At 54.1% G+C, this 115,343-nt stretch carries 97 protein-coding genes, 1 tRNA gene and 1 pseudogene (2 of these 99 cut by a window edge); 68 read left to right on the forward strand and 31 right to left on the reverse strand.

The genetic code is table 11. The features are described from left to right. The 20 genes from BHW66_RS07500 to BHW66_RS07595 form a co-directional block, all read left to right on the forward strand. Nucleotides 1–1,261, forward strand: partial view of a penicillin-binding protein 2 gene (locus BHW66_RS07500; protein ID WP_046437712.1) — the 3' portion only. 839 nt of this gene lie to the left of the window's left edge; the window shows 1,261 of its 2,100 coding nt (coding positions 840–2,100); its start codon lies beyond the left edge, outside the window; the stop codon is at nt 1,259–1,261. 7 nt (nt 1,262–1,268) lie between these two features. Beyond that, nucleotides 1,269–2,774, forward strand: coding sequence for a UDP-N-acetylmuramoyl-L-alanyl-D-glutamate--2,6-diaminopimelate ligase (locus tag BHW66_RS07505; RefSeq protein WP_046437714.1), 1,506 nt, complete (start codon nt 1,269–1,271; stop codon nt 2,772–2,774). A gap of 22 nt (nt 2,775–2,796) precedes the next feature. Then, nucleotides 2,797–4,170 (forward strand): UDP-N-acetylmuramoyl-tripeptide--D-alanyl-D-alanine ligase, encoded by a 1,374-nt coding sequence (gene murF, locus BHW66_RS07510; protein ID WP_022197581.1) that lies wholly within the window; start codon nt 2,797–2,799, stop codon nt 4,168–4,170. Nucleotides 4,171–4,175: 5 nt separating this feature from the next. Continuing rightward, nucleotides 4,176–5,279, forward strand: a complete 1,104-nt coding sequence (mraY, locus tag BHW66_RS07515; RefSeq protein ID WP_046437716.1) for a phospho-N-acetylmuramoyl-pentapeptide-transferase — start codon at nt 4,176–4,178, stop codon at nt 5,277–5,279. A 12-nt stretch (nt 5,280–5,291) separates the two neighbouring features. Then, entirely contained in the window at nt 5,292–6,602 is a 1,311-nt protein-coding gene (gene murD / locus BHW66_RS07520) for a UDP-N-acetylmuramoyl-L-alanine--D-glutamate ligase (RefSeq protein WP_046437717.1), read from the forward strand. Between the two features lie 23 nt (nt 6,603–6,625). Further along, on the forward strand, nt 6,626–7,426 hold the full coding sequence (locus BHW66_RS07525; protein WP_046437719.1) for a LysM peptidoglycan-binding domain-containing protein: 801 nt from the start codon (nt 6,626–6,628) through the stop codon (nt 7,424–7,426). Nucleotides 7,427–7,450: 24 nt separating this feature from the next. Continuing rightward, on the forward strand, nt 7,451–8,593 hold the full coding sequence (locus BHW66_RS07530; RefSeq protein ID WP_012419710.1) for a putative peptidoglycan glycosyltransferase FtsW: 1,143 nt from the start codon (nt 7,451–7,453) through the stop codon (nt 8,591–8,593). Then, a complete protein-coding gene (gene murG, locus BHW66_RS07535) occupies nt 8,590–9,714 on the forward strand; it encodes an undecaprenyldiphospho-muramoylpentapeptide beta-N-acetylglucosaminyltransferase (RefSeq protein ID WP_046437720.1) in 1,125 nt (374 codons plus the stop codon). The genes BHW66_RS07530 and murG overlap by 4 nt, the downstream gene beginning before the upstream one ends. After that, nucleotides 9,707–12,004, forward strand: a complete 2,298-nt coding sequence (murC, locus tag BHW66_RS07540; protein ID WP_046437806.1) for a UDP-N-acetylmuramate--L-alanine ligase — start codon at nt 9,707–9,709, stop codon at nt 12,002–12,004. Before murG ends, murC begins: the two co-directional genes overlap by 8 nt. Before the next feature lie 22 nt (nt 12,005–12,026). Further along, entirely contained in the window at nt 12,027–12,962 is a 936-nt protein-coding gene (locus BHW66_RS07545) for a D-alanine--D-alanine ligase (RefSeq protein WP_046437722.1), read from the forward strand. Nucleotides 12,963–13,009: 47 nt separating this feature from the next. After that, nucleotides 13,010–13,960 carry an FtsQ-type POTRA domain-containing protein gene (locus BHW66_RS07550; RefSeq protein WP_046437724.1) on the forward strand — a complete coding sequence of 317 codons (951 nt, stop codon included), beginning with the start codon at nt 13,010–13,012 and terminating at the stop codon, nt 13,958–13,960. Between the two features lie 225 nt (nt 13,961–14,185). After that, a complete protein-coding gene (gene recA / locus BHW66_RS07555; protein ID WP_012419715.1) occupies nt 14,186–15,226 on the forward strand; it encodes a recombinase RecA in 1,041 nt (346 codons plus the stop codon). Nucleotides 15,227–15,385: 159 nt separating this feature from the next. Next, the gene (locus tag BHW66_RS07560; RefSeq protein ID WP_046437726.1) at nt 15,386–16,405 is read left to right on the forward strand and encodes an N-acetylmuramoyl-L-alanine amidase; all 1,020 of its coding nucleotides are present in this window, start codon (nt 15,386–15,388) and stop codon (nt 16,403–16,405) included. 35 nt (nt 16,406–16,440) lie between these two features. Beyond that, a complete protein-coding gene (lipB, locus tag BHW66_RS07565) occupies nt 16,441–17,079 on the forward strand; it encodes a lipoyl(octanoyl) transferase LipB (protein ID WP_286688989.1) in 639 nt (212 codons plus the stop codon). A 202-nt stretch (nt 17,080–17,281) separates the two neighbouring features. Further along, a complete protein-coding gene (gene leuC / locus BHW66_RS07570) occupies nt 17,282–18,694 on the forward strand; it encodes a 3-isopropylmalate dehydratase large subunit (protein ID WP_046437729.1) in 1,413 nt (470 codons plus the stop codon). A gap of 19 nt (nt 18,695–18,713) precedes the next feature. Then, nucleotides 18,714–19,322 carry a 3-isopropylmalate dehydratase small subunit gene (gene leuD, locus BHW66_RS07575; protein ID WP_046437731.1) on the forward strand — a complete coding sequence of 203 codons (609 nt, stop codon included), beginning with the start codon at nt 18,714–18,716 and terminating at the stop codon, nt 19,320–19,322. Between the two features lie 43 nt (nt 19,323–19,365). Continuing rightward, nucleotides 19,366–20,487, forward strand: a complete 1,122-nt coding sequence (locus BHW66_RS07580; protein ID WP_046437733.1) for a hypothetical protein — start codon at nt 19,366–19,368, stop codon at nt 20,485–20,487. Between the two features lie 41 nt (nt 20,488–20,528). Further along, a complete protein-coding gene (locus BHW66_RS07585) occupies nt 20,529–22,103 on the forward strand; it encodes a trypsin-like peptidase domain-containing protein (RefSeq protein WP_046437735.1) in 1,575 nt (524 codons plus the stop codon). A 5-nt stretch (nt 22,104–22,108) separates the two neighbouring features. Then, complete coding sequence (locus BHW66_RS07590) at nt 22,109–23,689, forward strand: trypsin-like peptidase domain-containing protein (protein ID WP_046437737.1); 1,581 nt, start codon at nt 22,109–22,111, stop codon at nt 23,687–23,689. A gap of 37 nt (nt 23,690–23,726) precedes the next feature. Then, the gene (locus tag BHW66_RS07595; protein ID WP_022197144.1) at nt 23,727–24,890 is read left to right on the forward strand and encodes a 3-dehydroquinate synthase; all 1,164 of its coding nucleotides are present in this window, start codon (nt 23,727–23,729) and stop codon (nt 24,888–24,890) included. Nucleotides 24,891–25,419: 529 nt separating this feature from the next. Here the strand turns inward: BHW66_RS07595 and BHW66_RS07600 are convergent. The 5 genes from BHW66_RS07600 to BHW66_RS07620 all read right to left on the reverse strand — a co-directional run bounded on the left by BHW66_RS07600 (nt 25,420) and on the right by BHW66_RS07620 (nt 29,299). Further along, nucleotides 25,420–26,205 carry an ATP-binding cassette domain-containing protein gene (locus BHW66_RS07600; RefSeq protein ID WP_012419724.1) on the reverse strand — a complete coding sequence of 262 codons (786 nt, stop codon included), beginning with the start codon at nt 26,203–26,205 and terminating at the stop codon, nt 25,420–25,422. A gap of 63 nt (nt 26,206–26,268) precedes the next feature. After that, nucleotides 26,269–26,451, reverse strand: coding sequence for a hypothetical protein (locus BHW66_RS07605; RefSeq protein WP_046437741.1), 183 nt, complete (start codon nt 26,449–26,451; stop codon nt 26,269–26,271). Between the two features lie 286 nt (nt 26,452–26,737). Beyond that, entirely contained in the window at nt 26,738–27,616 is an 879-nt protein-coding gene (tsf, locus tag BHW66_RS07610; RefSeq protein ID WP_031930425.1) for a translation elongation factor Ts, read from the reverse strand. Between the two features lie 29 nt (nt 27,617–27,645). After that, nucleotides 27,646–28,341, reverse strand: a complete 696-nt coding sequence (gene rpsB, locus BHW66_RS07615; RefSeq protein ID WP_012419726.1) for a 30S ribosomal protein S2 — start codon at nt 28,339–28,341, stop codon at nt 27,646–27,648. Between the two features lie 238 nt (nt 28,342–28,579). Next, nucleotides 28,580–29,299, reverse strand: coding sequence for a hypothetical protein (locus BHW66_RS07620; protein ID WP_022197140.1), 720 nt, complete (start codon nt 29,297–29,299; stop codon nt 28,580–28,582). Between the two features lie 323 nt (nt 29,300–29,622). Here BHW66_RS07620 and kdsA point away from each other — a divergent pair, with 323 nt between their 5' ends. The 18 genes from kdsA (at nt 29,623) to BHW66_RS07710 (ending at nt 54,543) form a co-directional block, all read left to right on the forward strand. Next, on the forward strand, nt 29,623–30,438 hold the full coding sequence (gene kdsA / locus BHW66_RS07625) for a 3-deoxy-8-phosphooctulonate synthase (protein WP_046437746.1): 816 nt from the start codon (nt 29,623–29,625) through the stop codon (nt 30,436–30,438). Further along, nucleotides 30,435–30,914 (forward strand): hypothetical protein, encoded by a 480-nt coding sequence (locus BHW66_RS07630; RefSeq protein WP_046437748.1) that lies wholly within the window; start codon nt 30,435–30,437, stop codon nt 30,912–30,914. The genes kdsA and BHW66_RS07630 overlap by 4 nt, the downstream gene beginning before the upstream one ends. A 12-nt stretch (nt 30,915–30,926) precedes the next feature. Further along, nucleotides 30,927–31,886, forward strand: coding sequence for an LptA/OstA family protein (locus tag BHW66_RS07635; protein ID WP_046437750.1), 960 nt, complete (start codon nt 30,927–30,929; stop codon nt 31,884–31,886). Beyond that, on the forward strand, nt 31,883–32,629 hold the full coding sequence (gene lptB, locus BHW66_RS07640; RefSeq protein WP_012419731.1) for an LPS export ABC transporter ATP-binding protein: 747 nt from the start codon (nt 31,883–31,885) through the stop codon (nt 32,627–32,629). Before BHW66_RS07635 ends, lptB begins: the two co-directional genes overlap by 4 nt. A 20-nt stretch (nt 32,630–32,649) precedes the next feature. Continuing rightward, on the forward strand, nt 32,650–33,534 hold the full coding sequence (locus BHW66_RS07645) for a haloacid dehalogenase-like hydrolase (RefSeq protein ID WP_012419732.1): 885 nt from the start codon (nt 32,650–32,652) through the stop codon (nt 33,532–33,534). A 25-nt stretch (nt 33,535–33,559) separates the two neighbouring features. Next, nucleotides 33,560–34,942 carry a UDP-N-acetylmuramate:L-alanyl-gamma-D-glutamyl-meso-diaminopimelate ligase gene (mpl, locus tag BHW66_RS07650; RefSeq protein ID WP_012419733.1) on the forward strand — a complete coding sequence of 461 codons (1,383 nt, stop codon included), beginning with the start codon at nt 33,560–33,562 and terminating at the stop codon, nt 34,940–34,942. A gap of 24 nt (nt 34,943–34,966) precedes the next feature. Beyond that, entirely contained in the window at nt 34,967–36,286 is a 1,320-nt protein-coding gene (locus BHW66_RS07655; RefSeq protein ID WP_012419734.1) for an OmpA family protein, read from the forward strand. 82 nt (nt 36,287–36,368) lie between these two features. Then, complete coding sequence (locus BHW66_RS07660; RefSeq protein WP_022197133.1) at nt 36,369–38,378, forward strand: ATP-dependent helicase; 2,010 nt, start codon at nt 36,369–36,371, stop codon at nt 38,376–38,378. Nucleotides 38,379–39,361: 983 nt separating this feature from the next. Further along, a complete protein-coding gene (locus BHW66_RS07665) occupies nt 39,362–42,517 on the forward strand; it encodes an autotransporter outer membrane beta-barrel domain-containing protein (protein ID WP_102733755.1) in 3,156 nt (1,051 codons plus the stop codon). 234 nt (nt 42,518–42,751) lie between these two features. Then, nucleotides 42,752–43,060: a TRL-like family protein gene (locus BHW66_RS07670; protein WP_022197627.1), complete on the forward strand. Its 309-nt coding sequence runs from the start codon at nt 42,752–42,754 to the stop codon at nt 43,058–43,060. Between the two features lie 372 nt (nt 43,061–43,432). Beyond that, entirely contained in the window at nt 43,433–47,752 is a 4,320-nt protein-coding gene (locus BHW66_RS07675) for an autotransporter outer membrane beta-barrel domain-containing protein (RefSeq protein ID WP_046436622.1), read from the forward strand. Nucleotides 47,753–48,011: 259 nt separating this feature from the next. Further along, nucleotides 48,012–49,091, forward strand: a complete 1,080-nt coding sequence (locus BHW66_RS07680; protein WP_102758725.1) for an SPFH domain-containing protein — start codon at nt 48,012–48,014, stop codon at nt 49,089–49,091. An 11-nt stretch (nt 49,092–49,102) separates the two neighbouring features. Next, nucleotides 49,103–49,792: a hypothetical protein gene (locus BHW66_RS07685; protein WP_146023941.1), complete on the forward strand. Its 690-nt coding sequence runs from the start codon at nt 49,103–49,105 to the stop codon at nt 49,790–49,792. Between the two features lie 14 nt (nt 49,793–49,806). Then, a complete protein-coding gene (locus tag BHW66_RS07690; protein ID WP_146023940.1) occupies nt 49,807–50,892 on the forward strand; it encodes a hypothetical protein in 1,086 nt (361 codons plus the stop codon). 321 nt (nt 50,893–51,213) lie between these two features. Further along, on the forward strand, nt 51,214–51,651 hold the full coding sequence (locus tag BHW66_RS07695) for a lysozyme inhibitor LprI family protein (protein ID WP_102758724.1): 438 nt from the start codon (nt 51,214–51,216) through the stop codon (nt 51,649–51,651). A 70-nt stretch (nt 51,652–51,721) separates the two neighbouring features. Next, nucleotides 51,722–52,399 carry a hypothetical protein gene (locus BHW66_RS07700; protein ID WP_102758723.1) on the forward strand — a complete coding sequence of 226 codons (678 nt, stop codon included), beginning with the start codon at nt 51,722–51,724 and terminating at the stop codon, nt 52,397–52,399. Between the two features lie 43 nt (nt 52,400–52,442). Beyond that, nucleotides 52,443–52,967: a hypothetical protein gene (locus tag BHW66_RS07705; RefSeq protein ID WP_046436612.1), complete on the forward strand. Its 525-nt coding sequence runs from the start codon at nt 52,443–52,445 to the stop codon at nt 52,965–52,967. 205 nt (nt 52,968–53,172) lie between these two features. Next, nucleotides 53,173–54,543, forward strand: a complete 1,371-nt coding sequence (locus BHW66_RS07710) for an ankyrin repeat domain-containing protein (protein ID WP_046436610.1) — start codon at nt 53,173–53,175, stop codon at nt 54,541–54,543. A gap of 72 nt (nt 54,544–54,615) precedes the next feature. Here BHW66_RS07710 and BHW66_RS07715 read toward each other — a convergent pair whose 3' ends face one another. Next, nucleotides 54,616–54,867: a hypothetical protein gene (locus BHW66_RS07715; protein WP_046436683.1), complete on the reverse strand. Its 252-nt coding sequence runs from the start codon at nt 54,865–54,867 to the stop codon at nt 54,616–54,618. A gap of 406 nt (nt 54,868–55,273) precedes the next feature. Between BHW66_RS07715 and BHW66_RS07720 the strand changes: the two genes are divergently transcribed. Then, nucleotides 55,274–55,942, forward strand: coding sequence for an endonuclease/exonuclease/phosphatase family protein (locus tag BHW66_RS07720; protein ID WP_233465537.1), 669 nt, complete (start codon nt 55,274–55,276; stop codon nt 55,940–55,942). Between the two features lie 18 nt (nt 55,943–55,960). Here the strand turns inward: BHW66_RS07720 and rsmI are convergent, their stop codons facing one another. From rsmI to hisI, 4 genes are all read right to left on the reverse strand, one after another. After that, entirely contained in the window at nt 55,961–56,662 is a 702-nt protein-coding gene (gene rsmI / locus BHW66_RS07725) for a 16S rRNA (cytidine(1402)-2'-O)-methyltransferase (protein WP_022197616.1), read from the reverse strand. Between the two features lie 29 nt (nt 56,663–56,691). Beyond that, on the reverse strand, nt 56,692–57,207 hold the full coding sequence (lptE, locus tag BHW66_RS07730) for an LPS assembly lipoprotein LptE (RefSeq protein ID WP_012419661.1): 516 nt from the start codon (nt 57,205–57,207) through the stop codon (nt 56,692–56,694). Between the two features lie 18 nt (nt 57,208–57,225). Further along, nucleotides 57,226–58,170, reverse strand: coding sequence for a tetratricopeptide repeat protein (locus BHW66_RS07735; RefSeq protein WP_164907673.1), 945 nt, complete (start codon nt 58,168–58,170; stop codon nt 57,226–57,228). 69 nt (nt 58,171–58,239) lie between these two features. Next, nucleotides 58,240–58,731 carry a phosphoribosyl-AMP cyclohydrolase gene (gene hisI / locus BHW66_RS07740; protein WP_046436606.1) on the reverse strand — a complete coding sequence of 164 codons (492 nt, stop codon included), beginning with the start codon at nt 58,729–58,731 and terminating at the stop codon, nt 58,240–58,242. Between the two features lie 86 nt (nt 58,732–58,817). Between hisI and BHW66_RS07745 the strand changes: the two genes are divergently transcribed. Next, nucleotides 58,818–59,786 (forward strand): DNA polymerase III subunit delta', encoded by a 969-nt coding sequence (locus BHW66_RS07745; protein ID WP_102733735.1) that lies wholly within the window; start codon nt 58,818–58,820, stop codon nt 59,784–59,786. Nucleotides 59,787–59,845: 59 nt separating this feature from the next. Here the strand turns inward: BHW66_RS07745 and BHW66_RS07750 are convergent, their stop codons facing one another. Beyond that, nucleotides 59,846–60,364 (reverse strand): DNA-deoxyinosine glycosylase, encoded by a 519-nt coding sequence (locus BHW66_RS07750; RefSeq protein ID WP_253822232.1) that lies wholly within the window; start codon nt 60,362–60,364, stop codon nt 59,846–59,848. Between the two features lie 12 nt (nt 60,365–60,376). Beyond that, entirely contained in the window at nt 60,377–61,183 is an 807-nt protein-coding gene (locus BHW66_RS07755; protein WP_182916477.1) for a hypothetical protein, read from the reverse strand. Nucleotides 61,184–61,437: 254 nt separating this feature from the next. On the opposite strand from BHW66_RS07755, the gene carB reads away from it, so the two are divergent. Continuing rightward, nucleotides 61,438–64,632: a carbamoyl-phosphate synthase large subunit gene (gene carB, locus BHW66_RS07760; RefSeq protein ID WP_182916478.1), complete on the forward strand. Its 3,195-nt coding sequence runs from the start codon at nt 61,438–61,440 to the stop codon at nt 64,630–64,632. Nucleotides 64,633–64,773: 141 nt separating this feature from the next. Here carB and BHW66_RS07765 read toward each other — a convergent pair whose 3' ends face one another. After that, nucleotides 64,774–65,574, reverse strand: coding sequence for a protein phosphatase 2C domain-containing protein (locus BHW66_RS07765; RefSeq protein ID WP_286688990.1), 801 nt, complete (start codon nt 65,572–65,574; stop codon nt 64,774–64,776). Nucleotides 65,575–66,103: 529 nt separating this feature from the next. Between BHW66_RS07765 and BHW66_RS07770 the strand changes: the two genes are divergently transcribed. After that, nucleotides 66,104–66,289: a hypothetical protein gene (locus BHW66_RS07770; RefSeq protein WP_146018529.1), complete on the forward strand. Its 186-nt coding sequence runs from the start codon at nt 66,104–66,106 to the stop codon at nt 66,287–66,289. 50 nt (nt 66,290–66,339) lie between these two features. Here the strand turns inward: BHW66_RS07770 and BHW66_RS07775 are convergent, their stop codons facing one another. Beyond that, nucleotides 66,340–67,089, reverse strand: a complete 750-nt coding sequence (locus BHW66_RS07775; RefSeq protein WP_215439520.1) for a class I SAM-dependent methyltransferase — start codon at nt 67,087–67,089, stop codon at nt 66,340–66,342. 318 nt (nt 67,090–67,407) lie between these two features. Here BHW66_RS07775 and BHW66_RS07780 point away from each other — a divergent pair, with 318 nt between their 5' ends. Beyond that, nucleotides 67,408–69,342: an NAD(+) synthase gene (locus BHW66_RS07780; RefSeq protein WP_286688991.1), complete on the forward strand. Its 1,935-nt coding sequence runs from the start codon at nt 67,408–67,410 to the stop codon at nt 69,340–69,342. Nucleotides 69,343–69,409: 67 nt separating this feature from the next. Here the strand turns inward: BHW66_RS07780 and BHW66_RS07785 are convergent, their stop codons facing one another. Next, a complete protein-coding gene (locus BHW66_RS07785) occupies nt 69,410–69,745 on the reverse strand; it encodes a multidrug efflux SMR transporter (RefSeq protein ID WP_012419673.1) in 336 nt (111 codons plus the stop codon). Nucleotides 69,746–70,058: 313 nt separating this feature from the next. Here BHW66_RS07785 and BHW66_RS07790 point away from each other — a divergent pair, with 313 nt between their 5' ends. After that, nucleotides 70,059–70,772, forward strand: a complete 714-nt coding sequence (locus BHW66_RS07790) for a PEP-CTERM sorting domain-containing protein (RefSeq protein ID WP_215833637.1) — start codon at nt 70,059–70,061, stop codon at nt 70,770–70,772. An 18-nt stretch (nt 70,773–70,790) separates the two neighbouring features. Next, entirely contained in the window at nt 70,791–72,107 is a 1,317-nt protein-coding gene (locus tag BHW66_RS07795; protein WP_046436590.1) for a sialidase family protein, read from the forward strand. Nucleotides 72,108–72,307: 200 nt separating this feature from the next. Here the strand turns inward: BHW66_RS07795 and BHW66_RS07800 are convergent, their stop codons facing one another. Next, a complete protein-coding gene (locus BHW66_RS07800; protein WP_237970154.1) occupies nt 72,308–72,571 on the reverse strand; it encodes a hypothetical protein in 264 nt (87 codons plus the stop codon). A 14-nt stretch (nt 72,572–72,585) separates the two neighbouring features. Between BHW66_RS07800 and BHW66_RS07805 the strand changes: the two genes are divergently transcribed. Then, nucleotides 72,586–73,281 (forward strand): substrate-binding domain-containing protein, encoded by a 696-nt coding sequence (locus tag BHW66_RS07805; protein WP_046436586.1) that lies wholly within the window; start codon nt 72,586–72,588, stop codon nt 73,279–73,281. Nucleotides 73,282–73,400: 119 nt separating this feature from the next. On the opposite strand, the gene BHW66_RS07810 is transcribed toward BHW66_RS07805, so the two are convergent. Beyond that, nucleotides 73,401–74,612, reverse strand: coding sequence for a sialidase family protein (locus tag BHW66_RS07810; protein WP_046436584.1), 1,212 nt, complete (start codon nt 74,610–74,612; stop codon nt 73,401–73,403). A 409-nt stretch (nt 74,613–75,021) separates the two neighbouring features. On the opposite strand from BHW66_RS07810, the gene BHW66_RS07815 reads away from it, so the two are divergent. Next, complete coding sequence (locus BHW66_RS07815) at nt 75,022–76,542, forward strand: M60 family metallopeptidase (protein WP_253822230.1); 1,521 nt, start codon at nt 75,022–75,024, stop codon at nt 76,540–76,542. 651 nt (nt 76,543–77,193) lie between these two features. Here BHW66_RS07815 and BHW66_RS07820 read toward each other — a convergent pair. Both BHW66_RS07820 and BHW66_RS07825 read right to left on the reverse strand, forming a co-directional pair. Beyond that, complete coding sequence (locus tag BHW66_RS07820; protein ID WP_046436578.1) at nt 77,194–77,622, reverse strand: hypothetical protein; 429 nt, start codon at nt 77,620–77,622, stop codon at nt 77,194–77,196. A gap of 72 nt (nt 77,623–77,694) precedes the next feature. Next, on the reverse strand, nt 77,695–77,862 hold the full coding sequence (locus BHW66_RS07825) for a hypothetical protein (RefSeq protein WP_164917391.1): 168 nt from the start codon (nt 77,860–77,862) through the stop codon (nt 77,695–77,697). Nucleotides 77,863–78,302: 440 nt separating this feature from the next. Between BHW66_RS07825 and BHW66_RS07830 the strand changes: the two genes are divergently transcribed. From BHW66_RS07830 to BHW66_RS07845, 4 genes are all read left to right on the forward strand, one after another. Further along, nucleotides 78,303–78,926 carry a hypothetical protein gene (locus BHW66_RS07830; protein WP_217730200.1) on the forward strand — a complete coding sequence of 208 codons (624 nt, stop codon included), beginning with the start codon at nt 78,303–78,305 and terminating at the stop codon, nt 78,924–78,926. A gap of 92 nt (nt 78,927–79,018) precedes the next feature. Further along, nucleotides 79,019–80,263: a hypothetical protein gene (locus BHW66_RS07835; protein WP_217730201.1), complete on the forward strand. Its 1,245-nt coding sequence runs from the start codon at nt 79,019–79,021 to the stop codon at nt 80,261–80,263. Between the two features lie 27 nt (nt 80,264–80,290). Beyond that, the gene (locus BHW66_RS07840; RefSeq protein WP_217730203.1) at nt 80,291–81,376 is read left to right on the forward strand and encodes a hypothetical protein; all 1,086 of its coding nucleotides are present in this window, start codon (nt 80,291–80,293) and stop codon (nt 81,374–81,376) included. A gap of 5 nt (nt 81,377–81,381) precedes the next feature. After that, entirely contained in the window at nt 81,382–82,614 is a 1,233-nt protein-coding gene (locus tag BHW66_RS07845; RefSeq protein WP_217730205.1) for a hypothetical protein, read from the forward strand. 217 nt (nt 82,615–82,831) lie between these two features. Here the strand turns inward: BHW66_RS07845 and BHW66_RS07850 are convergent, their stop codons facing one another. The 6 genes from BHW66_RS07850 to BHW66_RS07870 form a co-directional block, all read right to left on the reverse strand. Further along, entirely contained in the window at nt 82,832–83,239 is a 408-nt protein-coding gene (locus BHW66_RS07850; RefSeq protein ID WP_217730206.1) for a hypothetical protein, read from the reverse strand. 1,551 nt (nt 83,240–84,790) lie between these two features. After that, nucleotides 84,791–85,828 carry a hypothetical protein gene (locus BHW66_RS07855; protein ID WP_046436570.1) on the reverse strand — a complete coding sequence of 346 codons (1,038 nt, stop codon included), beginning with the start codon at nt 85,826–85,828 and terminating at the stop codon, nt 84,791–84,793. Continuing rightward, the gene (locus tag BHW66_RS12815; RefSeq protein ID WP_180975535.1) at nt 85,828–86,037 is read right to left on the reverse strand and encodes a KTSC domain-containing protein; all 210 of its coding nucleotides are present in this window, start codon (nt 86,035–86,037) and stop codon (nt 85,828–85,830) included. The genes BHW66_RS07855 and BHW66_RS12815 overlap by 1 nt, the downstream gene beginning before the upstream one ends. After that, nucleotides 86,030–87,916 (reverse strand): ATP-binding protein, encoded by a 1,887-nt coding sequence (locus BHW66_RS07860; RefSeq protein ID WP_180975534.1) that lies wholly within the window; start codon nt 87,914–87,916, stop codon nt 86,030–86,032. Before BHW66_RS07860 ends, BHW66_RS12815 begins: the two co-directional genes overlap by 8 nt. 1 nt (nt 87,917) lies before the next feature. After that, entirely contained in the window at nt 87,918–89,120 is a 1,203-nt protein-coding gene (locus BHW66_RS07865; RefSeq protein ID WP_046436568.1) for an SIR2 family protein, read from the reverse strand. 409 nt (nt 89,121–89,529) lie between these two features. Further along, nucleotides 89,530–89,620, reverse strand: a tRNA-Ser gene (locus BHW66_RS07870). A gap of 696 nt (nt 89,621–90,316) precedes the next feature. On the opposite strand from BHW66_RS07870, the gene ruvB reads away from it, so the two are divergent. From ruvB to BHW66_RS07885, 3 genes are all read left to right on the forward strand, one after another. Continuing rightward, nucleotides 90,317–91,336, forward strand: coding sequence for a Holliday junction branch migration DNA helicase RuvB (gene ruvB, locus BHW66_RS07875; protein ID WP_012419681.1), 1,020 nt, complete (start codon nt 90,317–90,319; stop codon nt 91,334–91,336). A 121-nt stretch (nt 91,337–91,457) separates the two neighbouring features. Then, nucleotides 91,458–92,477 (forward strand): beta-ketoacyl-ACP synthase III, encoded by a 1,020-nt coding sequence (locus BHW66_RS07880; RefSeq protein WP_022197601.1) that lies wholly within the window; start codon nt 91,458–91,460, stop codon nt 92,475–92,477. Nucleotides 92,478–92,506: 29 nt separating this feature from the next. Continuing rightward, nucleotides 92,507–93,637 carry a sulfite reductase subunit alpha gene (locus BHW66_RS07885; protein ID WP_102739195.1) on the forward strand — a complete coding sequence of 377 codons (1,131 nt, stop codon included), beginning with the start codon at nt 92,507–92,509 and terminating at the stop codon, nt 93,635–93,637. Between the two features lie 215 nt (nt 93,638–93,852). Here BHW66_RS07885 and BHW66_RS07890 read toward each other — a convergent pair whose 3' ends face one another. Next, nucleotides 93,853–94,917: a glycosyltransferase gene (locus tag BHW66_RS07890; protein ID WP_102747348.1), complete on the reverse strand. Its 1,065-nt coding sequence runs from the start codon at nt 94,915–94,917 to the stop codon at nt 93,853–93,855. Nucleotides 94,918–95,201: 284 nt separating this feature from the next. Here BHW66_RS07890 and BHW66_RS07895 point away from each other — a divergent pair, with 284 nt between their 5' ends. Continuing rightward, nucleotides 95,202–95,945: a PEP-CTERM sorting domain-containing protein gene (locus BHW66_RS07895; protein WP_046436562.1), complete on the forward strand. Its 744-nt coding sequence runs from the start codon at nt 95,202–95,204 to the stop codon at nt 95,943–95,945. A gap of 167 nt (nt 95,946–96,112) precedes the next feature. On the opposite strand, the gene asnS is transcribed toward BHW66_RS07895, so the two are convergent. From asnS to BHW66_RS07915, 4 genes are all read right to left on the reverse strand, one after another. Next, complete coding sequence (gene asnS, locus BHW66_RS07900; RefSeq protein ID WP_046436674.1) at nt 96,113–97,480, reverse strand: asparagine--tRNA ligase; 1,368 nt, start codon at nt 97,478–97,480, stop codon at nt 96,113–96,115. Nucleotides 97,481–97,588: 108 nt separating this feature from the next. After that, nucleotides 97,589–98,869 (reverse strand): C39 family peptidase, encoded by a 1,281-nt coding sequence (locus BHW66_RS07905; RefSeq protein WP_046436560.1) that lies wholly within the window; start codon nt 98,867–98,869, stop codon nt 97,589–97,591. Between the two features lie 224 nt (nt 98,870–99,093). Then, a complete protein-coding gene (gene trxA / locus BHW66_RS07910) occupies nt 99,094–99,411 on the reverse strand; it encodes a thioredoxin (RefSeq protein WP_012419743.1) in 318 nt (105 codons plus the stop codon). Nucleotides 99,412–99,449: 38 nt separating this feature from the next. Next, nucleotides 99,450–100,139 carry a hypothetical protein gene (locus BHW66_RS07915; RefSeq protein ID WP_046436558.1) on the reverse strand — a complete coding sequence of 230 codons (690 nt, stop codon included), beginning with the start codon at nt 100,137–100,139 and terminating at the stop codon, nt 99,450–99,452. 188 nt (nt 100,140–100,327) lie between these two features. On the opposite strand from BHW66_RS07915, the gene BHW66_RS07920 reads away from it, so the two are divergent. From BHW66_RS07920 to BHW66_RS07950, 6 genes and pseudogenes are all read left to right on the forward strand, one after another. After that, nucleotides 100,328–101,008 (forward strand): hypothetical protein, encoded by a 681-nt coding sequence (locus BHW66_RS07920; protein WP_102738361.1) that lies wholly within the window; start codon nt 100,328–100,330, stop codon nt 101,006–101,008. A 15-nt stretch (nt 101,009–101,023) separates the two neighbouring features. Beyond that, nucleotides 101,024–102,208 carry a hypothetical protein gene (locus tag BHW66_RS07925; protein ID WP_128252196.1) on the forward strand — a complete coding sequence of 395 codons (1,185 nt, stop codon included), beginning with the start codon at nt 101,024–101,026 and terminating at the stop codon, nt 102,206–102,208. Nucleotides 102,209–102,227: 19 nt separating this feature from the next. Further along, the gene (locus tag BHW66_RS07930; protein ID WP_046436553.1) at nt 102,228–103,454 is read left to right on the forward strand and encodes a prenyltransferase/squalene oxidase repeat-containing protein; all 1,227 of its coding nucleotides are present in this window, start codon (nt 102,228–102,230) and stop codon (nt 103,452–103,454) included. Nucleotides 103,455–103,457: 3 nt separating this feature from the next. Beyond that, on the forward strand, nt 103,458–104,711 hold the full coding sequence (locus tag BHW66_RS07935) for a prenyltransferase/squalene oxidase repeat-containing protein (protein WP_046436552.1): 1,254 nt from the start codon (nt 103,458–103,460) through the stop codon (nt 104,709–104,711). After that, nucleotides 104,708–105,820, forward strand: a pseudogene (locus tag BHW66_RS07945) (glycoside hydrolase family 43 protein). Before BHW66_RS07935 ends, BHW66_RS07945 begins: the two are co-directional and overlap by 4 nt. Next, the gene (locus BHW66_RS07950; protein WP_046436550.1) at nt 105,810–106,313 is read left to right on the forward strand and encodes a hypothetical protein; all 504 of its coding nucleotides are present in this window, start codon (nt 105,810–105,812) and stop codon (nt 106,311–106,313) included. Before BHW66_RS07945 ends, BHW66_RS07950 begins: the two are co-directional and overlap by 11 nt. On the opposite strand, the gene BHW66_RS07955 is transcribed toward BHW66_RS07950, so the two are convergent. After that, the gene (locus tag BHW66_RS07955) at nt 106,310–106,729 is read right to left on the reverse strand and encodes a hypothetical protein (protein ID WP_022197120.1); all 420 of its coding nucleotides are present in this window, start codon (nt 106,727–106,729) and stop codon (nt 106,310–106,312) included. The two genes, BHW66_RS07950 and BHW66_RS07955, sit on opposite strands and share 4 nt — an antisense overlap. A gap of 150 nt (nt 106,730–106,879) precedes the next feature. On the opposite strand from BHW66_RS07955, the gene BHW66_RS07960 reads away from it, so the two are divergent. The 7 genes from BHW66_RS07960 to BHW66_RS07990 all read left to right on the forward strand — a co-directional run. Continuing rightward, on the forward strand, nt 106,880–107,803 hold the full coding sequence (locus tag BHW66_RS07960) for a LysR substrate-binding domain-containing protein (protein WP_197736724.1): 924 nt from the start codon (nt 106,880–106,882) through the stop codon (nt 107,801–107,803). Between the two features lie 118 nt (nt 107,804–107,921). Then, a complete protein-coding gene (locus BHW66_RS07965; RefSeq protein WP_012419754.1) occupies nt 107,922–108,944 on the forward strand; it encodes a YeiH family protein in 1,023 nt (340 codons plus the stop codon). 381 nt (nt 108,945–109,325) lie between these two features. Beyond that, nucleotides 109,326–110,399, forward strand: coding sequence for an alanine--glyoxylate aminotransferase family protein (locus BHW66_RS07970; protein ID WP_046436546.1), 1,074 nt, complete (start codon nt 109,326–109,328; stop codon nt 110,397–110,399). 329 nt (nt 110,400–110,728) lie between these two features. Beyond that, nucleotides 110,729–111,982 (forward strand): DUF1015 family protein, encoded by a 1,254-nt coding sequence (locus BHW66_RS07975; RefSeq protein ID WP_102735631.1) that lies wholly within the window; start codon nt 110,729–110,731, stop codon nt 111,980–111,982. Nucleotides 111,983–112,001: 19 nt separating this feature from the next. Next, nucleotides 112,002–113,573, forward strand: a complete 1,572-nt coding sequence (locus BHW66_RS07980; protein ID WP_012419757.1) for a 3-phosphoglycerate dehydrogenase family protein — start codon at nt 112,002–112,004, stop codon at nt 113,571–113,573. A gap of 144 nt (nt 113,574–113,717) precedes the next feature. Then, a complete protein-coding gene (locus BHW66_RS07985) occupies nt 113,718–114,767 on the forward strand; it encodes a hypothetical protein (protein WP_046436540.1) in 1,050 nt (349 codons plus the stop codon). A 106-nt stretch (nt 114,768–114,873) separates the two neighbouring features. Beyond that, on the forward strand, nt 114,874–115,343 hold the 5' portion of the coding sequence (locus BHW66_RS07990; RefSeq protein ID WP_094140676.1) for a 7-carboxy-7-deazaguanine synthase QueE. Its footprint extends 214 nt past the window's final position; the window shows 470 of its 684 coding nt (coding positions 1–470); it begins with the start codon at nt 114,874–114,876; the stop codon falls past the right edge of the window.

Below are 115,343 nucleotides of genomic sequence, written 5' to 3' on the forward strand. Positions count from 1 at the left end.
CGGCCTGGAAAAGCAGCTTGACGACCAGCTGCTGGGCCACAACGGCATCAGGGAGTACCGGAAAGACAGCCGCGGACGCATCATTCCCTCCGCGGATTCCCGCTTCAAGGATGCCGTGGACGGGCTGAACGTGCGCCTGACGGTAAACATGGAGTACCAGACGATCGTGGAGGAGGAGCTGGACGCAGCCATCTCCCTTTACACGGATCAGACTCACAAACCCCGCGGCTGCATTATTGTGGTGGAACCCAAGACCGGCAGCATTCTGGCGATGGCCAGCCGGCCCCACTATAATTTAAATACGCGCGAGGGCCTTCAGGAAGGCGCTTACCATTTCGCCGTTCAGTCCCTGTACGAACCCGGCTCCACCTTTAAAATAGTTTCCGTCACATCCGCCGTGGACAGCGGAAAGGCCACGTTCGACACCATGATTAACTGCACCCCCTATCCGGTGCCCGGTTCCCGCCCCGTCACGGACGCCCCCCGTTCCTATGGAGGTCTGACCGTAGCGGGCGTGTTGAAAAAATCCAGCAATCCGGGCGCCTTCCGCATTGCGCTGAAATCGGGCTGGCCCACGTATAAAAAATACTTTGATCTGTACGGGTTTTCCTCCAAAACGGGCATCGACCTGCCGGGGGAAACCAACAGCCAGTGCCAGGACGGCAGCAATTTTGTCAACTTTTCCCGCATCAGCTTCGGCTACTCCCTGATGGTGTCCCCCCTGCAGGTCGCCATGGCTTATGCCGCCATAGCCAATGACGGCGTGCGCATGCGCCCCCGGCTGGTTGACGGCATTTATGTGGATGACAAGAACTTCCAGCCTTCCCCCCCCGTGGAGGTATGCCGGGTCATGAGCGTCAAGACGGCCCGGGACCTTCGGAACGCCCTGTTCCACGTTACGGATCTGGACGGAACCGCCAAAAGAGCGCGGATTGAAGGCTACAACGTGGGAGGCAAAACCGGAACCGCCCACAAGGTGAAGCCTACAGGCGGCTATTTTGAAAACCGCTACACCGTCTCCTTCGTAGGAATGCTCCCGGTGGAGGACCCGGCCTTCGTCTGCCTCGTCGTCATTGACGATCCCACTTCCAAGCACTGCCATCCCGGAGGCGGAACCGTATGCGCCCCGGTCTTCCAGAAACTGGCCACCCGCCTGGCGGCCGCCATGAACATTCCCAAAAATTCCCCTTCCGCAGAGGCAAATAAAAAAGCCTCCCGTGCCCAGGCCTCTTCCACCCCATCCAAACCGCCGCGCAGATAATCCCGTCATGAAGCTACTTACCTTACTCAAAGACCTTCCCTCCCATACGCTCACCGGCTCCCCCCAGGTGAAAATCTCACATCTGGAATGCGACAGCCGGCGCATTCTGCCCGGTTCCTGCTACATTGCCCTGAAAGGAACCCGGGCGGACGGTCATGAATTCATCCCGGAGGCCATTCGCCGCGGAGCCTGCGCCGTCGTCGCGGAAATGCCCTGCACGCAGGAAGCCAGGGAAGCCGGAGTCAGCTGGGTGGAAGTGAACGATTCCCGCCTGGCCGTCAGCCTGATGGGCGCAGCCTGGAACGGGCGCCCTTCCCGCCACATGACCATGATCGGCGTGACGGGGACGAACGGAAAAACCACGACGGCCTACATTGCCCATTCCCTGCTCAAGCAGTCCTGGCTGCGCGCCGGATTGATCGGCACCATCGCCTATGACAACGGAGAGGAAATCACCCCTTCCACCCATACCACGCCCGGACCGCTGGAACTGGAACACCTGCTGAAGGAAATGTATGAAAACGGCTGCCGCGGCGTCTCCATGGAGGTCTCTTCCCACGCGCTGGACCAGGAACGCGTGGCCGGCATCAATTTCAACGTGGGCATTTTCACCAATCTGACCCAGGACCACCTGGACTACCACCACACTATGGAGAATTATTTCCAGGCCAAGGCGAAATTGTTCGAACAGATGGCGCAGGACACCAGATCCCGGCGAAAACCCGTGGCCGTCATCAACATCGACGACGCTTACGGCCGCCGGCTGGCGGAAATGTTCTCCGGCCGCATGACCGTAAAGACCTACGGGTCCGCCCTGGGGGCGGATTTCCGCATGCTGGTGCACCACGCCACCGCCAAAGGCAGCGAGTACGAATTGGAATACAAGGGGAAAAGCTACCTGGTCCGTGTCCCCCTGATCGGCAAGTTCAACATGTACAACAGCCTGGCCGCGCTGGCCGCCGTCATTTGCGCCGGCATCCCCGTGCGGGACGCCATTGCGAACCTTCAGAATATTCCGCAGGTCCCCGGCAGGCTGGAACTATTCACCCACCCCGGAGGCGCCCAGATCTTCATTGACTATGCCCACACGCCGGACGCCCTGGAAAACGTCTGCAAGACGCTCAAGGAACTGTGCTCCCGCCGCCTGATTACCGTGTTCGGCTGCGGCGGGGACCGGGACAGGGGAAAACGTCCCCTGATGGGAGCCGCAGCCGCACGCCTGTCAGACGCCTGCATCGTCACCTCCGACAATCCCAGAAGCGAGGAACCCCTCTCCATCATCAACCAGATTGCGGCGGGCATGCCGGAAGGAAGATACGCCATTATTCCGGACCGGGCCAGGGCCATTGCCACCGCTATTGACCAGGCACGTCTTGGAGACATCGTCCTCATTGCGGGCAAGGGCCATGAAAATTACCAGGAGCTTTCCACCGGCCGCATTGATTTCAGCGACGCCAAGGAAGTGCGCCGCAACATGTTCATCAAGGAACGGGAAGAATTCCCCCAGGCATAACACGTTATTCCATCTTTCTTTCATGATTTCCCTCACAGCGCACGGCATCTGCAACATCATCGGCGGAAAATTGGTCAGCGGCCCCTTTGACAGGGTCGCTTCCGGCGGCGTGTGCACGGACAGCCGCCATTTGCCGCCCCATGCCGTTTTCTTCGCGCTGGGGGGAGAAAAATTTGACGGCAACCTGTTTGCCCCGGAGGCATCCCGTACCGCGGCCGCCGCCGTCGTCAGCCGTGTGGAGGAAGGCATGGCCCCCTCATGCGCCGTCATTCTGGTGGAAGACACGCTGGAAGCCCTTCAGAGGCTGGCCGCCTGGTGGCGTTCAGAGCTTACCCTCACCGTCATCGGCCTGACCGGCTCCAACGGAAAAACCTCTACCAAGGATCTGACGGCCTCCGTTCTTTCACAGGGGCTCCGCACCATCGCCACGCAGGGCAACCTGAACAACCACATCGGCGTCCCCCTCAGCATCCTCCGGGCCGCCCCGTCCGACGAAGCCGCCGTATGGGAAATGGGCATGAACCACTCCGGGGAACTGGCTCCCCTGTGTGAAATGACGCGCCCGAAAATCGGCATCATCACCAGCATCGGCACCTCCCATATGGAATACCTAGGCTCCCGGGAAAACATCGCCCGGGAAAAATGCACGTTGGCACACTGCCTGCCGGAAGACGGCTTCATGATTTTTCCGGCGGACTGCGATTATGCGGATATGATCCGTCAATCCACCCGCGCCGCCTGTATTGACTGCGGCATTGGCGCCGGAACCGTTCGCGCGGAAAATCCCGTCTCTACCGAGAACGGAACACGCTTCATCCTTTCCATCCCGGATTTCTGCCGGGAAGAGGTGGAATTGCCCGTCCACGGCCGGCACATGGTAACCAACGCGCTTCTGGCCGCCGCCGCCGGCTGGGTGGCAGGTCTTGCGAAAGAGCAAATCGCCTCCGGTCTCACCCAGGCGCGGCTTACGGGCGGAAGGCTTCACTGCTCCCGGATCAACGGCATTCTGGTAGTGGATGACACCTACAACGCCAACCCGGATTCCATGCAGGCCGCCCTGCGCACCTTAGCAGAGCTTTCCTGCGCCGGCAGACGCTTTGCGGTGCTGGGCAGAATGGGGGAACTGGGCGTGTTTTCCGAGGAAGGGCATGTTCTGGTGGGCCGCACGGCGGAAGAACTCCGTCTTGACTGCGTCGTCAGCGTGGGAACGGACGCCGCCCGGATTACGGACGCTATTTCTCCCAATTCATTCACTCAACGCCTGAACTTCAGCTCCGCGGAAGAAGCGGCCGAATGGCTCCGCAGCCATACGGCGCCGGGAGACATCGTCCTCTTCAAAGGCAGCCGTCTTGCCCGGATGGAGCAAGTCATGAACCTTACCTTTCCGCCACAGTAAATTGTATGCATTCCCTCATTGAACAGTTCAGCCCCTCAGGGGCATTTGCAGGACCGGCAGGGAGAGCCCTCCTGGCCTGCCTGGTTTCCTTTGCCTTGACGATGATCTTCGCCCCGCGGGTCATCCGGGAGCTGATTTCCCTGAAAATCGGCCAGCCCATCAGGACAGCGGAGGAAGTGCACAAGCTGGCGGAACTCCACGGAGCCAAGGCGGGAACGCCCACCATGGGCGGCGTGCTGATCGTGGGTTCCATGACGGCGGCTACCCTGTTGTGCGCCAGAATGGGCAATCCCTTTATCATTTCCTGCCTGATCGTCACCCTGGCGCTGGGCCTGCTGGGATTCCGGGACGATTACCTGAAGGTGGCGAAAAAAACCTCGGACGGCATTTCCGCACGTAAAAAACTCCTCGTCCAGTTCCTGGCCGGCCTGGCCGGCGTCACCTTCCTGTACCTGTACCCGGAAGGCAGTCCCCGCGTGGAACTTCACGACTACATATCCTCCCTGTTCATTCCGTTCTATGGCCAGGTGAACCTGCCATGGTTCGTTTACATTCCTTTCGGCGTCGTGGTGGTCATGTCCGCCTCCAATGCGGTGAACCTGACGGACGGCCTGGACGGCCTTGCCTCCGGCTGCTCTGTCGCCACGGGCATCACTTACGCCATCATTGCCGTCCTCTGCGGAAGCTGGCTGACGGCTGATTCCCTGGATATTCCCTTCCACCCCGGCGCGGGAGAAATCAGCGTCTTCATGATGGCCCTGGTTGGGGCCTGCCTGGGCTTCCTGTGGCACAACTGCTACCCGGCGAAGGTATTTATGGGAGACACCGGTTCCCTGGCCCTGGGCGGCGCGTTCGGTATGGCTGCCGTCTGCACGGCGCAGGAGCTTCTCTTTATCGTCATCGGGGGCGTCTTCGTCATGGAAGCCGTGTCCGTCGTCCTGCAGGTGGGCAGCTACAAGCTGCGCCACGGCAAACGCATCTTCGCCATGGCTCCCATCCACCACCATTTTGAACTCAAAGGCTGGAAAGAAACGCAGGTGATTGCCCGCTTCTGGATGATCAGCCTCCTGCTGGCTTTCCTGGGCCTTTTCCTGATTACTACCGCCTGACAAACCACGAACATGCAGCTCAATAACCTCAACATCGCCGTTCTGGGAGCGGGAAGAAGCGGACGCGCCGCGGCGCGCCTCGCCATGACGCATGGTGCACGGGTATGCGTGTTTGACGCTTCCTCCTCCATTGACGGATGGCCGGAAGACATTCCCCTGCATACCGCCGCCACGGAGGAAGACGGACGCGCCTTTCATGCGGATCTGGTGGTCATCTCCCCCGGCATTGAGACGGACAGCCCCTTTGTCAAATCCTTTGGACGGGAAGGCGTGGAAACCATCGGTGAAATGGAGCTGGCATGCCGCTTTTACCATGGCCGCATCATCGCCATCACCGGAACCAACGGCAAAACCACCACCACATCCCTGGTGGAAAAGATTTTGCTGCGCGCCGGAAAGACTGCCGTTGCCTGCGGCAATTACGGCGTTCCGGTGGCGGAAATCCTGCTCCGGGATTCTGTGCCGGATGTGCTGGCGCTGGAGGTCAGCTCTTTCCAGCTGGAAACCATCCGCGATTTTCACCCGGATGTGGCTGTATGGCTCAATTTTGCGCCGGACCACATGGACCGTTACAAATCCGTGGAGGATTACCACCGCGCCAAACTCCATATCTTCGACAACCAGACGGAAAAAGACCTGGCCGTCGTCCGCTCCGGGGAACGGCTTCCGCACCTGAAAGCCTCCGTGCTCACCTTCAGCCCGGAAGATCCGGCGGCTGATCTTTATTACCGCGAACCGTTGATCCTGGAGGGCGGCGCTTCCCTGCTGAACCTGGAAGAGACCGCCCTGAACCAGCGCCATAATGCGGAAAACGCCATGGCCGCCGTCCTGGCATGCCGCCACCTGGGCATTCCCGCAAAAACAGCCGCAGATGTATTAAAAGAGTTCACGCCCCCCGGCCACCGCTGCGAGACCGTCCGCACACTGGACGGCGTTTTGTGGCTGAACGATTCCAAAGCCACGAATCTGCACGCGCTGGAAGCGGCTTTGAAATCACAGCATTCCCCCGTCATCCTGATTGCCGGAGGCAAGGACAAGGGGCTGGATTACGTGCCCTTGCAGCCCATGCTGAAAGAAAAAGTGCGCGCCTGCGTGGTATTCGGCCAGATTGCGGACCAGCTCCAGCACGCTTTTTCCCCCGCAGTCCCCACGGAAAAAGCCGCAGATGTAGAGGCCTGCGTGGCAAAGGCCCGTTCTCTCGCCCTGCCGGGAGACACCGTCCTGTTCTCTCCCGGCACTTCTTCCTTTGACATGTTCACCGGCTATGTCCAGCGCGGCCAGGCCTTCAGGGACGCGGTGAATGCCCTGCCCCCCCTTTCCTGACAATTCACCAGAAAACGACCATCATGAAAACGACCAAAATACCTGATCACAATCCGACCGGACGCACCCGTCCGAAACGCAAAATGGGCACCGTATTACGCGCCAAACTCAGCAAATACCGCGCCCGCGTTTCCGAATTTGAAGACGATGCGCCCAGCAGCACCGTCGTGCGCTGGCTCGTCGTCCTTCTTCTTCTTCATCTTCTCGTCATCGGCGGCGTTTATGTCCGCAGCACCTGGTTCAGAAACACGGCGGAAACCGTAGAAATGGCAGCCGCCCTGCCCGCGCCGCCCACCGTCCCGCAGCGCCCCGCTCCCGCAGCGCCCCCGGCCGCTCTGTCCCAGGTTCCCCAGGCGCCACCCGCGGCCCCGGTCACCATCACGCAGCCGGAACAGGTAGTGGACGCGCGCCCCAACAGGCAGCCGGCCCCCGTGGCGGAGGAACACATTCCGGATGCGGCTCCGGTGGCAGGTCCTGCGCGCCACATCGTGCGCACGGGGGATACCTGGGAACGCGTCGCGCGTGACAACCAGGTGGCCGTCAATGACCTGAAAGCCGTCAATCCCAAAGTTCAGCGCCTTGTCAGCGGAAGCACGCTCGTCATTCCGGCCCGGCCAGGAGACAAATTTGAACCGGAAAAGTCCGCCGCGGAGGAATTGGAGCCGGAAAGCGTGCCCCACATTGTGAAGAAAGGGGAAACCCTCTCCGTAATCGCCCGCAAATACAAAATGAACTGGCGTACCCTCCAAAAATTCAACAAGATGAATGACCGGGACGTAGCGCGTCTCAAAATCGGGCAAAAAATCATGATCCCCAAAAAGTAGGCATCTTCCTGCCCTTCCGCCGCCATGTCTTCCAAAGTCTGCATGATTCTGGTCTGGTTCTTCGTCATCTGCCTTCTGGTCGTAGGCCTGGTGATGGTATCCAGCACGGCGGCGTGGGCGGAGGAAACCAAGCACCCGTACGAACCCCTGTTCAAGCAGACCGCCTTTGCCTGCGCCGGGCTGGTGGGGGCCATGATTCTCTCCCGGATAGACTACCGGATATGGAGGAAGTATATCTGGTGGATCCTTGGAGGGGCCTGTTTTCTGCTGGTGCTGTGCTATGTGCCCGGCATCGGGAAGGAAATCAACGGGGAACGCCGCTGGATCACCATCGGCATGCAGTTCCAGCCCAGCGAATGCGCCAAACTCTGCATGATGATGGCCCTGGCCAACTGGCTGGCCCTGTACCGGGACCGCACCACCTCTTTCTGGTGGGGTTTTGTGATGCCCGGCCTTATCTTCGGCATTCCTCTTGCCCTGATTCTTTTTGAAAAGGACATGGGCACCTCCGTAGCCCTGGCCCTGGCCGCGTTCTGCGTCATGTTTGTGGCCGGAACGCGCAAAATTTACCTGGGCGGGGCTTTCGCCCTGGCCGGAACGGCCCTGTACGTTCTGGTGCAGAGCAACGCCAACCGCCTGGAACGTTTCCTGGCCTGGAAAGACCTGGACGCCCACCGCCTGGGCGCCGGCCTCCAGCAGTACCGTGCTTCCATCGCCCTGTCCCGAGGGGGGCTGGACGGGGTGGGCCTGGGAAACAGCGCGGAAAAACACGGCACGCTTCCCTTCGCCCACACGGACTTCATTTTCGCGCCGCTGGGAGAGGAATTCGGTTTTTACGGGACCATGTTCGTCCTGCTCTGCTATTTCCTGATGACGTATGCCGGCATCGGCGTGGCCATGCAGTGCCGGGACACCTACGGACGGTTTCTGGCCGTGGGGATTGTCGCCATCATTTTCTGTCCCGCCATCCTGAACATCGCCGTGGTAACCAACGCCGTGCCCAATTCCGGCCTGCCGCTGCCCTTCATCAGCTTCGGGGGCACCAACCTGGTCTTTACGCTGGCCGCCCTGGGCATGCTCACCAGCATCCAGAGGTTTTCCACCGGCGCCCAGCCCAATTGTGAAATCACCCGCAAAGACGAACGCTCCATTGACGTAAGATTATGACTGAACCCTCTCTCAAACATCCCTCCCTGAACATCGTGATCGCCTGCGGCGGCACGGGGGGGCACCTTTTTCCCGGCATAGCCGTAGCCCAGGAACTTAAAAAGCGCGGCCACCGCGTCACGCTCCTCATCTCCCAGAAGAAAGTGGACGCCCAAGCCAGCAAAAATTACGGGGATCTTGACTTCCGCACCATTGAGGCCATCGCGATGCCCAAAATCCCATCCCTGTCCCTGCTGGGGTTCGGCGTCAGGCTGTACAAAGCCATCCGTTTCAGCCGCCATCTTCTGGACGAGGTGGAAGCGGACGTCGTCATCGGCATGGGAGGATTCACTTCATTCCCTCCCGTTTACGCCGCCCACCGCAAGGGAATCCGCACCTACGTGCACGATTCCAACGCGCTGCCCGGAAAGGCCAACCGCATGACCGCCAAATGCTGCACGAACGTGCTGCTGGGCATTGAGGAAGCCAGGCACTACTTCAATCCCGCCAAATGCATTGTCACCGGCACTCCGGTACGCCAGGAAATGGTGGCCCGGAAAGACAAAAACGAAGCCAGGGCGGAGCTCAACCTGCCCCAGGACCGCCGCGTGGCCCTGGTAATGGGCGGTTCCCAGGGGGCCAGGAATCTGAATTCCCTAGTCATTGAAGCCGCCCGGCAATGCGCAGACCTGTGCGACTTTCTCATCATCACCGGCTCCGCGGACTTTGCACGCGTCAGCCAGCTGACGGCGGACATGCCCCACGTGCACGTCATTGAATTCTGTTCCGCCATGGCTGCCGCTTATGCCGCAGCGGATGTGGTCATTTCCCGTTCCGGGGCGTCCAGCCTTACGGAACTGGCCCATATGGGGAAGGCCGCCCTGCTGGTTCCCTACCCCTTCGCCGCAGACGATCACCAGGCACACAACGCACGCGTTTTCGCGGCCCACGGCGCGGCGCGCATGATGCGTGAAAACACCCTCACGTCGGACGATATTGCGGCTTTCCTGAATGAAGTACTCAAGGATTCCTCCCTGCTGGCCTCCATGAATGAATGTGCTTTACGTCTGGACATGCCTGATGCAGTATCCCGCATCGCCAATGTCATTGAACATACGGACCATGCAGCCTCCCATGATTGAAACCTTACGCAAAAGACTGACAGACAGGGAACACCCGGCACGCCTACATCTCATCGGGGTAGCCGGGTCAGGCATGTCCGGCCTGGCGCTCATGCTGATGGAAATGGGGCACCGGGTGAGCGGCTGCGACCGGGTGACCAGCGCAGAGACCGAACGGCTTCAAAGCCTGGGGCTGTCTTTCTCCTGCCCGCATTCCGCAGACGCCGTTTCCGATGCGGAAATTGTCATTTATTCCAGTGCCATCCGGGCGGACAATCCGGCCCTGGCGGCAGCGCGCAAGCTGAATATTCCCTGCATGCGCCGCGCGGAATGCCTGGCAGCCATCCTGAACGGGAAGAAAGGGGTCGTGGTCTCCGGTACGCATGGAAAAACCACTACTTCAGCCCTCTGCGCGCACCTGATGAGGGAAGGCCGCATGCGTCCGTGTCACTACGTGGGGGCGGAAATCCCCGTGCTGGGAACCAACGCCCACTGGAATGAAGACAGCGAATACCTGGTGGCGGAAGGGGATGAAAGCGACGGCACGCTGGTAAATTACATTCCGGAGCACAGCATCGTCCTCAACATTGAACCGGAACACCTGGACCACTACAAGGATCTGGATGAAATCAAGGCCGTGTTCGACCGGCTTTGCTCCCAGACGCGCGGCAAGATTATTTATTGCCGCGCGCATCCCGGCGCTGAGGATGTCTGCGCCAAGTACCCCAATTCCGTTTCCTACGGCTGGTCCGATGCGGACTACACCGCTACGGACGTGCTGGAACGCCGCGGACGCACCCTGTTCACCGTGTTGAAGGGGAAAGAGGAACTGGGCCGCGTGGAGCTGGGCATACCCGGACGCCACAATGTCCTGAATTCCCTGGCCGCGATTGCTCTGGCAACGGAACTGGGCGTGGATTTCCCGGCGGTGATGCGGGGCCTGGCCTCCTTTGCGGGAGCCAAACGGCGCTTTGAAACCAAATACCTTTCCTCCTCCATCCGGATTGTGGACGACTACGGCCACCACCCAACGGAAATAGCCGCCACGCTCCAAACTGCCCGTTCCCTCCAGCCGAACCGCCTGGTAGTTTACTTCCAGCCGCACCGCTACACGCGCACGCAGCTTCTGGCGGATGACTTCGGCAAGGTGCTCCAGGAGGCGGACCTCGTTTTCGTAGCGGACGTGTATCCCGCCAGCGAACTGCCTATTGAAGGGGTAAGCGGGCAGACGATCATCAACGCCATGCACAGGCACGGCCCCGTGGAAACCCGTTACCTTCCCGACCTGGGCATAGCCCACCACACCATCGGCAACGCGCTGAAACCCGGAGACCTGTTCCTGACGCTGGGAGCAGGGAACGTCCATGAATGCGGCATGCGCATCGCGCGCGACCTGGCCCTGCTGGAGGATCTGGAACGCACTGCGGGCGGTTCTCTGGAAGGCAAACTGTACGAACCCATGTCACGCCATACCACCATGGGAGTAGGCGGATGCGCCCAGTACTGGCTGGAGCCTTCCACCTTTTCCGGAATGCAGGCGGCCGTCAACTATTGCCGGGACAGGAATATCCCCGTACACGTCATTGGCCGCGGTTCCAACATCATTGTCAGGGACGGCGGACTGCGCGGCGCCGTCATCCACCCCTCCGGGGGAGAATTCGATGTGCTGGAAATCCAGGGGAACCGCCTCACCGCCGGAGCGGGCGTGCGGTTGAAAAAACTGGTTTCCACCGCCGTCCAGAACGGCCTTGGCGGCCTGGAATGGATGGACGGCATTCCCGGCAATGTGGGAGGAAGCCTCCGCATGAACGCCGGAGCCATGGGCATGGATATGGTCAAAAACCTCGTTTCCGTCACCTGTCTGGATGAAGACGGGGAAATCCGCAGCCATACAAGGGAAGAATTGAACGCCCAGTACCGTTCCATTCCGGACCTGGTCCACAATTTTGTGCTTCAGGCCGTGTTTGAGGCGCAGCCCGCCCCTGCGGAAGAAATGGAGCGTCTTCTGGAGGCGGCACGGGCCAGGCGGAAGCTTTCCCAGCCCGTCGGAGCCAGCGCCGGCTGCATCTTCAAAAACCCGCCGGAAATCCCGGCAGGCAGGCTCATTGATGAACTGGGGCTGAAAGGCGCCTGCGTGGGAGACGCCTGCGTATCAGACGTGCACGCCAATTTTATCATCAACCGGGGTCATGCCAGAGCGAGGGACATCACCATCCTGATCGACATGATCCGCAAGGAGGCCAAGGAAAACCGCGGCATCGACCTGAAATCGGAAGCCCAGGTCATCGGAGACCGGGACCCCCAGTTTTAACCCATTCATTATTTATTCCAATATGAACACTCTCAAGCGCGACCTCAAAATCGCCCTCCTGCTCGGAGGTCCCGGGTCAGAACGGGAAGTATCCCTTGTTTCCGGCAACTCCGTTTACGACGCCCTGTGCCGGGCCGGATTCACCGATGTAACGAAGGTGGACGTGCACGGCCCGGATTTCCGGCTGCCGGAAGGCACGGAGCTGGCCTACAACATTATCCACGGCACTTTCGGTGAGGATGGAACCCTCCAGGCCATTCTGGAAGAACGCGGCGTTCCGTACACAGGGGCCGGCTCCCGTTCCAGCGCCCTGTGCTTCAACAAGTCAGAATCCAAAAAAGTTTTTCTGGAAGCCGGAGTTCCTACGCCGCATGCGGAAATTCTGGACTGTTCCCATGGCATCGTGATGCCGTCCCTCCCCCTGCCCTTCGTCATCAAGCCTCCCTGCGAGGGTTCCAGCGTGGGCGTCCACATCGTCCGCAGGCAGGAGGATGTGCTCCCCGCCATGGAGGAAGCCGTAACCCACGGCACCACCGTATTGGTGGAAGAGTTCATTCAAGGCAAGGAACTGACGGTCGGCATTCTGGACGGGAAAGCCCTTCCCGTTATTCATATCTGCCCCCGTTCCGGCTTCTATGACCTGAGCAACAAATACCCGTGGATGAATATGGGCGGCGGCACGGATTATATTTGCCCGGCGGATCTTCCGGAAGAAACCGCCGCCAACGTGCAGGAGGCGGCCCTGAAAGCCTACAAGGCCGCCGGAGTGGAAGTGTACGGCCGCGTGGACGTACTGCTGCGCGAGGAAGACGGCGCCCCCTTCGTGCTGGAAATCAACACCATTCCCGGCATGACCCCTTCCAGCCTGCTTCCCAAGGCGGCGGCGGCCTCCGGATGGCCCTATGAAGACCTCTGCGAAAAAATAGCGGAATTATCGCTAGTCACCCCCCGTAAATAACGTAATATTTGACAGAGGGCGGGGAGTCGCCCCTCCCGCACCCCCCGATGTCGCACAAAGCCACAACGCCAGTCCCCCGTTCCGCCAAAAGGCCGGAAATGCTTCTTCTGGAACGGGAGGCCAGAAAAGAGACCATCGAACGCAAGGGCAAAAACTACCGTTTTTGGCTCTTCCGGCGCAAGCTGTACCACATTGTCACCGTTTACGCGCTTATTTTCGGCTTAATCGGGGCTATCGTTTTTCTCTGGAAAGATTACATCCTCAAATACGACTGGCTTTCCATCGACACCGTCACCCTGAAAAGCAACGGCATTTTCAACTCTGAGCAGGCCTTTTCCGTTATGGGCATAGGGCCGCAGGACAACATTTTTTCCATAGACGCCGCGGAGCTGGAGCAGCGCCTGAAAAAATGTCCCGCCATCCGCCGGGCTTCCGTCAAACGCCAGATATCCTCCAACCCCACGCTGCTGGTGGACATTGACGCGCGCATACCCGTGGCCTGGATTGACTGCCCGGAACTGGGAATTCACCCGGGAGATGCCACGTACGGCGCTTTGGCAGACAAGGAAGGCGTCATCTTCCCCTGCATGGAGCAGGTCCACATGCCTTATATCCGGGAAAAGCGCATGCCCTCCGTCACGCTCAGGCCGCCCAGTTCCGGCAAACTCAGCTACGGCGTCAGCATCCGGGAACTGGAAGCGCCCATGAAACTGATTGAACTGCTTTCCGGCACGGTAACGGAATACCTTCCCAGCATCGTCTCCATAACGACGCCCAACGACTGGTCTTTCTGTGTGCGTTTTACCAATGACTGCCAGGCTACTTTCAGCCATTACGGCCTGGAACACCAGGTGGAAAAACTGTCCCGCGCCCTCCGGCATGCACGCCAGACGCACCGCAAAATCAGTTCCATCAACCTGATTCCGGAGCACAACATTCCCGTCATCTTTGACAATTCCTACGAGGATATTCCTCTTGCGGAGCCGATTGAAGAATAACGCCCCCAGACGTTCTCCGGAAAAACCGTGTTCTTCTCCGGCTCCAAACTTCTTTTCCGGTTCCGTTCCCCCTGTTTCCCCTAATTTCCCGCCGAACGGAACACCCGGTTTTCACAAGATTCTTCCCATGTCAGAATTCTGTTCTTTCTCAATGAGGAATGAGTCTGCGAAGACCCACAGAACACTTGCCAATAAGGCTGTCCCGGTTATACTGCGCTACGATATATGAGCAACGAAACACCTTTATCCCCCGAAGCGGAAAAACTGGCGGCAGCCCGCAAGCGCAACCTTGACCTGGCCCTCTCCCAAATCCAGAAAGACTTCGGAGAAAACGCCATTATGCGCCTTGGAGACAACGTCAAAATGGAAGTGGACGTCATTCCCACGGGCAACCTTCTGATTGACCGCGCTCTGGGTGTGGGCGGCTTTGCCCGCGGCCGCATTGTGGAAATCTACGGACCGGAATCCTCCGGTAAAACCACCCTGACCCTGACGGCCATCGCCCAGGCCCAGAAATCCGGAGGCCTGGCTGCATTCATTGACGTGGAACACGCACTGGACCCTCAGTATGCCGCCCGCCTGGGCGTGAACCTGGACGACCTGCTGGTTTCCCAGCCAAGTTCCGGTGAAGAAGCCCTGCAAATCTGCGAGGCTCTTGTCCGCTCCAACGCCATTGACGTCATCGTGGTGGACTCCGTGGCCGCACTGGTCACCAAGCAGGAGCTGGAAGGAGAAATCGGGGATTCCACGGTAGGAGCCCAGGCCCGTTTGATGTCCGCCGCCCTCCGCAAGCTCACCAGCTTCATTTCCAAGGCCCGTACCGTCTGCATCTTCACCAACCAGATCCGTGAAAAAATCGGCGTCATGTTCGGCAATCCGGAAACCACCCCCGGCGGCCGCGCCCTGAAATTCTACGCCTCCGTACGTGTGGACATCCGCCGCATCGGCCAGATCAAGGGCAGCGACGGCGTCATAGCCGGGAACCGCACCAAAATCAAGGTAGTCAAAAACAAGGTGGCCCCTCCCTTCACGGAATGCGAATTCGACATCATGTACAATGAAGGCATCTCCTCCGTAGGCAGCCTGCTGGATCTGGCAACGGAATATGATATCATCCAAAAGCGCGGCTCCTGGATCAGCTATAACGGCAGCCAGATCGCCCAGGGCCGCGACGCCGCCAAGGAAGCTCTCAAATCCAACCCGGAGCTGTACGCGGAAATTGAAGAACAGGTCAAGGCCAAAATGGACGAAAAGACCGCCAAATAATCCCGCCTGATCCCGTTCCTTCACTGCCATTTCAGGGCGGCTCCCCTTCCCGGGAGCCGCTTTTTTCTCTCCGGAAACAGAAGCGCAAAAGAATCTTTCACGGAAACTTTTCCCTTGTGCGTCATGAAAAATCCGTTAGTCTGGATGCGATATCGTCCTATGTATCCGACCTCTCGCACATCATTTGCAGCCGTGCTCGGCATTGTGGGCATGTTTCTGCTGACGTTGTCCACGGCCTTCGGATGGAATCCGGAAATCATTAATGGAGTGCAGTATATTCCCATGTCCGAGGTGCGCACCCATTACAAACTGACCAGGGAACGCACAGAAGGGCGGCAGAAAGTTTACGAAGTGCCGGAAAAGATTCAAATCCGTATCCAGGCGCGCAGCCAGGATATGTTCATGAACAACATGAAGTTCGTGTTATCCTATCCTGTGGCGGACCATCCCTCCAAGGGGCTGATGGTTTCCAATATGGATCTGCACAAAATCATTGACCCGGTTTTACGGCCCACTTACATCGCCAACCGCCGCAGTTTCAACACAGTTGTCATTGATCCCGGCCACGGCGGACATGACAGCGGCACGCGCAACCGCATCAGCAGGGAAGCGGATATCAACCTCTCCGTGGGCAAAAAACTGCGCGACCGCCTCAAGACCATGGGCTACCAGGTGGTTATGACCCGTGATACGGACAACTTCATTGCCCTCCAGGACCGCGTCCGCATTGCCAACAGGCACAACAATGCCATCTTCATCAGCATCCACTTCAATGACGGAGGCTCCTCTGCCCGCGGGGTGGAAACCTTCACGCTGGCGCCTGCAGGCACTTCCTCCTCCATGTCCCGCAATATCCGCCACGACGCTCTGCAGGGCAACGCCCAGGACAGCATGAACATTGCCTTGGCTACAGCCGTCCAGGGGCACATGCTGAAAGGGCCGCTTGCCATCAAGGAGGGCATTTCCATGGTTGACCGCGGCATCAAGCGCGCGCGCTATTCCGTGCTGTGCACCATCAAGCATCCCGCCATTCTGGTGGAAGGAGGGTTCATGTCCAACCCGCAGGAGGCCCTGCTCATCGCCACGGAGCGTTATCAGAATTTCATGGCCTCTTCCCTGGCTGCCGCTGTGCATCAATACCGCACCGCCCTTGGCCAGCAAGTGCGCAGAACGCGCTGAGTTCCGTACCTGTCCCCGGGCCTCCCTTCAGCAGCATGAACATCATCCGCATCCCCGGCCTGGCAGATTACCGGGAAACCCTGCGGTTCCAGGAACAACTGGTCCGGGCCCATCAGGAAGACCCGGACAGGGAAAACGAACTGTTGCTGCTGGAACATGCCGGGGTTTATACCATCGGGCGTACACGGAACCACGCCAGCCTGCACCCCGGTTCCGTGCTTCCCTTTCCCGTTCATGAAATCAACCGCGGCGGCCAGGCCACCTACCACGGCCCCGGCCAGCTGGTCGGATACCCCATTACGGACCTGAACCGCTGCGGCAGGGATCTGCACCGCTACGTCACCACCCTGGAAAACATCCTGATTGAAACCTGTGCCCGGTTCGGCGTGCAGGCCCGCATCCGGGAAGGGCTGGTAGGGGTCTGGGTGGAAAACCGTAAAATAGCCTCCATCGGCGTCGGGGTGAAAAAATGGATTGCCATGCACGGCTTCGCCCTCAATATAACCCGGAAATCCCTGCCTCCCTTCCTTGCTATTACCCCCTGCGGCATCCAGGGCGTGCAAATGACCTGCCTGGAGGATGAAATGTTCTCCCCCCTGCCGGAAGGAAACCTGTTGAAATGTTTCGGAGACGTTTTTGCAGCGCTATGGGAAGAAAAATTTCACAGGGATTAAGGGAATTCTGAACGTGCGGAGGGAATGAAAACCATCTTTGCCCTGAAGACGGAAAGGCGCCAAAGGCTGGAAAGAGCCCCCTTCTGACCATGAATGCAGAGGAAATGTTCAAAAAAACGCCTCATGTAAGACACAGACCGTGTCAGCAATACGTCCTTGCATCTTGACGCGGTTCCCGAACGGACGGATGCTTATGCCAGTTATGGGGAAAACGCTTTTCCAAAAAATCTGGGACGCTCATTCCGTCGGCATCCTGCCGGATGGGAGAACGCAAATGTTCATCGCTACTCACCTGCTGCATGAAGTCACCTCTCCGCAGGCTTTCGGAATGGTCCGGGATCTGGGCCTGACCGTGCGTCACCCAGAACGTACCTTTGCCACCGTGGACCACATCATTCCCACGGACAACCAGGCGGAACCGTTCGCGGACGCTACGGCTGACGCCATGATCAGGGAACTGCGCCGGAACTGCGCCGAAAACGGCATCCGCTTTTTCGATATCCCCACCGGGCTCCAGGGCATCGTGCATATGGTAGGACCGGAACTCGGCATCACCCAGCCGGGCATGACCATCGTATGCGGAGACTCCCATACGGCCACGCACGGAGCCTTTGGCTCCATTGCCATGGGCATCGGCACCACGCAGGTGCGCGATGTGCTGGCTACGCAGACCCTGGCCCTCAGCCCGCTCAAGGTGCGCCGCATCAATGTGAACGGAAAGCTGGCCCCCGGCGTGCGCGCCAAGGATGTGGCCCTGCATATCATCGGCCTTCTGGGAGCCAAGGGCGGCCTGGGCTTCGCCTATGAATACGGAGGCGACGTAATCGACGCCATGAGCATGGACGAACGCATGACCCTTTGCAACATGTCCATTGAAGGTGCGGCGCGCTGCGGCTATGTGAACCCTGACCGGACCACGGTGGAATACATTAAAGGGCGCCTGTTCGCCCCTATCGGTGCGGACTGGGACAAAGCCGTAGAACGCTGGCTGGGCTTTGCTTCCGATCCAGATGCGGAATACGATGAAATCGTGGAAATTGACGGGGCCTCCATTGAGCCCACGTTAACATGGGGCATTTCTCCGGACCAGAATACGGGTATCAGCGGCAGCACTCCCAACCCTTCCGACGCTGCGAACGACGAAGAACGGAAGATGATCAACGAAGCGCTGGAATACATGAAATTCCCCGCGGACATGCCTCTTAAGGGACTGCCGGTCCAGGTGTGCTTCGTAGGTTCCTGCACCAATGGCCGCATTTCAGATTTCCGGGAAGTGGCCGCCCTCATCAAGGGACGCCATGTGGCTCCCGGCATCAGGGCGCTGGCCGTTCCCGGCTCTCAGATGACTGCCCGGCAATGTGAAGAGGAAGGCATCGCAGACATTTTCCGTGAAGCCGGCTTTGAATGGCGCCTGGCGGGCTGCTCCATGTGCTTGGCCATGAATCCGGACAAACTCCAGGGAGATCAGCTTTGCGCCAGTTCCTCCAACCGGAACTTCAAGGGACGGCAAGGCAGCCCCACCGGGCGCACCCTGCTGATGAGCCCGGCCATGGTGGCCGCCGCTGCTCTGACCGGGAAAGTCTCCGATGCCCGCGAAGTATTCTCCCTGAATTAACTTTTCAATTTTCTCCTTTATGTCTCTGACCCAATTCACCTCCATCACCGGCACCTGCGTTCCCGTTCTGGGACCGGACATGGACACGGACCGCATCATCCCTGCCCGCTTCCTTAAATGCATCACGTTTGACGAACTGGCGGGAGTCATGTTCTGGGACGAACGCTTCGACGAAAACGGGCAATCCAAATCCCACCCGGTGGACGATCCCCGCTTCAAAGGGGCTTCCATCATTTTGGGCGGCTCCAACTTCGGCTGCGGTTCTTCCCGCGAACACGCCCCGCAGACCATCAGGCGCTCCGGCATCAAAGCCGTCATTGCGGAATCTTTCGCAGAAATCTTTTTCGGCAACAGCACCGGAATCGGGTTGCCCTGCGTATGCGCGTCTGCCGCCGACATTGCCTCTCTGTCCCGGCACATCTCCAATTACCCGGAAACGGAAGTGACAATTGACCTCCTGAACATGACAGTTTCCTGGAAAGAAGGGTCCTTCCCCATCCGGATGCCGGCGGAAGCCCGCGAAGCCCTGACCCGGGGCCGCTGGGATTCCATTGCGGAACTGCTTGTCAACATGGATGCCGTAGAAAAGAAAAACGAAGAACTGCCCCGGGTCGCAGCCTCCTGCTGATTCAGCATTCACCTCTTTCTTCCCTTTCTACCCTCTTCCCCATATGATTTTCAGAATTACAGACTACGTCCACTACGGCACGCTGGACAACCGTAAACGCGGAACCGTCCATCTTACGCTGCAACTCATGGGGATGCCCCATCCGGTGAACATTACCCTGCATGGGGACTGCCTCCAGGACCTGGCCGGTTGCGTGGTTGACTTCAGGAATCCCTCCCCACAGATGCTTCCTGCGGAACTTACCCAAATCCCGGAACATATCCAGGGGGTGGCGGGGGATATGACGGCCAGCCGACGCATGCCTGTCAAAGGCAAGAAAACCATGGAAAACGCCCTGTACCTGGAATGGTTCACCAGCCATCACGACATGGTGCTGCTGGAAAGTACGGTCTTCTCCATCAAAGTTTCCCTTCCCGAATGGATGATGGATTCCTGCGAAGAGCAAGCCCAGATCATGGCGAACCAGCAGATGCTGCGAACCCAGGTAAAAGAATGGTCCAGAGCCTATTCCAACCACCAGGAGGACGGCAGCCTGCCCGATCACCACTGGGACAAACGCCTGCGGGAGGCGGAAGCCATCGCCATAGCTTACCAGGAGGTATTCCAGAAATACAGGCTGAACCCCAGCGGCGACATCCGTGTGGCTTTTGTCATGGGCTGGGATGAAGTGCTGGACAACATCGCCCAGTCGGAAGAAACGGGGACGCCCTGTTCCTGCAAAAGCACCGGCATGCTCAGCCTGTTTGACATCCTCAATGAACAGGAGGCCCGGGAAGTGCAGTCCTGCATGTTTCATCCTCTTTTCCAGCAGGTAATGGAACTGACGGATCTGTGCCAGCACCGGTTCAGCCGGGAAATCAACAAGGCCCAGAGGAACAGGACAGGGCCGCCGGAACCCCTGAACCAGATTTTTTACTGCATCCGCTACATCACCCCCCGCATTCTTTCCTGCCTCCTCCAGGAGAAGGAGGATGCTGCGGACTACTGCACCATGGCCGCCCGTATGGCCCTGTGCGTGGAACAAACGCGCCGGACGGTAGCTGCCCTGGACAACTGCGGCTACCAGATGGACGGTGAAATAGCGGAACGTTTCTCATCCCTGCTGGAGGAAGTCAATTCCTTCCAGGAAAGTCTGGCAACCCAAAGCCGCAAAAGCAACCTGTAACAACAAAACCTTCCCTGGCAACACAATCTTTATCTTTGCGTATGATACATTCCCACACCTGTTTTCAAGGGCTGTGCGCAGTCCTGGCCGGCGCCGCTCTTTCCCACGCGGATGAGCCGGCTGTTTCCATTTCGGACTTCGGGGTGGACAAGGTCATGTCCGGCCCTGTCGTCTCCATCAATGACCAATACAAGGGCGTCGTAAAAATTGAGATGGATTCCCTGACTCCGGATTACGCTACTCCGTGGAATACCGGCCGCTACCAGGGAGGCATCGGCACCGGTTTCCTGATCGGGGAAAACGCTTTCATGACAAACGCCCATGTGGTTAGCAACGCGGAGCGCATTTATATCTCCATGTACGGAGATTCCCGTAAAATTCCCGCCAGGGTCAAATTCATCGCCCATGACGCGGATCTGGCTCTGCTGGAGGCGGACGATCCCAAGCCTTTCAAAGGAATACGTCCTTTTGAATTCAGCAAAAACCTGCCTCATCTGGAAGACGAAGTAAGGGTGATCGGCTACCCCATCGGCGGCAACAGACTTTCCGTCACGCGCGGCGTGGTCTCCCGCATTGATTTCACCACGTACGCCCACCCCCGCAACACGGAACACCTGACCATCCAGGTGGACGCCGCCATTAATCCGGGCAACAGCGGAGGCCCCGTCCTGATGGGGAATAAAGTCATCGGCGTGGCATTCCAGGGCCTGAACAACGCCAATAACACGGGTTACGTAATTCCAACCCCCGTCATCCGCCACTTTCTGGAAGACATCAAGGACGGCGTCTATGACGGTTACGTGGACATGGGCATTCAGGCTGCGCCCATCCTGAACCCGGCCATGCGCAAGGCGTTCGGCCTGCCGGACGACGAAAAGGGCGTTCTGATCGGCAAGGTGCTCAAGGGGTCCTCCGCTGACGGCGTTCTCCGTAACGGGGACCTGCTGATGAAAGTGGACGGCTATGATGTGGACAGCTCTGCCATGATTGAACTGGACGGCCAGAAAATCAGCATGAAAGAACTCATTGAGCGCTGTTTTAAAGACGACCGGCTCCCGCTGGATATCATTCGCGACGGCAAGCCCATGAAGGTGGAAATGGTGATGAAGCCATCCCCCTCCAGAGACCTTCTGATGGCGGAATACGATAAAATGCCCCGCTACGTCGTCTTTGGCGGCCTGGTGTTCCAGCCCATCCAGCGCAACGTGCTCGCGGCGGCGGACATCTCCATGCTGGACGTTGCACTGGACATCCGTAATTACCAGGAAGACGGCGGCTGCGTGGACCATGAAGACATGGTAATCATCACCAAAGTGCTGGATGATGAGGTAAACGCGCGCCTGTCCGGCTCCATTTCCAATTCTATTGTGGAAAAAATCAATGGCGTGAAAGTTAAGGGCCTTACCCACGCCTATGAACTCCTTTACCCGGAGAACATGCCGGAATACGTCGTCATCGAACTGAAAAACGGAGAACGCCCCCTTGTCTTTGAAGGCAAGGCCATGGAGACGGCCAACAAACGCATCTCCAAAACCTACAACATCCCGAAAAACGCCCGCCTGGACAGCTCCATTCCCGGTCGCCAGTCTGGCCGCAACACCACTCCCGCCCGTTAACCGCCATGAAAATTCTTTCCACTTTTTTCTTCGGTTCCCTGATATTGCTCTGCGGTTGCCAGCCGCGCGAAGCCGGACGAACCGCTCCCGAACCCCAGCCTGAACAACAGACGGAAACGCCTGCGGAACAGGCGGAGGAAACGCCCTCGCCGGCCCCGCTTCCCTCCCCCACCAGCTCCATGGTCGGCATTAACGCCACCAACCAGGGCTATGCCATGATTCAGCCGTGGAGCAAGGAAAACCCGGCGTACAGTCAGGGCTTCGGCATTTATCTGGGAGACGGCAATATCCTGACGGCAGCCAACATCGTTTATTCCGCCAGCTTCGTGGAAGTAACCTCCGCAGACGGAGCCCAGACGGTTCCCGTGACAGTAACCGCCTTTGACCCGGAAGCCAACCTTGCCCTCCTGCGCCTGAAAAACGGAAAAGATGCCGCTTTCCTGGACAAACTGGTCCCCGTTACGCTGGGGAAGGCTCCCCGCCTGGGCGACAAGGTAACCTTCTGGCAATTCAATGATGACGGCCTTCCCATCACCACCTCCGGAACCCTTCTGGCGACGGAAAGCGCCTGCCCGTTCACGAACGGGGAACCGTTCGTCCTGTATAACGTCAAATCCTCCGTTACTCCCCTGAAAGGCGGCGCAGGCAACCCTGTCATGAGAGGCAATGAACTTGTGGGTCTCAGCGCCAGCTGCGATCCTCCCGCCCAGAAAGTTCTGGCCGTCACCCATACCATGATTTCCCGGTTCCTGGAGCAGGCCCGGACTGGCAACTACATCGGTTTTCCGGCGGACGGCACCCAGGTCACGGAACTGACCGACCCCGTTTTCCGCAAATTCCTGGGCCTGTCTGAAACTGGCGGCGGCTTTTACGTGGTGAAACTGCCTGTTTACGGCTCTTTCTACAAAGCCGGAGTGCGTCCCGGAGACGTGGTGGAAAGCGTGAACGGCATTCCCCTGGACAGTAAAGGATTAATCAAGGATCCCGCGCTGGGCCCCGTTTCCGCCAATTTCCTGTTCCGTGACTCCGCCAAACCGGGGGATACCATTACGCTGGACATCCGCCGCAAGGGAAAGGACGGCTCCAGCCAGCCCATGACGTTGGACGTCAAACTGGACAGGAGCGCTATTGAAGGCGACCTGGTCAATCCGGCCCCCTTCATCTCCAATCCGCCCTACCGCATTTACGGCGGCCTGGTATTTGTCCCGCTGACGGGAGCCATGATGGGAGAAATCAACAAGCTCAGCAAGAACCATCCACCCCTCAACCTGGTGGAAGCCACTCAAAAGAAAGAGGACATACGGAAAAAAGGCGTGGATGAAATCGTGGTCTTCCTGATGGCCCTGCCCACCCAGGCTACACTGGGATACGCCCAGATGAGCCCCTCCATTGTGGAAAAAGTCAACGGCGTGCAGGTGAAAAGCTTCAAGCACCTCAACCAGCTTCTGGACCTTCCCGCTCCCGGCGGCACGCACCGCATCGAAGTGACCCAGCAGCCGTACACCATGTACATGTCCCAGAAGGAAGCTGCCAAAGCGGACCGATTCATCCAGATGAGGGCCGTTCCCGTGCTCCGCAGGGACTAGGAATCCGCGAGCCATGTTCATTTGCAGCCCTCCTGGCATGTCTCTTCACACGCTGAATATCCGGCTTGATTTTCCCTACAGGACAGGCTTTACCCATGGAGCCTTCCGCCCGGAAAATGATGCTCTGGCCAGCCTGATGGAACAGAGGCCCGGAAGCCGCGTTCTCGTTCTCCTGGAAAAAGGGCTGGAACAGTTTTATCCTCAGCTTCCGGCAGACATTGACCGCTATTTTGAAAAAAATGCCGGGGTGCTGGCCTATGCCGGCTGCCGTTCCGTTCCGGGCGGGGAGGAAGCCAAAACAGGTTTTTCCGCATGGGAAACGGCCCTGCGCCACATTGTGGAAGCAGGCATTGACCGCCATTCCTATATCATAGCCGTGGGCGGCGGAGCGTTTCTTGACGTAGCAGGCTTTGCCGCCGCCACCGCCCATCGCGGCATCCGGCTGTTGCGCATCCCCACCACCACCCTCTCCCAGGCAGACTCCGGAGTAGGTGTCAAAAACGGGATCAATTTCATGGGCCGGAAAAACTATCTGGGCACCTTCGCCGTCGCGTGGGCCACGCTTGACGACTTCCTGTTCCTCCATTCCCAGCCCCTCCCCCTGAAAAGAGCCGGGCTGGCGGAAGTAGTGAAAGTGGCGGTGGTGAAAGACGCCTCTTTCTTCAACTGGCTGGAAACGAACGCCTCCGCGCTGGCTGTATGCGAACGGGATGCTCTGGAATATGCCGTGGAGCATTCCGCTCTGCTGCACGCCTCGCACATTGCATGCGGAGGAGACGCCTTTGAACTGGGTTCCAGCCGTCCCCTGGACTTCGGACATTGGGCCGCCCATTACATGGAAACCATGTCCGGTTACATACTGGGGCACGCGGAGGCCGTTTCCGTGGGCATGTGCCTGGATATCCTTTATTCCGTCCGGAAAGGATGGCTGCCTGCCGCGGAGGCGGAAAGAATCATCTCCGTGCTGAAAACCCTGGAACTGCCCGTATTCCACCCCCTGCTTTCCCGCAGGACAGAAAACGGCGCCTGCGAAGTGCTGAAAGGTCTGGAGGCCTTCCGCGAACACCTCGGCGGTCACCTGACGGTACTGATGCTTACCGGAATAGGCCGGGGAAAAGACGTCCATGAGATAGACGCCGCTCTGATGGAGGAATGCATCCGGGAAATGCAGGAAGCCGCTGGATATTCCGTTCAGGAATAACAGCCCTTTCCTTGCCGCCTCCCCGTCAGAAAACAAGCAGAAGCCATCTGGCGTATCACAGAGAAATACCAGCCGGACGGCAGTATGAAAAAAACAACGATGTTTTTCCTTCCCACAATCTCCATATCCTCCTGTTCCGGCAGTTCCCGCAGGGCGGCATTATTATGTGCTGCCGGGCAGCCCATGATGCAAGCCATTTTGCGACTCCCCCTTTTTTCATAACGCGCCGGATTTACTTCTCCTTTTTCAAAAAGAAGATGAAGGAAAAAGCATGAACAGCCTGCCGGATACCTCAAAGAGAAGATCATCCGTCAACCATGCGGAGGCAGTGGACACGATGCCTCCCTGGGAACAAATCCATTCATCGTCTTTGCAAGGCACTGGAAAACCAAACTGCCGGAAACCGCGTTCCGCTGAAAATTCAGGGATGGATCTTCCGGAAAACCGTCCCTCTTAAACCTGTGCGGATAACTCCGCAGGAAACGGAACTTTCCCGTATTCGTCCAAACTGACGCCGGGCCATCCCCATTTACAGACGCGGTACGGCGGCGAGAAGCGCCTGCGTATATTCGTGGGAAGGGGAAGAAAATACTTTGTCCGCCTCCCCGTATTCCACAATGCGGCCTTTGCGCATCACGGCAATGCGGTCCGCGATATAATGGACCACGGACAAATCATGGGAAATGAATATCATGGTCAGGCTCAAGTCGCGGGCCAGGGCAATAAGAAGGTTCAGAATCTGGGACTGGATGGAAACGTCCAGCGCGGAAACGGGTTCATCCGCGATAACCAGCCTGGGTTCCGGCGCCAATGCGCGCGCAATGGCGACGCGCTGGCGCTGGCCTCCGGAAAATTCATGGGGATACTTGCGCATCAGGGAGGGGCTCAGCCCTACCTTTTCCATCAGTTCCGCCACATCATCCCTCGTCTGGGCAAAAGTTCTTTTACGGCGGCTCTGCAACGCCTCCTTTAATGTTGCATATACCGTAAAACGGGGGTTCAGGGAAGCATAAGGGTCCTGGAAAACCATCTGGAAATCCGGACGGCGCTTCCTGACTTCGGATGCGGAAAGAGCCGTCAACTCTTCCCCTTCCAGAAAAATGCGGCCCTCCGTAGGCTTCTGGAGCAGCATCACCGTGCGGGACAGCGTGGATTTGCCGCAACCGGATTCACCCACCAGCCCCAGGATTTCTCCCTTTTCCACGGACAGCGACACCCCGTCCACCGCCACTACGGGGGCAGATTTGCGGGCAGAGAGCAGCCCCTGCACCGCAGGAAAGACAACGCTCACATGATCCAGTTCCAGAAAAGCCATGCCGCCACCCTAACAAGCCTTCCGATGCAAGACAAGACCCCAGCCGCGCCAGTTCCTCCAATATCAGGACATCCATGCGCCCTCCCATGCCGTTTCCCCCACAGAAAAACCAGGACCGGCAATGAACGCCAGCCCCGGCTGGGCATTTCGCATGTCTTCCGGAGCCACCCGGAACCAGAAGGGTTCATCATCACACACGAGGCTGATAACAGCAAAAGAGGCTGTTCCCCCATTTCCACCATCCATTGGCCTTTTTGAAGAACTATAATACCGCCAAGAAATATCAGGGACCGCACACAAGGAAAAAACACGCTCCAGCCCAAAAGCGCTCCAAAAACGGCTGCCAGGATGAAGGCCGCAACCAGCAGCAGGGCCGGAGCTTTTCTATCCCGCATATTTTGATGATCCCCTATCCGGATTTCCGGATCCTCCCTGAATCAAATTTATGGATAAATCCCCCCATGGAGCCATATCAAACAAAAGAACCGTTCCCCGCAAAGGGAACGGTTCCAGAGATACTCTGACTCAGAGCTTACGCACCGAGCTGGTAGCGGACGAAGGAGGCGACGGAGATATCGTCGCCGAGTTCCTTGCCGGCCTGGTTGAGGAGGGCCTCCACCGTCATCTTTCCGGCAGGGTCCTTCACAAATACCTGGTTCAGCAGGCAGGACTGGGCGTACAGAGCCTTCAGCTTGCCGGGAAGAATCTTTTCCAGCAGGTGTTCGGGCTTGCCTTCCTGAATGAGCTGCTGCTTGGCGATTTCCTGTTCCTCGGCCACGAAGGCGGGATCCAGGCTATCGGAGCTGACGCTCTTGGGAGCGGCGGCGGCGATGTGCAAGGTCAAATCCTTGGCGAGGGCTTTGAACGCATCAGACTTGACGGTTTCTTCCTTGCCGGCCTTGATGGACAGCAGAACGCCCACTTTGCCGCCCATGTGGATGTAGGAGACCACGGCGCCGATGCCGTCCGCCGTCAGGCGGGCGAATTTGCGCAGAGCCATGTTTTCGCCAATGGAGCTGCACATGGCCTTGATATATTCTTCCGTGGAGCCTTCCGCCATGGGGACCTGGAGAGCCTCCTCCAGCGTGGAGGCCTTGGAATCCATGAGAGCGTTGGCAACGTCATTCACCAGACCCTGGAACTTGTCCCCCTTGGCGCAGAAGTCCGTTTCACAGTTGAGTTCAAGGATGATGCCGGAGCAGCCGCAGGGAGCCACAGCGGCGCGGATCACGCCTTCCTTGGCGTCACGGTCGGCCTTGGCCGCAGCCTTGGCAATTCCCTTCTCACGAAGATACTTTACGGCGGCATCCATGTCGCCGTTGCATTCGTTGAGGGCTTTCTTGCAATCCATCATGCCGGCGTCCGTTTTGTCACGGAGGGCCTTGACGAGAGCTGCAGTAATTTCTGCCATAGTGTTTCTGTTCTTTCTAAATGGTTGGTTTAGGCTTCGGCGGATGCGCCCTTGCCTTCGTTGATGGCCTTGACAATGCAGTCAAGAATCAGGCGGATGGAACGGACGGCGTCGTCGTTGCCGGGAATCGGGAAGTCGATTTCCTTCGGGTCGGCGTTGGTATCAACCAGAACGCAGACGGGAATGTTCAGGCGGTGGGCCTCGCGGATGGCGATGTCTTCATGGTCGGCGCCGATGGCCACCATGGCGTCCGGAGCGCCGCCCATGTTGCGGATGCCCTGAAGGTTGCGTTCCAGCTTCTGGCGTTCGCGGTCCAGAGCGGCCAGTTCCTTCTTGGACATGCTCTTAAATTCCGGGCTCTTTTCAATCCCTTCCAGATAGACAAGGCGTTCAATGCTCTTGCGGATTGTGCTCATGTTGGTGAGCATGCCGCCCAGCCAGCGGTGGTTGACATAGTACTGACCAGTGGCTTCCGCAGCTTCGCGGACGGCTTCCTGAGCCTGGCGCTTGCAGCCGACGAAGAGGATTTTCTTATTGCGGCGGGCCAGATCAGCCAGGAAGGAGCAGGCCTTGTCCAGGCATTTTTCCGTTTCCTCAAGGTTGATGATATGGATACCGGCCTTGTCCTTGAGAAGGTACTTTTTCATGCTGGGGTGCCATTTGCGGGTCTGGTGGCCCAAATGAACACCGGCTTCAACCATCTGGTTAATCAGATCATTAATCATATATGTATGTAGGTGGCTTTCCTTGCGGCAGGAAAAGCAGTTTTTGGGGACTTCGACGCTTTTTACCCCTCCGATCCCCGTTGTTTAGTTGCGCCGAATCACGCGAGGGGCGGGCAATATACTTCCCGCCCCCTCTCTTGTCAAAGCATAAATCATTGATTTACGAAACTATTCCGCCGTTCGCGGAACCTTGTCGCAAGCAAGCTCATGGAGAACTTTGCCATTTCAGCAAAATATCTTACCGCGCAGGCCCGTCAAAACCGTTCCCGGCAGACTCTCCCATGCCCGTTTTCCAGTATTCCCGTTCCGCTTGCAAATAAAACGCACCGAACGGAGGGAGGATTTTTAACGTTTTCCCATGCCGTGCGGCCAGTTCCGAAGAGGGCATGTCCTCCCGCATATGCTTCCCTTTTCCAATCAGGAACGGCAGCACTACCACCTTTTGCCCCTTCAATCCGGGTAATACCTTTTCCACAGAAGGAAATGCGCCAAAGTATGCAAGCGCCATGTCCGTTCCTTCCGGAAGCCGGAATTTCAACTGCTGGAGGAATTGCGCCGGCTCAGGGGCAGCCTCCCTTCCCGTTACCCCGTGGGCTACCACCAGCAGGGAAGCCTCCCCCTCCAATTCCTTTTGCAAGGCGGCGGCCCTAAAACCAACACCGCCGCATCCCGCTCCCCATACGGGTTTAAAAACAAGTTCCGGATGCTGCCCGCTCCCGGCATACAGCGCACGAAGCAATTCCGGCAATGTCTCCGTCACCGTCACGCCGCTCTGCATGAAGACAGGGTAAACCCAGACTACACCATCGCCCGGAGGCAAATCCGCCGCCGTCAGGCTGCGGAAAGACGCCTGCCAGACACAATCGCTTGAATATTGAAACTGCTCCGCCACATGCTGCCGCAATTCAGCCCCTGCTTCATCATAGGAAATAAAGAGTTTGTAAATCTTCCTGGGCATTTCGGTAAGACCACTGCGGGGGAACGGCGTTCGGAACATCCTGTCATTTATTCATGCGGAAGTAACGCATGATGGCCGTTTGTAACAAAAAGTCCGGAGGGCGGCAACTCCATACGCTTTTTTCCAATCCATGCTCCCCTCCATTTACACGCACCTATCTAAAAAATATTTACCATATTTATAACAAAATCATTATATCGAATATAAAAAGATACTTCCGGAAAAATAAACCTTCGCCTCCGAATCTCCGCGCGGAGGCAGGATAGCGGCTTGACCGAAAGGCCTGAAACCGTCATGATACAAGGACATACAGGTTTTGTTTTATGTCGTTTTACATTCAATCCGTTGAAATCGGCGGCCCGCGGCCGTTCTACCTTCTGGGCCCCTGCTCTCTGGAATGCGAATCCTTTGTATGGGAGATGGCCCGCTCCATCAAGGCCATCGCGAAAAACCTGGATGTCCCGCTGATTTTCAAAGCTTCCTACGACAAGGCGAACCGCACTTCCGTCACCTCTTTTCGCGGCCCCGGCGTGCGGGAAGGCTGCCGCATTCTGTCGGAAATCGGCAGGGAGCTGAAGCTGCCCGTCGTTACGGATGTGCATACGGCCCAGGAAGCGGAAATTGCCGCCGAATACGTGGATCTGCTCCAGGTTCCTGCTTTTTTGTGCCGCCAGACGGATCTTCTGGAAGCCTGCGCCAAGAGCGGCCGGCCCGTGAATATCAAAAAAGGGCAGTTCCTGGCTCCGTGGGATACCGTGAACATCGGGGAAAAAATGCGCGCCTTCGGCTGTGACGAATTCATGATGTGCGAACGCGGCACCACCTTTGGTTATAACAATCTGGTGGTGGACATGCGCTCCCTGTACTGGATGAAACAGGAAGGTTTTCCCGTCGTATTCGACGCCACTCACGCAGTTCAGAAACCCGGGGGATTGGGAGGAACCACGGGAGGAGACAGCGAGCTGGCCCCCGTGCTGGCATCCGCCGCCATGGCGACGGGCAGCATTGACGGCGTGTTCATGGAGGTGCACAAAGACCCGTCCAAAGCGCTTTCCGACGGCCCCAACCAAATTCCTCTCCACCTGCTTGAAGGAGTGCTGAAACGCCTTCAGTCCATCCACCAGGCGGTTCAGTCATGATGAAATTATTGTCCACATGCTTTTTGACGGCCGCCCTGTACGGCACGGAGGCGCAAGCGGACACCAGCCTGCCCGTAGCCACGCCTTTTGCCGGCGTAGATAAAAAATTACCTATGCTGGAGCTTCTGCCCGTAGGCCAGGTGCTCCCAAAAGTCAGCCTGTCACGATATGAAGGGCCGCGCCTTTCCATGCTGCTGACGGCTTCAAGCGTGACCGTGGCCGCCCCGCAGGAAATTGCCGCGAATATCCTGAACGTGTACTTGTACGGAAAAAACAACCAGACCTCCCACCTTTTCACGCAGGCCGCCTCTTATTTTCTGGATAAAAAACTGGCCGTCTCCCATACGGAAACCACCCTCAGGGAAGAAAATCTTTCCGCCAAAGGGACCGGCCTTTACCTGGACACCAATATCAAGAGGGGCATCATTCTGGGTCCCGTTCAAACCACCATCCGCATGGCTCAACGCAACAAGTAACCATTCCTTTTTATGAAAAAACTTTCCTCCCTGCTGCTGGCCCTGGCCGGAAGCCTTGCCTGTAGCGGCGCCAACGGCGTTCCCTCCCACATTGTCCAGCCCCTGCCCAGGGAACTGGATCCCCGCCTGGAACAACCCCTCACCCCGCCTTCCCATATTGTACGCCCCCTGACGGAGGAAGAGACAGCCCGGAGGGAACGGGAACTGGCCCCTGTTCCAACCGCAGGCTTGAAGGAAGACGGGGAAAAGGCGATTCAAACATACAGCGCGCAGGAAAAAACCGTAGACGGGCGGATTCAAGAATTCCGCCAGCAGCACCAGGTTGCCGGAAATACCCCCGCCCCGGCTGCGGAAACGACTCCCTCTTCCGCAGCATCCGGCCCGGAGGAAGGCTTCCTGCAGGCCAATTCCCCAAAAGACCTGTACACCGTAGATTGTGACGGAGACTTGTACTTCGATATGGAAGAAGGCGTTCTGGTGTTCATGAAAAATGTCCGGGTGCGCAACCCCGGCCTTTCCATGGATTGTGCGGATCATCTGAAAATTTATGCGGAATTCGTGCCGAAGAAACCGGGCGACAAAAAACCCTCCGACATCAAGAAGGAAAAGGGAAAAGAGGGGGACCAAACTCAGGTGGCTCTCCCCAACGGAGGCAATTTCGACTACAATTCCATTAAAACAGTCGCGGCTTCCGGCAACGTAAAAGCCAGTTACACCAACAAACAGGGAGAAACAAGCAACGCCCAGGCTGAAAAAATCACCTACAACGCCAAAACCGGAGAAATCATCCTGACGGGCGTCCCGGTCATCGTCACTCCGGACGTCATCGTGAAAAATCCGAACAAGGATGCTTTCATTCGGGTGTATTCCAACGGAAACATGTACGGCAGCCGCGGAACCAAGACTACGTTCCGCCACGTAGACAAAAAACTTTCCGACCGGGAAAACCAGAAAACCAGCCGCAAACCGTGAGTTCGTTCCACTCTTCTCCTTTGCTAAGCGCCGAAGGCATCTGCAAAACCTACAAAACGCGGACCGTTGTGGACCAGGTCAGCCTGAAGGTAGGCCATGGCGAAATTGTGGGCCTGCTGGGACCGAACGGCGCCGGAAAAACCACTTCCTTTTACATGGTAGCGGGTCTCGTACGCCCGGATGAAGGCCGCGTGATTTTTGCGGACGAAGATATTACGGAATTGCCGATGAACCTGCGAGCCAGGCGCGGCATGGGTTATCTGCCGCAGGAAGAATCTATTTTCCGCAAGCTTTCCGTGGAGGATAATCTTCTGGCCATTCTTCAGACCCGCAAAGACATGACTTCCCGCCAGCAAAAGGACCGCGCCGTAGAGCTGATGGACCGCTTCGGCATCACCAAGCTGCGCCGCTCCATGGCCATCCAGCTTTCCGGCGGCGAAAAGAGAAGGCTGACCATCGCCCGCGCCCTGGCTACCAGCCCCAAACTGCTGATGCTGGACGAACCGTTCAGCGGCGTGGATCCCATCGCCGTTTCAGACATTCAGAAAATCGTTATGGAACTGCGCGATACGGACGGCCTTTCCATCCTGATTACGGACCATAATGTGCGGGAAACCCTCCACATCGTGGACCGCGCCTACATTTTGTTTGAAGGGAAGGTGATCAAGCACGGTACTTCCGAGGAAATCGCCAACGACCCCATCGCCCGCAAGCAGTATCTGGGCGACCAGTTCCGCATGTAACTTTATTTTCCGTCTTTCCCATGTCCTCCCCGCAGAATACGATCGCCCTGGTTTTCGACTACGACCAGACCCTGAGTCCCTTCTACATGCAGGATCAGGCCATCTTCCCGGAATTCGGCATTTCTCCGCAGGAATTCTGGACCAGGTGCAACGCCACCGGAGAAAGAGAAGGCTGGGACGGAGAACTGATTTACATGAAAAGCCTGCTGGACGCCCTTTCCCTGGACCGCGTCAGCAACGCCCGGCTTACCCAGCTTGGAGAGCGCCTCACCTTTTACCCCGGTTTGCCGGACTTTTTTAACGCGTTCCCGTCCATGACCCTCTCCTCCCTTCATACGGATCTGGGCATCAGCATTGAATACTATATCATCTCCTCCGGTTTGAAAGCCCTGATTGACGGTTCCGCCCTACGCCCTTATTTCAAGGCCGTATTCGGATGCGAATTCAGCGAGGAGAACGGCTACATCAATTTTCCCAAGAGAGTCATTTCCCACACCACGAAAACCCAGTACCTTTTCCGCATCAACAAGGGAATGCTGGATTACGACCAGGACGTAAACGACCACATGCCGGAAGACATGCGCCCCATTCCTTTCGCCAACATGATTTACATCGGCGACGGCCCTACGGACGTTCCCTGCTTCACCGTCATGCGCCGGAACGGAGGCCACGCCGTAGCCGTATATAATCCGGAAGATGAAACCGGCCGCAGTTTCCGCAAATGCTATAACCTGGCCTCCAATTCCGACCGCGTGAATTTCATCGCCCCGGCGGATTACACGCCCGGCAGCCATCTCACCCGCCTGCTGTCCGGCATGGTCACGGATATCGCCAACGGCATTGTGCGCCGCCGGGACCGGGCTCTGGCGGATTCCTGTATTGCGGCTCCTTCCTTTTCCAAATAAAACCCGCTCCATTCCTCTCCCCGTCATGAACAGCCATTTCCACTTTCTCGGCATCTGCGGCACCGCCATGGGCGCGGTAGCCGCCGCCATGGCCCGCCGCGGCTTTACCGTCACCGGTTCCGACGCCAACGTCTATCCCCCCATGTCCACTTTTCTGGAGGAGGAAGGCATCACCCTGTTTGAAGGCTACAAGGCTTCCAACATCCCGCCGGATGCGGACGTCATCGTCATCGGTAATGCCATGAGCCGCGGCAATGAGGAGGTGGAAGCCGTGCTCCAACGGCGCCTGCGTTACCTTTCCCTCCCGGAGACGATGAAGGAATACTTCCTGCGCGGCAAGCGCAACTATGTGGTAACAGGCACCCACGGAAAAACCACCACCACATCCATGCTGGCGTGGCTGATGGAGGATTCCGGGCTGAACCCCAGCTTCATGATTGGCGGCATTGCCCGCAATCTCGGACGCGGGGGCCGTTTTACGGATTCCGATTTTTCCGTGCTGGAGGGGGACGAGTACGACACGGCGTTTTTCGACAAGCGTTCCAAATTTCTGCACTACCTCCCGGAACTGGTGGTCATCAACAACATTGAATTTGATCACGCGGATATTTACAATTCCCTGGAGGAAATCAAATTGAGTTTCCGTCGGCTGACCCAGATCATCCCCCGCAACGGCCTGGCCCTGGTCAACGCGGACGATCCCAACTGCCTGGACGTGGTTAAGGGGGCCCCGTGCCCCGTCAAGACGGTGGGCTTTTCCGACTCTTCCAACATCCGTATCCTGGATGTGGAGACCTCCACGGACGGCAGCCATTTCACACTGGAAGGAACCCGGTACTACGTACCGATGATTGGAGAGTTCAACATCCGCAACGCCGCCATGGCAATTGCAGCCGCACAATTTGCGGGACTGAACGTCAAGCAGCTGGCGGATTCCATGAGCCGCTTTGAAGGCGTGGCCCGCCGCCAGGAAGTCAAGGGGGTGGTCAACGGCATTTCCGTAGTGGACGACTTCGCCCATCATCCAACAGCCATCAAACAGGCCATCCTGGGCCTGCGCCAGCGCTATCCGGAATCACGCATCTGGGCCATTTTCGAACCGCGCTCCAACACCACACGCAGAAATATCTTCCAGAATGAACTGGCGTTGTCCCTCGCTACGGCGGATTTCCCTGTGGTAGCCGCCGTGGATCATCCGGACAAGGTGGCTCTGGAGGAACGCCTGGACCTCACCAAACTTTCCAACGACCTTTCCGCACTGGGCAAGGACGCTCTGATCGGCGGCCATGCCCAGGAAATCGTCTCTGCCGTCTGCAAGAAAGCCCAGCCGGGAGACGTTATTCTGGTAATGAGCAACGGCGGTTTTGAAGGCATTCACGCCAAATTGCTGGAAGCACTGAACGCCTGACCCTTCTTCATACATCCACTTCCAATGAAAAACGCATCCACCATCACCGCCTTCATCATCAGCTTCCTGGTCGTAGGCAGCCTGGCCCTGGTTTTCCTGTTCCTTGACAATAAGGAAGAGGAACCCGCCGCCGCTGAACCGGCGGCGCAAACGGAAGTACCGGCACGCCAGACGGTAACGCCCCAACCCACCGTCGACCCGCTTACCAAGGAAGATATCAGCCGGCAGACGGCTACGCCGCCCTCCCTGATCAATCTCAGCTCCCCCCAGACACTGGCGCAGGCAATTGCCAAAGTCATTCAGGACCGGGATGAGGACATCCTGAAATCCCTGGAAATCCAGCAGGCCGTGACGGAGAACCAGAGCCGCCTCATCCGGGAGCTCATGGAAGCCCGCCATATACGCCTTTCCTCTCCCGGCATCACCAGCATCGGCGCGAACAACCAGGGGGCCAATCCCACAGCCAGATACACGCTCAATTTCAGCAGCGGCGCGCGCGGCTACCTGGATATGAAGCGCAATGACAAGCAACAGTGGACGCTGGATACCCTCACTCTGCCCAGCAAGCAGGATCTGGCCAAGGACAAAGTCGCCCCCATGGCGATGAATGACCCCATGGGCATCGTCAGTTCCTTCATGGATGCCGTCGCCAAGGCGGATTTCCGCGGGGCGAGGAAGTTCGTGGACGGAACTAAAGTGCAGGATGCCACGGTAGCCGGTTTGTGCATTCTGTTTGAGGAGGGGGCTTTCCGGCTCCGGGAGGACGCTCCCATCAAAACCGCCTACGAAGCGCCCACCAATGCGGGGTTTTTCGTTCATCTTCAGGACGCCCAGGGCAGGAAGGCCGGCAATGTAGGCCTGACCGTGGCCAAAACGGACGGACAATGGCTGGTTGCGGAAGCTTCCCTGGACAGCATGCTGGAAGCCTATACGAAACGGCAGGGGGCCGGAGACGACATCTTTATCCCCATTGTAAAAAATCCCCAGGGCGGCGATTCCCTGGCCCTGTTCTTCGGCTTTAATGAAGATACCCTTTCCAAGCGTTCCGAACGCCAGCTGCAAATCGTAGCGGAAGCTATCAAGATGGACAGTGGCAAGAAGCTGGAAATCAGCGGCCATACGGATGACGTGGGGAGCGAACGCTACAACCAGGGGCTCTCCGAACGCCGTGCGGCCGCCGTGAAAGCCCAGCTCGTCCAGTTCGGCGTTCCTGCGGAAAGAATCGTTACCAAGGGATTCGGCAAATCTCAGCCGCGCCGAACCTACTCCCCCACGGCAGACGAAGAAACAAGGGATGAAGCCCGCAAGGAAAACCGCCGCGCGGAAATGTACCTGGACTTTTAAAAGAGTCATCAGAGAGCAGAGAAGGGGCAAGCCTTTCCAACTTCTCTATTTACTGTTGCCTGTCAATTATTAACCATATTCCATGGCTCGCCGATATGTCATCAGGCAGGATGCCGCGCCGGTCGCCCCCATCTCCGGGATCGACTACCGTACGGCCCTCAATGAAGAACAGTACGCCGCCGTTTCTTCAGAACCGGGGCCGGCTCTTGTCATCGCAGGAGCCGGATCGGGAAAAACGCGCACGCTGACTTATCGCGTGGCCTGGCTTCTGGATCACGGTACGGACCCATGGAACATTCTGCTGCTTACCTTCACCAATAAGGCGGCGCGGGAAATGACGGAACGGGTGCGTTCCCTGATTCCCCTGGACTTGTCCCGCCTGTGGAGCGGCACGTTCCATTCCATTGCCAACCGCATCCTGCGCCAGCATGCGGAATACCTGGGATATACGCCGGCTTTTACAATCATGGACTCCGACGACCGCAAATCCATGATTAAAAGCGTGGTCAAATCCCTCAAACTGGATGAGAAATCCACCCGCTTCCCCAAGCCGGAAGTTCTTTCATCCCTGTTCAGTCTGGCAGACAACGAGGGAGCCAATATCCGGGAAACGCTGGAAAACGCCTATCCCTACCTTTCCAACCACCTGGACGCCATCCTGGAGGTGCATGACCAATACGTAGCCCGCAAGCAGGAAACCAACAGCATGGACTTTGACGACCTGCTTCTCAACGTCGTGAGGCTTTTTCAGGAACAGGAGCACCTGCGTGCCCTGTACGGTTCCCGCTTCCAGCATATTCTGGTGGATGAGTACCAGGACACCAATTACCTCCAGAGCCGCCTCATTGACATGCTGGCCCGGGAACACGGCCAGCTGATGGTGGTGGGGGACGATGCCCAGAGCATCTACTCCTGGCGCGGAGCGGACATGGAAAATATTCTCAGCTTTACTACCCGCTATCCGGCGGCAAAGACTTTCAAGATAGAAACCAATTACCGCAGTGTGCCGGAAATTCTGGAGCTTTCCAACGCGGCTATCGCCGCCAACGAAGTTCAAATTGAAAAACAGCTCCGCTCCGTGCGGCCCACCGGGGAAATGCCCCCCGCCCTTGTCCCGCTCAACGACGACCGGATACAGGCCAAATTTGTCGTCCAGCGTATCAGGGATCTCATTGAAGAAGGCACGGACCCCAGTGAAATAGCCGTGCTTTACCGCGCCCACTTCCACAGCATGGAATTGCAAATGGAACTGACCCGCGGAGAAATACCTTTCCGCATCACCAGCGGCATCAGGTTTTTCGAGCAGGCCCATATTAAGGACGTGGTGGCATTTATGCGTTTTGTGGTCAATCCCAAGGATGAACTTTCCTTCCGCCGCATGGTGATGCTGCTGCCCGGCATCGGCCCTGGAATGGCCCAAAAACTCTGGATACGCTGGACCGCCTGCCCGGAAAGCCGGCAGGAAACCCCTCCGGAATCCTTTTCCGCCCTGATGTTGGATTTCCCGGTTCCTGCCAAATCCAGAACGGCCTGGACGCAGCTTTGCTACACACTGGATGAACTGGCCCCCGCCGGAAAGCTGGCCGGTCCGGCCTCCATGCTCCTTTCCATCAATGAGGCCGTGTACGACGAGTACATGCAGGCCGCATTCGAAAATTACGACCAGCGCAGGCAGGATCTTCTGCATCTGGCCGGATTTTCCGAACGCTTTGAATCCACGGAGGATTTTCTTTCCCAGCTTTCCCTTTTGGGCAACACGGATGATGAAAGCGCCGCGGCGGACTTCTCCGGCGGCTCCGTCACTCTGTCCACTATCCACCAGGCCAAGGGACTGGAATGGTCTGTCGTCTTCCTGATCGGCCTGTGCGACGGCATGTTTCCGCACCAGCGGGTAATTGACGACGGAGACCTGGCCGGGCTGGAAGAAGAACGCCGCCTTTTTTATGTAGGCATTACCCGCGCCAAGGACCAGCTTTACCTGACCTACCCCCGCTGGAACTGCCGCGCCCAGGGAGGAACCTTCATGCAAATGCCCTCCCGCTTTCTGGATGAATTCCCAGCCGGCCTGGTGGAAGAGTGGGAGGTGGAATAATCCAGCTCTCCTCTCCCGGGTTGTATCCGGGAAACGCCGGTTCTCAATCTTCTCCCGCCGGACAGGGAAAACGCGGCGCGGAGTTTCCGAAGGGTTCTTTTCCCACCCATTTGCATTCCTGCTTCCAACCCTTATCCGGAGATATTTCCGTCTTTCCCGGAAAAGGGAATTCCCTGATAACCCCGGCCACATTCCAAAAACCGTGACACCGCGGCTCTTACCGCATCCTTCCGTTTCTACCGCTGCGGTTCATCACCGCCATATCCAGCAAAACCAATAAGGGAAGGCCCTCTCCTAGGGAAGCTCCATCTGCATATGCGGGCCGCGTCAAAAAATACCCCGACCAGACTTTCATTCGCAAAGGTTTATGAGTCGCCCGCATTTATTCGGGCCATTCCTCCCGGCCTTCAATCTCGCCAAACTTCTAAATTAATCATGAAACCTATTAACAAACAATATATTCATCTATCCGGACAACGTTGAATATATCTCTCCATATGGAACCATTACCTCAGTTCCTGTTTCAGCTGGGAAACGCAGTAATCAGGATACACAAAAAATAACATAATACATTTGTTATTATTAAAATAGTCAATCTTTTACATCATAACAGACCTGACGTAAAATTTATAAAAATTTTAACTTTTAATATTCAGAAAATGATTCAGACAAAAACGGATAATCTCAACAAAAAAAATACTAAATTAAATAATTTCTAAATAATTTAATTTTTCCAATAAAATATGAATTATTCTCAATTTTATTAAAATTCTTTTCCGGCTCAAGACTGAAAAAAACTGTCATGATTAAATTATTTGAAGAAGAAGTATAACCAATTCATTATGAACAATTTTAATTATTATTTCCATTAATTTCTCTCATGTCATTCCGGTGAACGAACCGGAATGAGAATCATCTAAAATCTCGGGCGCCGTGATTGTCACGAACGCATAACCATCTAATCATTAAAAAAATAAAAAAGCATGAAATTAAGACTCCCACATATGCTGCTGGCGGCTGTTATCGCCTGCCTTGGCAGTTTCTCCGTTGCTACGGCAGCTGACTATGCAGTCAACAGTGCCGATGAATTCGTTACGGCCTGGAACCAGGCTGCCGCTTCCAATGAAGCTTCAACCATCACGATTACCGTACCTTCCGGCTCCGACAATATCACGCTGACCCAGGAACAACGAGCCCAGTTGAACGCCATCTCCGGGACGGGCAATGTTACCGTCCAAATGGCGGACGCCAGCAACCAACTGATTAATTTCAATTATGATCTGGTTAATAACCAGGTCAGCTTTAACGACATCACCCTAAAAGAACTCCCGGGAAGCGACAATGACATTGTGGTGGCGAATGCTTCAACTACCACCACTATTGACGGCAGGAATATTGCCATCAAGGGTGCGAATGATGCCGCCAATCCCAGGACAGTGGGAGCCACCGTCACCTCCACGAACGGACAGGTAGGCATCGGCGACAATGTTTCCATGGAAAAAGCCGTTACCGTCACCGGCCAGGCAACTCAAACCGTAGATCCGGCAACGCCGCCGACAGGACAAGCCTATACCAGGACGACGTACAATACTTACAATAATTCCAACGAACAGGCCGTGGTCCTGGGCAACAACGTCACGATGCAGGATACCGTAACGGCGACTGGTCAAATCGTCAGCGATCCGGCGTCCAAAGTTGCGCTGAACGGAGATGTGACCTCCACGGCGGGAATCGGCACCGTAACTACGGAACAGTTTGACGCCTCCAACACCCAGACCGGCAAAACCGTCATCGACTCTATGGATGACAGCGTCTCCGGCGGCATCATTCTTGGAGAAACCACAGCCGGGGCCGTCACCCTCAAAACTGAGGGCGGCAATATTTCCCTGGGAGACAATTCCATCCTGGATGGCACTACTGTTTCCGCAGAATCCGCCGACCTGAACAAAACCGTTTACAGCAATGACGGAGGCAGCTGGAATACCATCGCAAGCACGGAAAAGCTGGGCACCATCGAAGGCAGCGTCACGCTGGGTGAAAATACTACCGTCAAGGGAAATTCCACCCTGACGGCGGATGACAATATCGCCATCGGCAACAACAGCGTCATCACCGGCAATACCGCCGCTGACGGCGTGATCTCCGCAGGTGGCCAGATTTCCATCGGGGACGGTACCCAGGTTTTGGATAACACCGCCACCAGCGACGGCAAAGCCGCCATCAACCTGGCGGACGGGCAAACCCTGTACATCGGCTCCGGAGCAATCCTTTCCGGCAATACATCCAACGGCGTTTCCGGTTCCGTGCAGGCGGGCCAGAACACCCGGATCAACGTTTATACGGACGCCACCGCCTATACCTTCATCAATGACGGCATCTCCACCGCGGCCGCCTCTTCCACGGCTGACGCCGCTCCGCTGGTTGCTGACCAGACCGTCATGACGAAGACCGGAGCGGGAACTCTCGTTTACGGCGGCACAGGAACCACCGATACGTTCGGAGGAACCTACCAGCAGCTTGAAGGCAACCTGATCATCGGCCATGCCACCTTCGGCGCCGTTGACTCCGCCACCGGAAAAGTCGGTCCGCTCCAGTCCATCGACGGCGCCGTAATGGGGACGGACGATACTGTTTACGACATTCGGACGGGACAGGTGACCCTGGCGAAGAATTCCACCATGAAGGGAGCTTCCGCCACTTTCGGAGGCGATTCTACCTTGCTGCTGAGCGACGGGTCCGTACTGGACTTCGGCACTCCCGCCACGTTCCAGGATAATTCCCGCGTAGGCATCCAGGTATCCGACGCCAGCGGCAATCCCGTTCCGCTCGCCCAACTCCGCAAGGGCACGGAAAGCGTGACGGTCACGCTGAACGGCACGGACATTTCCGGACGCCTGCTGAACAACGTATTCCTGAGCACCACCATGGCTCCGGGAACGGCGGAAGGCACCACCACCATCACCCAGGATATGAAGGGCATTGACGGTCCCATGTCCGGCTACAACGGCAACGTTTACACCGTAGCGGCCGCTCTGGAAAACAACCGTCTGAATGTGGCCGCCGGTTCTCCCGCCGCCCAGTTCTATGAAAACCTGTTCCGGGCCACGAGCGCGGATGAAGCGGCCCGCATCATCCAGTCCGTCAGCGGTGAACACGTGGTGAATTTCACTTGGGCAGCCAGCCGCACCGTGCGGAACTTCGCCGACCTGGGGCGCATTCAATCCGCCGCCTCCATGGCACGCCAGACGGAAGACACCGTTGAAGTAGTGGACGCCAAGGGTTCTCCGATCGCCCGCAAGACAATCGCCAGAGGCAACGGCAATATCTGGGTGGGCGGCATGGGAATCTGGGATGACCAGGATGCCCGCGACGGTGTTTCCGGGTATAAGTACAATGCCGGCGGTTATGCCGTAGGCATTGACTACAAAGCCGCTCAAGGTTCCCTGATCGGCATCGCCGCCGGTCAAAGCTTCGGCAGCTTCAAGGATAAGACGGGCATCGGCGCCGACTACGACGTCGATTCCTTCCTGGCCATGATTTATGGACGCATGCATCCCTTCAGGGACAGCAAGTTCACGCTGGACGGCTACGGCGCCTACGGACGTTCCCGTTTCAAGGGCGATTCCTACATGATGGGTTCCGCCGCCAATGGCAGAGCAGATACGGACACCTTCAGCGGCGGCCTGTACGGCACCTGGACGGAACGTTTCGCGCTCGGCAAAGCCTTTGTAACGCCTTACACAGGTATTGAGTTCATGACGTCCGAACTCAAGGGATTCTCTGAAAGCGGGCCTTATGGGCGCACTTTCGCCCACGCCCGGGCCCAGAACTGGACCATTCCTGTCGGCATTACGATCGCCCGTGCCTACCAGACGGACGGAGGCACCACCATCACCCCGGCCTTGACGGTAGCCGTAGCCCAGGATGTGAGCCGCATGAATCCGAAATCCAATGTCGCCGGCCCCCTCGGAACCTGGAACGCCCGCGGCGTCAATGTTGGCCGCACCGCATTCCGTTTGAATGCCGGCATTGATGTGCTCTTCTCCAACCAGTGGGGAGCACGCGTCTGCTACCAGTTCGAGACCCGCAACAAGCTGACCGCCCACGGTATCAACGGCGCCCTCAGCTATACGTTCTAAGTAGGAGAGCGCTCCAGCGCATGCTTTTACTTGGTTATGGTAGGCCCTTTCCCGACCCGCGCGGGAAAGGGTTTTCCGTATGTTTCCGCGTCCGTTCTTTTAATTCCTCTGCGGATTCCAAATTCGCTATCCGTAAAAGCGGGTCTTCTTTTTTGGGCATCCACAGTTGCATGACGCTGCACGGAACCTCCCGTCAAAAGAAGGCCTGTCAAAACAATTAATTGAAATCCAATCATGAAAAAACTCCTCATTCTGCTCTCATCCTCCGCCCTTCTCTGCAGTTGCGGCGGCGGCCTTTCAGACCGGCCCATGGGAATGCTGTACGCCAACGTGTCAGACCCCGTCGCTGTCACCAGCTCCTCCGGTTCCCGCACCGGGGTGGCCACGGCTACTTCCTACCTCGGTCTGGTTGCCGTGGGCGATTCCTCCGTCTCCGCCGCCAAGGCCCAGGGAGGCATCAGCACGGTCTCCAGCGTGGACGTCAAACGTGAAAACATCCTTGGCGTCATCAGCAAGTACACCACCACCGTCAAAGGCAACTAATCCTCTTGCGGTGTCTTCATACAGCCGCGCGCCGAAAGGCGCGCGGCTCCCTCGCTCATCGTTTTCCCTTTCTATTACCTGTAACTTCCAATTTTCCAGAACGCCATGAAATTACATCTCCCTATCACTCTCCGCAGAACACTGCTCTCCCTGCTCCTTCCGGTTGCAGGCATATCCCCGTCCATGGGCACCGATCTTTTCGAGAACTCTGAAGAAACGCTGTCTTTCAGTAATAACAGCCGTCGCTTTTATTATGATTTAAATTCGTCCGATCCCCCTACATTACTTTTATCCTTTCAGAATAATCAGGCCATAGAATTCCTCAATAACAGCATTGAAAAGAGTAATGGAGCAGCAATTAGTGTAATTCCAATGGGCTATGGCAACTCCAAGGGACAGGTGGCATTTTCAGGTAACGCCGGCTCCATCAAATTCATCAACAACACAACAACCAATGACGGCGGAGCAATAGCTGGTGGATGGCTTGGGCTGGCATTTGAAAACAATCTCGGAGAAATCCGTTTTGAATCAAATCATGCCGGCGCGCAAGGAGGAGCTATTTCCGGAAGAAGCGGGAATGTATTCACGTTTCAAGACAATAACAACATTATCTTCCTGAATAACTCGATAACCGCCCTTGATAGTACTTCTGATAACTACAGCTCAGTCGGAGGAGCTATTTACACTTGCGGAACTGTCCAATTTGACGGAAATAACCAGGTTGTCTTTACCGACAACAATGCTCAGTCCGCCGGCGCCATCTACGCCGCAGGCCTAAGCATTACCAACACAAAGGAGGAAGTTAAGTTCAACGACAACCACGCAACTGGAAAGCTTTGGCAGCCGGAAAATGCTCACGGCGGCGCCATCTATACTCATTATAATAGTGAAGACTTCCAATTTGACATCAGCGACAATGCCAAGGTTACCTTTGAAAACAATACCGCGACAGGCAGCGGAGGGGCCATCGCCCTGCATGGGCTAGGCTACAGCAACCAAATACCTGTGTTCCAGAAAAACGGAGCACTATCTTTCATTAACAACTCCTCAGGAAATGACGGCGGCGCCATTAACAATGGTGGCAATGATCGCATCATCTTTCAAAAAAATGACACCATCTCCTTTGAAGACAACACGGCTAAAGGAAAGGGGGGAGCCATATGCGCCAACTCAAGCGTAGGCATCTCTTTCACAGAAAATAAACTGGTCTCCTTCACAGGCAACAGCTCAGGAAGCGCAGGTGGGGCCATCTGTGCCAGCAGAGGAACCGTCTCCATCGTCAACAATGAAACCGTTGAATTCCGGGGCAACTATGTAAAACAATACGACGGGGAAGGGAATCTCACCGGAGCCGTACTCAACAGCATCAATGGTACTCCTGAACTTTCCACCCAGGCGAACGGCGGGACCATCACCTTCTACGATCCCGTCGTCAACGCGAGTAGTGTCCACTTTGATCTGAACCGCTATGAAGACAGCGACGGCAATACCGTGACGGGAACCGGGGACATCATCTTTTCCGGCAAATATGCGGAAGAAGATTTAACGGCTATTTTCCAGACGCTGGGGCTGGACGCAACCGGAGCAACGTTCCGGAGCTGCCTGGAAGACTCCCTGACTTCTTCCTTCAAGGTCGGCGGCAAATTCACTCTTCATGGAGGTTCCCTGAAAGTCACGGATGGAGCCATTCTGAATATTTTAAACGGTGATTTCACAGGCGGCAACTATATTGCAAAAAACAATTCTCTCACAGAGCTATCCAATAACGGAACCCTGAATATTGACCGTGACGCCACGTTTGAAGGCGGCGCCAACCTGCGGATCAGCCAGGCAGCCATGACGGCGGGAGGGAACTTCACGTCATCCGGATATGCCCATCTCTACAAGGGAACGCTGAACATTGGAGGGGACGCCGTTCTGAACGGCGGAGGCTGGATTGAACTTCAGAACGGTTCCTCCGTCACAACGGGAGGCGGTTTCACCGTCCAGGAATCTTCCAACGTGACGTTCAACGGCGACGGCAATATCCTGAATGCCGCAGGCAATATCGTCTTCAACGAAGGTTCCTCTCTGGAGCATTACTACGGCACGGGGGCGACCCTGAAGGCTCCCTCCGTCTCCATGACGGGAGCGGATCTGCGGATACGCCCCCAGAATAAGGGTTACGCGTTAACCGTGGACGGAAATCTGACTTTGGAGAACGCCGCCATCTGGCTCTCCCCGGAAAACCATGGAGGAAATCCCACAGCCGTCTTCAACGGGATCGACATTGCCGGAACGCTTTCCGTCTCCGGTTCCACCACCATCAACCTCAGCAGCGAATATGCCGGCCTGATCGGGGAAGACGGAGCAACCCTGACGTTGTTCCGGCTCAATGGAGAAACAGGAGACAACTTCATCGGAAATATCTCTGACTGGACTCTCCAGAGCTGGACGGAAACTTATGACGCCGGCACGGGCGCCTGGGCAAATACCTTCAACCCGCTGGAAAATGCGGAATTGACAAAAACAATCCTGACTGACGGGAAATGGGGCGTCATCTTGAAACTGGCGGGAGGAGAAACGCCTCCCACGCCCGGTGAAGACGATATCTATGTATGTACCGGAGAAGAAAAATCCATCACAGATCTGAGCAAGCGCGTCCATCTGCTGGGCGGCACGCTGGACGTGACCGGCCTCCCCCAAGACACGCCGCTCACCAATCAGACGCTCCTGGAAGGTACAGACGGCCTGCTGGTCATGAATGAAGACCAGAGCCTGATCCTGACGGGCAATCTGACGGGAGACGCCAAGATCGGCTACGACATTGACGGAACCGGCGGCGGCAGCGCCGGAGGCGTCGCCATAGGCAGCGGCGGCGGCTCTCTGAACAGCGGCGCCGTTGACCTGGTCGGGGAAAGGTACAACATCGCCTCCCTGAATGTCCGCAGCGGCCTGGCCAGCGTTAAGGAAACAGCCACACTGGGGCACGAAAACACGAGCATCATCGTCGGTTCTTCCCTCAATAACGGAGAAACCAGTGCCGCCCTCATCAATGACGGTGCCATTCAGGGAAGCACCCTCACCGTAAACTCCGGCGGTGCCGTGACCAACAACAACACATTGCATGTTGCGGAGATTACCCTGAACAGCCAGTCCGCTCTGGCGAACACAGGGAATCTGACGGCGGAGGAAATTACCGTGGCGGAAGGCGCCCTGTTACGCAATACCGGCTCCCTGGAAGGTAACGTCTCCCTCCAGGGCAGCATGAGCAACAGCGGCCAGACCGTCGGCATGATTCTGGTGCAACATGGCGCGTCCCTTTCCGGCGGCGGCATTTTCGATTCAGTCACCGTCCAGCAGGGAGGCAGCCTGAACATTCATGGAGCAGCCAGCTTCAACGGCCTGACATTTGAAGAAGGCTCCGGGATGGCGTTTTCCGTCAACGGAACAACCCCCTTCAGCTCCGGGATGAGCATGGCGGAAACCTACTCCCATGCAACCGTGGGAACCCTGTCTTTCAATGGGACGCCAACCATTGAGGTGAACATCGGCTCCGGCCTGATCGCCTCGGGGTCCGAGTCCTTTGCGCTGAACCTGCTCCAGGCGGAGGAAATCACCGGAACTGCCGAGCTGGAACAACAGCTCCGTCTTACCGGAGAAACCGGCCTGCTGGAAAACGGCGGAGTTCTGGAATGGAACCCGGAAACAGGGGTTCTTACCTTCTCCGGCAAGCTGAATACTGCCGCCGCAGGCGGCCTGGCGGCCCAGGACGCCGCGCTGCTGGCGGACACCCTCTGGAGCAGCGTATCCTCCGTCGCCTCCTTTGCCCGTACGGCAAATGAACAGGGCAGAATGGCCGGGGTCAGATCCTCCCGCCTGTGGGGTGCCGGGTTGGGCTACTTCACCTCCATGTCCTCTGAAGGAACGCTGAGCGGCTTTTCTTACAAGGGTGGTGGCTACGCCGTAGGCGCGGATGCAGCCGTAAGCAAAAACGCCGTGGTCGGAGCCGCGTTCGGCCAGATGTTCGGAACGCACAAGAGTGATAACTCTCTACTCTCTGATAAACAGAGATCCTTCATGTTCGCCCTGTACGGCAACGTCCGCCAGGAACTTGCCCGGGGCCAGGAGCTGAACCTCTCCGGCTACTTCTCCTACGGCAGCGTTGACCACACAGCCAGAACGCACGTGGGCGGCTCCCGCCAGACGAGACGGCCCGGTCGCGCCAGCTGGGATGACAACGTTTACGCCTTCGGCCTGTTGGCGAACTGGGACATTGCCGCGAGCGACACCTTTACCGTGTCCCCCTACACCGGCATTACCTACATGTACGGAACCCAGGGCCCCATTGAAGAGACCTTTGACGGCGGCAGCCGCTCCTTCGGAAACGGCGGCCTGCAGTCATGGAGCGTCCCCGTGGGCGTCACCCTCAAATCCGTGTGCGCTCTGAGCAATGGCCAGGCCCTCCTGCCGGAACTGAGCGTGGCCTATGTAGGGGACATCGCCCGCAGGAACCCGTACACCCGCACCTGGGCTGCCGGGCAATCCGTAACCGGCCGGGGACACGCTCCCGGCAGGCACGCCCTGATGACGCGCGCCGGCCTGGGCTGGCAAATCAACCGGAACTGGAAGGCAGGCGCCTGGTACACGCTGGAAGTCCGCAGCGGACAAACCAACCAGAGCGTCAACCTCAACGCCTCCTACAGCTTCTAAGCTGCTGCCCACCAGCCGTGGGCCGGGAATCCGGTCCGCGGCCTGTTCACCACAAACACTCCTGAGAATCCAAAAACAGCATAAAAAATAACCGCATACGCTCATGAAAAAATTATCTCCGGCATCTGCGTCGTACTCCTGCCCCTAACCGCCGTCTCCTGCAAGAAAAGCAGTAGGGAACAATACATGGACATGCAAGAAGAGATGATCGAATTTATCCTACAATGCATTTTAATTATAAAAAATAATATCCAGCAATATGGGACTATTTAATAGAAATTCAAAAGAAACAAATTTTGCCGGAGGGAGCAAGAATGTCATGGAATCCATACAGCGAGATCATGATACAAACACTCTCATTTACCTTGATCCCCGTGAAGATTTCAACACAGAATCAATCATTACCGTGGCTCCTAACGAACAGGTTATTTTTATTAAAAATGGCGAATTGTTCGGAACACTGTCGTCCGGTCGTCATGAAATAAAAACAGAAAATTACCCGGTTTTCACTCGAATCAGAAACATGCTGACAGGCGGAATGAGTTCTTTTACTTGTCAGGCATATCACGTCAGCACTTCTGAACAAAATGTAAGTTGGGGCACATCTAGCGCCATTGAAATCCAAGATTTCTTCTTAGGGCGGGGCGAAATAGGAGTACCTACATTGATTCGAGGGGCAGGAGAATTCCGGGTTCGATTCAATATCCGTGAAGACGATAATGCTAGCATTCAAACATTTATGCGTCTAATGGGGGATAAAAGTATTTATACAGTAAATGACTTAAGCATGCTTTTCAGAGCTCAGATTTCTCAAGAAATCAGCGATGTTGTAGGAAGAACTCTGGAAAATATCTCAATGAATCGCTCTATCAATGCTATTTCAAGTCAATTGAAAAGTTTTTCAAAAGAATTGAAACCCTCCTTTGATGAATTGTTCCATGAATATGGTTTGGAACTAGTTAATTTTTCCTTCTATAATCTAACAATCGATGAAACAGAAGAACGGAAAAAATATATAGACAGGCGTGTTGCTGCAGCCAACGTGGCCGACGCTCGTTACAATCAAGCCGTTCAACAAGAACTTCTTAAAGATATTGCAGTCAATCCTGGAGCCGGTGGTCTCGCTGGAGCAGGGGCGGGGCTTGGCATTGGCTTAGCTGCAGGAAGCGCCTTTGCGTCAATGAGTTCTTCTACTTTTTCACAGCAACAAGTTCCTGTTACACCAGCACAGTCAGATCCTATGGAAGTATTAGGCAAACTAAAAAAACTACTTGATGCAGGTCTTATTACTCAAGAAAAATACGACGCTAAAGTGGATGAAATTATGAGTAATTTATAAAATCAACAACCATGAAAAAAACATTAATGAAAATCATCATACATTTGGTGTTTTTTGCTGTATTCAATATGATTTTCTTCTTTGAAGGAGTCGAACACACAAACGCATCTTGGTGCTCATATGGATTTGCAACTTTTGCATACCTCTGCCTATGTGCCACTCCGATATTTGCAAAAGGATCCTCCTCGGCAGTTCTAATAGGAAGTCTGTGGATTCAAAGTACAACATTTTTCTTTGTAGAACTTATTGCTGCTATTATTTGCATATTCATAAATCCGGAAAGCATGAAATGGCCGTTAATCATCCAAAGCATCTTGTTGGCACTTTTCATTGTTATACAGCTTATGACGGTACTTGCAAATGATTCAACTACTGCATCTTTGCAAAATCAAAAAAAATCTTCTTTTTTTAAACAAAATTTAATTAACAAGATCCAACAAAAAACACGCGAAATCAAAGATCCTGATATCAAAAAATTGTTAAATCGTTGCTTTGATGCATTAAACAACAGCCCTCTTCAAACCTATCCCGAGACACAAGATATAGATATTACTCTAAATAACACTATAGATAATCTTTGTGAAAAAATAATCGAAGGAAATAGGGAACAAATAGAAGCGCTTTCTAATCAAGTCATCTATACCATTCAAGAAAGAAATTTGATAATTAAAGTGGCAAGATTAAATAATTTCAAAAATTAACACAAAAAAACATCATGTCAGAAACACTAGAACTGCAACAGGTTATTTGCCCAAGCTGTAAACAAGTAATTACGTCATTTAGTCCATTTCAGGCAGAAGTTGAATGTCCTTATTGCCATAACAAAGCATTCAATCCTCTTATTACTGCTAAGAAAGTTCCTATTCCAGAACGTTTGATCATATTTCGAACATCCGAAAAAGATTTCGAAAAATCAATGATTGATAACTTAGTAGATCATGATTATGTACCAACTGATATTTTCCAATGTATCAATCCCGGAAATGTCATTAAAGCATATCTTCCCATGTTCCTTTATGAAGGCACCTATCAGTCTTCATGGTCATGCGAAATGGCTATAGAAACTACAGAAGTCAGAGCCTCGTTCTCAGGGAATAGTTTAAACAACGAAAAAGTAAAGAAATTTATTCCACAAACAGGAACATCTCAAGGTAATTTTGCTTTTCTCTGTTTAGCTTACGAGGGAAACGATATACCAAACGAATTGAAAGCATTTAGCCAACAATACAAATATAATGTGATGGCCTCCAAAGAGTATGATCCGGCTTTGCTTGGCTTGGAATCAGGGGAACGTCCTTTAACATTGGCATTGGACACTGAAACCGATTTGACTTGGAACAAGTATGGCGATGCTCTTGTAAACGATATCGCTACACAAAACGCTCAAAAACAGTTATCCGGAAATGAAATACAAAATTTCCGAGCAAGTAACAGCTATCACCTGAAGCATAATGGCCGTTACGTTCTGGCCCCGTTTTGGTTTGTATATTACACCTATAATAACACAAAACATTATTTCATCATGGATGGGCTGGGCGAAGGGACATCAATGACAACACCTATCGATCAAGAAGAAGTTAAGTTTGTCAAAGGAAGAAATCTAATTAAATCCATTTATAAATATTTATGGATTCCGACTTGGTTTGTATTCTGCTGGCTTGATTTAATTTACGCATTAATCTATCTTATGGTTTGGTTTATATCTAAGATCATACTTAATTATCTTATGGATAAACAAATAAAAGATCGTCTTAATGCTTCTCGAGAAGCACGTCGTTTAGCGGCACAAAATCTTGGATAAACTATAAAAACGTCGCTCAAACATACTAATTCTCGTTATCCCCTGATTGATAATTTTGTCAGTCGGAAACACTTTAAACCAATCATCCAATACATCCAAATTCACAGAAAATCGACTTCGACAAACTAAAATAATCCCAATCCCCATGACATTCCGATTCTGGCTGTGAATAAACTGTCATCATTCATGGTCATGGCATTTGCCTTGGCGGCGGTCAGTTTTTGGGCAGTCTGCGGCAGAGAAGAGGGGGAAGGCGGAAGGCGAGAGTCGGCGCTTTCCAGAGAATCAACGTAACCCCACCACGAACAACAGGCCAATCAAATCCGGGTAGAACTCTGGTTCTATTGGGAAAAACGGCTACAGCAAACATGCAGCCTTTTGCAGCAGCACTACGTAAGCCGACCGGAACTGGCAGAACCCTTAAAACAATCACAACAAGCATGGCTGACGACCAGAGACGCCACCATGCAAGCCTACAAACTATGCCTAAAACAAGGTAATCCGCAACAAACGGAAGACGGATGGTTCAACGCCCATATGAACCTCATCATTATTGAAATGACGAAAACGCGCTGCCTCATTCTAGACTCAACACCATCCAAAGCTGCGATCTTTAACTCATTATCTCCCTCCACACACCATGAACATATTTCTTATTTCTGTGTCAGCCATAAGCACAACCCTCTGCGGAACCGAAACATGCGCAACAGATACCAAAGCGCCCGAATCTATCGCCGGGGCGGCAATCAAGCTGAATGAGGCTATATACAGTCCGAGTGATATCACGATTGAACGATATGAACCCGACAAAAACACCGCCCGGTTGATTATGCGCTACTCCAAGCAGTTAATGCCCAGAATCTCGGAGGCGGCGTCACTCACCGGCGCGGCCACGACAGAAGGGGTTCATGAAGAAAAAGTTAAACCGGCCCTCGTCACCTTTACCGGGCAAAAAGGCCGTGTTTATTCGGGAACCGTATCGGGTTCCTTTTATTGCTCCTCTTTTTACAGAGGCAAGGAAGACGAGAAAATCACCATTCTGAAGAATGAAAAAATTGAGTTTATTTTTCCTGACAACGGTCGCCCTGTGGCGGGCGTCATCAACGGCCCGGAAAAGCTGGGAAAAGGGGCCATCATCCAAATCAGGACAGATAAGAGAAGTTTCACCTTTACAATAGGGAATGGGTGCGAGGTATCAAAATACTTCCTGAAATATCCGGATGAAAAAACAGCCGTCCTTGAGCTGGAACCGCCCAAGGACCCGGAGAATCCGAACGTCTCTTTCTGGATGTCCGGAGAGGATAACCTCAAAGAAGTGATGACGGCGGACAACCCCGCGCCATACATCGCATTCACCAAAAAATTGTCCGATAAAATTTATGAAGGCGCCTTCTTCGGTTATTTATACGGATACACGGAAGCTCCGTCATCAAGTGGCGGCCTGTTCCAGGATTACGTCATCAAATTCAAGGAGCAGCTGCTCAGCATAACCATCACTCTGCCGTAAATGCTCTCCTGGTATATACTGAACAACAATTTTCACGAACCATATGACGAAGAGACATCCCCTCTCTGCTCTGCTGGCCGTTTCTGTAGCTCTTGCATGCGTCTGCCCCGCCCTGGCTCAGGAAAGGGCGCAGGCGCCCCAATCCCTGAACGGCGCTTCCATCAGAATCAAAACAGCTGAGGAAAAGGAAATACTCTGTAAAGCGAAAGATTTGCACATCATCCTGTACGAACCGCAGGGAAGCAGCGCCCGGCTCATCTTCACCCATGCCGAGGAAGTGAACGGCACGTTCCAAAAGATCCGATACAAAAAGCTTTCCGGAGATGAAGCCTACGACGCGAAAGAACACAAGGGAACTCCGGCTCTCCTTACTTTTAACGCCGTCAAAGGCTCCGTTTACCATGTTTCCGTGGAAGGCGGCTTCTGGACCAGCAGCTCTTCCGACCAGGTTGAACCCATACAGAGCATGGAAATCATTTTCCCCACGAACGTATCCATTCATGGGGATGAAGAATGCATCGAAATCCTTCCCGAGACGGAAGAATTCGAAGAACCGCAACAGTCCTGAACCCATTTCCAACTCAGAATAATCTGAAAGCCCCGCACTGCGCCTTACCCCAAGAGCCATTTTAACCCATTACATTCCGATGATTCCCTCATTTTTCAGCAAGCCGTTATCCGCCCTCCTCCTTTTCCTGTTTTTGCTTACTCCCCAGTCTTTCGGCCGGAATGACAGAGACAGGAAAAGCCCAGAGGATCCATTCGCATCCTTATTGAGCGATACTGTCAAAGATTATTTCCGCAATAAAGAAGCATCGCAACTATCAAACAAGGGCGGCAAGACATCTTCCCTTTCCGCCAGCAAGCAGAACCAGAACCAGAAAAAACTGGAAAGACTGCTCGAAAAATCGGCCCGGGAGGCGGAAAGGCTGATTAAAAAATACAAGATTGACGTCAATCAGGAAGTATCGTTCGTCCCTTTTGGCAGTTCTCAGGCCATATCAACTTTTCCCACCGTCATTGCAGCAGAAACCGGCAATGTCCCCATGATGGAAATACTCATCAGGAACGGGGCAGACCTTAACCAGCGAATCAATCATAAGAAGCAGGCGCTCTGGTTTGACAGAGGGGCGTTCAATGCTTCCCACCCAAACTGTCTGGTCACCATCGCAGCAAAAACCGGCAATGTCCCCATGATGGAATTGCTCATCAACAACGGGGCAAGTCTCGACGTCAAAATGGAGAAGTCCTATGTGATGCCCAAGCACTATTCCGCCGTATTGGTTGCGGCGGCGGAATCCGGAAGCATTCCGATGGTCAAGCTGCTCCTGAAACATATACCGGATACCGACTACCAAAGATTAGGGGCTACATATATTGCCGCCCGGAATGGGGATCTGCCCATGCTCCGTTTCCTGAAAGAACAGGGCATCCCTTTTTATTCCGGCTGTTTGGAAGGAGTCAGCCATGAATGCAATGTTTCACAAGGCTGTCGCTCAAAACAGAAAAACGGCTGCATCCATTTGACTGTCATGAAGTATTTGCTGGAAAACGGCTGTGATATTAAAAAGGACAGAGCGGGATCTTTGGCCTGGGCCTGTTCGAAAGGCAATGAAGCCATGGTCCGCCTTCTGCTGGAACATGGCGCGGAATGCGACATCCACACAGCGGGCATTTGCCCCGCATCCGGCTCAGCCATTGTCAAAGCGGGAGCAGGAGGAACCGTCAATATCATTAAAATGCTCCTGGCCAAGGGCGCCAATATCCATGACACCAGAAAAGATGACGGCAAACACAATGCCCTTCATAACGCTTCTCTATATGGCAATGACTCCGTCATCCCATTCCTGATCCGGGCCGGCCTTGATGTCAATTCCCCCGATTCCGCAGGACGCACGCCATTAATGCTGGCCGCCCAAAGAGGAGAACTGAATGCTGTCAAAACATTGCTTGCGGAGGGGGCTGACGCCGCCATCACGGACCATAAAGGGAAAACAGCGGCAGACCATGCCCGGGAATCGTCAAACTATGCCGGAAGTACACAGAAGGGAAAGAACGGCAAGGAGTACTTTCTCCTGGACGGAAGCTACATCAATAAGACAGGCGCCGAAGAAATCTATCGGCTTTTGAGCAAAACCCGCTGATTTCCCTGATGGGTCTTGAATTGGCAGACCGTGTTTATAACAAGATCCCGGAGACCAAAGCCTCGCCCTGAATCAGGCTCCTTCCCCGCCCGCCGATGATTTCAAGGCCATCAGCTTGGGGAGGGCCGTGTATTCACGGCCTTTTTTCATCAGGCCGCCGGCGCTCACCAGATTCTGGAGTTTCTCGTAAATCCTCAGCCTCAGGATTTCCTCTCCGCCCAGGGACATGTGCTTTGCCTTCATCACGACAACGGTACGCTGAAAAATGTCATTGAATTCCAGCATGCCCGCTTCATGAAGAATGAGAATAAGCTCATCAGTCACCAAATCCGGTGTCTTGCGCGAGGAACGTGATCTCCTATCCTCCAGCATGATGATAGGATATTATCATGACACACTTCCAGCCGTCAAGTTGATAAAATTTGCGTCATTTTCTGCCGGCATACGACTCAAAAAGCTTCAAAGGTGAAGGAGCCGACAGCGAATGAGGCCTGCTCCGGAAACCGGAAATGAGTTGCCGCCCTTTCTCTCCGGAGGACTTACTTCTCCGGAAGAAGAAAAGATTCTCTGCAAGAAAAGGGAACAGGGAACACGTATTACCTGCAGCCCGGACAGCAATACGAAGCTTTTTACAGAGATGAAAGGAAATAAACGGTTCATTTTCAGGTTATGTGCAGCCGCAGCGCTTTTTCTGAACCTTTTTCCCCTGCAGGCCGGAGAATGCACGCTGATGAGCTATAACGTAAAGAACGGCACCGGCATGGACGGCAGGAGGGATTATGACCGCACGGCTCGGGTAATCGCGGAGGAAAAACCGGATGTCGTGGCCCTTCAGGAGCTGGACCAGGGGACAATCAGGAGCGGCGGCAGGGATACCCTGCAGGAATTGGCCGCAAGGACAACGTTGACGGGTACCTATGCCAAGGCCATTGATTATTCAGGCGGTTCCTATGGAGTAGGCATTTTATCCAGGGAAAAGCCTTTGAGCGTCAGACGGATTCCTTTGCCCGGCAGGGAGGAGGCCCGTGTGCTGTTGATGGCCGAGTTCAGGGATTACTGGTTTTGCGTCACGCATTTGTCCCTGACCAGGGAAGACAGCAGCGCTTCCATTGATATGATTGCCGCCCTGGCCGCAAAATGCAGCAAGCCTTTTTTTATTGCAGGGGATTTCAATTTAACGCCGGATTCGGAGCCGATAACCCGGATGAAGAAATATTTCATCCTGCTGAGCGATCCGGCCCAAAAAACGTTTCCCGCCGGGCATCCGAAGGAATGCATTGATTACATCTGGATGTACAGGGGAAAAAAGACGGAGGCGTTCCATGTGAAGGAACGCAGGGTAATTGAAGCTCCCGCCGCCTCCGACCACCGCCCGGTTAAAGTGACGGTCAGCTATTGACATGATGTTTCCGGCCCGTCAACGGGTAGCCCGCGGGGCATTGACGCCGCCCACCAGCAGCACGATTTCCCCCTTGGGAGGGCGTTCCGCAAATTCCGCCGCCAGCCGGGAGGCCGGACCGCGATGGTAAGTTTCAAAGGTTTTTGTCAGTTCCCTGGCTACGCAGACGGGAATATCCGGATCCAGCGCCGCCAGAGCCTGCACGGTTTTGACGATGCGATGGGGGGATTCATAAAAAATACTGGTATGGGAAGCTTCCACTGCCGTTTGGAGCACAGCGTTTTTTTTCCCGGATTTGACGGGCAGAAAACCGCCGAAGAAGAATGCGTCCGTAGGCAGCCCGGACCCCACCAATGCCGTCACCACGGCAGATGGCCCGGGAAGGACGGTGAAGCTTACTCCCTTTTCCTTGAGGGTCTGGATGAGACGATAGCCCGGATCGCTCACGCCAGGCATGCCCGCATCACTGATCACGGCAAAGCTTTCTCCGCCCGCCGCGCGCGCCGCAATTTCCCCGGCGCGCGGCTGTTCATTATGGTCATGCATGCTTATCAGCGGTTTGCGGATTTCATAATGGGAAAGCAGAAGACCGGAATGGCGGGTGTCCTCACACGCAATGACATCCACCTTGCGCAGCACGTCCAGCGCCCGCAGGGTGATGTCCGCCCGGTTGCCGATAGGCACCGGAACAAAATAAACGCTGTATTCCACTTTCTCCATAAGCACAAATTTTCCTGAACCGGGCGGGATTAGCCATTGGTAAGGGTTTCCGCAATGGAAGTAGCCACCAGACGGGCCGCATAGGAAAGGGCATTCGTGCGGGCCGACTGTATGTTGCCCTGGTCAAAGAATTGACCTACTTCCTCCGCAGAGCCGGCATACAGGATTTCCTGCGTCCTGGCGTCCACCACACGGTATTTGACAGACAGGCGCAATCCAAGTTCCGTACTTTTGTAGGTGTCTTCCCGGCTGGAACGCAACTGGTCGAAGGTGATGGAGTACACTTCCCCCTCCACCCGGATATCCGCATCCGCGCCGGAGCTTAACCGGTAGGTGCCGTCCCGCTGCAGCTCATCCGCCAAGGCGCCGGTCACCAGCGTGGCGGCGCGGGGCTCCAAAGAGTTGTTGGCAAAGAGGCATACCTTGACGGTCTGGGCCAGTTCCAGCTTGGGCGGCTTGGTGCCGCCAAGCTGGTAGCCGCAAGAACCGGCCAGGAGGCAAAAAACGGGCAGGAAGAGTTTGAAAACGTTCCGGATACGATTCATGAGGACGGAGAGTTCCTGTTATCTGCTGGTCACGCGCAGTTCTTTCAGGCGGGCCTTCGCCCTGGCGGCGGCGGCGGGATTGATGCTGCCTTTGGAGGCTACTTCCTGGTAGCAGAAGACGGCGGCATCCGCATCTTTCATCTTGGTCAGGTAGTATTCCGCCACTTCCAGCTGCTGGGCCACCAGCTCACGCTTCATGGCCGCCAGATCGGCACGGGCGGCTCCCGCACGGGCGCTGTTGGGATAACGCTGAAGGTAGTCTTCATACGCTTCCTGAGCGCGGGCCACATTGACGTGGTTGCGGTCTCCGTCCGCAGCAGCCTGGCGATACAGGGTGGCTATCTGGAGCTGGGCCGTGGGGGCCAACGGAGAATTGGGGTAATTGTCCACCAGGTTCTGGTATGCCTCTATGGCCTCCTTCATCCGGCCGCGCGCGGCCAGGTAATTGCCCAGCACGTTCATGGCCTGCGGGGCGGTAGGGGCATACGGGGCGTTGTCGCGCACATGCTTCAGCCATTCCGTGACGTTCGTGGGATCCATCCTGACGTCAAACATCCACAGCACGCGGTTGGTCAACGCGCCGCTCGCAGCGCCGAAGGCCATTTCCTTCTGCCGGGCCATGGCCTGCCTGTACAGGGGGCTGTCCGGGTGGCGGTCAATGAGTTTCTGGTACTGGTCAAACGCATCCGCAGGTTCCTTGCGGGCCTCATAGAGTTCTGCCATTCTGAACCGGGCCTGGGGAGCTTCCCTGGAAAGGGGGTGCTTTTCCACCACGCGCCTGTATTTTTTAATGGCCCCGGAGAGATCATTCTTCGCTTCCTTTGCCCTGGCTTCCTGCATCAGGGCAATCGCCTGCTGATCCACCATACGGACGGTTCCGGGGGGAGGAGGCGCCTCCGAAGAGCATTGGCACAGGGCCAGCGCCCCGGAAACGGCAGCCATCATGAGAAACAGTTTTTTCACATTCATGATTTTACAGCAGAAAAAGAAGGCGCGTCAATCCGGCGAACGCAGATTGACGCGCAAAAGGAGTTAATGGCCCTTGCCGTACACGGCTTCGGCATCAAAAACGACGCCTCCGTCCGCTTCACGCAGCGTGACGGGTGCCCCCTGGGGCTGGGCTTTCAGTTCATCTCCGAACGGAACGGAACGGTAAAAGCAGGAGTGGTGCCCGGTGTGGCAGGCGCCGGCGCCGCACTGGTCCACCAGCACAATCAGGGCATCCTGGTCACAGTCAACCAGGATTTGCTTCACTTTTTGCACGTGGCCGCTGGTTGCGCCCTTATGCCAGATTTCCTGGCGGCTGCGGGAGTAGTAAACGGCTTCCCCCAGTTCCATGGTCATGCGCAGGGATTCCGCATTCATATAGGCCAGCATCAGCGGTTCATGGGTAATATGATCCATGGCGAGGGCCGGGATCAGGCCATTCTGGTCAAATTTGGGGGCGAATTCCACGCCTTTTTCCACATTCACCTTGCCGCGGTCGGCAAAGACAATCCGGGATGAGATGTCATTTTGTTCCATAACCGGCCCCCTTAGTACATGAAATATCCGACATATACCAATCTTTTCTGTTGCCCTGACGCAACGAAATGCTTTCATAGGAGCATATGGCATTTACGGCATCCCAAGCGTTCGACCTGCTGCGCACCGCCTTCTCCCGCAACCGGCTTCCTCATGCCCTGCTCATCGTGGGAGACGAGCACCAGGGAGCCTCCCGCCTGATCCTGCAATTGCTGGAGCTAATGAACGGCATCCGGGCAGACCACCTGGACAGTGTGAGGGACGAGTATTGCCGGCTGGTGCGCCCCAAGTCCAAGTCGCGCCGCATCCTGCGGGATGATATCCGCGCCGTGGAACCCTTTTTGCAACAGCGCGCGGCAGAGGGGAAATGGAAGATAGCCGTGTTCATGGATGCGGAGCGGATGAATGACGAGGCCGCCAACGCTTTCCTGAAAACCCTGGAGGAACCGCCCGGACAGTGCCTGCTCATTTTGTCCACCTCCCAGCCGGACCAGCTCCTTCAGACGATTATTTCCCGCTGCGTGCGCGTCAATCTGCTGCAATCCGGGGAATTCAGGCTCACCCCCATTCAGGAGGCCCTGCTCCCGCACTGGCTGGAGACCTGCCGCAATCTGAATAATGACCTGGCCGCTCTGGCCTTCCGCAGCAGGTTCATGGAAGTCATGGCGGAAGCCAAGGCCGCCATCACCAAAAACCTGAACCAGGCTCTGAAAGATGAAGCCAGGGAAGCGGCCCAGGGTACGGACGCCTCCGACTGGGAGGCCCGCAATAAGGACGCGAACGCCGCCCAGATAGAGACGGAATACCTGGAACAGCGCAATCAGGCCCTGGAATTGCTCATCAGCTGGTTCGGCCAGGCAGCCCTGATTGCCTCAGGAGCCCCGGAAGTCACTCCGATTCATCCGGAGGTGCGCACGCTGGCCGCCCAGATGCCCGTGAACGAATTGCTGAAGCGCATGGAGGCCCTCAACAGGCTCCGTGATGATTTGAATTTCAATATTCACGAAGCCCTGGCCCTGGATGTCCACCTGCTGGCGGCCGTCGGGTCCTGCTGACCGAACACCCCCGCCTGTTACCGTCGGGCCGCGCACGGCATTGGAAAAGGCGCAGAAGGTCAGTATTCTTCCCTTTCCTTCCGGAGCAGGGGCGCCATGATTTCCTCATAGGCGCGGAATTTCTGCTCATACGTCAGCCGCGCCGCCGCCGGACTGGTGGAAGGCATTTGAATGACGGAAAGCGTTTCCCGAAGGAACAGTTCGGGAAAATACCGTTTAAGGTATTTATGGGAAGCGGTGCCGTTGCAGCAGACCACGCCGATGCCCGGGAAGCTATCCAGCAGGGCCGCAATGTCATTGGGCTGTTCCTGGGAGATGTGCTGGTCCAGGCTGCCGGGCCTGACGCCGGAGGCCACCACATCCCACAGCCCCACCCCGCCCCGGTTGAGCAGAGACAGGCGTTCCCCATATGGCAGGGAGGGATCGAACCCCAGAAGGGACCCCATGATTTTCCAGAACGCGTTGCGGGGATGGGCGTAATACTGGGCCTGACGCAGGGATTCGTCTCCCGGCAGGGAACCGAGCACCAGCACGGAACAGTCCGGGGTGACGGAAGGAGGGAAGGAGCATTTTTTCACTACGGGAAACGGTCAGGGGTTCTGCATGCCGGAATGCCTGCGCACTTCCTTCATGCCCACTTCCTGCCGGAGCAGGGAGGACAGCCACGGGTGACTTCCCACGGAGGGGGCCAGGTTGAACCGTTCCGGCCTGGTGATGCGCGTGAAAATGACGCGCCTGATCCGGGATTTGGGCACCGTCCTGACTCCGTAACCGTCCGGAATGTTGGAAGACCAGAACGTTACCTGGTCCCCTCCATCCTTCACCAGGACGGTCAGATGGCCGGATTCCCGGCGCCCGATGCGGTCCGTCCAGAAAATTTTCATGAAGTCGCCGGGGCGGGCCTTCCTCCAGTCCTCAAAGTTGATGCCGGCTCCTAGCCTGTGCACCAGGACGGCCAGGCCGGGGCCATTGGCGTTCGCCCATCCCCACGGCCCTTCCCCGTCATGCTGGCCGAAGCGGGGGATGAGGGCCAGCCACGCGCGTTCGGAAATAACGGGCCGCGGCTGTGCAGAGTCCCATATCTGCAGGGATTTCAAAAGGAGCAGGTAGCAGGCGGAGGAACAGAAGGAGGGCGTGGCGTTACGGAGAAGAAAAACGGGACGGCGCGTGCGGGGGTCCCAGCGGCAGGCTTTCTCCGCAAGGGCCTGCATGGCTTCCCTGCTGGTTTCGTAGCCGCCGCCGTTCCGGAATTGGGAAAGTCCGGTCCGCAGGGCCTGGTACCAGGAAGCCTCCCCCGAAGGCACGGCGCTCCCCCGCCCCGTGGAAGAAAGGTCCGCAGCCGATGCTGCGGAGCACAGCAATCCAAGACAGCAAATCAATGTCAGGGCGTTCCTCATCCTTGCTCCGCAGGGTATACGGACGGTGGAAAATATCAAGGGCGGATTGCGTGCGGCACTGTACGAAAAGGAAAGAAGGCCATAGCCTTTTCCCCGGAATTCCTGTTGTTTTGTCTGGACTTATCGCCCGGCGTCCCGTACTGTGCGTCAGGTCACGCGCCGGGTATGCGGAGCGGAGAGGCAACGCACCTTGGGCGGACCTTGTTTCCGGCATTTATTTTTAACCACCACGGACCACATAGAGGCATCATACCATGGCAAAACGCGAAGATATCCGCAAAATCCTCATTATCGGCTCAGGCCCCATCATCATCGGCCAGGCCTGCGAGTTCGACTACTCCGGCACCCAGGCCTGCAAGGCCCTCCGCGCCGAAGGTTACGACGTCGTTCTGGTGAATTCCAACCCCGCCACTATCATGACGGACCCCGGCATGGCGGACCACACCTACATTGAGCCTCTGACCGTGGACCGCATCACGGCCGTGATTGAGAAGGAACGCCCGGATGCCCTGCTGCCCAACCTGGGCGGCCAGACGGCCCTGAACCTGGCTTCCAAGCTGCATGAGGAAGGCATCCTGAAACAGTACGGAGTGGAAGTCATCGGCGTGGATCTGGAAGCCATCGCCCGCGGCGAAGACCGCATCATTTTCAAGGAAACCATGGACAGGATCGGCGTGCCGGTCGCCAAGTCCGAACCCGTCTATTCCGTGGAGGAAGCTGAAAAGGTGGCCGCTGAACTGGGCTACCCCGTCGTGCTGCGCCCCGCCTACACCATGGGCGGCACGGGCGGCGGCATCGTTTACAACGTGGAGGAACTGCGCCAGGTAGTCCCCCGCGGCCTGGCCGCCTCCCTTATCAACCAGGTGCTGGTGGAAGAATGCGTGCTGGGATGGGAGGAACTGGAACTGGAAGTCGTCCGTGACGCCAAGGGACAGAAGATTACCGTCTGCTTTATTGAGAACGTGGATCCCATGGGCGTGCACACCGGGGACAGCTTCTGCGTGGCTCCCATGCTGACCGTTCCGCAGAAAGTGCAGGATAAGCTTCAGGATTATTCCTACCGCATTCTGGACGCCATCGGCGTCACGGGAGGCACAAACGTGCAGTTCGCCCACAACCGGGAGGACAACCGCATCATCGTTATTGAAATCAACCCCCGTACATCCCGTTCCTCCGCCCTGGCTTCCAAGGCCACCGGCTTCCCTATCGCCTCCGTCTCCACCAAGCTGGCTTCCGGCGTCACGATGGACGAACTTCCCTACTGGCGCAAAGGCTCCCTGGAAAAATACGAACCTTACGGAGACTATGTAGTCGTGAAGTTCGCACGCTGGGCCTTTGAAAAATTCCCCAAGGCGGCCGACAAACTGGGCACCCAGATGAAAGCCGTGGGCGAAGTAATGAGCATCGGGCAGAACTTCAAAGAAGCTTTTCAGAAAGCCGTGCGCTCTCTGGAAATCGGACGCGCCGGCCTGGGCCGCGTGAAAAAACTGGAAGCCCTCTCCACCCCGGAATTGCGTGAAAAAATCACGTACGGCAACAGCGAACGCTTCTTCCAGATTTATGAACTCCTGCGCCGCGGCGCAGCCGTGGAGGAAATCGTGAAGCTGACCCGCATCACTCCGTATTTCATTGAACAGATGAAGGAACTGGCGGACTTTGACTTTTCCCTGGATGGGCAGGACTGGGATTCCCTTTCCGCGGAAACCCTGCGCCAGGCCAAGGAAATGGGCTTTTCCGACAAATACCTGGCCCAGATTTTCGGGGTGCCGGAAAAGGCCGTCCGCGCCCGCCGGCAGAAAGACGGCATCACGGCCACCTTCCGCATCGTGCCCGTCAGCGGCGTGGAACACGCGGAATACTACTACTCCACTTACAGCGGCGCGGCGGACGAAGTTCCCGTGAACGACAAGAAGAAAATCATGATTTTGGGTGGCGGTCCCAACCGCATCGGCCAGGGCATCGAATTCGACTATACCTGCGTGCATGCCGCCTTCACCCTGCGCGACCACGGGTATGAATCCATCATGGTGAACTGCAACCCGGAAACGGTTTCTACGGACTTTGACACGGCCAACAAGCTGTACTTTGAACCCGTGACCGTGGAAGACGTGCTGGCTATTTACGAAAAGGAAAAGCCGGAAGGCGTCATCGTCCAGTTCGGAGGCCAGACCCCGCTTAACATCGCCCAGGCCCTCAAAGACGCCGGCGTGAAAATCATGGGAACCCAGCCGGAAGGCATCCGTCTGGCGGAAGACCGCGAATATTTCCGTGAACGTATGATCGCCCTGAATATCCGCCAGCCGGAAAGCGGCACGGCCCGTTCCCTGGAGGAAGCTGTGGAACTGGGGCGCCGCATTGGCTACCCGGTCATGGTGCGCCCCTCCTTCGTGCTGGGCGGCCGCGGCATGGAAGTCATTTACGATGAAGAAAACCTGAAGCGCTACGGCGTGGAGGCCATCCAGGTCAGCCCGGAATATCCCATGCTGATCGATCGTTTTCTGGACAACGCCATTGAGGCGGAAGTGGACGCTCTGGCCGACGGCACGGATACTTTTGTAGCCACGGTCATGGAACACATTGAGCTGGCCGGCATCCATTCCGGCGACTCCGCCTGCGCCATCCCCCCCGTGACAATCGCTCCCAAGCACATCCGCACCATTGAGGAACATGCCGCCAAAATTGCCCAGGACTTCCAGGTAAAGGGCATTCTGAACGTGCAGTTCGCCATTTGCAATGATGAGGTTTACATCATTGAGGCCAATCCCCGCGCCTCCCGCACGGTGCCTATCGTCTCCAAGGTAACGGGAATCTCCCTGGCGCGCTACGCCACGGAAATCATGCTGGGCAAGAAACTCAAGGAGCTGGGCCTGAAGTCGCGCGCCTGCCGTTTCATCGGCGTGAAGGAAGCCGTCTTCCCCTTCAACATGTTCCCGGAAGTGGACCCCGTACTGGGGCCAGAAATGCGCGCCACGGGTGAAGTCATGGGCATTGCGGACAACTTCGGCATGGCCTATTACAAGGCCCAGGAAGCTGCGGGCTGCATTCTGCCTACCGCCGGCAAGGTGCTCGTCACGGTTTCCGACCGGGATAAGAAGTTCATCGAACCCATCGCCCGAGACCTGATTTCCCTGGGCTTTACCATTGTCTCCACCGGCGGCACCGCAGAATACCTGCGCGGCCAGGGCGTGGAAACGGAAGTAGTCAACAAGCTGCATGAAGGCCGTCCGAATCTGGGCGACATGATCACCAACAAGCAAATCGACCTGATTATCAACACTCCAGTGGACCGCACCAGTATGATTGACGACTCCTTCATCCGCATGCAGTCCATTCAGAAGAAAATTCCGTACATGACTACCATCGCAGCCGCCAGAGCCACGGTGGAGGGCATCCGCTCCGCCCAGCACGTGAAGGTATCACCCCGTTCCCTCCAGGAATACCATTCCTGAACGGGAAATACCCCGGCTATTTTAATAAAACCCCGCATGCGTTTCAGGCATGCGGGGTTTTATTCATCGTCCGGCAGACGGAGGATGTGAATTTCAAAAATCGCCCGTCCACAGACTACCTCTTTGCCGCACTAATGCAGATCAAGCCCTTGCTATCTCCGCGCAAATCAATGTGGCATTATCCTGGTTGGGCGCACCGTCGCGGTTAATGCCGTTCAGCACGGAACGCACCAGTTCTTCCGCGGAAAGCATGGACAAATACCGCATCCCTGCCGGCCCCAGGGAATCCAGATAAGGCCCCACTCCGTCACTGGCGACCAAAACACGGTCCCCCGGAAATAAGGGAAAGCATTCCTCCCGCAAATCCACCAAAGGAACTTCCTTCCCCATCAGGGCAGAAGTCAGGGAATGGCGGGCAGGATGGCTCAAAGCCTCCTCCCGGCTGATGATCCCTTCATCCGCCATGCGCTCCAATTCCGCGGAATACTGGTGCAGCTCATTAAGCAGAAACATTTTCTCTTCCCGGATAAGCAGCAGAAGGGAGTCCCCCACGCTGACCCACCTCAGCCCATCCGCCCCTATCCAGGCTGCTACCAGCGTCGTCCCCATCTCGTCATCCTCCCCTCTTTTCTTCCGGGCGGACCATACCTGTTCATTTGCGGCAGTCACTGCAGCTTTCATTCTCTCTCCGGGCAAACCGGATTTCCGCTCAAAAGCCCGCGAACAGCCTTCCACCGCCGCGCGGCTGGCCAACTCTCCGCCGGTATACCCACCCATGCCGTCCGCCAGCACCAGTACCAATGCGTCCTCTCCAGCCAGAATGGAGAAAGAATCCTGTTGGTTACTGCGGGCGCCCAGAATCTGGTCCCCATGCAATCCGGAAACCAGAAAAGGCTCTTGGGAAAAAGTCTGATGCATCATGGCAGTAAATAATCGTAACATGGATGGCCTGCCTTAATAAAGCAAGAATAGCGAGAGAAAATAGCCATGCCTGAAGCCGTGGAATGATTATTCCAGGGGAACGAAAACGTCAGCCTGCATGGCCGGGAAAATGCGAAGGGAACACCCCGACGGAAGGACCCCATGCAAAACCGGAATGATAAGCGGAAAAACAGCCATTGAATGCCCCAACCCGCAAGCGCTCCCAGTATTCTCCGGAGTATTGAGCCAGGAAACACCTTCCGCCCAGGAAGAAGAAAGGATAGTTTTTACTGGCGGCAGGAAAAATAATTCTCTGCCATATTTTCCGACTTTTTTATTCCATGAGCCTTCATTCCGCCCCTCCATCGTTTGGGAACTTTCCGGAGAGCCCTGTGAAACGCGGGATCAAGCCCTGTCCGGCATTAAAAATAACACGGAAGCTTTCATTATCTGCAGCCGTGGTGACGAATTCCTCCAGGCCATCTGCAATAGTCCGGATAATTACCATTGCGAAATTTCGTTTGCCGGCGGAAAGGACAGGGAGCTTTACATGACGCCCAAAGACCTGGGCTACTCCCGGCTCCATGACCTTTTTTCACGCTATGCGGCAGGGGAGGATCTTTCCCATCTCAAAAAGGAGTGGACTCTTGATGTCCACAAACCCGGCTATATTACCGCCATCGTTGTCGTTCTGGCAATCATTGCCGTCCTTGCCGTCATCATCTTCAGTTCCTGAACCGAAAGAGGCTTTTCCTTTTCCGGAGTCCATGCATGAACGCCGCATCCTCAGCACTTCCCCAGATACACCACAGTTTCATTCGGAACCGTAACGCGCCCCTCCGTTTCAAACCGGTCAAACAGCTTTTCCAGGGCGCCCAGCCAGGAGGACCGCTCTTCCCCGCCCTCCGTCAAGGCATAGGAGGTGGACATCATGCGGCGGAGATACTGCTCCCGCGTGTAGGACAAATCATTTGGAAAGCGGAATACCTGGAAACGGTGGTTGAAAAACGCTCCAATGCTGTCCGTCAACTTCTCCAGCCCTCCGCTGAATCCATAAAAACACGGACAGTAAAGACGGTGGATATTTCCTTCCTCCCGGACAACGGGGCTGTCTTCCACCCTGGAGTTCCAAATCAGGGCTACCTTGCCTCCTCCGAACAGAATACGGCGGCACTCCCTCTTGAACGCGGCGGTGTCAAACCAGTGGAATGACTGCGCCGCCGTCACCAGATCCACCGAAGCTCCGGGAAGCCCGGTCCGCTCCGCCGTTCCCGCCACGGAATGAAAACGGGGAAAAGCGGACAGCCTCTTCTCCGCTTCCTTCCGCATGTCATCATTGGGCTCCACGCCATACACGGTCCAGCCGCGCTCCAGCATGGCGCGGGAAAGAATGCCCGTTCCGGAACCTATATCCGCCAGACGGGGATTCTCCCGGCGGCTCTCCCGCGTCAGAAGCCCAACAACGGAGGCGGGATAATCGGGCCTGCCCTGGGCATAAGCCCGGGCTTTTCCAGTAAATCGGTCAGTATTATTCATTAGTTTTCAGGGTATGGTTTACTCCTTTTCTCCCGCTGTTCCAGCCTCAATGCCGTACCCGGCTCAAGAAAAGCCGCCATGCTGCGGGATCCCGGGAAAAAACTGATTTGCCCGGTGACCGTCATGCAGAAAGGCATGCGGGAAAAATTGCGTTCCTTGCCCCTTCCCCGGCAACATGGGCGGAGCAGTCCCTACAGATGGCTTTACAAGTCTTTCATGAACTTTTAGTATCCGGCTCAGGCCCGCCTTTCCCGGATTGCGTCCTGACTACCGGAAAAAGGAACATCTGCGGGTTCCATTTTTCAGACTGCTCCGCCCATGTTCGGATATTACAGACTTGCCTCCTCCGTCCCCCAGCTTCGCGTGGCTGAAGTGGACTACAATGTCGACCAACTTACGGAGGAATTCCGGAAAGCCGCAGAACAGCAGGCGGCATCCGTCGTTTTCCCGGAACTGTGCATTACGGGCTATTCCTGCGGAGATCTTTTCTTCCAGCCGAACCTGAGGAAAGCAGCCCTGAACGGCCTGCTCCGCTTTACGGAAGCCACGGAAGGCTCCGGCACGATTGCCGTGGTGGGCCTGCCCTTCCTTCATGAAGACGCTCTGTATAATACGGCGGCGGTAGTGCAGTCCGGCCGCATTCTGGCTCTGGTGCCCAAAACCGTGCTCCCCAACTACCGGGAATTCTATGAAAAACGTCAATTCACCTCCGGCAGGGAATTGGGTACAGGGGTGAAGGAAGTCACAGTCAATGGGATGCATATCCCGTTCGGGACGGAAATCGTTTTTCATGAAGAATCTTCCCCCTTCAGTTTTGGCGTGGAAATATGCGAAGACCTGTGGAGCGTCATTCCTCCCAGTTCCAAACTGGCTCTTCTGGGAGCCAGAGCCATTCTCAACCCTTCCGCAGGAACGGAACTCACCGGTAAGGCCGCATACAGGAGGGAACTGGTCAGACAGCAGAGCGGCAGATGCCTCTGTGCCTATGTCCTTTCCTCCGCAGGTGTGCATGAATCCACCACGGACACCGTATTCGGCGGCCATTCCCTCATTGCGGACAACGGCAGGCCAGCAGCGGAGGGGGAACGGTTCTGCAGGGAAAGCACCCTCATCTTTGCGGACGTGGATTTTGAACGGCTGGAGGCGGCGCGCCTCTCTGAAAGCTCCTTCAATGACAGCAAATCCCTTTTCCCTGCCGGGAATGCCCTGCATCTGGCCCTGCCGGAACAGGTTCCCGGAGCGCCCGGCCTGGAATACGCTTTCAACCCGGCACGGCCCTTTCTGCCTTCTCCGTCCCGCCGCCGGGAACGGTGTGAGGAAATCATCTCCATCCAAACGGCAGGTCTGGCCAAAAGAATGGAACATACCCGCGCGCAACGGCTCGTCATCGGCATCTCCGGCGGGCTGGACTCCACGCTGGCTCTGCTCATCTGCTCCCGCGCCTGCCGTGCGCTGAAGCGCCCGGCCTCGGACATTCTGGCCGTGACAATGCCCGGTTTCGGCACCACGGACAGAACCCATGACAATGCCGTAACCATGTGCCGCCTTCTGGGCGTGGAACTTCGGGAAATCCCCATCTCGGAATGCTGCCTCCGGCACTTCGCCGACATCGGGCACGACCCTGCCGAACGAACCACCACTTATGAAAACGTCCAGGCCCGCGAACGCACGCAAATTCTGATGGATTTGGCCAATAAAACCGGGGGGCTGGTCGTGGGAACAGGGGACTTGTCGGAAATTGCCCTGGGATGGAGCACCTACAATGGGGACCACATGTCCATGTACGCGGTCAACTGCTCCATTCCGAAGACGCTGATACGCTGCCTCATTGAACACATCGCGGAAGAATCATCCCCGGAACTGGCAGCTACCCTCACGGACATCAACAACACTCCCGTCAGCCCGGAACTCCTGCCGCCGTCGGACGACGGCACCATTGAGCAGAAAACGGAAGATGTGCTTGGGCCTTACGACCTGCACGACTTTTTCCTCTTCCACTTCATTAAATACGGTGCGGAACCGGATAAAATCCTGCACCTGGCGGAACATGCCTTTCGCGGCGAATTTCAGCCGGACTTCATCTGCCGCTGCCTCGGCATCTTCATCCGCCGTTTCTTCCGTCAGCAATTCAAGCGCAGCTGCATGCCGGACGGCCCCAAGGTGGGCACCATTTCCCTTTCCCCGCGCGGGGACTGGCGCATGCCTTCCGACGCCTGCGGGACCGTGTGGGAAAAAGCCATCTCCCACTACTGAGACCTCCTATCCGGAAAGCTGCGGAGACGGCTTTTCCCGGAACCCGGCAAGGATTCCAAAGACCACATCAATGCCCGGGGGCTAACTTCAGCCCGATAATGCCTATCAGCAGGAAGGATGCCGCCAGCATGCGCCAGATATTGGAAGAATCCCCGAACCACAGAATACCAACCAGGAACGTGCCCAACGCGCCAATGCCGGTCCACACCGCATAAGCGGTGCCGATGGGAATGTTCCGCTGGGCAAGCCACAAAAGAAAACCGCTCAGAACCATGCTGAAAACGGAGCAGGCGATGCAGGCGGCGAATTTGCCGGGCCCTGTGCCGGGCGTTTGAGAAAGTTTGAAACCCAGAGGCCATCCGATCTCGCAGAGACCGGCCAACACCAGATAAATCCAGGACATATATTGAAACGGGGAATCACCTTCCGCTCACCGGCCTTCCCAAATGGGAAAAGCTCCAAGGGCAACGGATGCTTCGCAGAATATCTGTCCGGCGTTTCCGATCAAGGCAATAATTTTTTATGAACCCGTATGAAATGGGATACACCCTGTTTCACCGGCTTTGGGAAAATGGTTCTTTCAAACATGGAGTCTATACAAAACATATTTACCATAAACCATATACCTGTTCTTTTTAATTAAAAAACGGTCTTATTTCAAGCCTTCTTGAATATCCTTGAGCCGGGAGCCTCCGCCCTGTGATATTGGTTCCGTTATGGCTATTCATTATTCACTTGCCGCCATCATTCTGACCGGAAGCATGGCTTCCACGGGAATCGCGGCTACTACATGGACAAGCGCCACCCCCGATCTCTCCCCCACATCCCAGTACCTGTGCACCGGATGGTCTTTCTGCCTGGGAGAAGCAGGGTCAAGGCTTATCACGACCAGCACGCCGCATTCCCAGCCAATGGATGCAGAAGTTCGTCTAACATCCATTGATTTCAATTTGAGAGAGGCCAGAAAAAACGGAATAGGCCTGCTCATCGTGCAACATTCAGGCGATATCCAAACCATTATCGGCAAATCGGACAATACCATTTCTACTGGAAACTATGCTTCCGGAACATGGACTTTTAGCAACGGGCCAATTTTAAATACAGGCACTACTTATTACGCCATGTTTACTGAAACGGATCTGTCCACCATCAGCATAGGAGACTGCTGGGACAACGATTTCTTCTCCATCAACGGTTCCCGGCGCATCGACAATTCCATGGATAACGCAGCCGGAACGGGGCCGTCTGTCAACCAGCTCGCTTTAGTCGGCTCCAATTGGCAAAAGGACTTTATTGCCCGTAACGATAACATGGTTCCCACAGGTCTTCAAATTCATACATCGTCCGTACCGGAACCGGCAAGCGCATTGCTGCTTGCATTTGGCATGGCGCTTCTGCCCTTCAGACGCCGCAAATCTCCCACCCTTTAATCACAACATCCATTTCCCATGAATCTGCACCTATCATCCCTGGCAGCGTTGCTCCTGGCGTCATACCTTCCGGCGCAGGCCACCGTACCGGACCATTCCCCTTCCACAGCGTTCATCCGGAGCGGCCTCCCGATCGTTGATCTGGATCAATGGACAGAAGCCCAGGTAGTCATTGACAAGGAAAAAGGAAAATACCTGGGACATCCAACGACGCTATTGCTGAAAGACGGAAAAACCATTCTGTGCGTTTATCCTAAAGGGCACGGCTCCGGGGAAATCATCCTGAAAAAATCCACGGACGGAGGCAAAACATGGAGCGAAAGGCTGCCGGTTCCAGAATCATGGAAAACCAGCAGGGAAGTACCCACACTATATGAAACGGAAGATTCCCGGGGAAAGCGCCGCATTCTGCTTTTCAGCGGCATTCAGGGAGGAAACAGAAACACAGCCCCCAGAAACCGGATGGCGGTCAGTGAAGACAACGGGACAACATGGTCCGAACTGACCCCCATTCCCAACCAGGCCGGAGGCATTGTTGTCATGAGCGACCTGATTCCTCTAAAAACGGGAAAAGGGCATTATATGGCCTCCTACCATGCCAATGCCCGGGGCAAAGACGAACATGGAGAGTTTCACACCATTGAACAATATGTCACCTTTACGGAAGACGGAGGACTGACCTGGACCTCCCCCCGAGTCATTTTCCCGGGGACAAGGGACATGCACCTGTGTGAGGGAGGTTTTGTCCGCAGCCCGGACGGAAAAACAATCGCGCTGCTGTTACGGGAAAACAGCAGGCACCATAACTCCCAGATCATGTTTTCCGGAGATGAAGGCAAAACATGGACTCCCCCCAAAGAACTGCCGGCAGCCCTGTGCGGAGACCGCCACCAGATTCTTCCCCTGCCTGACGGAAGACTGCTGGTTCAATTCAGGGATGCTCCCCCGACCAGGAAGAAAGGGCAGGCCGCCAGCCCGACGGAAGGGGACTGGGTGGGATGGATAGGCCGGTGGGAAGACCTGAAAAATGGCACGGAAGGCTCATATAAAATCCGTTTTAAGGACAACCGCAACGGATGGGACTGCGCCTACCCGGCTGCCGAACTATTGCCGGACCATACCCTGGTATGCACTACCTACGGACACTTTGACAAAGGGGAATTGCCATACATCCTCTCCGTCAGATTCAAAATCAGCGACACGGACAGCATGGTCAGGCAATACGCGGGGAACAAGTACCCCAAAATCAAAAATGACACAGGAGCGGGAGAAACCGTTTTTGACCCCAATGATCCGGACTCCGTTAATCGCCTTCTGAAACGTTCCCGGAAATAATTACCTCCCCGCCCCGGAAAATACGGAACGGGAAAAACACAACCGGCAGAACCGCTTGCCACCAAACACGAGCAGAAAGTATGATTCCCCCCATGAATAATACATGCCCCGGGGAAACGGCCCAGTCAAGAACCGTTGCCAAATTAAAGCACCGCCTCCGGTCCGGGCAATTTACAAACGTCATGCCCGGGGAACGGGAACTAAGCAAAGCGCTCGCCGCCGGCAGGGGAACCATCCGGAAAGCCCTCGCGCAGCTGCAGGAAGAAGGCTTCCTGGCGGCTCCGGATAAAAACAGGGCCAGAAAAATCATCAGGACTTCTACAAGCCCTGTGCAGTCTCTGCCCCTGCTGGAAAAACGCGTTTGCTTCCTCTCCTCCGTTCCTATCCGGGACATCCCCCAAAGCATTTGGGTGGAACTCTATCAACTGGAAAAGGCGCTGAGAGAAGAAGGTATTGCTCTTCAACTGGTTGAAGCTGCGTGGGAAGAAAAAAAAATCCTGGCACGCGGCTGGAAAAACTGGAAACAGAATATCCAGGCTGCTGCTGGATACTCTACCGCGCCACGGAAGAAATACAGCTGTGGTTTAAGCGGAAAGGCCTCCCCTGCCTGGTCCGGGGAGTTTCCTACCCTTCCTCCAATCTGCCGTATCTGGATACGCATTGGGAAGTGCTGGCCAGCCACGCGGCAGGCTACCTGTACCAGAAAGGGCACCGTCGGATCGCGCTCTGCATCCCGGATTCCAAGCTGAGAGGCAATAAACTCATGGAACAGGGGTTCCTCTCCTTCCAGGGGGAACATTGGACCCCCTGTGTCATCCGCATGCCGTCGGATGCCATCAGGGCAACCCAAGAACTCAACCGGATTTATCTGGAGAATACGGGTATCACCGCCTTAATTTCCACCCGAAGCAGAATGCTGATATCCATCATCTCCTGGGCGGCCGCCATGGCTAAAAACATCCCGGGGGAAATAAGTCTGCTCAGCCTGGTTCACGAACCTTACCTGAACCATGTCACTCCCCCCATTACTTCCTACCGCGCCCCTGCAGAAAAAACAACGCGCAGGCTTATCCGGATGATTGAAGCCTTACTGGCACATCGCCGTATTTCCAACAGACTCATCCTCCCGGAGTTATACCCCGGTCACTCCATCAGTACGCCCTCCTGCCCTTGAGTCCATCAAGCAACAAGACCTGACCTTCCTTCTTCCATAACGCTCCGCTACAGAAGAAAGCATTCAATCCCCCCCCGGAAACACCTCCGGGAGGGGAAAACGTATTGGCCGGCTTTCCTCTATTTGAGAACAGGAGCTTTTTTACCGGGAGCAAGCCCCGCATCCTTCCCGTCCGTCAGCCATTCAATGGTAATAGGAACAAACTTCAGCTTTTTAATATGCTCCTGGTTCTCCTCATAAAGCACCCCGACGACGCCGGGTTCCACCATGGCGAGGCTGGAATAGGCAAAACCTCCCTCGCCCAGCAGTTTCTTCACCGGCCAGGTTTTGCCGTTGTCATAGCTCATAGCCACCTGTCCCTTAATGCGCCGTCCCGCGCTGGGCCCGGAAAACAGAATGCGGCTTTTGCCGCCGTAGGCGGGCTGGTCGCTCAGGGAATACGTCATCAGGGAATTCTGGGTACTGTCGCAAAACAGCTCAGGAGCGTCCTCCACCTGTCCCCAGGTCTCCCCGCCATCCCGGGACCACGCGATGCGGCGGCATTTGCCAGCGCCCCAATGGCGCGCAACCATCACCACGCCGCCGTTATCCGTTTCCGCAATGGACGTCTCATTCACCATGCCCTTCATATTGGCAGTCGGCTGACTCAGCTTCCAGCTCTTGCCGCCGTCATCGCTGTAAATGCAGGAAATCACCCACTTGCCGAACGGCCCTTCATTCATCGGAATCACCAGACGGCCCTTGTGGGCGCCGCTCTTCAGCTGAGTTCCCGCATTCGGGCCGGACGCCATAATATCCACTCCGGAAGGACGCTTGGTCGTCTTCGTAATCTCCTGCGGCTTCGTCCAGGAAGAACCTCCGTTCCTGCTCTGAATCATGAAATTGCGGATGCACTTTTCATCATCCCATCCGTCCGGGATATTGGGCTGCCGCTCCTTGACCCCGGCAGGGTAACGCTGGAACACGACAGTCACGGTCCTGGTTTTGGCGTCATAAACAGGGCACGGATTATTAAATGTGGCGCCATGGGCCTTGGCAATCGCCCGGGGACGGGACCAGGTCTTCCCGCCATTCTTGCTGACGCTCATGATAATATCGTTCTCCCCCTGGTCGGTATTTTTATACCGCCCTTCGGCGAATGCCAGGAGCTGGCCCTTGCCGATACTGAGCAGGGCGGGAATGCGGATGGACGCATAGGGATTACCCTCCCCGGCGCTGAATACGGTCACAGCCCTGTCCGTAGGGAAACCGGTTTTCTCTTCCTGCCCGAACGCCGGCAATGCCACGGCGCATACGGCACTCATCAAACACTTGAATACGGAATTCATCATCCTCTTCACCTTATTCCATTTTCCCCCTCCGTACAACAACCATGTCATGCATGTGCGCCAAGACCAGAGAAAAAGGGACATAAAGAGAAACACGCGGCAGAAACGCGATACCGCCGCCGGGAAACGCCGGAAGGCTTCGGCCCAAAGCTCAAGCACGGCAGCAGAGAACGTCCTCATCCGGATACGGCAATCCGGAAAAGCGCCCGCCGGAACCGGGAAATATCCGGAAACGTGAATCGGCTGAAAAAAATCCCTGCCTCAATGCCAAAGCCATTCCACACATCAACCGCCCGTCCTTTTTCCGGACAAACTGCCTGCCTATTATTCATCAAGAGAAAAATGGTGAAAGAAGAAGAAAACGGAACCTGTATCTTGTAACATCACGGAACCACCTGCTTCCCGTACTGTCATGAACCGAATCCTTCCATTACTATCCCTGCCCCTGCTGTCGCTCGCAGCGGCATTTGCCGCCAACACGCCGGAACACATCGGCAACGACCTCAAACTGTTCAAAGACTCCTCCTGCACCTCCCTGAAGCCGGATGTCAAAGACACTTCCGCCTTCCAGTCTGACGCGATGAAGGAACTCGCGGCCAAAATCCTGGCGGGCCATTACAAGCCGGACTACCTGTATGCCGAATACCGGGCCCTCCCCTCACCGCGCCAGACGGGGAAAAATCTCAGAATCGGCGACGGATTCAGCAAATACGACAATATGACGGGCGTCTATCTGGAAAAGGGGCGGCATGTTGTCCTGGTCGGCAAGACGGAGGGGCAGGAAATCAGCCTCCTGCTGCCAAACCTGATGCGCAAGCCGGCCGAAGGAGTGCAGCCCACAAAAGACCCCAACGGCTGGGGATTGCACAAAAAGCAGATTCCTCTCAAGGAAGGAATCAACATCATTGACGTGGAAACGCCCGCCAACGCCTATATAAGCTATTTCACCGAAGACGCCGGCAAGGCGCCGAAAATCCCCGTCCATTTCGTAACCGGCAAAGCCAACGGTTACTTTGACACAACCCGGGGCGACACCAACAAGGACTGGGTTCGCCTGCTTGACCAGGCCGTCTCTCCAATCATGGATGCCCGGGGAAAATCCATCCAGGTTGCCTACCCCGTAGAATTCCTGAAAAAATTCACCAAAGACCGCGGAACCGAACTCATCAACGCCTACGACAAGCTCATCGGCATCCAATACCAGCTGATGGGCCTGGATAAATACGGCAAAATCCCGGAAAACCGTGTCCTGGCCCGCGTGAACTTCAACTACTACATGTTCCGCGACGGAGACGGAGTCGCCTACCTCGGAAACGACGGGACAATGCGCATGGTAACCGACCCCGAAAACGTTCTCAAGGGCGATGCCTGCTGGGGATTCTCCCACGAAGTAGGACACGTCATGCAAATGCGCCCGATGACCTGGGGCGGCATGACGGAAGTCAGCAACAACATCTTTTCCCTGCAGGCCGCAGCCAAAACAGGCAATGAAAGCCGCCTGAAGCGCCAGGGCAGCTACGACAAAGCGCGCAAGGAAATCATCGGAGGGGAAATCGCCTACCTGCAATCCAAGGATGTTTTCAACAAGCTGGTTCCCCTGTGGCAGCTCCATCTTTACTTTACCAAAAACGGACACCCCGACTTCTATCCTGACGTCATGGAGTACCTGCGCAACAACGCGGGAAACTACGGAGGAAACGAGACCGTCAAATACCAGTTCGAATTCGTCAAGGCATGCTGTGACGTCACAAAAACCGACCTGACGGACTTCTTTGAGAAATGGGGATTCTTCAAGCCCGGAAAATTCCACATCGGCGACTATGCCCAGTACGACTTTAACGTCACCCCCGAAATGGCGGCGGAAACGAAAAAATGGATTGCCGACAAAGGCTACCCGAAACCTGAAACCGACATCACCGAATTAAGCGAGTAAAGAGATTCGGCAATCCCGACAATTCCCTTTAATCATCAAATATGCTGCAAACGGGTAAGAAAAACAGGAACCCAAGTTTAATTCTTTTGAAAGTATTTTTGATGATGGAAGATTATTAAGAGGTTAAACTCCCTCACCAAGGGAGGAATCATTGCTGATTCCTCCCTTTTTCATTTCTACATCCATCCCCCCTATTCCCAGCCATACAGGGTACGGCCAAAGGCATGGTGCCCCTAGATTAAATGTATTCCCCATTTGATAGCCTACCCAGGAATTGATATAATTGGTATAAGTCTCCTTTTGATCAAACATCCAAACAGGAAACAAAAGAGGATGCTTTTCGATGAACCGGCTTTGTCTGGCTCGTCATCCGTATAGCGATGGGTGGATAGCGTGCTTCCCTGATGGTCACAAATAAAGAGGGCGTTTCCCTTGAGAAAGGAAACGACTTCAGAAGAACATCTCAGCAGTTTTCCTTTTTGAGTGAAGAGAATTTGCCCTTCAGAGGATATTACCTAGACAAATATTCCTTGTTGGTATGCAGCTCCGATCATGAATCCACCATGTCGCGAAACATGGGCTTTATACACAACAAAGCTCCATGACAGTCAATTGTTTTCCCCACAATCTAATACCGCTTGATGAAAATATTCAAGACTGGAGAGGAAGAACGACTTTACGCGTTTTCGAGGAATGGGGGAACTCCGGTTGTTCGTTGATAAGAGAGGAAATGGACCGAGCCACCATGTCTCCCAAGGATATCCCCTGCTGGGACGCCTTGGCTTCAAGCTGCTTGTAAAGTTCAGGGGAAAGTTTAACCGACAGAGACAAGGAAACGTCTACCTGAATATCGGGAATGGAATTGGGAGATGATGTCGGTTGCGCGGCTGGCATCTGAACCATCACCCGTTCAATCAGCTGTTGCTTCAATGGGGGAATTATCTTCTGGGACATCCAATTGCGAACAGTAATTTCAGAAACTCCGCATTGGTCAGCCATCCATTTGTAATCAAGATTTTGCTCTTTGAGCCATCGTTTAACTCCCATCTTGAATATGGATTGATCCCCCTCTTGTTTCATGGAAGGGATTTTATCACAATTCCCGGAAAAGACAAGGCAACAAGCATCTCTGTTGGAGACATGAAGTATCTATTAGAGGATGGAATGGAGATGACGGGCAACGAGTTCCTCAAGGGAACAACCGGATTCCAGGGCTTTGCGGGACAATTTTGCATGATCCTCCAGAGATAGTTCGAACTTGAGACCGTCTTCCCTGTTTCCTTCAATGAAGGAAACTGTCTTTCTGGAGGACTCAACCATGCTCTTGAGGCAATGGGAAAATCTCTCGGGAATACCTTTTTGAGATATCCATTGACGTACCGTACGCTCCGAAACTCCACAGGCAAACGCAATGCTTGAATAACTCAATCCATTGTCCATCATCCATTTTTCAAACTCCTTCGCAGACCGAACGCCTGTTCCATGCGTCTTCATGAGAGGAGTATGCCACAAGAACAATCTCAAGTAAATTATCTTTTTACGATATTTAATGTTTACAAAAATCTCTTTGGGAGATATATTAACGCCAATAGCTGAGAAAGTCTCTCGTAGCCATTCTTCGTATAGAACCCGTGTAGAGATACTCCGACCAGCTGCGCCAACAACAATCTAATTAACAAATCATTATGAAACCATCTATTACTATATGTGCTTTAGTGATCTCTACGGTAGTCCCCTTGTTTTTGGGATCCTGTTCCAGCATGCCTGGGTTTGCCAAGTTGGCAGGAGTCAATGTGGATTCCCTACCCGGTGTTAATGACTTGACGGCGGCCCAAGACAAACTGACCGCCAAACATTCAAAGGCGACTATCATGTTGCTGGAGTCTCAGCAACAGGCTTTGAACGCCCTCGGAAACCGAGAAGATGCTGCTAAAATTGAAGCTCAAATCAATAATCTGAAATCCAATCCCAACGATGCTTCCGCTTTGACCTCCATCATGGAATCCATGGCGGGAAGGCAGAAAATGATCAACAAAAAAGCCGTCGAACTTCAAAGCAAGAATGAGCTGAAGCTCAACCTTTGGAGGCAAAGTCGCCAAACTTTAAATAAGGCGTTGATAGAAGAAGGCAAGCTGGCTGCCTCCAATACGGAGCTTGGTCTTAAGTTAAGCAAATTGATGAAGAGCGCGAGTTCCGCGCAGAAGGCGATCTTGGCCACCCAATTCCGTCCGATTGTCTACTTCGTAACCTCCCTACCTAAAGATTACAAGTTGATGAAAGACACGACTGCCTTACAGGATGAGGTAAACAAAAAGCTGGAAATCAAACTGCCGCCGATGAAGACCATCCCGGCCTCTCTGCCTTCCATGGACTTCTCTTTCTGAGTATAGCAAAAACAATACATATTCATTCTATCAATGCCTTGTCCTTTATGTAGAGCAAGGCATTGATAGAATAATTCCCCCGCTTTCTCCCCATGAACACCCCTCTACGATTTCTTCTGTTATTCCTAATTTCATTTGGCGTTTCCACCTCATTGGGAGAAAAGGAAAACACGGCCCGTCCCTGCGCGGAATTTGCCGGGATATGGTTTTATTCAGCAATCAAACAGAATACGACCAAAAAGCAATTTCCTATTGGTTATGTTTATGGTCCCTCTACTTCAAAAGAAGTAGGGAAAGACAACATCAGCAATCTGCATAAGGCCATGCACGCTGGTCTACTGAAGGAGCGTAAAAAGGACGGTCGCCGGATACTCGACTATATGCCGGAAGACCCGGAAGCCGATTTCTCTAACTCCGTTACCTCCGATTCCGTTGTATTCGCCTGCGCGTTGAACTATGAACATGTTGAATCCCAATATGAAGCGGGAACAGGAAGCGCTTACTCAAAAATCCTTGCGGAAATCGGGTTCGACCTCGTTATCTGTAATTTTAAAGACAGAAGGATTTTAGCCACTATTCCGGGACGAGTTGTTGCCATTGATGCCGTACCGGGGAGAGCCTCTCAGAGCAAAAAAAACGCCCTGCTTCACCACCTCTACGAAAAGAAGCTCATTCCGGAGTTCATCAAATTATGTAAGGCCCCTTACTCTTCCTTAATGGCCACAAAGACTCTGGGCATTGACAAAATACGAGTCGACAAGGGAGCATTGGAAAAAATCCCCACAAACTACAAAGCTGCGGGAGAAAGAAGCTACATGGCTTATCTGTCTTCTTTGGTCTCTTCTTCCTTCTATTCCGCTGTCAAGGTTCCCATACTTCCTTGGTCGGGCGGAGGAGATAAAATTTTCTACGTTATGAGCGAACGGATTAAGGATACCGGCCGAGTGATGGATGAAGCCCTGAAAGACAACGTGGCTCATGAGAAGGAGTCCGGTAACCCGGAGCCGACCGGTAAGGATTTCTTACTGAAAAAGCCGGACTACACGCTGGAAGTCGTTTTCCCCGGCTTTCTTACCCATACCATGCAAAGTAACAAATTCCAAAAACAACTAGCTTTCGTTGCCTTCTGCGGCTTACGCCTTAAACAAGGGGACCGGGAAATCATCATGATAAAATTTAAGGATGCAGTGAGTTCTACTTACCCCACAGACATCAAGCTGGAATCCTCTTGGATCAATTATGAAGACGCCACCATCAAAATGCTCCGTTCCGCTGCTATTACGCTGAAAAAGAGAAAAAAAACCAACCCCATTATCCAACAAACATCTGTTAATTAAACAATTAATCTACTGAATACCAAACATATGAAAGCTATTTTACTTATTTTTTTAGTGGCCTGTTCCTTAGTCACCCAAGCAAAAGACTTACCCCTGACAGGCTCTCATTCCGTGGTTTTTCCCACTGCCTCGCCAGAGGGAAAAAATAATGCGGCTCATGAAGCGCAACGTTTTGCGGCCATTCATGCCATCGAGCAGATGATCAGCACCCAGCCATCAGCCATACGACAACTTTATAATGAGAGAAAACCGCACATCGTTAATGACATTTTAGCTATTTGTACCCAGGTAACCAACAACCAATCCCTCAATGAGAAAAAGGATGAAGTTACAGTTACTTTTTCTGCCGTCATTGACGAAGATCGTATGAAGGATCTTTTGCAAAGAACACAGCCTGTTCAAGCGAACGTTCAGCTGGAATCAGTGGATATAGCTGTCTTTTTCACCGCAAGAAATGCGGCGGCGTTGCAAAAACAAGGCCAGACGGTTATCCAAACAAATAACCTGAAAAAATCTAAAGAAGCCTCGGAGGCAGGAGCCATCGCTGATACAGCGGTCCAATCCGATGCCTCTGTTGTTGAACGGGAAACTAAGACAACCGGCGCCTCTACTGTGGTGACGGCAGATCAAATTACCTATCGTCTGGATCCGCCGGCCCGTGAAGAATTTGGCACGGCACTCACTGCCCGTTTTGCCGAAAAGGGATTTGAGGAAATTATTGATGGCGCCATGTTGGACACCAGCGCCCTGCTTGATGAAGCTTACGGGGGAGGAAACGTTATCCCTGCTAAGACATGGAGAAGCATCATTACCAGTCTCCGCACCGATGTGCCCTCCGTCCAATATGTGGTTGTCGGTACCCTTGATATGGGTACTCCCAGAATCGATGAAGCTACCAATATGTGGGTGATAGAAGCGACGGTGAGTGGAAAGATTTACAAAATGACCGGTAAATTCCCTCGTTTGGTAGCGGCTCTTTCTCCCCAAACTCAGAAGGCAAAAGCCCCAGACCAGCTGCAAGCCAAAAAGAGAGTTCTTTCCGGCCTGACGCCATTGGCAGCAGATGAAATCCTGGCTAAGTTAAAAGCGAAAAACTTAATCAAAAGCAATTAATCATCATGAATAAGCAATCTATCTTCATCGCCGTCGCGGCCGTTCTTCTGCTCGGTTTAGCGGCTTGGTTCATCTGGCCTTGGTGTAAAGGCCGGGAACAGAACGCGACCGCTCCTCTGATTAAACAGCAACCGGAAATACGGGAAATAACCTCTACCGGATATGGATACAGGAAAGAGGGCGCTATCCGCCAAGCCTTGGCTCTGGCTAAGGCTCAGATGTACGGAGACCGTATCTCCAAAAAAGACATCTTGTTGAATGTAAAACATCCCGGTGGAGGGCACCTCAGACTGGAAGTGGCCACGGATCAACATAACCCCGATATCCTTTCTTTTGAAGTTTTATCTGAAAAACAAACGGAAGAAAAGGAATGGGAGGTTTCCGTGCGTGCTAAGATGTATGCCCCCCATAAGGATATATTCAAAGATAAGATATCCTTAGTGATGAGCTCTGCCGAAGAACTTAGCGGAAAAATCCGGCAATTTGGCTTCCCTCAACAAGTTGCTTCCTCTTTATCACAAAGTATTACGACGCCCTTCCATGAGGCATTTGGCACATCCCAAGAATTTGTCCTCTTGGAACGTGGCAATCAAACAATGTCTGCGGAACGTGACATGTTAAAACATGACGAAATTGCCTCTGCGGAAAAAATCAAGTCCAAGCAACTGAAAGCTGCTGACTTCGTTTTTGATATTCAGCCCGAAGGCGGGGATTTTCAAATCAATTCCAGAACCTCATCATTTACCGGGCAAACCGTATACTACGGACACTGGAGTCTGAACATGAGCCTGAAGATAATAGAACTGGCTTCCAATGCCATTTTGGCGACGACTACGGTATCCGTTTCCGGACAAGGGAATGGATTCCATGAAGATGCCTGCATGAACGCCTGCATAAAAGACATGGAGGGAAAAGTATCCCGAAGTATCCGAACTGAAGGGGGTAAGCTCATTTTCCGCATCGGCTATCCCCAACTTAAACATGGACGCCTGCTTAAACAGGACGGAGATTCTTATATCTATCAATTCGTGCTCAAGGGTCCGCATTTGTTAAAAAACGGAGACTTTGTTTCTCTTTACACCAAAATAAGCGGGGGGCAACAGTCTGCTTTGGAAAAAGCCGTTATTCATTCATATGATGCTAACTCCAAACAAATTATCATAAAAACTAATAGAGGATTGGACTTGAATTCCGACTCTTGCTTCGATCTCCTCACAACGGATGATTCCAATTTTTGATAACACTAATCAGTCATCATGGCAATAAAAACACATACCTATATTTCATTGATTATCTACGTGTCATTAATGTTTTCGTGTACCTCTTCCGACCCCACCCAATCGGTAAAGACAACACCAGTACCACCCCCACCTTCTCCGAAAGTGATTTCCAAATCGACGCTCCCATCACCTCAAAATGTAAAAGCGCCATCTAAGAAAAAAGCTTCTCCGGTCGTCAAAGAATCCCAATCCCCAACTCGCACGGCATTGCCTTATATTCCGGACTTAACCCCTGTTCTATAAGTTCTGCAGAACGCTTGAAAACATTTTGGTTCATCGTCAAAACAAGAAGGCTAAATTCATAACAGAGCACCCTGAAAACTGGAAGGATTTCATAAAATTGGATAGAAGTCGTAAAAGTTTTATGATGGGCAGGAAAAGCTCTTTTCTCGAATTGGATAGAGCTGAGGAAGGATAACAATGAATGCGCTCGTTTCAGATTACAAAATGTTTCTGTGTAATCGAACAGTTGCCTTTCGGCATCGTCGATATCTTCGGGAATCCTTGGCAGAACTTCCTTTTTACTTGTTGCCCAGAGGGATTCGGCATGCGCATTGGCGTAGCAGCCATCTTTCAGACTCATGCTCTGGATACATCGTATCTTGCGGATTTGTTCCCTGAAGTCGGACAGAAGTGCCTTCATATTGAATGCAGACACCAACTGGGCTATCAACCAAAACTGGAACGTAGGAATATTCTACACTCTGGAAGCCAAAAGCAGCCAGGTGAATCAATCAGCCTCACTTTCAGCAAGGTACAGCTTCTAATTGTACCCAATAACAATCATCAAGGGATGGAATCAGCAATGGTTCCATCTTTTTCATTTCTGAGCCCATACCTTAATCTCTATCATATAGGGTACGGCAAACGGTACAGTACCCCCACCAAACCAAACGCACTCCCCCAATCGGCAACCCATCCCTATTTGGTCTCAACATATACAAAGAACCTTCTGCATGAAGGGGGTGTTTCGCTAAACACTCCAAAATTGTTTTTCCGAAAAATGGAAAACTTTTTCTCCATTAGGAAATGTATCAACAGGGAAAAGTGGAAAGTCCATTTGCCCCAATGTAAGGCAAAATTATTTTTTTCGGTAATTTTTCAGATTTGCGGATGTTAATACCCATCATTCCTCTGGAATCCTTACAAATGATCCTAGAGACATTCAGAATAAATTACCCTCCACGGACAAGGAAAACAACGTACAATTGAGCGGAAACACAGCACCATCCCTCAATGAAGATTTTGTACGAAGCCGTTTTTAATTAACCATTTCCCTGTATTCACTTAAACTATCCTCATCACTTGGAATCAAAGGAATACAGGATAATTAATTCTAAATTGATTCCTACGGAAATTATTCAGGAAGGAATGTAATTGGTAAGGGGAAGTGGTTACAAATTCGAATAATCAATTCTGGGGATATTCAGAATAAAATAACCTGCGTATAGATGATCCTCCATATACTGCCATCTGCATTTTCCAAGACATGTATTCTTCAAATGATCCTGTACAATGGTGTAATGAAGGAATATAAAACATGTTTAAAATTTACAAATATATCGTAATGAGCAAGTTATGAAAATATGACCTCATACGATGTATACTAAAGATAAAAGAGAGAGTTTTCAAATGTATACCTAGTATTACTCCCAGGGAAATTTTTCAAATTCACAATCATAAGAAAATTAATAAATTATAAGAAAAAATCTCACTCAATGTGTGAATATAATAAATGATAGAATTCCCAAATTCATAATGATGTAGACAAAATTCCAAGATTTCCAAAGTCAATTAACTTTGTACGAAGGTGTTTTTAATTAAAATCATTCCAAATAATTAATCCTAAAATAATTCCTGAGGGAATTTCTCAGAATATAGAGGAAAAACTTAGAGATTGCTGAGAGAGTCCTAGATGGGTCGAGAAGAAGAACAGTCAGCTATGGACAGTGATTCAGAAGCAGAGAATCCTAATTGGAGCAAATTTTGGAGCCCCGATTCTAGTCCAAATGATCCTCATGAGTTTGGAGAATGCATGGAGGATTGCACGATTATGAATGGAGAAAGGAACAGAAGGAGATGGATTGTAGAAGGAAAGAGGAAGAGTGGGAGAGATCAATTGAAGAGGTAGCTTCTAATCAGTGATATCAGTTATTTCTTTCTCTAGCAATTGAAATCTATTTTTAACATTTTCTCCCATATAAAAATCAAGTAAATCTTTTTTATTTAAAGTGCCTTGTTGTAGAAATTTTTTCATATATTCCTGATTAAATTCCATCAATAATATAGATTTTTCTAATTGTTTCAAAATGGTTTTATTGTTTTCTATATTTTTATATACAAGTGATTTTATAGATAGAATTTCATTGATATCTTTGATAATTCTGCTTACAAGAATCGCTAGCAAATTTTTATCCAAGTCGATTTGTCTTGCATTTAATACAATATCACGAGCCAGCATATATGCAATGGCTAAATTTGAATAATCCCCCTTTTGAGAATCTACAATAACAGTAAATCCAATATTTGAGATGTAACCAACGTTTTCTGAAAATTTAAGTATTGAATTATCTACTAACGATCGATCAAAGACGATAATACTCACCTTACCATCTCTATTTGCTTCTGATTCAATTAGTTGACTCCATGCGGCATCTGTTTTTCGAGTAAAAATATCTTTGGAAGTAATATCTCCTAAGCGAGTGCTTTTGTCAAATTTACACTCAATAATAATTTTCAAGTTATCATTGCCATTGATTTCACAAACAAAATCCCCTGTTTTATTTTTAGAAATATTTCCTATTGTATTTCCAGTGAAGAGAACCCTATCATCCAACTGTTTCTCTTGAAAATAATTACTCAAAAAATCAGCTATTTCTTCCTCTGCTAAGACACCCTTTATACTAGATTTATAGAAAATTTCTTTTTTCATTTCAAAAATCATCTTAAGGCTCTCTAATTCTGTGCCCAATTCATTAGATGTTTTTGAAAGGAAGGCGGATAAACGATCTTCCATTAGCGCTAATACACCTATATACAGTGCTTTCAAAAATTTTTCGCTTCTTTCTGTATATGGAAGCGTATCAAAATATTTGAAAACTATTTCATTTTGTATTTCAAAATCTTCAATCTCTACCCTTTTTAGTTGTTGATTAATTTCTACCGATGCCATTATATTCTTGAATATCTATACCTTCCTTTTATCTGAGAAACAAAATACTTACCATGAGAAGGGGCATTCATTAATCCTTCGTATTCATGTTGAGGAACATCATAGTATTGATATATGCCTCCATGTTTAAATTCAACTTCTAGCGTTTGACTAGAGGCATCATAGCCTATAGAAGAAATATTCGATGATGTAACTGATTGTCTATCCATTTTTATTATCGTGTTGAGTTCTTAGGTGTGGGTTTTGCGATCTCCATACTGCTAAAAAATCTTTGAAGTCAGATGCTTGTTCCTTAGAAGCTCCCCATCCCTGAGGTTTTGACAAACCATCTGCGCTTTCTACTTCATCATATATAACAGGATCTTGACTATCTGGCCAATGATTTCTAGGAGGAGGCTCTATAAATACCCTCATAGGAAGTTTTACACTTTCTCCTAAAATAATTGCCTCACCAGTTTTCAGAATAGGGAGCATGCTTGTAAGACTCTCCAAATTATCACTTACAGCGGAGCAGATATGTCCTCTGTCTGCTCTATTTGATAGTCTGAGAGAAATAAAAGTGCCACATTGAGATAATACTGTTTCACTGATTTCGGAAGGTCGTTGACTTACTATCATTACTCCTATTCCATATTTTCGACCTTCTTTAACTATTCTTTGAACGATATGGGATGCAGAATTCTTTGTATTACTACTTAGGTAATTATGTGCCTCTTCCATAATTATAAGAAGGGGTCTATGCCTGCCTCCTTGCGATAAATCTCGAGTCCAAAACAAGGCATCATATAAAATTCGCAATAATACTCCAATTATTGTATTAAGGATAGTAGTAGGAATTCCTGATAAATCGAATATTGTCACTGGTCTTTCATTACCAATCCAACCTTTAAATAACTCATCTAAATCTAATTTTGTATTTCCATCAAGACTAGGTTCCCAATCTCCAGGAGAAAATAAAAAATTATATTGAGGAATTCTAAATTTTGCTCCGAGAGAAATTAATTGACTACTTAAGTTAGCGCCATTAGGCATGTAATAGATTTTTTCTGGATCATTTGCATTATTTTTAATTCTCTTAAATGTGGGAGGAATACCTATTTGAGGGTCTCCTTTCATTTCCTTGCCATTATCATCCAGTTCATATGCCAAATTATCTATCGGAGCCCCTTGATTTCTACTATAATAGGTACCCAATGTTTCCTGATATAAGTTATACCATATTTTTTTTATACTAAAAGGAATGGGTGTATCTGCATTAATTAATTCTTCTGAAATTACACTCTTTCGATATAGCTTGAAAACATTTTTTTTCTCTCTCAATATACTTTCTAGAATCAATGTTTTTGATTTTTCATCTACTACTCCAAAACAAATTTCTATTAATTCGTCTGCATTTAATGCCCAAAACGGTAAATTTAATTCTTTTTCATTTGTCTTTATGCAATTTGAATTTATTTTGAATATATTTGCCCTATCCCCTAAGGCATTTGCGTATTCTCCATGAATATCAAGTACAATTATTCTAGCAGATGGATATCTAATATCATTAGATAGAGCATTAAGGAGTCCTGCTACAGTTGTGGATTTTCCTGCTCCCGTCGTTCCAACCACAGCAGAATGCCTGATAATTAACTTATTTATGTCGAGTAGTGCAGGGATAGATTCAGCTCCAGCAATATGACCTACTTTTACGAAATGGGGTTTTTCCAATCTGCCATAGATGCATTTTAAGTCTTTCTCAGAGACTAAGTGAACCTCATCGCCTATCGTTGGATATTGAGAAATGCCGCGATCAAAACCAGTTTTATGATAGCTTTCACCAATTAATTGAATAGTCATCCAACGGTTTCCATGAGGTTGGCTTTCTATTTGATTATCCGGAGCTGCATTAGCTCCCACTTTTGATACTATTCCAAATAAGTCATTATAACCTATAGGAATTCTTACAAAACTTCCAACTTGTCCTATTTTATATACTTCTCCATTAACATATGTTAATCCCGAGGCACAGTCCATTGACAGAATTGCGCTAACTGTCGCTCCTTCAACATTTTGAACTTCACCTATATAAGTAGCAACTTTAGTCATTTTATATTTCTTCTGAAGATCTGCCTATTAAGGATCTTAAATAATTGGAAAATGTAATAAAATCACCCATTTTGAAATATATTTTTTCATTTTCCTCTTCAATAAATTCTTCAAATTCATAATTTATATCATTCGCTTTTCTCCATTTACCCCTGTGTGTTCCTATTATGGCTTCATTTTCAGCCCATATAATTAAATTATGTCTCCTATTTGCTATTTCAATGCTTTTAGGATAATATTCTATATTCCCGTATAGGAGAGTAATTACTAGAGCAGATGGGTTTGAAATGAGTGCGTTGGTAATTGTATCATTTATATGTTCATCATTGAATGAATATCCGCAAACGATTAATGCAGAAGATGTTTTTTTTAAGAAGCAATTCAATTGATCAGATAGAGCTAAAAAAGGCATCTTTCTACTTTGATCATATTTTAAATGAGAGGGATAGATGAGGTAAGAGGATTCAGAGTTGTCATATTTATCAGATCTAAAAATCTTTCCATTTTCTTTTTTAAACCAATTTATTGATCCATGCATTTTCCACAGCCTTGTCCAATGCCTAGGAATAAGATTATCTTCCAAAGACCTCAAATCAAAAAAAGCTTCCCTTGATCCTACAAAACCATCAAAATAAGGTATATTTGTGTCTTCTAAGGCTTGCTCCATCAATAAATCATAATTTGTTGTAAATATTTCTATGGGTTGTTCTCTATCAATAGAACTAATCCAATTCGCTAACTTATGATACGGAGTATTTTTTGTCGGTAAATTTACTTTTATTTTTTCTACGATATGCTTACATATTTCCTTTTCAAGTGTTATTAATTCTTCTTCCTTAAAATTATTTATTAGGTTCCCTTTCGATACACTTATGAGAGATCTAATAAAACTAAGTATTTTCTCCAAATTTGGAGAATCTCCTTCATTAATTGGATTTATTTTTTTAAAAACCTCAATAAATCTATCATAAACACTTGGATTAGAGTCGTCATTTGATGTTAAATTTTGCTGAACATATTCTTGCAATCCCTTCATATCGGGAATAAGTGGAATCTTATTTTCAATTTCTCCACATTTTATCGATAAAGGACAGCCAGCCGATATGAAAAAACCAATTGGGTTTTTATCTTGAGACAGAATTTGAGTTAGGGCTTTTAAGTGTCTTATCGGATCATGAAAATATTCATTTTGAAGGAATCCCATAGCTCATTATCAATTATCAATTTTATAAAGCAAGCATATAGTTATGCTATTTTCCCCATTTCTTCCTATGTTCAAGCAAACACAAGTCTCGATATACTCATGATGAATATATTACAGTAGAATATTGATGGCGGACAGGAATATCCTGAAATATCATAATGCGTTTTCAGAGAAATAATTTCCTGCGTATCACCGAAACCCTGTAGATTATCCTGTGTCTCTGAGTAATGTTCTTGGAATGCCACCCAAATAGATTATGCTTTAGGGTTTCTCATTGTCAATACCTCCTGTAGGATTTCTGATGGAGACAGCAATAAAAGGATTACTCGTTTTCCCAATATTTTCCCCATACTCCTGCAAACAAAAACCGCAATATATCCATTACGAATATATTGCGGTGGAAAATTGATGGCGGACAGGGAGGGATTCGAACCCTCGGTACCGGTTTGCGGTACACACACTTTCCAGGCGTGCTCATTCGACCACTCTGACACCTGCCCGTTGGAGATTGTGCTAGATAGGAAAGCAGGAGCAGAATAATGGCAGAAGAGAGGTTTGGCAATCTTTTTTTCATCCGGAAGAAATTTTCCCGTCTTCCCCGAGTTTTTTCACGTTTCCGGTTGTTGCTCGAAAAGGGTGAAAAGCGCTCCGACAACACGAGGAAGTCTTCAACAGGAATAAGCAGAAACGAAGCGTATTTTGAAAAGTTTTGAAAGGACAGGTTTCCGTGGTTCACAAAAATCATCCATGAGGGCATGGCAGATTTCCTCCCTCCCTGCCCTGTTTTTCCCGCAGAGCAAATAAGAATTTTTCTCTTTCTCCACCTTTACGGCTTCCGGGCAATCGGGCAAGGTTCAGGTAAGAACCTCTATTGATAAGCTTACTTCCGTCCGGAATCAAGAATTGATCATAAGACGTTTAGGAAGTTTCAAAAGCGAGACGGAAAGAGAAGACTGAAAGATTCCGGAAGCACAGGGTTCCGAGAGTTCCGGGAAAACGCGACAGGCATGGGAACCCACGCTGTAAGGAGAGAAGGCAGAACATGCCGTTTCACCGCATATCATCATTTCCGCGGCTCCGCATTCCTCCCGTCCTCAAAAAAAGCCTAAGGCTTCCGGCATGTCCCGGAAAAGGCGTTTCCCGACCGCACTTCCCCCTTGACGGATGCCCCAAAGACAGGTTTGCTAGTCCTGCGCATGGGAGAGTCCTTTTACACACGCACCACGGAGGCCCCCTCCTCCGCTTTTGATTTGTCCCTCAGACCACCCGCTTTCAGCGAGTTCTGCGGGCAGGAGAAGATTAAGGACCGCCTGATGCTGATGGTGGAAGCCGCCAGACAGCGCGACGACGTGCTGGATCACATCCTGTTGAGCGGTCCCCCGGGCCTGGGGAAGACGACGCTTGCCAATATTATCGCGAATGCCGTCGGCTGCCGCATTCATACGACTTCCGGCCCCCAGATTGAAAAGGCGGGAGACCTGGCCGGCGTGCTGACCAATCTGGAAAAGGGGGATATTCTGTTTATTGACGAGATCCACCGCCTGCACCCGGCCATTGAGGAGTATCTGTACCCGGCCATGGAGGATTTCCGGCTGGATATTATCATCGACCAGGGGCCGAACGCCCGCTCCATCCAGCTCAACCTGCCCAAGTTCACCCTGGTGGGGGCCACTACCCGCGCCGGGATGCTGACCAGCCCGCTGCGTTCCCGCTTCGGCCTGGTGAACCGGCTGGATTATTATACGCGGGAGGAGCTGTGCGCCATTATCGAACGGTCCGCGGGGCTGCTGAACGTGCCCGTGGACCCGGAGGGAGCCCTGCAGATTGCGCTGCGCTCCCGCGGCACGCCCCGCGTGGCCAATTCCCTGCTGCGCTGGGTGCGGGATTACGCCCAGGTGCGCGGCGACGGCGTGATTACGGAGCAGTTGGCGCATGACGCCCTGACCATGATTGAGATTGACGACGACGGCCTGGACGAGATGGACAAGCGCCTGCTGGAAGCGATGATTTACAAGTTCAACGGCGGCCCGGTGGGCCTTTCCTCCCTGGCGGTGGCCGTAGGGGAGGACGCTTCCACGCTGGAGGACGTGCACGAGCCTTTCCTGATTATGCAGGGGTATATCAGCCGCACCCCCAGGGGGCGCGTGGCGATGCCTTCCGCCTATCTCAAGATGGGCGCCGCGCCGCCCGCCAACGGCCAGGGGTGGCTGTTGTAGGCCATTCATTTACGGCATGGAAGGAGTGCTGCGTTTTGTGCTGGTCATCAGGCCCGCTTTCTTTTAGACTGTTTCCACATAAAACGTCAGGACGTTTTCTGTTCATCATACGCCCAAAGCTATGGCCGCACATTCTGATATTTCCTTTAAAAGACTGCCCGTCAAGATTATCGGTACGGGTTCCTATGTTCCGGAACGCCGCCTGACCAATGCGGATCTGGAGAAGATGGTGGACACTTCCCACGAATGGATTATTGAACGCACGGGCATTGTGGAACGCCGCATCGCCGCCCCTGACGAGTACACTTCCCATATGGGGACGAAGGCCGCCCAGCGCGCTCTGGAATCCTGCGGGCTGAAGCCGGAGGATATTGACCTGATTATCGTCGCCACCATCACGCCGGATACGTTCACCCCTTCCACTTCCTGCTATATCCAGGATGCCCTTGGCGCCAAGAATGCCGCCGCCTTTGACATTTCCGCCGCCTGCTCCGGCTTCCTGTTCGCCATGAAGACCGCCGTCCAGTACATCGGCACCGGCCAGATGAAAACGGCGCTCATCATCGCCGCTGAAAAACTTTCCACCGTCGTCAACTGGGAGGACCGCAGCACCTGCGTCCTGTTCGGGGACGGCGCCGGGGCAGCCGTGCTCCAGGCTTCCACAGGGGAAGAGGGAGAAGGTTCCGTCCTTGCCACGGATATCGGTTCGGACGGCTCCCTGCATGACCTGCTCCAGATTCCGGGCGGCGGCTCCCGCTGCCCCACCACAGCGGAAAACGCCCATGAACGCCTGGCTACCCTGGCCATGCGCGGCAATGAGACCTTCCGCCATGCCGTCACGCGCATGAAGGCTTCCGCCGCCAGCGTCATTGAACGCGCCGGCCTCACGGCGGACGATATCCAGCTGATTATTCCCCACCAGGCCAATCTCCGCATCATTAACGCCGTAGCGCAGCGCCTTTCCATTCCTGAAGATAAGGTGTTCGTGAACATTGAGAAGTACGGCAACACGTCCGCGGCCGCCGTCGCCATCGCCTTTGACGAAGCGCGCCGTTCCGGCAGATTCGGCAAGGGAGACAACGTTGTCCTGGTCACATTCGGCGCCGGGCTTACCTGGTCCGCCGCCGTTATCCGCTGGTAATATTCTTTTTCACCCCCCCCTCCATCATCATGACCACTGAACCATACGGCAAAAAAAATCCGTTTCCCGCTCCCGTCCTCTCCGTCAGGCACATCACCGGGGAAGGCAGCCCCAAGGAAACCATCCACATTGAATACAGCCTGGACGGTTCCGGGATGAACTATATTGCCGGGGACGCCCTGGCCGTTATTCCCGCCAATGATCCGGCCCTGGCGGACGCTCTGATTGACAAGCTCGGCCTCAGCCCGGATTCCCAGGTTCCCACGCCCGAAGGGGAAACCGCAAGCCTGAAAGACGCCCTGGTTCACTGCTATGACATTACCAATGTCAACAAAGCCCTGCTGACCAAGTGGGCCGCCGCCTCCGGCAGCCAGGAGCTGGACACGCTTCTGGCCGGGGATAAGGACGCCCTCAGCGATTTCCTGTGGGGCCGGGACGTGCTGGATCTGGCCACGGAATACCCCGCTTCCTTCGAATCCGCGGAGGCTTTCGTCGGCATCCTGAAAAAGATCATGCCGCGCCTTTATTCCATCGCCTCCAGCCCGAACGCCCATCCCGAACAGGTTCACCTGTGCGTGGGCGCGGTGCGCTATACGGCCCGTGACCGCAAGCGCGGCGGCGTTTGCTCCACCTATATGGCGGACCGCCTCCAGCCGGGCCATACGGCCAGGGTATTCGTACATACCAACAAGAATTTCCGCCTTCCGGAAGACGGGGACACCCCCATCATCATGGTGGGCCCCGGCACCGGCATCGCCCCTTTCCGGGCATTCTGGGAGGAACGCGCCGCTTCCGGCGCCAAGGGCGGCAACTGGCTGTTCTTCGGCAATCCGTACAGGGCCACCGACTTCTGTTATGAAGACGAGCTGAACCAGTTGACCGGCACCGGCAAACTGAAGTTGTCCGTGGCCTGGTCCCGCGACCAGGAAAAGAAGGTGTATGTGCAGCACCTCATGGTCCAGGAAGGCGAAGAGCTCTGGAAATGGCTGGAAGCCGGCGCCTGCTTCTACGTCTGCGGGGACGCCTCCCGCATGGCGAAGGACGTGGACAACGCCCTTCATGAAGTCATCCAGACCTGGGGCCATAAAACTCCGGAGGAAGCCGCGGCATATGTGGCGGACATGAAACAGCACCGCCGTTACCAGCGGGACGTGTACTAATTCGGGATCTCCCCCTTGAACCTGTCACCGCGCCTTTCCATCTTTTCTGGAAAGGCGCTTTTTCTTTTTCCGGAGAAAAACCGCCACGTATCAATCCAGCTTCTTTCGAGCCGGAGAAGCCATCTTCCGCCCCCCTCTCCATCAAAAACAACGCCGGACCGGAGAGAACCCGTCCGAGCAAAAGTTCCCCTCCTTCTTCAAGCGTTTCCTTACCCTTATTCCAAATCCTGCCGGGCGCCGCAAACGGCCCGTTTCACTTTCCTAAGCTTGAAAAAGAAGACCATGCAAAATAAATACAGCTTTTGCGGCAAACAACGGGCTATACCCCTTTTTCCTGGTCCTTTTAAGGACCATCTTTGAGAAAAGGAATAATTCCACCAATTCTGCAACTGATCAATATAGCTTATCTTTTTTCTCCTCTCCTCTATTTCAGCAAGCAATTCTTTCCGCGAACGAAAGACCAGAACAAAGCTCTCCAGCAACTCACCGCACAGTTTCATCCCCGCTTCTACGCTTTCTTTCAACTGCTCCAACATTACTAAGTCCTTCCTTTCAAAAGCCTCTGCCGTCTGCATGTCGGCAAACCGGAATGCGCTACTGACAGCGGAGATATTTTGTGCTGCAAAACGGTAATAACACAGAGCCGTATCCGGCAATTCATAAATATTACCCTGCAACCATGCGTGAAATGCCATTAGATCATCCTCAAAATTAGCCGTTATCGGAAAAGCATTTCCCCACTCGTATGCACTTTTTCTGATGATCATAGCAAGTCCATAATGAGCTGAAGAAGAAAAAGCCCCTTGTTGGAGCACGACAGCCGGCATTTCCCGTGGAACGGAGGGAAATGCCGGGAATTCAAACGCAACTCCCGGTTCCTCATAGACGTTAATCATCTGGCTGACTACAGCCACAGCATCCGGATACTCCATCACTGCCCAGGCAAAAAACCTGCATCTCCAGGGGAAGGAACAATCGTCCCCATCCTGACGGAGAATCCATTCATGGGAAGCCAGACCAACCGCCTGCCGGATATGAGGCCCGCGCCCCAGCGGCGTTTCATTCCGGTTTAAGATTACCCGGTACGGCCCCCTGTATTGAGCCGCCATTTCCTGCATGACGGCGAAGGTTCCGTCGGAAGATCCGTCATCCGAAAGGATGATTTCAACCGGCCCTTCATAATCCTGCCCGAATACGCTCCGGATGGCATCCCGGATGCAATGCTCCTGATTATGCCCGGTCAGGATAATGCTGATGGAAGGGAGTCGCGAAGAATTCATGAAAAAAAGTGCAGAAAAGGAAGTGAAAAAAACGAAAGGAATATTGCTCTTCCCCGTTTACATATAAGACATCATGTTCATACCGGATTCCCAATCCGATATCTTTTTATTCAACAACAAATATTTAATAATAAAAATGTTATGATTAAATTCATTCTCATATTCTTCTTTTCATTTGAGTAGTAATAAAAATATTTCTGCCCGATAGGTTCCCTTTTCAGATATTTACATTGACAACGGATTGGGAATCCGTTACCTGTGCTTTTTTGAAGTACCTGATACACATGAAATTATCTACATTCTGCATCTTATGCTGCCTTTCCACGAGTCTTTCCCAGGCTGCCACCTACATCTGGAGCGGAGCGGCAGGAAACGGAATTTACGGAGACGCCAACAACTGGACGGTAAATGGCACGCCGAACGGCTATTATCCGCAAAGCAATAGCGATAATGCCATCATCGGAAAAAATGCCGGAACGGTCACCTGGTCCACCTCCCAATCCTATTTCGGAGCCACCAGACAAGTCATCATAGAATCTGGAAGCACCCTGCTTTGCACAACGACTGTAGGAGACCTCAACGTCGATTCTTTCACGCTGGAAGGCAATTCCCAATTGATATTTGAATCCAGCAATGCCCTTGGGCTGGGACGTAACTTCACATTGAATTTCGGCACGTTTACGGCGGAAGAACACGGCACCCTGACCGCTACGGATATCTCCGGCTTCTGGACCAACGGAAAAACAGTCGTCTTCGCCGGCATACTGGATACGAGCAGCCTTTCCGGAAGCGGAACTATTGAACTGGCTTCCATCAAATCCGCTCAACTGGGAGGAAATCTCTATCTGGATCTGTTCGGCCTGGATATTTCCACCAGCGACCCCAAAATTCAAACGAGCGTGGCACAGGTCACGGAAAACGGCGTCACCAAGGTGTTGATTAACTACGAAACCGTTCCGGAACCCGCAACGGCCACGCTGGGCCTCCTGGGACTGGGCGGACTGCTGCTGAGAAGAAAGAGACAATAACCTCTTCCGCACGACTGACTTCACCCCGGCTTATTCCTAAAGGAAAGCCGGGGTTTTCTTTTGCCGCCGGCCCGGTTTGCGCACGTCTCTCCCCTTATACCGCAACATTTATCCTGCGGAACCATACGACATCCTTCCAGACGGGAAAAACCGTTTCCCGCGGCAGGTCAGAACTCGCAATTCCGCGGAGTACGGGCAAAAGGCAGCACGTCGCGGATGTTGGTCACTCCGGTCACGAACATCAACAGACGCTCAAACCCGGCTCCGAATCCGGCGTGCGGCACCGTGCCGTAGCGGCGCAGATCCGCATACCAGCGGTACGCCTCCGCATTCATGCCCATGCGGCGCATGTTTTCCTCCAGAATGTCCAGCCGTTCCTCACGCTGGCTGCCTCCCACGATCTCGCCGATGCCGGGCACCAGCACATCCATGGCGGTGACGGTCTTCCCGTCTTCGTTTAGGCGCATGTAGAAGGGTTTAATCTCCTTCGGGTAATTGTACACGATAACGGGGCATTTAAAATGTTCCTCCGTCAGGAAGCGTTCGTGTTCGCTCTGCAGATTGATGCCCCAGGAAACGGGGTAATCAAATGTTTTGCCGCTCTTGAGCAGAATATCCACGGCTTCCGTATAGGAACAGCGCACAAACGGCGTTTCCTTCACATGTTCCAGGCGTTCCCACAGCCCCTTGTCTACAAAACGGGTCAGGAATTCCACTTCTTCCGCGCTGTTTGCCAAGGCATCGCCGACGAGAAAACGGACAAACTCTTCCGCCATGTCCATGTCTCCATACAGGTCGCAGAACGCCATTTCAGGCTCCACCATCCAGAATTCCGCCGCATGGCGCGTAGTATTGGAGTTCTCCGCCCGGAACGTGGGGCCAAAAGTATAAATGTTGCTCAGGGCGCACGCGAACGCTTCCCCTTCCAGCTGGCCGCTTACCGTGAGGTAGGCCGCCTTGCCGAAGAAATCCCGGGAGGCGTCACGGGAAGCAGCGTCTCCCACATCCAAAGTCGTCACACGGAACATTTCTCCGGCCCCTTCGCAGTCACTGGCGGTAATAATGGGAGTGCTGACCCAGGAAAAATCCCTTTCCTGGAAAAAGCGGTGGATGGCGAAGGCCAGTCTGCTGCGCATGCGGAACACGGCACCAAACAGGTTGGTGCGGGGGCGCAAATGGGCGATGGAACGCAGAAACTCCGGCGTATGCCCCTTTTTCTGCAAGGGATAGGAATCCGGAACAGCCCCCACCAGCTCCAGGGAAGCGGCGCGCAATTCCCATCGCTGCCTTCCCTGCCCGGCAACCAGAGCGCCACGGATGCTCACGGCAGACCCCGTAGCCATTTCTCCAATCCGTTCATAGCCGGGAATACCCTCATCCGCCACTACCTGCAGGGAGGCGACGGAGGAACCGTCATTCACCTCCAGAAAGGAAAAAGTCTTGGAATCACGGCGCGTACGCACCCATCCCTGAATCAGTACGTCCGGCATTTCCACCTCACTGTCCAGGACATGTTTCACCAATGTTCTGTTCATCATGACGCAAGTATAATACAGCGCCTTGCCCATGCCAGCAGAATTGCTTCACCACGGAGAGAATATTCCGGATTTTCCGGCAGAGAAGGAGGGGATATGCCGCACCTGTTATTTGGAAGGCTGCATGACCTGCCGTCCCGTCGTAATGGCGATGGCATCTGCCAGCGGCATTTCCTTCTCCGTATGGGCGGCCCCCCAGGAATCTGAAAAGATAAGCGTTTTCTTTTCCTCGTCAAAACCGGTAATCAGCCTCAAATGGCCTCCGCGCGTCTGGGACAAACGCAGCGGTTCCGGAACAATGCCAAGCTGCACGGACCAGAACACGGGGATGCCCGCCATGATATAGGGCTTGATGGCATTGAGCCACCTGTCCACCTGGGACGGTGATCCGGCACGCGCCAGCTTCAGGACTTCTCCGTCCGCATTGTCCCAGAAACCGGACCAGTCATGTTCATTTTCCACCTTCTCCTTTTTCAGCTTGGAGGCGGCGCGGTTATAGGCTTTCAGCAGATTCCTGAAATCACGGGAATTCGCCAGGGAATCCAGCACTTTGATCCGTATCTGGAAGCGCGTCCCGATTTTTTTCAGGTTTTCCGCCATTGCCGCCGTATTAGTGCCTCCGTCCGCAGAGGTATTGGCCAGGGAAGCCAGTTCATGCTGATCCACATAATCCATTCCATAATAGGCAAAAATACGGGCGGCGGTAGCCACCACGCAATAACCTTTCTGGCCCTGGTCCACCATGGGAATATCCTGAATCACCACCCGCTTTCCTTCTTTCCTGACGTGCTGCTTGATATCCGCCTTTCTGGCCCGGGAAGAAGCATCTCCTCTCGCGATGGAATCTTCCGTGGGACCGGCCTTCATCCGGATAAATTCCGCTTCAAACTCCCTGCCCTCCCGCGATGTATTGATCTCCAGGGTAATCGCCCCGTTCTCCCAAATCCAGGACCAGCCGTTGACTTTGACTACCGCCTCCTTACGGGAGGCCCGGTACTCCTTGGGCTGAATCCCGGTAAGAGCGGTCAGGGATTCCTTGATGAGCTCCAGGCGCTTGTCAAATTCATCCTTGCCAATGGCCCCGTTATCCCCCTTGTTGTACATCATGACAGTCATTGACTGGGGGGCTCCGTCCTTCCAGTTCACCAGCATTTCCCCCAGGGACATGTCCCCAATCTTGATGGAGGGCTTCGCAATCCGGAGCTGGGTCTTGCCTTTATCCACCCAGCCGCCGGGCTCTCCGTTAAAATACTTTCCGAACAAATCCGGCTGAGGCAACTTCCAGAACGCACCAGACTTTAAATCCGGCGCCATGTCGCCCGCTCCCCAGGCGGAGGGAAGAAGGCAGCAGACTGAAAGGAAAGGCAGAATGGCAGAGATAAATCGCATAACGAAAAAAGGGGCGGGGAATAGCCCCGCTGCTCGGAATCTACGCTGGTAATGTATTCTCCCACGACGGTTCTGCCAAGAAAAAATGAATCTTCCTCCAGCGAACCATTCCTTCTTTATCCTCTCCCATCCGTCCTTTTCTAATAATGCTGCCCGGTAAAAAAACCGGCCTGCCGCAGTAAACCCGCAGCAGGCCGGCTTAATGAATAAACCAGTCCGATGATTTACATGAACGGACGCAAACGCTGCATGATAGCGTCCTTGGAAGAAGCTCCCACCATCGTATCCATGATTTCCCCGTCCTTGATAATCAGAAGAGTGGGGATAGTGCGCACACCATAGGTGGCGGCCAGTCCGTTATTGGCGTCCACATCCACTTTGCCCACTTTGATCTTACCGGCCAATTCCGTAGAAAGCTGGTCAATAATCGGGGCGATCATGCGGCAGGGCCCGCACCATGTAGCCCAGAAATCGACAAGCACAGGAATGTCGGACTTCAGAACTTCATCCTCAAAATTTGCTTCAGAAAATACGTTTGCCATAGTACCGCTTAGAGTATTTCAATAATCATTACGTTCACTTATTCTTCCGCATCGGCGCCATCATCGGAAGGCTCTTCGGCAGAAGTTTCGGAAGAAACGTCATCGACCGTTTCTTCATCGGCGGCGGGAGCAGCGGCGGCAGGCTTGGAGTCTCCGCCCAGCCAGCCAACCATGCTGCGGGCTTCCAAGGTGTCCGTAGCGTATTGATAACCGACGAAAATAAGCGCAAAGGCAAGAGCCACAAAGGAGAGGACATTCAGCAGCGTACTGGGAGCCGCATCCGTATCTTCTTGAAACTTCCTGGCCGTAAAGGAGGCGGAAGAAACCGGAGAGGCTGCGGGTGCGGTATTCAGCCCGATGGTGGCCTGCGGAAGCTGTGCTGTCGCCATGCCTGCTCCGGGAGGAGTCAGAGGAACAGTAGGAGCGGCAGCGGCAGGCGCCGCGCCAGCAGGCGGAACCACGGGGGCCACAGGCGTAGTGGCGGAGCCGAGGGCAACCGTCTTTAATCCTCCGCCAAGCTTGATGCCTCCGCCAAGACCGGCGGGACGAAGGGGAATAGTGGGCGCAGCGGCGGCAGGCGGAGCAGCAGGTGCCGCAGGAGCGGCGGCTACCGGAGGAACGGCAGGAGCGGCAGGAGCCTTGGGCACGGAAGGAGCAGCCGGCGGAGTCGGAATGCTGGGCGGAGGCGGAGTACCGCCCGGAATGGAGGGAGGAGGTGGATTGCTCATATCGGAAAAATAACTGTGCTGAACGATAGCTCTCGCTTATTTCAGCCCGTAAATCAAGAAAAAGAATGCGTAGAACCTGAATTCCGTGCAATTTTTTTTAATTTGAAGCGTATTCTATCTCAAACACGCTGTCCGGACTTGCCCTGAAAAGCGTTCTTTCCTACGCTGTGTATCCGGCATTATCTCATATGAAACCCATTACCAAACTAGCTTCCTCCACCCTGCCCGACGGCTCCGTTCTCGACCTATGGGAACGGGACGGTTTCCACTTTCTTTTGCGCGACGGCGTACAGACAGCGTCCAGCTTTTCCCACGGAAGCAATGAAGCGGCGGCAGCCATGGCGGCGGCTCCGGTTAAAAGAGCCAACCAGCCCTCCTTCCTTCTCGACGGCCTCAGCCTGGGATTCACCCTGTTCGCCCTGATGGATCAAATTCGCAGGGAAAAGGCCCGCTTCATCGTGGCGGAACCCTGCAAACCGCTTATCGACTGGCACAAGGAACTGATGAACCAGGAACGGCCCGGATTCCTGCACGATCCCCGCGTCAGCGTGGAATTTACCCCGGCGCTTCAAATCGCCCGCAAGAATCCGAAAAGCTTCCACGCCATTCTGTCCCATTCCACGCACGAACGCATGAACCTGAGCGTAGCCGAAGCTTCCGACTATTTTGCCGCACTCAAGCAGGGCGGTCTGCTGGTCATTACGGTAGCCCGCCCGGACACCCGACTTTCCCGGACACTGCAAAAAGCGGGGTTCGAAGTAAGCACGGAAGCCGTTCCGGCCTCACATAAAGGAAAGAAAACCGCTTTTCACACCGTTATTCTTGGAAAGAAGGGACGTTTCGTCCCCTTCTCCGCTCACCAGTCCTGATTCCATCCTATTATTATGAACTGCACATCCCTTACCATGGCCGGACTTCTGGCCGCCCTGTCCCTGGGAATGCCCTCCCTGGCGGATTCCATTGCCCCGGGCATTCTTCTTCCCAAAAAAAATACCAAATCCATTTCCTTCTCCCCCAAGGGGACCTCGGACATTTTCCTGCTCGGCATCATGCCGCAGGGAAGTTCCGTCAAGAAAGGGGAATCCGTAGCTCAGGCGGACTTCCGCATACTGGACAATAGTATCGAAGATTATGAACGCGCCATCAAGAGCAAGAACCTGGAGGTGCTGAAACTCCGGTACGCCCTGGACCAGCAGAAGGAACGTTCCGCCCTGGCCCTGCAAAAATATCAGACGGCCCTGACACGGACGGAAGAGGATCAAAAGGATTTTCTGGAAAAGCGGAAGGCCCGCATGCTGGCGGAAGAAGAGGAACGCGTCAACAAAGCCCTGCGCCACATGTCCTACAAACAGGAAGAGCTGAACCAGCTTACCAAGATGTACAAGGATGACCAGGTGGCGGAAGAAACGGAAGAGATCATTTTGAAACGCCTGAAAAATGAACTTGGGGAAAGCGAATTTGCCGTTCAGGGAGCCAAACTCGTTGCGGAACTGGCCAAGCTGCGCAATATTCATCGCCTGGGGGAAGACTATGCTACGGCAGTCAAGGAAAAGCAGATGGATCTGGAACAGGCAAGGAAGCAGGCGGATTTTGACCTGGAACAGAAAAAGATAGCCCTGACGGAGGCGGAAGTCTCCCTGAGACGCCTTCAGAATAAGTACAATGAACTGAAAGCAGACCGGGAAATGGCCTCTTTCAAGGCCCCGGAAAACGGCATCCTGCTGTACGGCGGATATGTGGCGGACAAGTGGGTGGCCATTCCGGTGGCGGAAAAGCTGAAACCCGGCGGCAAACTGGGAGCTTTTGACAAAATCGCCACCATCGTTCCGCCAGACTCGGAACTGATTGTCCAGGCTACTCTTCCGGACTCCACCGCTACGCCCAAGGTGGGGGAAACCGTCGTCATCAAAATAACGAACATGCAGATTCCCGGCGTTATTACGGAAGCCAGCCCCATTCCGGGAGCAGACGGCAAGCGCCGCATTATCATCACGCCCAAGGTTCCCGCCAGCCAGATTTTCGCCCCCGGCCTTCCCGTCCAGGTGACCATCAAGGACCAACAGGCCTGATTTCCCTTAACGGATCCCCATGAATAAAGCCGTCCTTTTCCTTGCCGCCCTTGGAGCCAGTACGGCGCTCTGCGCTCCTGTTCCGGCGGAAAAAACGGAAAAAAGGGATACCATTCCCATTGCCAGGGTTCCGGATGTTCCGCCTCCCTCCCGGGAAACGCTGGACGCTTCTATCCGGAAGGCGGCTGACTTTCTGTTGAAAGAACAGAACAGGGACGGTTCCTGGGGAAACCATACGCGCACCAAGGGTCTGAATGTTCTCTGCCCTTATCCGGAAGGCCCCAGATCATTCAGGACAGCCTCCACCTCTTTGTGCGTGATCGGCCTCCTGACCAGCCCCCTGAAAGAAGACCCCACCGTCAAGGCATCCCTGGACAAGGCGCTGCAGTACCTGCTAACCACGCTGCCCACCCTGAAACGGGGAGACACTCGTACCGTGCTTGGCGTATGGGGCCATGCCTACGGCCTCTCCGCCCTGAGCCGGGCGGCGCGGAACCTTCCTGCGGACGCCCCTTTGCGCGAAGAACTCAAAAAGGTGGCCTCCCTCCAAGTCAAAGCGCTGGACCAGATGGCGGACGTCCAGGGCGGCTGGGGCTATTACACATTTGAAACTTTTTCCAAGCGTCCCATTGGGGAACCCACTTCCTTCCTGACGGCTACAGTCCTTCTTGCCTACAAGGACGCGGAACAGGCCTTTGGCCTCAAAGCGGAACCCCGCGTCGTCAAACGCGCCGTCGCCTGCCTGGAAAAACTGAGGACGCCCGCCGGCAGCTACGTCTATTCCCTTTCCCATTCCTTTTATCCCGGCAGGCCCATCAACCGTCACACCGGCAGCCTGGCCCGCACTCCCGCCGGGGATCTGGCTCTGATGCGGTATGACCCGTCCTTTATTTCCAGGAGTCAGCTGGAAGACGGCCTGGAACGCATCTGGAGCCGCGGCGGCTGGCTTTCGCTGGCTGTAAAGAAGCCCATTCCCCATGAAAGCTTTGCCCAGAACGCGGGCTATTTTTTCTATTACGGGTATTATTACGCCGCCCGCTGCCTGGAGGAAGTGGCGCCGGAACACCTGGCGCGCCATGCGGCCCATCTGGCAAGCGACCTCCTGCCCATGCAGGAAGAAGACGGGTCCTGGTGGGATTACCCCCTGTACAATTACCACAAATTCTACGGCACCGGATATGCCTTATATGCCGTCTCCCGCGTCAGAGAATCCCTGTATCCCTCTGATGCGGCAACAACTTCATGACCCATGTTCCGCCCGCTGACGACCATTTTTCTCGCCACCTTGTGCCTGCATCTTCCCGCAGCGCAGGGGGAATCCGTGCCAAAGGAAAAAACGGATGTTATTCCAATCGCCAAAATCCCGGATATTTCCCCCGCAAAACCCGGACAATTTGACAGGGCATTCCGCCGCGGCGTGGATTTCCTGCTGAAAACGCAAAATAAGGACGGCTCCTGGGGCGACCACCGGGTAATCGGCACCTGGAATATCCTCTGCCCCTACCCGGACGGGCCCCTCACCTTCAAAACAGCCAGTACCGCCCTGTGCATTGCAGGGCTCAACGCCAGCCCCCTGCATCATGAACCCGCCGTGCAGGAAGCCATGACCCGTGCTGAAGACTATCTAATCCGTACGATGCCCCATCTGAAACGCGGCGACGCTCTGTGCGTTTACAACACCTGGGCGCATACTTACGTGCTGGATGCCATGAGCATGAGGGCTGCAAGACTGGCCCCGGACAGCCTTCGCTACCGGGAACTGAAGGAATGCGCCCGCTCCCAGGTAAAAAAACTTAATGAACTGGCTTCCGCCATGGGGGGCTGGGGCTACCTCACTTATTCCGGCTTCAGCAAACGCCCTGCGGCCCAGCCTACCTCTTTCCTGACGGGAACCGTCCTTATCTCCGCCTGGATGGCAGGAAAATCATTCGGCCTTTCCCTTGATGATAAGATATTCACCCGCGCGCTGAAATTCCTCAAATCCCAGAGGACGCCTGCGGGAACCTATGTTTATTCCCTTTCCCATTCCTTCTATCCCGGCAGGCCCATCAACCGCCATACCGGCAGCCTGGCCCGGACTCCCGCCTGTGATTACGCCATCAGGCTCTGGGAACCGGAGGACATCTCCCTGCGCCAGCTTGTGGACGGCCTGGACCGCCTGTGGAGCCGCAGGGGATGGCTGACGATGGCCCTGCATAAACCAACTCCCCACGAGAGTTTCGCCCAGAATTCCGGCTATTTTTTCTATTACGGATACTATTATTCAGGAATGTGCCTGGACATGCTGGCGCCAAACCAGGTAAAGCGTCATGCATCCCTGTTGGCGGACGATATTCTCACCCGCCAGGGAACAGACGGGGCCTGGTGGGACTACCCCCTGTATAATTACCACAAATTCTACGGCACCGGATATGCCCTGTACGCTCTTTCCCGCGCCTGGGACAAGCTGTACGGCCAACCGGAACCTTCTCCATCCTCTATTTCCACACTATCCCGGCCATGATAAATACCATGAAATCGCTTTTGGCGCTCTGCCTGTTTTACAGTGCGGCTTCCGTCTCCACCGCAGAAACCCCAATTAAACATACTTCCTTCAGACCCGGAGAAATCTGGACGGACAACAACGGCGCGCACATCAACGCCCACGGCGGCGGCATCCTGTACGACAAGGGAACCTATTACTGGTACGGAGAACACAAGGTGGAGGGGGACGCAGGAAACTATGCCCAGGTAGGGGTTCACTGCTATTCCTCCAAAGACCTCTATAACTAGAAGGACGAAGGAATCGCCCTGAAGGTGGTGGAGGGGGACCATTCCCACCCCATCGCCAAGGGCTGCATCCTGGAACGCCCCAAAGTGGTTTACAACAAAAAGACCGGAAAGTACGTGATGTGGTTCCACCTGGAACTCAAGGGGAAAGGATATGGATCCGCTTACGCGGGGGTGGCAACGGCAGCAAAACCCACAGGGCCATTCAAGTTCCTGAAGGCCGGGCGAGTCAACCCGGGCAAATGGCCCCTGAACATGGATAAAAAGGATCAGACGACCGAATTCACCAAGGAAATGCCCGACTACGTCCGCATCATCCGCAGGGACTATCCCGGCGGGCAGATGAGCCGGGACATGACCATTTTTGTGGACGACAATGGAAAAGCCTACCACATTTATTCCTCGGAAGGCAATATCACCCTTCACATCGCGGAGCTGACGCCGGATTACACGGGGCATACGGGAAAATTCGTCCGGGCATTTCCCGGACGCTTCATGGAAGCTCCCGCCATCTTCAAACACAAGGGCAAATACTATCTTATCGCTTCCGGATGCACGGGCTGGGCTCCCAACGCCGCCCGCAGCGCCGTGGCCAAAAACATCGCCGGCCCATGGATGGAATTGAAAAATCCCTGCGTGGGGCCCAAGGCAGGCATCACGTTCGGCGGCCAGAGCACTTTCATCCTGCCTGTACAGGGCAAACCCGGAAAATTCATCTTCATGGCGGACATCTGGCGACCCAAAAACGCCATTGACGGCCGTTACCTGTGGCTGCCCATGAAATGGGAGGGTGACCAGATTATCCTGGAATGGAAGGATGAATGGACGCTGGATGACCTGTAAATTCATCTCCTTCCTTTTTATGCAGGATACGGTTTATTGCTTCCATCTCCTTGCCGGAAGGCAGAAGCGGAGCCTTCTGTATGCCTTGTGCTCCGCTCTCCTTGTTGCAGCAGTCTGGCTGCTTCATCCGGAATGGCCTTTCTGGGCGGGCTACATTGCCTGGGCACTCGCTTACGCGGCAACGCTGATTGTTCAACACACCATTCCTCTTTCCATCCGCTGCCCGCACTGCGGAAACGCCGGGCTTTATTCTGCTCCGCAAACTCCGGAAGAACAAAGAAGGCCGGATACAGGCATCATGCTGGAATGCCGGGGTTGCGGTTCCACCTTTTACACGGACGCCTATTTGCCCTGGCCGGGAAAAATTATCCGCCGGCGCCCCACTTGCCCGGAAGAATGGGAAGAAAAATCTGCCCGTAAACAAGCCGGGCCCGCTTCCTCCGGAGAGGAACGCAGGCCGGAAAGGTCTTTCGTCAACGGAGGAAAAATCTAACGGGCTTTTTTGGAAGCCATCACGTAATTCCTCATGCGCTGGTCTGCGGGGGTGGTGGGGCGCACGCTGGTAACCCAATTGCCGTCCTTATCCTTCTTTTTGATTTCCGTTCTGTCGCGGTACAATTTCGCGGAGAAATCGCTGGAATCAAGAACAACCGGCCCCGAACCTGTCGTGACAATGGGAGTGGGAGGAACCTCCGCAACCACCGTCATTGGAGCGGCAAGGGAATTATACCAGTACACCAGTTCCTGCTGGCCGACAGGATCGTCCGGATAAGGAGCATAAGCTCCGTTATTGGTGGAAACCTTTACATAGGCCGGTTCCGGAAATGTGGTCTGATAGGAAGAGGGGGAACAGGCCCCCAACAACAAAAGGCCGGCTCCGCCGGCAATAATCATGGAATGCAGTTTCATATAGGCATTGGACTCTCTTCCGCCACCTGCCGTTCAGAGGATGTACGGTTCCGGAATATTACGGGCACCCGCGCGTCTTGCGCTTGAGCGCCATTCCCAGCGCCGTACGCCATCATGCGGAGGAAAGGAGCTTGCCGTCCCCCCGGCGGCATGGTTGAATATTATTTCCTCTCCATGATTACGGATTTCCGGCTGAAAGTGTTTGAAACCGTCGCACGGCGCCTGAATTTTACGCGCGCGGCGGAAGAACTGTTCATCACGCAGCCGGCCGTCACCCGGCATATCAAGGAACTGGAACGTCTGCTGGATGCCCGTCTGTTCAAAAGGGAGGGACGAGGGATTGCCCTGACGGCGGAAGGCGTGCGCCTGCTGGCCCATTCCCGCCGCATCCTCAAGGAATACGAAACGCTGGCTGAAGAAATATCCTTTGGCCGCAATTCCCCTGTTTCCGGCGAATTGAGCCTGGGAGCCAGCTCCACCATGTCCCAGTATGTGCTGCCTCCGCTGCTGGCCCTGTTCAACCGCCATTACCCGGAAATACGCATATGGCTGAAAAGCGGCAATACGGAGGAAATAGAACAGGCCGTCCAGGATGAATCCGTGCAGCTTGGCATCGTGGAAGGCACGGCAACGCGCGCGGACCTGCATTACCAGCCATTTATGGAGGACGAAATTATTCTGGCAGGAGGCATGCAGGCCGCCGTGCCCAGTGAAGGGCTTTCCCTCCCGCAACTCTCCCATGTGCCCCTGATCATGCGTGAACCGGGGTCCGGCACGCGTCGGGTGGTGGAGGAAGCGCTGAAAAAACACGGGATCTCCGTTTCCGGCCTCCATGTTCTGATGATGCTGGGCAATACGGAAAGCATCAAAATGTATCTGGAGCATTCTCCGGCGTGCTCTTTTCTCTCCTCCCTTGCTGTCCGGGGAGAATTCAAACGCGGAAGTTTGAAGAAAATACATCTCCGCCACCTGGAAATTCGCCGCACCTTCCACTTCGTCTCAGGACATGGAGACCACAGCAGAATCAATGAACTGTTCATCAAGTTCTGCCGATATTATTATAACAAAATTTAATTGGCTATAACAATTTTTAATTAGATTTTATAATGGCTGCATCGTATATTATTCCGCAGCCAATCCGGTACGCTCCCGGCCAGATACAACGGGCAGCCGCAACCATCATTTACCGACCATGTCTCCCAAACATCTAGCCAATCCCCTCCACGGCATCCTGCTTATTGTTCTGTTTTCCTTTTCCGCTTTTTACATTGCTGATTTTGAATGGGTGAAACATCTTTCCCTCAGCCCGCTGATCGTCGGCATCGTGCTGGGAATGCTTTACGCCAACAGCCTGCGCAACCACCTTCCGGAAACATGGGTTCCCGGCATTCAGTTCTGCACCAAGCAGGTTTTGAGAACAGGCATTGTCCTGTACGGATTCAAACTGACTTTTCAAAGTGTCATCGACATCGGCGGCTCCGCCCTGGCGCTCGACCTTATTGTGGTCACTCTCACCATTCTTCTGGGAGCCGGGCTGGGGCGCCTGCTGAAAATGGACAGGGACACGGCCCTGCTGACCTCCATCGGCAGTTCCATTTGCGGGGCAGCAGCCGTTCTGGGGGCGGAACCCGTCGTCAAAAGCAAACCTTACAAAGCCGCTGTGGCCGTTTCCACCGTGGTCATCTTCGGCACGCTCTCCATGTTTCTGTATCCAGCCCTGCACCGGGCCGGAATACTGGATCTGACGCCGGAACAAATGGGGCTTTTTACCGGAGCCACCCTTCATGAAGTGGCGCATGTGGTGGGCGCCGGCAACGCCATGGGGCAAGCTATTTCCGATCCGGCCATTATCGTCAAAATGATCCGGGTAATGATGCTGGCCCCGGTGCTGGTCGTCCTGAGCATTGTCCTGGCCCGGAGGGATCCCTCTTCCGGCGCAAACGGGGAAAAACGGAAAATTACCATTCCCTGGTTCGCCTTCCTGTTCCTTGCCGTCATTGGCTTTAATTCCCTGCACCTGCTGCCTGCCGGACTTGTGGACGCCATAAACACCCTGGATACATTCCTGCTGACCATGGCGATGACGGCCCTGGGCGCGGAATCCAGCTTTGAGAAGTTTAAGAAAGCCGGAGCGCGGCCTTTCCTGCTTGCAGGCTTCCTGTATATCTGGCTTTTCTTCGGAGGTTACTGGCTCGTCAAGCTGATCAGCCTCTAAATTTCAAAAACATTCCTCCTGCGGAAAGAGGGCAAGTCCTGCGCCCTGCCTTTCCGAACAGGAGAAAAAAGCCGTTTCACCGGCAGAACGTGAGAACCGTTTCAGCACAGGTTCACCGCCTCGTTCCATCCTGATTTCCTGCCAGAAAATCCGGTTGAAAAGGATCACCGGAGGAACCATGCCGGCATGGGATGACGGAACATGCGGAGCGCCGCATCCTGCCCGCATTACTCCCAACTGGCCACCTGTGCCGCCCAATACAGACATCCTCTCTTTGCTTTCTCCGCTGCTGCGGCAGGTTTTCCCGGTAAGGCTCAACAAAAATTCATAGTCAAACCGTTTGGAGACGCTATAGTATGCGTACCCAGTTCTTAAAAACAAATGGCAACCAAATTATTCATTCCCGGACCCACTGAAGTAGCACCTGAAGTACTTGCCGCCATGAGCGGCCCAATGATGGGACACCGATCCAAAGCGGCCTCCGCCCTGCAGCGCCGCATTTCCAACAATCTGCGCCGCATCCTGCTGACAGAACAGGAAATTCTGCTTTCCACTTCCTCCGGTACGGGCCTGATGGAAGGCGCCGTGCGTTCCTGCACCGCCAAACGCGCCGCCATTTTTTCCGTGGGCGCCTTCGGCGACAAATGGTACAAGATCGCTACGGGCAACGGCGTGCCCTCCGATATTTTCAAGAGCGAACTGGGGCAGCCCACTACCCCGGAAATGGTGGACGCCGCCCTCTCCACCGGCAAATACGACACCATTTGCATCACGCACAATGAGACGTCCACCGGCATCCAGAACCCGGTGGAGGAAATTGCGGAAGTGCTTAAAAAATACCCGGATGTCGTGTGGTGCATGGACGCCGTGAGTTCCGCCGCCGGCTCCCGGATTGAAACGGACAAGCTGGGCGTGGACGTACTGGTGACCTCCACCCAGAAGGCGCTTGCCCTGCCCCCCGGCATGGCTGTCTGCACGCTATCCCAAAAAGCGTACGAACGCACCGCCTCCGTTCCCAACCGCGGCTGCTACTTTGACCTGCGTTCCATTTACGACACCATCCAGAAGAAGGACTACCAGTACACGAACACTCCCTGCATCTCCATCATGTACGCCATGGACCTCCAGCTCCAGCGCATCATGCAGGAAGGTGTGGAAAACCGCTTTGCGCGTCATGAAGCCATGGCCGAATTCGTGCGTTCCTGGGCGGATGAATATTTCAGCGTCTTTGCCAACCGGGACCACCTTTCCCGCACCCTGACGGTGATCAGCAACACGAGGGACATTGACATCGCCGCCCTGAACAACTCCCTGATTGAACGCGGCATGCAGCTCGGCAACGGTTACGGGGACTTGAAGAACAAAACGTTCCGCATTGCCCACATGGGCGAGCTGACGATGGATGACATGCGCTCCATCACGTCCAGCATCGTGGATATCCTGAAGCTCAAATAAGCGAGGCCCCTGCCCTCTTTTCCGGCTCCGTCCGGAAAAGAGGGCGGAACGCCTCCGCCGGAACATGAACGGAACAATCGCCGGGAACAGGATACATCTCGAATATCCCAGAACTTGTTCATCTTTGATCTTTTCCGCATCCCGGCGACATTCGTCATCGTCCAAACTTTCAATCAGGCACGGTCTTTCCCGGACAACCCGTTCTTTCAGGACTCCATTTCACGTTATTTGCTGCTGTTCATTGCGGCATGCATTTTGGCCGGGCTTGTTTCCAGCATTCGCGCGCTATATCATCTTTCCCATTACTGACTTTCCGAACTTTTCCTTCCATGTCCACTCTCCATCCCTTCCCCGCCCTGCGCCCTCCCCGGGAACTGGCCGCGCGGGTCTCCTCCCTCCCCTATGATGTCATGAACCACCGGGAAGCCAAGGAAATGGCCGCCGGAAATGACGCCTCTTTCCTCCATATCTGCCGTTCCGACATCGACACGAGCGAAGCCGCCATCCATGCCCCGGAAACCTACGCCAAGGCCAGGGAAAACCTGGAAAGGTTTGTCCGCGAAGGGTACCTCTTCCGGGATGAACGGCCGTCTTTCTACATCTACCGACAAATCATGTGGGGGCGCGTACAGACGGGCATCGTCGGCTGCGCCTCCGTGGATGAATATGCCAGCGGCGCCATTAAAAAGCACGAACTGACCCGCAGGGAAAAGGAACTTGACCGGATTGAGCATTTTGACGCCTGCTCCGCTCAGACGGAACCGGTATTCCTGGCCTACCGCAAACATGAAGGTCTTTCCGCCATCATCCGGGAATGGATTAAATTCCACAAACCCGAATATGATTTTACCACGGAGGACGGCGTCACCCATATCCTGTGGCCCGTTTCCGAGCCCGGCACGGTGGAAGACATCCGCAAAAGCTTTGAGGAAGTGGACGCCCTTTACATTGCGGACGGACACCACCGCACGGCTTCCAGCGCCGCCGTTTCCGCCAGGCGCCGCCAGAAACACCCGGACTACACGGGGCAGGAAGAATTCAACTACCTGATGGCTGTCGTCTTTTGTGATGAAGACCTTTTCATCATGGACTACAACCGCGTCATACGCGACCTGAACGGCCTGACTGAAGAGGAATTCATGGAAAAACTCCGTACCTCCTTTGACATAAATCCTGTGGATACCATTCCCGGAGAAGGCTACGCCCCCCGCGCCAAGCATGAGTTCGGCATGTATCTGAATGGACGCTGGTATTCCGCCACGGCCAAACCGGGAACCTTCCCGGCCGGCCATCCCATCGAAAGCCTGGACTGCGCCATCCTCCAGGCGAATGTGCTGGCTCCCATTCTGGGCATTGACGATCCACGCACGAGCGACCGCATCGACTTCGTAGGAGGAATCCGCGGTCTGGGAGAACTGGAACGCCGCTGTTCCGGGGAAATGGCGCTGGCTTTCTCCCTGTATCCCGTCACCATGGCCGACCTTTTCCGCGTAGCGGACGCCGGAGAAATCATGCCTCCCAAATCCACCTGGTTTGAACCCAAGCTGCGCAGCGGGCTTTTTATCCATACCATTGAACAATAATCTTTTCCACCGTACCAACATGAACAAGGTCCTTATTCCTACCAAACTCTCCGACGTAGCGGCCAACACGCTTAAAACGGCCGGCTATGAAGTCATCCAGGACGCTGATACGCCTCTGGAAAAACAGGTAGCCGCCCATCCGGATGCCGTGGCTCTGATCGTCCGCAGCGAAAAAGTCACTCCGGAAATCATGGACGCCCTTCCTTCCCTGAAGCTGGTCGTCCGCGCCGGAGCCGGTTACGACAACATTGACATTGTGTACGCCCGCAAAAAAAACGTGGACGTCATGAATACCCCCGGGGCCAACTCCAATGCTGTGGCGGAAGAAGTCATGGCCATGATTCTGGCCTACTACCGCCACATCGTCCAGGCGGACGCCACCACCCGGGAAGGCCTGTGGGAAAAGAAAAAATACATGGGCAGCGAGCTGACCAAAAAGACGGTGGGCATCATCGGCCTGGGCAACATCGGCCGCAACCTCGTCAAGCGCCTTCAGGGATTTGAACCCATTCTGCTGGGCTACGACCACTTTCTGGCACGCCAGCGCGCCCTGAACATCGGCGTCACCCCTACCAGCATTGAAGATATTTTCTCCCAGTGCGACATTATTACCCTGCACGTTCCGGGCGGCCCCTCCACCCACCACATGGTGAACGCGGAGCTCATTGGAAAAATGAAAGACGGAGCAGTGCTCATCAACTGCTCCCGCTACGGCGTGGTGGATGAAGAAGCGCTGGCCGCCGCCAAGGCCGCAGGCAAAAACATCGGCTACCTGACGGACGTACATCCCAAGGACGCGCCCGGAGAGAAGCCTTCCGCCCCCATTGCGGATTTGATTCTTCCCCACCTGGGAGCCAACACCCGGGAGGCCAATACGAAAGCGGCCAAACGCGCCGCAGAACAGATGATCGCCTACTTTTCCGACGGCGACACCTCCTGCGTGGTGAACGGGGAATCCCCCAGCGGCCTCAATCCGGCCCATCTTCAACTGGCGTTTCTGCTCGCCTCCCTGGCGCGCAAGGCCGGCGGCAACAAGCCCATCCGCCGCGTGGAATGCACTTTTTACGGCAACCTGCGCATTTTCCGCAAATGGTTTACGGCCCCCATTCTGGAAGGCCTTCTGCCGCATGCGGAAAAAGGGCTCATGCCTGCCGCCGCGGAAGAATCCCTGCGGGAGCACGGCATCGTTTTCAAAGCGAGGGAACCCAAAGACGACAAACCTTATGAAGATTCCATCACGCTGGACGTGGCCATGGAAGAGGAAGAGGAATATTTCCACACCAGCGTGCGCGGCGTGGTGACGGAAGGCATCCCCATGGTCTCCCGCCTGAACAATTTCAACGGATTGTACGCGGACCTGCGCGGCACGACATTATGCCTGCGCTACAAGGACCGCCCGGGTATTATCGCCCTCATCGGCTCCGCCCTGTCTTCCAATGGAATCAACATTGACAACATCGCCGCCCCGGCCGACCACGCCACCAGGGAGGCCCTGACCGTGATTAAGACCAACCAGCCGGTTTCCGATGAACTGCTGGATAAAATCGCGAAAGAGATAGATGCCATCTCTGCGTTTTCCCTGAATCTTTAACAGGGAAAGACGCATTTCCGGAAACCTGCTTTTCAGACCGCCCGCTTCCTTCATCTCCGGAGGGAAGCGGGCGGTTCTTATTTCTGCCATGTTGACAAGGCTTACCCATTTTTATATCATTGACCGAATCGTCGGAACATATCCATGCGCTACGTACTGCTTCTCCTGACCTTGTTAACCGCCGGATTTTCCGTCTGGTACTATCAAAACCGCATTTCCCCGGAAGGAAAGGAACTGGCCGCCCAAAAAACAACATTGGAACAGGAGGCCGCAATATTGGAAAAAGCCGTTATCCAATCCCGAAAGAAGCTGGATGATGCCCAGGATGCCACCCGGGCGGCGGAAGAAGACATAGAGAGATTCCAGCAAGCTTATCTCCAACAAAAAAGGCAACAGCATCAGGAAATCCAGGATTCCGCCTACCAAAAAAGCGTGGCGGACCAGCAGGAAGAAGTGAAGGAACACGACCAAAAGATTGACCGGCTGCGCCGCCGCATGAAAAGGCAAAGGGAAAGCACCAAATCCGCCAGGGAGGAACTGCTCCGGAAAAAGGAGGGAATGAGAACCCAGCTTGACAGGCTGACCGATCAGCAGAGGAGCATTCAGGCGGAACTGGAACAGGCGGAACGCGAACTGGCCCAAAAACGGGAAGAGGCCAAAAGCAGGAAGAAATTGTCCGGGATTGCCCCTCAGAAGGGAAATATTTCCGAACTTCAGGCACAGATGAACCTTATCCGCCAGAAAACCGCAGCTGCTAAGGAAAAAATAAAAGCCGTAGATGCGGCGCTGGAAACTCTGGAAGAAAAGTCTGGCAAACAGGAACGCCTGATGCAGAAGGCGGAGGAGAAACTCACCGAACAGAAAAACAAGGTTCTGGCCGACGATGACCGGGACGAATCCGCTGTCCCGGAACCGGGCGATGAAGACTTGCTGGCGGTGGCCGAATACAGGGAGCTGTCCGGAGATGTACGGAAAACTCTGGAACAGGCCCGTAAAAAAGAAGAACAGGCATCCCGGGCCTATGACGAAGCCCGCGCGGCCATGCGGAAAGCTTCCAGGGAAGAAGTGAAAAAGCTGGCAAAGAAGGAAAAAGACCATGCCTCCTTTCAGAAGCTGTTCACGGGTGCAGCCTCCGTCGCGGGATTTATCCTGCTCCTGTTCACGGGTGCGGCCTTCCGCAGCAGCAACAGTTGAACATCTGCCGGAAAATGAAATGCACGGAGAACAAGGAAGCACCCGCCTTCCCTCAGGGAGTCGTTGACGGACGGCAGGGATATGATAGTCTCAGGCCAGCCTGATCATGCTCACACTGGCCCAGATTCACGGACAACCGGAAATTTTCCATTCCATTCAGGGGGAAGGAGTCTCCCAGGGAACACCCTGCGTTTTCCTGCGTCTGGCAGGCTGCAATCTGGCCTGTTCCTGGTGTGATACGGCGTATTCCTGGAACGGAACGGTTCCCGGAATGCGCCTCGCGCCTGAAAAGGCGGCTGAACTGGTGCTCCATTATCCATGCCGCCGCCTGGTCCTGACCGGAGGGGAGCCGCTCATTCAGCAAAAGGCGCTTCCCGCCCTGCTGCGCCTGTTGCCGGATCATGCCGTGGAAATGGAAACCAACGGCACCATCATGCCGGATACGGAACTGCTGAAACGCGTCACGCAATTCAACGTATCTCCCAAACTCCCCCATTCAGGCAATAACGACGTTAAGACTTGGAAACCGGATATCCTGCGCTGTCTGGCGGGTACGGAGAAAGCCTGGTTCAAATT

It is taken from the genome of Akkermansia sp. 54_46, from assembly GCF_001917295.1.
Lineage (GTDB): Bacteria > Verrucomicrobiota > Verrucomicrobiia > Verrucomicrobiales > Akkermansiaceae > Akkermansia > Akkermansia muciniphila.

Bases quoted from the DNA above. Each gene is read 5' to 3' on its own strand.
- BHW66_RS07505 (WP_046437714.1), top strand. From the start codon at position 1,269: ATGAAGCTACTTACCTTACTCAAAGACCTTCCCTCCCATACGCTCACC.
- murF (WP_022197581.1), top strand. From the start codon at position 2,797: ATGATTTCCCTCACAGCGCACGGCATCTGCAACATCATCGGCGGAAAA.
- mraY (WP_046437716.1), top strand. From the start codon at position 4,176: ATGCATTCCCTCATTGAACAGTTCAGCCCCTCAGGGGCATTTGCAGGA.
- murD (WP_046437717.1), top strand. From the start codon at position 5,292: ATGCAGCTCAATAACCTCAACATCGCCGTTCTGGGAGCGGGAAGAAGC.
- BHW66_RS07525 (WP_046437719.1), top strand. From the start codon at position 6,626: ATGAAAACGACCAAAATACCTGATCACAATCCGACCGGACGCACCCGT.
- BHW66_RS07530 (WP_012419710.1), top strand. From the start codon at position 7,451: ATGTCTTCCAAAGTCTGCATGATTCTGGTCTGGTTCTTCGTCATCTGC.
- murG (WP_046437720.1), top strand. From the start codon at position 8,590: ATGACTGAACCCTCTCTCAAACATCCCTCCCTGAACATCGTGATCGCC.
- murC (WP_046437806.1), top strand. From the start codon at position 9,707: ATGATTGAAACCTTACGCAAAAGACTGACAGACAGGGAACACCCGGCA.
- BHW66_RS07545 (WP_046437722.1), top strand. From the start codon at position 12,027: ATGAACACTCTCAAGCGCGACCTCAAAATCGCCCTCCTGCTCGGAGGT.
- BHW66_RS07550 (WP_046437724.1), top strand. From the start codon at position 13,010: ATGTCGCACAAAGCCACAACGCCAGTCCCCCGTTCCGCCAAAAGGCCG.
- recA (WP_012419715.1), top strand. From the start codon at position 14,186: ATGAGCAACGAAACACCTTTATCCCCCGAAGCGGAAAAACTGGCGGCA.
- BHW66_RS07560 (WP_046437726.1), top strand. From the start codon at position 15,386: ATGTATCCGACCTCTCGCACATCATTTGCAGCCGTGCTCGGCATTGTG.
- lipB (WP_286688989.1), top strand. From the start codon at position 16,441: ATGAACATCATCCGCATCCCCGGCCTGGCAGATTACCGGGAAACCCTG.
- leuC (WP_046437729.1), top strand. From the start codon at position 17,282: ATGGGGAAAACGCTTTTCCAAAAAATCTGGGACGCTCATTCCGTCGGC.
- leuD (WP_046437731.1), top strand. From the start codon at position 18,714: ATGTCTCTGACCCAATTCACCTCCATCACCGGCACCTGCGTTCCCGTT.
- BHW66_RS07580 (WP_046437733.1), top strand. From the start codon at position 19,366: ATGATTTTCAGAATTACAGACTACGTCCACTACGGCACGCTGGACAAC.
- BHW66_RS07585 (WP_046437735.1), top strand. From the start codon at position 20,529: ATGATACATTCCCACACCTGTTTTCAAGGGCTGTGCGCAGTCCTGGCC.
- BHW66_RS07590 (WP_046437737.1), top strand. From the start codon at position 22,109: ATGAAAATTCTTTCCACTTTTTTCTTCGGTTCCCTGATATTGCTCTGC.
- BHW66_RS07595 (WP_022197144.1), top strand. From the start codon at position 23,727: ATGTCTCTTCACACGCTGAATATCCGGCTTGATTTTCCCTACAGGACA.
- BHW66_RS07600 (WP_012419724.1), bottom strand. From the start codon at position 26,205: ATGGCTTTTCTGGAACTGGATCATGTGAGCGTTGTCTTTCCTGCGGTG.
- BHW66_RS07605 (WP_046437741.1), bottom strand. From the start codon at position 26,451: ATGGATGGTGGAAATGGGGGAACAGCCTCTTTTGCTGTTATCAGCCTC.
- tsf (WP_031930425.1), bottom strand. From the start codon at position 27,616: ATGGCAGAAATTACTGCAGCTCTCGTCAAGGCCCTCCGTGACAAAACG.
- rpsB (WP_012419726.1), bottom strand. From the start codon at position 28,341: ATGATTAATGATCTGATTAACCAGATGGTTGAAGCCGGTGTTCATTTG.
- BHW66_RS07620 (WP_022197140.1), bottom strand. From the start codon at position 29,299: ATGCCCAGGAAGATTTACAAACTCTTTATTTCCTATGATGAAGCAGGG.
- kdsA (WP_046437746.1), top strand. From the start codon at position 29,623: ATGTCGTTTTACATTCAATCCGTTGAAATCGGCGGCCCGCGGCCGTTC.
- BHW66_RS07630 (WP_046437748.1), top strand. From the start codon at position 30,435: ATGATGAAATTATTGTCCACATGCTTTTTGACGGCCGCCCTGTACGGC.
- BHW66_RS07635 (WP_046437750.1), top strand. From the start codon at position 30,927: ATGAAAAAACTTTCCTCCCTGCTGCTGGCCCTGGCCGGAAGCCTTGCC.
- BHW66_RS07645 (WP_012419732.1), top strand. From the start codon at position 32,650: ATGTCCTCCCCGCAGAATACGATCGCCCTGGTTTTCGACTACGACCAG.
- mpl (WP_012419733.1), top strand. From the start codon at position 33,560: ATGAACAGCCATTTCCACTTTCTCGGCATCTGCGGCACCGCCATGGGC.
- BHW66_RS07655 (WP_012419734.1), top strand. From the start codon at position 34,967: ATGAAAAACGCATCCACCATCACCGCCTTCATCATCAGCTTCCTGGTC.
- BHW66_RS07660 (WP_022197133.1), top strand. From the start codon at position 36,369: ATGGCTCGCCGATATGTCATCAGGCAGGATGCCGCGCCGGTCGCCCCC.
- BHW66_RS07665 (WP_102733755.1), top strand. From the start codon at position 39,362: ATGAAATTAAGACTCCCACATATGCTGCTGGCGGCTGTTATCGCCTGC.
- BHW66_RS07670 (WP_022197627.1), top strand. From the start codon at position 42,752: ATGAAAAAACTCCTCATTCTGCTCTCATCCTCCGCCCTTCTCTGCAGT.
- BHW66_RS07675 (WP_046436622.1), top strand. From the start codon at position 43,433: ATGGGCTATGGCAACTCCAAGGGACAGGTGGCATTTTCAGGTAACGCC.
- BHW66_RS07680 (WP_102758725.1), top strand. From the start codon at position 48,012: ATGGGACTATTTAATAGAAATTCAAAAGAAACAAATTTTGCCGGAGGG.
- BHW66_RS07685 (WP_146023941.1), top strand. From the start codon at position 49,103: ATGAAAAAAACATTAATGAAAATCATCATACATTTGGTGTTTTTTGCT.
- BHW66_RS07690 (WP_146023940.1), top strand. From the start codon at position 49,807: ATGTCAGAAACACTAGAACTGCAACAGGTTATTTGCCCAAGCTGTAAA.
- BHW66_RS07700 (WP_102758723.1), top strand. From the start codon at position 51,722: ATGCGCTACTCCAAGCAGTTAATGCCCAGAATCTCGGAGGCGGCGTCA.
- BHW66_RS07705 (WP_046436612.1), top strand. From the start codon at position 52,443: ATGACGAAGAGACATCCCCTCTCTGCTCTGCTGGCCGTTTCTGTAGCT.
- BHW66_RS07720 (WP_233465537.1), top strand. From the start codon at position 55,274: ATGAGCTATAACGTAAAGAACGGCACCGGCATGGACGGCAGGAGGGAT.
- rsmI (WP_022197616.1), bottom strand. From the start codon at position 56,662: ATGGAGAAAGTGGAATACAGCGTTTATTTTGTTCCGGTGCCTATCGGC.
- lptE (WP_012419661.1), bottom strand. From the start codon at position 57,207: ATGAATCGTATCCGGAACGTTTTCAAACTCTTCCTGCCCGTTTTTTGC.
- hisI (WP_046436606.1), bottom strand. From the start codon at position 58,731: ATGGAACAAAATGACATCTCATCCCGGATTGTCTTTGCCGACCGCGGC.
- BHW66_RS07745 (WP_102733735.1), top strand. From the start codon at position 58,818: ATGGCATTTACGGCATCCCAAGCGTTCGACCTGCTGCGCACCGCCTTC.
- BHW66_RS07755 (WP_182916477.1), bottom strand. From the start codon at position 61,183: ATGAGGAACGCCCTGACATTGATTTGCTGTCTTGGATTGCTGTGCTCC.
- carB (WP_182916478.1), top strand. From the start codon at position 61,438: ATGGCAAAACGCGAAGATATCCGCAAAATCCTCATTATCGGCTCAGGC.
- BHW66_RS07765 (WP_286688990.1), bottom strand. From the start codon at position 65,574: ATGTTACGATTATTTACTGCCATGATGCATCAGACTTTTTCCCAAGAG.
- BHW66_RS07770 (WP_146018529.1), top strand. From the start codon at position 66,104: ATGACGCCCAAAGACCTGGGCTACTCCCGGCTCCATGACCTTTTTTCA.
- BHW66_RS07775 (WP_215439520.1), bottom strand. From the start codon at position 67,089: ATGAATAATACTGACCGATTTACTGGAAAAGCCCGGGCTTATGCCCAG.
- BHW66_RS07780 (WP_286688991.1), top strand. From the start codon at position 67,408: ATGTTCGGATATTACAGACTTGCCTCCTCCGTCCCCCAGCTTCGCGTG.
- BHW66_RS07785 (WP_012419673.1), bottom strand. From the start codon at position 69,745: ATGTCCTGGATTTATCTGGTGTTGGCCGGTCTCTGCGAGATCGGATGG.
- BHW66_RS07790 (WP_215833637.1), top strand. From the start codon at position 70,059: ATGGCTATTCATTATTCACTTGCCGCCATCATTCTGACCGGAAGCATG.
- BHW66_RS07795 (WP_046436590.1), top strand. From the start codon at position 70,791: ATGAATCTGCACCTATCATCCCTGGCAGCGTTGCTCCTGGCGTCATAC.
- BHW66_RS07810 (WP_046436584.1), bottom strand. From the start codon at position 74,612: ATGATGAATTCCGTATTCAAGTGTTTGATGAGTGCCGTATGCGCCGTG.
- BHW66_RS07815 (WP_253822230.1), top strand. From the start codon at position 75,022: ATGAACCGAATCCTTCCATTACTATCCCTGCCCCTGCTGTCGCTCGCA.
- BHW66_RS07820 (WP_046436578.1), bottom strand. From the start codon at position 77,622: ATGAAACAAGAGGGGGATCAATCCATATTCAAGATGGGAGTTAAACGA.
- BHW66_RS07825 (WP_164917391.1), bottom strand. From the start codon at position 77,862: ATGGTTGAGTCCTCCAGAAAGACAGTTTCCTTCATTGAAGGAAACAGG.
- BHW66_RS07830 (WP_217730200.1), top strand. From the start codon at position 78,303: ATGCCTGGGTTTGCCAAGTTGGCAGGAGTCAATGTGGATTCCCTACCC.
- BHW66_RS07835 (WP_217730201.1), top strand. From the start codon at position 79,019: ATGAACACCCCTCTACGATTTCTTCTGTTATTCCTAATTTCATTTGGC.
- BHW66_RS07840 (WP_217730203.1), top strand. From the start codon at position 80,291: ATGAAAGCTATTTTACTTATTTTTTTAGTGGCCTGTTCCTTAGTCACC.
- BHW66_RS07845 (WP_217730205.1), top strand. From the start codon at position 81,382: ATGAATAAGCAATCTATCTTCATCGCCGTCGCGGCCGTTCTTCTGCTC.
- BHW66_RS07850 (WP_217730206.1), bottom strand. From the start codon at position 83,239: ATGAGTCTGAAAGATGGCTGCTACGCCAATGCGCATGCCGAATCCCTC.
- BHW66_RS07855 (WP_046436570.1), bottom strand. From the start codon at position 85,828: ATGGCATCGGTAGAAATTAATCAACAACTAAAAAGGGTAGAGATTGAA.
- BHW66_RS12815 (WP_180975535.1), bottom strand. From the start codon at position 86,037: ATGGATAGACAATCAGTTACATCATCGAATATTTCTTCTATAGGCTAT.
- BHW66_RS07860 (WP_180975534.1), bottom strand. From the start codon at position 87,916: ATGACTAAAGTTGCTACTTATATAGGTGAAGTTCAAAATGTTGAAGGA.
- BHW66_RS07865 (WP_046436568.1), bottom strand. From the start codon at position 89,120: ATGGGATTCCTTCAAAATGAATATTTTCATGATCCGATAAGACACTTA.
- ruvB (WP_012419681.1), top strand. From the start codon at position 90,317: ATGGGAGAGTCCTTTTACACACGCACCACGGAGGCCCCCTCCTCCGCT.
- BHW66_RS07880 (WP_022197601.1), top strand. From the start codon at position 91,458: ATGGCCGCACATTCTGATATTTCCTTTAAAAGACTGCCCGTCAAGATT.
- BHW66_RS07885 (WP_102739195.1), top strand. From the start codon at position 92,507: ATGACCACTGAACCATACGGCAAAAAAAATCCGTTTCCCGCTCCCGTC.
- BHW66_RS07890 (WP_102747348.1), bottom strand. From the start codon at position 94,917: ATGAATTCTTCGCGACTCCCTTCCATCAGCATTATCCTGACCGGGCAT.
- BHW66_RS07895 (WP_046436562.1), top strand. From the start codon at position 95,202: ATGAAATTATCTACATTCTGCATCTTATGCTGCCTTTCCACGAGTCTT.
- asnS (WP_046436674.1), bottom strand. From the start codon at position 97,480: ATGAACAGAACATTGGTGAAACATGTCCTGGACAGTGAGGTGGAAATG.
- BHW66_RS07905 (WP_046436560.1), bottom strand. From the start codon at position 98,869: ATGCGATTTATCTCTGCCATTCTGCCTTTCCTTTCAGTCTGCTGCCTT.
- trxA (WP_012419743.1), bottom strand. From the start codon at position 99,411: ATGGCAAACGTATTTTCTGAAGCAAATTTTGAGGATGAAGTTCTGAAG.
- BHW66_RS07915 (WP_046436558.1), bottom strand. From the start codon at position 100,139: ATGAGCAATCCACCTCCTCCCTCCATTCCGGGCGGTACTCCGCCTCCG.
- BHW66_RS07920 (WP_102738361.1), top strand. From the start codon at position 100,328: ATGAAACCCATTACCAAACTAGCTTCCTCCACCCTGCCCGACGGCTCC.
- BHW66_RS07925 (WP_128252196.1), top strand. From the start codon at position 101,024: ATGAACTGCACATCCCTTACCATGGCCGGACTTCTGGCCGCCCTGTCC.
- BHW66_RS07930 (WP_046436553.1), top strand. From the start codon at position 102,228: ATGAATAAAGCCGTCCTTTTCCTTGCCGCCCTTGGAGCCAGTACGGCG.
- BHW66_RS07935 (WP_046436552.1), top strand. From the start codon at position 103,458: ATGTTCCGCCCGCTGACGACCATTTTTCTCGCCACCTTGTGCCTGCAT.
- BHW66_RS07950 (WP_046436550.1), top strand. From the start codon at position 105,810: ATGACCTGTAAATTCATCTCCTTCCTTTTTATGCAGGATACGGTTTAT.
- BHW66_RS07955 (WP_022197120.1), bottom strand. From the start codon at position 106,729: ATGAAACTGCATTCCATGATTATTGCCGGCGGAGCCGGCCTTTTGTTG.
- BHW66_RS07960 (WP_197736724.1), top strand. From the start codon at position 106,880: ATGGTTGAATATTATTTCCTCTCCATGATTACGGATTTCCGGCTGAAA.
- BHW66_RS07965 (WP_012419754.1), top strand. From the start codon at position 107,922: ATGTCTCCCAAACATCTAGCCAATCCCCTCCACGGCATCCTGCTTATT.
- BHW66_RS07970 (WP_046436546.1), top strand. From the start codon at position 109,326: ATGGCAACCAAATTATTCATTCCCGGACCCACTGAAGTAGCACCTGAA.
- BHW66_RS07975 (WP_102735631.1), top strand. From the start codon at position 110,729: ATGTCCACTCTCCATCCCTTCCCCGCCCTGCGCCCTCCCCGGGAACTG.
- BHW66_RS07980 (WP_012419757.1), top strand. From the start codon at position 112,002: ATGAACAAGGTCCTTATTCCTACCAAACTCTCCGACGTAGCGGCCAAC.
- BHW66_RS07985 (WP_046436540.1), top strand. From the start codon at position 113,718: ATGCGCTACGTACTGCTTCTCCTGACCTTGTTAACCGCCGGATTTTCC.